The 115,343-nt window shown below is 42.5% G+C and carries 107 protein-coding genes and 1 tRNA gene (1 of these 108 running past the window's edge); 38 read left to right on the plus strand and 70 right to left on the minus strand.

All coding sequences use genetic code 11. The annotated features are described in order from the left end of the window. The 7 genes from G498_RS14785 to G498_RS0107065 form a co-directional block, all read right to left on the minus strand. The coding region (locus G498_RS14785) for a hypothetical protein (protein ID WP_035754157.1) at nt 1-221 on the minus strand (221 nt) is incomplete at its 3' end. 346 nt (nt 222-567) lie between these two features. Further along, on the minus strand, nt 568-1,809 hold the full coding sequence (locus G498_RS0107040) for a murein hydrolase activator EnvC family protein (RefSeq protein ID WP_026980531.1): 1,242 nt from the start codon (nt 1,807-1,809) through the stop codon (nt 568-570). A gap of 20 nt (nt 1,810-1,829) precedes the next feature. After that, nucleotides 1,830-2,597: a DUF4292 domain-containing protein gene (locus G498_RS0107045; RefSeq protein WP_026980532.1), complete on the minus strand. Its 768-nt coding sequence runs from the start codon at nt 2,595-2,597 to the stop codon at nt 1,830-1,832. After that, nucleotides 2,597-3,952 (minus strand): tetratricopeptide repeat protein, encoded by a 1,356-nt coding sequence (locus tag G498_RS0107050; protein WP_026980533.1) that lies wholly within the window; start codon nt 3,950-3,952, stop codon nt 2,597-2,599. The genes G498_RS0107045 and G498_RS0107050 overlap by 1 nt, the downstream gene beginning before the upstream one ends. A gap of 3 nt (nt 3,953-3,955) precedes the next feature. Next, nucleotides 3,956-4,966, minus strand: coding sequence for a sugar phosphate nucleotidyltransferase (locus G498_RS0107055; protein WP_026980534.1), 1,011 nt, complete (start codon nt 4,964-4,966; stop codon nt 3,956-3,958). A gap of 85 nt (nt 4,967-5,051) precedes the next feature. Next, nucleotides 5,052-5,486 (minus strand): dUTP diphosphatase, encoded by a 435-nt coding sequence (gene dut / locus G498_RS0107060; protein ID WP_026980535.1) that lies wholly within the window; start codon nt 5,484-5,486, stop codon nt 5,052-5,054. 34 nt (nt 5,487-5,520) lie between these two features. Further along, complete coding sequence (locus tag G498_RS0107065; protein WP_026980536.1) at nt 5,521-6,987, minus strand: lipopolysaccharide biosynthesis protein; 1,467 nt, start codon at nt 6,985-6,987, stop codon at nt 5,521-5,523. Between the two features lie 261 nt (nt 6,988-7,248). Here G498_RS0107065 and G498_RS0107075 point away from each other — a divergent pair, with 261 nt between their 5' ends. Beyond that, on the plus strand, nt 7,249-9,336 hold the full coding sequence (locus tag G498_RS0107075; RefSeq protein ID WP_026980538.1) for a prolyl oligopeptidase family serine peptidase: 2,088 nt from the start codon (nt 7,249-7,251) through the stop codon (nt 9,334-9,336). Between the two features lie 54 nt (nt 9,337-9,390). Here G498_RS0107075 and atpG read toward each other — a convergent pair whose 3' ends face one another. From atpG to G498_RS0107135, 11 genes are all read right to left on the minus strand, one after another. Next, a complete protein-coding gene (gene atpG / locus G498_RS0107080; protein ID WP_026980539.1) occupies nt 9,391-10,248 on the minus strand; it encodes an ATP synthase F1 subunit gamma in 858 nt (285 codons plus the stop codon). A gap of 73 nt (nt 10,249-10,321) precedes the next feature. Next, a complete protein-coding gene (atpA, locus tag G498_RS0107085; RefSeq protein ID WP_026980540.1) occupies nt 10,322-11,896 on the minus strand; it encodes a F0F1 ATP synthase subunit alpha in 1,575 nt (524 codons plus the stop codon). Nucleotides 11,897-11,935: 39 nt separating this feature from the next. After that, nucleotides 11,936-12,463: an ATP synthase F1 subunit delta gene (gene atpH / locus G498_RS0107090; RefSeq protein WP_035744618.1), complete on the minus strand. Its 528-nt coding sequence runs from the start codon at nt 12,461-12,463 to the stop codon at nt 11,936-11,938. A gap of 6 nt (nt 12,464-12,469) precedes the next feature. Further along, entirely contained in the window at nt 12,470-12,970 is a 501-nt protein-coding gene (locus G498_RS0107095) for a F0F1 ATP synthase subunit B (protein WP_026980542.1), read from the minus strand. 88 nt (nt 12,971-13,058) lie between these two features. Then, entirely contained in the window at nt 13,059-13,256 is a 198-nt protein-coding gene (atpE, locus tag G498_RS0107100; RefSeq protein ID WP_008465835.1) for an ATP synthase F0 subunit C, read from the minus strand. Nucleotides 13,257-13,286: 30 nt separating this feature from the next. Next, nucleotides 13,287-14,489 (minus strand): F0F1 ATP synthase subunit A, encoded by a 1,203-nt coding sequence (gene atpB / locus G498_RS0107105; RefSeq protein WP_026980543.1) that lies wholly within the window; start codon nt 14,487-14,489, stop codon nt 13,287-13,289. A 515-nt stretch (nt 14,490-15,004) separates the two neighbouring features. Next, a complete protein-coding gene (locus G498_RS0107115; RefSeq protein ID WP_026980545.1) occupies nt 15,005-15,232 on the minus strand; it encodes an AtpZ/AtpI family protein in 228 nt (75 codons plus the stop codon). After that, nucleotides 15,204-15,602, minus strand: coding sequence for a bactofilin family protein (locus G498_RS0107120; RefSeq protein ID WP_026980546.1), 399 nt, complete (start codon nt 15,600-15,602; stop codon nt 15,204-15,206). The genes G498_RS0107115 and G498_RS0107120 overlap by 29 nt, the downstream gene beginning before the upstream one ends. 7 nt (nt 15,603-15,609) lie before the next feature. Then, nucleotides 15,610-18,258 (minus strand): type IX secretion system periplasmic lipoprotein PorW/SprE, encoded by a 2,649-nt coding sequence (gene porW, locus G498_RS0107125; RefSeq protein ID WP_026980547.1) that lies wholly within the window; start codon nt 18,256-18,258, stop codon nt 15,610-15,612. A 163-nt stretch (nt 18,259-18,421) separates the two neighbouring features. Continuing rightward, a complete protein-coding gene (locus tag G498_RS0107130; protein WP_026980548.1) occupies nt 18,422-19,045 on the minus strand; it encodes a hypothetical protein in 624 nt (207 codons plus the stop codon). A 1-nt stretch (nt 19,046) separates the two neighbouring features. Then, the gene (locus tag G498_RS0107135; RefSeq protein WP_026980549.1) at nt 19,047-19,382 is read right to left on the minus strand and encodes a PadR family transcriptional regulator; all 336 of its coding nucleotides are present in this window, start codon (nt 19,380-19,382) and stop codon (nt 19,047-19,049) included. Between the two features lie 125 nt (nt 19,383-19,507). On the opposite strand from G498_RS0107135, the gene G498_RS0107140 reads away from it, so the two are divergent. Both G498_RS0107140 and G498_RS15395 read left to right on the plus strand, forming a co-directional pair. Further along, a complete protein-coding gene (locus G498_RS0107140) occupies nt 19,508-20,560 on the plus strand; it encodes a ferredoxin--NADP reductase (RefSeq protein WP_026980550.1) in 1,053 nt (350 codons plus the stop codon). A 183-nt stretch (nt 20,561-20,743) separates the two neighbouring features. After that, nucleotides 20,744-21,538 carry a hypothetical protein gene (locus tag G498_RS15395; RefSeq protein ID WP_026980551.1) on the plus strand — a complete coding sequence of 265 codons (795 nt, stop codon included), beginning with the start codon at nt 20,744-20,746 and terminating at the stop codon, nt 21,536-21,538. Nucleotides 21,539-21,553: 15 nt separating this feature from the next. Here G498_RS15395 and G498_RS0107150 read toward each other — a convergent pair whose 3' ends face one another. Further along, nucleotides 21,554-22,588: a glycosyltransferase family 9 protein gene (locus G498_RS0107150; protein ID WP_026980552.1), complete on the minus strand. Its 1,035-nt coding sequence runs from the start codon at nt 22,586-22,588 to the stop codon at nt 21,554-21,556. Between the two features lie 11 nt (nt 22,589-22,599). Beyond that, nucleotides 22,600-23,205, minus strand: a complete 606-nt coding sequence (locus tag G498_RS0107155) for a DUF4254 domain-containing protein (protein ID WP_026980553.1) — start codon at nt 23,203-23,205, stop codon at nt 22,600-22,602. A 166-nt stretch (nt 23,206-23,371) separates the two neighbouring features. On the opposite strand from G498_RS0107155, the gene upp reads away from it, so the two are divergent. Beyond that, a complete protein-coding gene (gene upp, locus G498_RS0107160) occupies nt 23,372-24,025 on the plus strand; it encodes a uracil phosphoribosyltransferase (RefSeq protein WP_026980554.1) in 654 nt (217 codons plus the stop codon). On the opposite strand, the gene G498_RS0107165 is transcribed toward upp, so the two are convergent. Beyond that, nucleotides 24,020-24,949, minus strand: coding sequence for a DUF6427 family protein (locus G498_RS0107165; RefSeq protein WP_026980555.1), 930 nt, complete (start codon nt 24,947-24,949; stop codon nt 24,020-24,022). The two genes, upp and G498_RS0107165, sit on opposite strands and share 6 nt — an antisense overlap. Before the next feature lie 113 nt (nt 24,950-25,062). Here G498_RS0107165 and G498_RS0107175 point away from each other — a divergent pair, with 113 nt between their 5' ends. Then, nucleotides 25,063-25,293 carry a DUF6341 family protein gene (locus G498_RS0107175; RefSeq protein WP_026980556.1) on the plus strand — a complete coding sequence of 77 codons (231 nt, stop codon included), beginning with the start codon at nt 25,063-25,065 and terminating at the stop codon, nt 25,291-25,293. Nucleotides 25,294-25,337: 44 nt separating this feature from the next. Here the strand turns inward: G498_RS0107175 and purD are convergent, their stop codons facing one another. Then, a complete protein-coding gene (gene purD, locus G498_RS0107180; protein ID WP_026980557.1) occupies nt 25,338-26,609 on the minus strand; it encodes a phosphoribosylamine--glycine ligase in 1,272 nt (423 codons plus the stop codon). A gap of 113 nt (nt 26,610-26,722) precedes the next feature. On the opposite strand from purD, the gene G498_RS0107185 reads away from it, so the two are divergent. Next, entirely contained in the window at nt 26,723-28,033 is a 1,311-nt protein-coding gene (locus G498_RS0107185) for a phenylacetate--CoA ligase family protein (RefSeq protein ID WP_026980558.1), read from the plus strand. On the opposite strand, the gene G498_RS0107190 is transcribed toward G498_RS0107185, so the two are convergent. The 18 genes from G498_RS0107190 to G498_RS0107280 form a co-directional block, all read right to left on the minus strand. After that, complete coding sequence (locus tag G498_RS0107190) at nt 28,030-28,785, minus strand: glycosyltransferase family 2 protein (RefSeq protein WP_026980559.1); 756 nt, start codon at nt 28,783-28,785, stop codon at nt 28,030-28,032. The genes G498_RS0107185 and G498_RS0107190 overlap by 4 nt on opposite strands. Further along, entirely contained in the window at nt 28,785-30,152 is a 1,368-nt protein-coding gene (locus tag G498_RS0107195; protein WP_026980560.1) for an undecaprenyl-phosphate glucose phosphotransferase, read from the minus strand. The genes G498_RS0107190 and G498_RS0107195 overlap by 1 nt, the downstream gene beginning before the upstream one ends. After that, nucleotides 30,152-31,135: a UDP-glucuronic acid decarboxylase family protein gene (locus G498_RS0107200; RefSeq protein WP_026980561.1), complete on the minus strand. Its 984-nt coding sequence runs from the start codon at nt 31,133-31,135 to the stop codon at nt 30,152-30,154. Before G498_RS0107200 ends, G498_RS0107195 begins: the two co-directional genes overlap by 1 nt. Beyond that, the gene (locus G498_RS0107205) at nt 31,132-32,448 is read right to left on the minus strand and encodes an O-antigen ligase family protein (RefSeq protein ID WP_026980562.1); all 1,317 of its coding nucleotides are present in this window, start codon (nt 32,446-32,448) and stop codon (nt 31,132-31,134) included. Before G498_RS0107205 ends, G498_RS0107200 begins: the two co-directional genes overlap by 4 nt. Then, nucleotides 32,384-33,496, minus strand: coding sequence for a DUF1972 domain-containing protein (locus G498_RS0107210; protein WP_026980563.1), 1,113 nt, complete (start codon nt 33,494-33,496; stop codon nt 32,384-32,386). Before G498_RS0107210 ends, G498_RS0107205 begins: the two co-directional genes overlap by 65 nt. An 82-nt stretch (nt 33,497-33,578) precedes the next feature. Beyond that, nucleotides 33,579-34,724 carry a glycosyltransferase family 4 protein gene (locus tag G498_RS0107215; protein WP_081694216.1) on the minus strand — a complete coding sequence of 382 codons (1,146 nt, stop codon included), beginning with the start codon at nt 34,722-34,724 and terminating at the stop codon, nt 33,579-33,581. Further along, entirely contained in the window at nt 34,721-35,956 is a 1,236-nt protein-coding gene (locus tag G498_RS0107220; RefSeq protein WP_026980565.1) for an O-antigen ligase family protein, read from the minus strand. Before G498_RS0107220 ends, G498_RS0107215 begins: the two co-directional genes overlap by 4 nt. Beyond that, complete coding sequence (locus G498_RS0107225) at nt 35,953-36,630, minus strand: acyltransferase (protein ID WP_026980566.1); 678 nt, start codon at nt 36,628-36,630, stop codon at nt 35,953-35,955. Before G498_RS0107225 ends, G498_RS0107220 begins: the two co-directional genes overlap by 4 nt. After that, nucleotides 36,623-37,900 carry an oligosaccharide flippase family protein gene (locus G498_RS0107230; protein ID WP_026980567.1) on the minus strand — a complete coding sequence of 426 codons (1,278 nt, stop codon included), beginning with the start codon at nt 37,898-37,900 and terminating at the stop codon, nt 36,623-36,625. Before G498_RS0107230 ends, G498_RS0107225 begins: the two co-directional genes overlap by 8 nt. A 12-nt stretch (nt 37,901-37,912) precedes the next feature. Further along, complete coding sequence (locus G498_RS0107235) at nt 37,913-38,416, minus strand: hypothetical protein (RefSeq protein ID WP_026980568.1); 504 nt, start codon at nt 38,414-38,416, stop codon at nt 37,913-37,915. Nucleotides 38,417-38,523: 107 nt separating this feature from the next. After that, nucleotides 38,524-39,072, minus strand: a complete 549-nt coding sequence (locus G498_RS0107245) for a hypothetical protein (protein WP_026980569.1) — start codon at nt 39,070-39,072, stop codon at nt 38,524-38,526. A gap of 41 nt (nt 39,073-39,113) precedes the next feature. After that, nucleotides 39,114-40,976: a glycosyltransferase family 39 protein gene (locus G498_RS0107250; RefSeq protein ID WP_026980570.1), complete on the minus strand. Its 1,863-nt coding sequence runs from the start codon at nt 40,974-40,976 to the stop codon at nt 39,114-39,116. Next, a complete protein-coding gene (locus G498_RS0107255) occupies nt 40,977-41,807 on the minus strand; it encodes a class I SAM-dependent methyltransferase (RefSeq protein ID WP_026980571.1) in 831 nt (276 codons plus the stop codon). Continuing rightward, a complete protein-coding gene (rffA, locus tag G498_RS0107260; RefSeq protein WP_026980572.1) occupies nt 41,807-42,928 on the minus strand; it encodes a dTDP-4-amino-4,6-dideoxygalactose transaminase in 1,122 nt (373 codons plus the stop codon). Before rffA ends, G498_RS0107255 begins: the two co-directional genes overlap by 1 nt. Nucleotides 42,929-42,935: 7 nt before the next feature. After that, entirely contained in the window at nt 42,936-43,601 is a 666-nt protein-coding gene (locus tag G498_RS14795) for a formyltransferase family protein (protein WP_131387692.1), read from the minus strand. Beyond that, nucleotides 43,594-44,520 carry a glycosyltransferase family 2 protein gene (locus G498_RS0107270; RefSeq protein ID WP_026980573.1) on the minus strand — a complete coding sequence of 309 codons (927 nt, stop codon included), beginning with the start codon at nt 44,518-44,520 and terminating at the stop codon, nt 43,594-43,596. The genes G498_RS14795 and G498_RS0107270 overlap by 8 nt, the downstream gene beginning before the upstream one ends. Next, a complete protein-coding gene (locus G498_RS0107275) occupies nt 44,517-45,626 on the minus strand; it encodes an ATP-grasp domain-containing protein (RefSeq protein WP_026980574.1) in 1,110 nt (369 codons plus the stop codon). The genes G498_RS0107270 and G498_RS0107275 overlap by 4 nt, the downstream gene beginning before the upstream one ends. Nucleotides 45,627-45,629: 3 nt before the next feature. After that, a complete protein-coding gene (locus G498_RS0107280) occupies nt 45,630-45,998 on the minus strand; it encodes an EamA family transporter (RefSeq protein WP_026980575.1) in 369 nt (122 codons plus the stop codon). A 229-nt stretch (nt 45,999-46,227) separates the two neighbouring features. Between G498_RS0107280 and G498_RS15400 the strand changes: the two genes are divergently transcribed. Then, on the plus strand, nt 46,228-49,584 hold the full coding sequence (locus tag G498_RS15400) for a CotH kinase family protein (RefSeq protein ID WP_051269787.1): 3,357 nt from the start codon (nt 46,228-46,230) through the stop codon (nt 49,582-49,584). A gap of 159 nt (nt 49,585-49,743) precedes the next feature. Next, the gene (locus tag G498_RS15405) at nt 49,744-53,070 is read left to right on the plus strand and encodes a CotH kinase family protein (RefSeq protein WP_051269788.1); all 3,327 of its coding nucleotides are present in this window, start codon (nt 49,744-49,746) and stop codon (nt 53,068-53,070) included. A gap of 14 nt (nt 53,071-53,084) precedes the next feature. On the opposite strand, the gene rfbD is transcribed toward G498_RS15405, so the two are convergent. Genes rfbD through G498_RS0107340 form a run of 10 tightly spaced genes read right to left on the minus strand, consistent with a single transcriptional unit; the run spans nt 53,085 to nt 62,257 of the window. After that, on the minus strand, nt 53,085-53,927 hold the full coding sequence (gene rfbD / locus G498_RS0107295) for a dTDP-4-dehydrorhamnose reductase (RefSeq protein WP_026980576.1): 843 nt from the start codon (nt 53,925-53,927) through the stop codon (nt 53,085-53,087). Further along, nucleotides 53,921-54,472, minus strand: coding sequence for a dTDP-4-dehydrorhamnose 3,5-epimerase (gene rfbC / locus G498_RS0107300; RefSeq protein ID WP_026980577.1), 552 nt, complete (start codon nt 54,470-54,472; stop codon nt 53,921-53,923). Before rfbC ends, rfbD begins: the two co-directional genes overlap by 7 nt. Before the next feature lie 6 nt (nt 54,473-54,478). Beyond that, nucleotides 54,479-55,336 (minus strand): glucose-1-phosphate thymidylyltransferase RfbA, encoded by an 858-nt coding sequence (rfbA, locus tag G498_RS0107305; protein WP_026980578.1) that lies wholly within the window; start codon nt 55,334-55,336, stop codon nt 54,479-54,481. 23 nt (nt 55,337-55,359) lie between these two features. Then, nucleotides 55,360-56,370, minus strand: coding sequence for a dTDP-glucose 4,6-dehydratase (gene rfbB / locus G498_RS0107310; protein ID WP_026980579.1), 1,011 nt, complete (start codon nt 56,368-56,370; stop codon nt 55,360-55,362). Further along, nucleotides 56,370-57,353, minus strand: a complete 984-nt coding sequence (locus tag G498_RS0107315) for a hypothetical protein (protein WP_026980580.1) — start codon at nt 57,351-57,353, stop codon at nt 56,370-56,372. The genes rfbB and G498_RS0107315 overlap by 1 nt, the downstream gene beginning before the upstream one ends. Nucleotides 57,354-57,365: 12 nt before the next feature. Beyond that, nucleotides 57,366-59,054, minus strand: coding sequence for a DUF6909 family protein (locus G498_RS0107320; RefSeq protein WP_026980581.1), 1,689 nt, complete (start codon nt 59,052-59,054; stop codon nt 57,366-57,368). Between the two features lie 43 nt (nt 59,055-59,097). Beyond that, on the minus strand, nt 59,098-59,934 hold the full coding sequence (locus tag G498_RS0107325; protein ID WP_035744613.1) for a carboxypeptidase-like regulatory domain-containing protein: 837 nt from the start codon (nt 59,932-59,934) through the stop codon (nt 59,098-59,100). Between the two features lie 6 nt (nt 59,935-59,940). Beyond that, nucleotides 59,941-61,428: a GH3 auxin-responsive promoter family protein gene (locus G498_RS0107330; protein WP_026980583.1), complete on the minus strand. Its 1,488-nt coding sequence runs from the start codon at nt 61,426-61,428 to the stop codon at nt 59,941-59,943. Nucleotides 61,429-61,430: 2 nt separating this feature from the next. Continuing rightward, complete coding sequence (locus G498_RS0107335) at nt 61,431-61,778, minus strand: SdpI family protein (protein ID WP_035744610.1); 348 nt, start codon at nt 61,776-61,778, stop codon at nt 61,431-61,433. 2 nt (nt 61,779-61,780) lie between these two features. Beyond that, on the minus strand, nt 61,781-62,257 hold the full coding sequence (locus G498_RS0107340) for a hypothetical protein (RefSeq protein ID WP_026980585.1): 477 nt from the start codon (nt 62,255-62,257) through the stop codon (nt 61,781-61,783). Between the two features lie 201 nt (nt 62,258-62,458). Here G498_RS0107340 and G498_RS0107345 point away from each other — a divergent pair, with 201 nt between their 5' ends. Beyond that, entirely contained in the window at nt 62,459-62,641 is a 183-nt protein-coding gene (locus G498_RS0107345; protein ID WP_026980586.1) for a Sec-independent protein translocase subunit TatA/TatB, read from the plus strand. A gap of 58 nt (nt 62,642-62,699) precedes the next feature. On the opposite strand, the gene G498_RS0107350 is transcribed toward G498_RS0107345, so the two are convergent. Next, on the minus strand, nt 62,700-64,823 hold the full coding sequence (locus G498_RS0107350) for a Tex family protein (protein WP_026980587.1): 2,124 nt from the start codon (nt 64,821-64,823) through the stop codon (nt 62,700-62,702). Between the two features lie 211 nt (nt 64,824-65,034). Here G498_RS0107350 and G498_RS14810 point away from each other — a divergent pair, with 211 nt between their 5' ends. Further along, nucleotides 65,035-65,616, plus strand: coding sequence for a hypothetical protein (locus tag G498_RS14810; RefSeq protein ID WP_051269791.1), 582 nt, complete (start codon nt 65,035-65,037; stop codon nt 65,614-65,616). 8 nt (nt 65,617-65,624) lie between these two features. Here G498_RS14810 and G498_RS0107360 read toward each other — a convergent pair whose 3' ends face one another. The 3 genes from G498_RS0107360 to G498_RS0107370 are packed head-to-tail and all read right to left on the minus strand — an operon-like array spanning nt 65,625 to nt 66,608. After that, complete coding sequence (locus G498_RS0107360) at nt 65,625-65,834, minus strand: hypothetical protein (protein WP_026980588.1); 210 nt, start codon at nt 65,832-65,834, stop codon at nt 65,625-65,627. 25 nt (nt 65,835-65,859) lie between these two features. Next, nucleotides 65,860-66,291: a ribose 5-phosphate isomerase B gene (gene rpiB, locus G498_RS0107365; protein WP_026980589.1), complete on the minus strand. Its 432-nt coding sequence runs from the start codon at nt 66,289-66,291 to the stop codon at nt 65,860-65,862. A 35-nt stretch (nt 66,292-66,326) separates the two neighbouring features. After that, nucleotides 66,327-66,608 (minus strand): putative signal transducing protein, encoded by a 282-nt coding sequence (locus tag G498_RS0107370; protein WP_394330617.1) that lies wholly within the window; start codon nt 66,606-66,608, stop codon nt 66,327-66,329. A 68-nt stretch (nt 66,609-66,676) separates the two neighbouring features. On the opposite strand from G498_RS0107370, the gene rnr reads away from it, so the two are divergent. Genes rnr through G498_RS0107385 form a run of 3 tightly spaced genes read left to right on the plus strand, consistent with a single transcriptional unit; the run spans nt 66,677 to nt 70,286 of the window. Continuing rightward, a complete protein-coding gene (gene rnr / locus G498_RS0107375) occupies nt 66,677-68,857 on the plus strand; it encodes a ribonuclease R (RefSeq protein ID WP_026980591.1) in 2,181 nt (726 codons plus the stop codon). An 11-nt stretch (nt 68,858-68,868) separates the two neighbouring features. Continuing rightward, the gene (locus G498_RS0107380; RefSeq protein WP_026980592.1) at nt 68,869-69,558 is read left to right on the plus strand and encodes a head GIN domain-containing protein; all 690 of its coding nucleotides are present in this window, start codon (nt 68,869-68,871) and stop codon (nt 69,556-69,558) included. A 38-nt stretch (nt 69,559-69,596) separates the two neighbouring features. After that, the gene (locus tag G498_RS0107385) at nt 69,597-70,286 is read left to right on the plus strand and encodes a LysE family translocator (protein ID WP_026980593.1); all 690 of its coding nucleotides are present in this window, start codon (nt 69,597-69,599) and stop codon (nt 70,284-70,286) included. Between the two features lie 103 nt (nt 70,287-70,389). Here the strand turns inward: G498_RS0107385 and G498_RS0107390 are convergent. Next, nucleotides 70,390-70,460, minus strand: a tRNA-Cys gene (locus G498_RS0107390). A gap of 58 nt (nt 70,461-70,518) precedes the next feature. Further along, complete coding sequence (folB, locus tag G498_RS0107395; protein WP_026980594.1) at nt 70,519-70,878, minus strand: dihydroneopterin aldolase; 360 nt, start codon at nt 70,876-70,878, stop codon at nt 70,519-70,521. Nucleotides 70,879-70,997: 119 nt separating this feature from the next. Between folB and G498_RS0107400 the strand changes: the two genes are divergently transcribed. The 4 genes from G498_RS0107400 (at nt 70,998) to G498_RS0107415 (ending at nt 74,310) form a co-directional block, all read left to right on the plus strand. Continuing rightward, nucleotides 70,998-73,097 carry a glutamine--tRNA ligase/YqeY domain fusion protein gene (locus tag G498_RS0107400; RefSeq protein WP_026980595.1) on the plus strand — a complete coding sequence of 700 codons (2,100 nt, stop codon included), beginning with the start codon at nt 70,998-71,000 and terminating at the stop codon, nt 73,095-73,097. 301 nt (nt 73,098-73,398) lie between these two features. Then, nucleotides 73,399-73,716: a YtxH domain-containing protein gene (locus G498_RS0107405; RefSeq protein WP_026980596.1), complete on the plus strand. Its 318-nt coding sequence runs from the start codon at nt 73,399-73,401 to the stop codon at nt 73,714-73,716. Between the two features lie 2 nt (nt 73,717-73,718). Beyond that, nucleotides 73,719-74,072, plus strand: a complete 354-nt coding sequence (locus tag G498_RS0107410; protein WP_026980597.1) for a competence protein — start codon at nt 73,719-73,721, stop codon at nt 74,070-74,072. A 1-nt stretch (nt 74,073) separates the two neighbouring features. Then, on the plus strand, nt 74,074-74,310 hold the full coding sequence (locus G498_RS0107415; protein WP_026980598.1) for a DUF6327 family protein: 237 nt from the start codon (nt 74,074-74,076) through the stop codon (nt 74,308-74,310). A gap of 31 nt (nt 74,311-74,341) precedes the next feature. Here G498_RS0107415 and G498_RS0107420 read toward each other — a convergent pair whose 3' ends face one another. Further along, nucleotides 74,342-75,316 carry an SPFH domain-containing protein gene (locus G498_RS0107420; protein WP_026980599.1) on the minus strand — a complete coding sequence of 325 codons (975 nt, stop codon included), beginning with the start codon at nt 75,314-75,316 and terminating at the stop codon, nt 74,342-74,344. Nucleotides 75,317-75,418: 102 nt separating this feature from the next. On the opposite strand from G498_RS0107420, the gene G498_RS0107425 reads away from it, so the two are divergent. The 4 genes from G498_RS0107425 (at nt 75,419) to G498_RS0107440 (ending at nt 78,153) form a co-directional block, all read left to right on the plus strand. After that, nucleotides 75,419-76,072 (plus strand): porin family protein, encoded by a 654-nt coding sequence (locus tag G498_RS0107425; RefSeq protein ID WP_026980600.1) that lies wholly within the window; start codon nt 75,419-75,421, stop codon nt 76,070-76,072. 85 nt (nt 76,073-76,157) lie between these two features. Further along, a complete protein-coding gene (locus G498_RS0107430) occupies nt 76,158-77,069 on the plus strand; it encodes a hypothetical protein (RefSeq protein WP_026980601.1) in 912 nt (303 codons plus the stop codon). A gap of 61 nt (nt 77,070-77,130) precedes the next feature. Then, nucleotides 77,131-77,781, plus strand: coding sequence for a hypothetical protein (locus G498_RS0107435; RefSeq protein WP_026980602.1), 651 nt, complete (start codon nt 77,131-77,133; stop codon nt 77,779-77,781). 6 nt (nt 77,782-77,787) lie between these two features. Next, nucleotides 77,788-78,153 (plus strand): hypothetical protein, encoded by a 366-nt coding sequence (locus G498_RS0107440; RefSeq protein ID WP_026980603.1) that lies wholly within the window; start codon nt 77,788-77,790, stop codon nt 78,151-78,153. Between the two features lie 36 nt (nt 78,154-78,189). Here G498_RS0107440 and gltX read toward each other — a convergent pair whose 3' ends face one another. Next, the gene (gene gltX, locus G498_RS0107445; RefSeq protein WP_026980604.1) at nt 78,190-79,701 is read right to left on the minus strand and encodes a glutamate--tRNA ligase; all 1,512 of its coding nucleotides are present in this window, start codon (nt 79,699-79,701) and stop codon (nt 78,190-78,192) included. A gap of 819 nt (nt 79,702-80,520) precedes the next feature. On the opposite strand from gltX, the gene G498_RS0107460 reads away from it, so the two are divergent. The 6 genes from G498_RS0107460 (at nt 80,521) to G498_RS0107485 (ending at nt 90,332) form a co-directional block, all read left to right on the plus strand. Then, the gene (locus tag G498_RS0107460) at nt 80,521-83,838 is read left to right on the plus strand and encodes a DUF4175 family protein (RefSeq protein ID WP_026980605.1); all 3,318 of its coding nucleotides are present in this window, start codon (nt 80,521-80,523) and stop codon (nt 83,836-83,838) included. Further along, complete coding sequence (ybeY, locus tag G498_RS0107465) at nt 83,831-84,250, plus strand: rRNA maturation RNase YbeY (protein ID WP_026980606.1); 420 nt, start codon at nt 83,831-83,833, stop codon at nt 84,248-84,250. The genes G498_RS0107460 and ybeY overlap by 8 nt, the downstream gene beginning before the upstream one ends. A 51-nt stretch (nt 84,251-84,301) precedes the next feature. After that, entirely contained in the window at nt 84,302-86,179 is a 1,878-nt protein-coding gene (mnmG, locus tag G498_RS0107470; protein WP_026980607.1) for a tRNA uridine-5-carboxymethylaminomethyl(34) synthesis enzyme MnmG, read from the plus strand. 152 nt (nt 86,180-86,331) lie between these two features. Then, nucleotides 86,332-87,186 carry a class I SAM-dependent methyltransferase gene (locus G498_RS0107475; protein ID WP_026980608.1) on the plus strand — a complete coding sequence of 285 codons (855 nt, stop codon included), beginning with the start codon at nt 86,332-86,334 and terminating at the stop codon, nt 87,184-87,186. A 245-nt stretch (nt 87,187-87,431) separates the two neighbouring features. Continuing rightward, entirely contained in the window at nt 87,432-88,001 is a 570-nt protein-coding gene (locus G498_RS0107480) for an OmpH family outer membrane protein (RefSeq protein WP_026980609.1), read from the plus strand. Nucleotides 88,002-88,064: 63 nt separating this feature from the next. After that, a complete protein-coding gene (locus G498_RS0107485; protein ID WP_026980610.1) occupies nt 88,065-90,332 on the plus strand; it encodes a helix-turn-helix domain-containing protein in 2,268 nt (755 codons plus the stop codon). A gap of 49 nt (nt 90,333-90,381) precedes the next feature. On the opposite strand, the gene G498_RS0107490 is transcribed toward G498_RS0107485, so the two are convergent. Beyond that, complete coding sequence (locus tag G498_RS0107490) at nt 90,382-90,777, minus strand: hypothetical protein (protein WP_026980611.1); 396 nt, start codon at nt 90,775-90,777, stop codon at nt 90,382-90,384. A gap of 5 nt (nt 90,778-90,782) precedes the next feature. Continuing rightward, nucleotides 90,783-91,931, minus strand: coding sequence for a DNA polymerase III subunit (locus tag G498_RS0107495; protein ID WP_026980612.1), 1,149 nt, complete (start codon nt 91,929-91,931; stop codon nt 90,783-90,785). A gap of 144 nt (nt 91,932-92,075) precedes the next feature. Between G498_RS0107495 and G498_RS0107500 the strand changes: the two genes are divergently transcribed. The 4 genes from G498_RS0107500 (at nt 92,076) to G498_RS0107515 (ending at nt 96,718) form a co-directional block, all read left to right on the plus strand. Next, on the plus strand, nt 92,076-93,263 hold the full coding sequence (locus G498_RS0107500) for a phosphoglycerate kinase (protein ID WP_026980613.1): 1,188 nt from the start codon (nt 92,076-92,078) through the stop codon (nt 93,261-93,263). A gap of 101 nt (nt 93,264-93,364) precedes the next feature. After that, complete coding sequence (locus G498_RS0107505; RefSeq protein WP_026980614.1) at nt 93,365-95,248, plus strand: LysM peptidoglycan-binding domain-containing protein; 1,884 nt, start codon at nt 93,365-93,367, stop codon at nt 95,246-95,248. A 27-nt stretch (nt 95,249-95,275) separates the two neighbouring features. Next, the gene (locus G498_RS0107510) at nt 95,276-96,268 is read left to right on the plus strand and encodes a DUF4837 family protein (RefSeq protein WP_240470467.1); all 993 of its coding nucleotides are present in this window, start codon (nt 95,276-95,278) and stop codon (nt 96,266-96,268) included. Between the two features lie 3 nt (nt 96,269-96,271). Beyond that, nucleotides 96,272-96,718, plus strand: coding sequence for a GNAT family N-acetyltransferase (locus tag G498_RS0107515; RefSeq protein ID WP_026980616.1), 447 nt, complete (start codon nt 96,272-96,274; stop codon nt 96,716-96,718). Here G498_RS0107515 and G498_RS0107520 read toward each other — a convergent pair whose 3' ends face one another. From G498_RS0107520 to G498_RS0107565, 10 genes are all read right to left on the minus strand, one after another. Next, complete coding sequence (locus G498_RS0107520) at nt 96,719-97,606, minus strand: OmpA family protein (protein WP_026980617.1); 888 nt, start codon at nt 97,604-97,606, stop codon at nt 96,719-96,721. A gap of 8 nt (nt 97,607-97,614) precedes the next feature. Next, nucleotides 97,615-98,427, minus strand: a complete 813-nt coding sequence (locus G498_RS0107525) for an OmpA family protein (RefSeq protein ID WP_026980618.1) — start codon at nt 98,425-98,427, stop codon at nt 97,615-97,617. Nucleotide 98,428: 1 nt separating this feature from the next. Beyond that, entirely contained in the window at nt 98,429-100,417 is a 1,989-nt protein-coding gene (locus tag G498_RS0107530; RefSeq protein WP_026980619.1) for a KUP/HAK/KT family potassium transporter, read from the minus strand. A gap of 65 nt (nt 100,418-100,482) precedes the next feature. Then, entirely contained in the window at nt 100,483-102,123 is a 1,641-nt protein-coding gene (locus G498_RS0107535) for a S41 family peptidase (protein ID WP_026980620.1), read from the minus strand. A gap of 2 nt (nt 102,124-102,125) precedes the next feature. Continuing rightward, nucleotides 102,126-102,965, minus strand: coding sequence for a DUF4349 domain-containing protein (locus tag G498_RS14815; RefSeq protein WP_035744594.1), 840 nt, complete (start codon nt 102,963-102,965; stop codon nt 102,126-102,128). Nucleotides 102,966-103,028: 63 nt separating this feature from the next. After that, nucleotides 103,029-103,409 (minus strand): ribonuclease P protein component, encoded by a 381-nt coding sequence (rnpA, locus tag G498_RS0107545; RefSeq protein ID WP_026980621.1) that lies wholly within the window; start codon nt 103,407-103,409, stop codon nt 103,029-103,031. Nucleotides 103,410-103,504: 95 nt separating this feature from the next. Next, nucleotides 103,505-105,379, minus strand: coding sequence for a M1 family metallopeptidase (locus tag G498_RS0107550; protein ID WP_026980622.1), 1,875 nt, complete (start codon nt 105,377-105,379; stop codon nt 103,505-103,507). 64 nt (nt 105,380-105,443) lie between these two features. After that, nucleotides 105,444-107,042 (minus strand): S8 family peptidase, encoded by a 1,599-nt coding sequence (locus tag G498_RS0107555; RefSeq protein WP_026980623.1) that lies wholly within the window; start codon nt 107,040-107,042, stop codon nt 105,444-105,446. A 246-nt stretch (nt 107,043-107,288) separates the two neighbouring features. Next, on the minus strand, nt 107,289-107,717 hold the full coding sequence (locus G498_RS0107560) for a MarR family winged helix-turn-helix transcriptional regulator (protein WP_026980624.1): 429 nt from the start codon (nt 107,715-107,717) through the stop codon (nt 107,289-107,291). 114 nt (nt 107,718-107,831) lie between these two features. Then, nucleotides 107,832-108,689 carry an MBL fold metallo-hydrolase gene (locus G498_RS0107565; protein ID WP_026980625.1) on the minus strand — a complete coding sequence of 286 codons (858 nt, stop codon included), beginning with the start codon at nt 108,687-108,689 and terminating at the stop codon, nt 107,832-107,834. A gap of 176 nt (nt 108,690-108,865) precedes the next feature. On the opposite strand from G498_RS0107565, the gene G498_RS0107570 reads away from it, so the two are divergent. The 7 genes from G498_RS0107570 to G498_RS0107600 form a co-directional block, all read left to right on the plus strand. After that, the gene (locus G498_RS0107570) at nt 108,866-109,195 is read left to right on the plus strand and encodes a HesB/IscA family protein (RefSeq protein WP_026980626.1); all 330 of its coding nucleotides are present in this window, start codon (nt 108,866-108,868) and stop codon (nt 109,193-109,195) included. Between the two features lie 38 nt (nt 109,196-109,233). Continuing rightward, nucleotides 109,234-109,626: a four helix bundle protein gene (locus G498_RS14820; protein ID WP_035744588.1), complete on the plus strand. Its 393-nt coding sequence runs from the start codon at nt 109,234-109,236 to the stop codon at nt 109,624-109,626. A 52-nt stretch (nt 109,627-109,678) separates the two neighbouring features. After that, the gene (gene sufB / locus G498_RS0107580) at nt 109,679-111,127 is read left to right on the plus strand and encodes a Fe-S cluster assembly protein SufB (RefSeq protein WP_026980627.1); all 1,449 of its coding nucleotides are present in this window, start codon (nt 109,679-109,681) and stop codon (nt 111,125-111,127) included. A gap of 33 nt (nt 111,128-111,160) precedes the next feature. Next, complete coding sequence (gene sufC, locus G498_RS0107585; RefSeq protein WP_026980628.1) at nt 111,161-111,901, plus strand: Fe-S cluster assembly ATPase SufC; 741 nt, start codon at nt 111,161-111,163, stop codon at nt 111,899-111,901. A gap of 3 nt (nt 111,902-111,904) precedes the next feature. After that, on the plus strand, nt 111,905-113,221 hold the full coding sequence (sufD, locus tag G498_RS0107590; RefSeq protein ID WP_026980629.1) for a Fe-S cluster assembly protein SufD: 1,317 nt from the start codon (nt 111,905-111,907) through the stop codon (nt 113,219-113,221). Nucleotides 113,222-113,332: 111 nt separating this feature from the next. Beyond that, nucleotides 113,333-114,328 (plus strand): DUF2157 domain-containing protein, encoded by a 996-nt coding sequence (locus G498_RS0107595; RefSeq protein ID WP_026980630.1) that lies wholly within the window; start codon nt 113,333-113,335, stop codon nt 114,326-114,328. Next, nucleotides 114,312-115,343 carry the 5' portion of a hypothetical protein gene (locus G498_RS0107600; protein ID WP_026980631.1) on the plus strand. Its footprint extends 129 nt past the window's final position, so 1,032 of the gene's 1,161 nt are visible here — the first part of the coding sequence; it begins with the start codon at nt 114,312-114,314; its stop codon lies off the right edge, out of view. The genes G498_RS0107595 and G498_RS0107600 overlap by 17 nt, the downstream gene beginning before the upstream one ends.

The raw sequence follows: 115,343 nt of genomic DNA on the forward strand, positions 1-115,343 counted from the left end.
CCTCCGGTATTCTGTGCCAAAACCCTCATCGCACCGGGCGCTGAGTTTACCTGAGTGGCAACACCAGTGTAGGTCCACTGTTGTCCTGTTCCAAGCCCATTGTTTGTCACGGTCCAGCCGGCCGGAATGGCAGCTGTCGCATCAAAATTTTCCGAAAACACCTGAGAATACCCAAGCATGGAAAATAACGACATTGCAATTAACAATGTAATTTTTTTCATAATTATTGGTTTAGTTGTAGTTTAGTTCTCAAATTTAAACCAAATGCCCTAAAAAAATTGTCAAAAATTCAAATATCACAAAAACAACAAAAAACAAACATTTAACAAAGAATTATTATTTATTTCACAGATATTGAACAATTGACAGGGGCTATCACTGCTTTTTTAAAAGAATTTTCGTCTGTTTTGTGAAACTAAGGAATGACCCTGAAAAATAATTAGTAAGAAAAAATTCTACACAATACAGAGAAACCATCTTACCAAATGGCTCCGCTGTAAAACTTTACAAATTTTTACAATCCGGTGTAACAAAAAAGCCGCTTCTGATTTAGAAACGGCTTTTTTGTTACATATTATTAATCCAGCTTTGCGGGTTGAGGGTCGTGGTATTCTGGAAGACCATAAACTTCATGACCGCTTTCCCGGAAGAACTGGTGTGAATTCGGCCAATACTCTGCTTGGCATTTACTTTATCCCCTTTCGAAACGGAAACGCTGCTTAAATTCTGATACACCGTAATAAATTCGCCATGTTGGATGTAAACGGCTTTATTGTTGGCATTTATTACCTGAACCTGCAACACTTCCCCGCCAAAAACAGCTCGTGCATTGGAACCCGGCTCGGTTGCAATCTCTACTCCGGAATTCGTAATCGTTAAATCGGGATAGGCCGGGTGCGGATGGGTTCCGAAAGCCGAATACACATAGCCTTTTTCCACCGGCCACGGCAGTCTTCCGCGATTGGCTTTAAAATTATCCGACAACAATTGTCCTTCGGTGGTCAGGACAAACTTGGCTGAGGAGCCTGTATCCGGTTTGGCAATGGTTTTTCCGGATTCTTTGGCTTTCTTGTTGGCGGCGGCAATCGCTTCGCGCACCATTTTCTGAATCTGCGCATCGATTTTTCGCGTTTCAGCCTGCATCTTTTTGATTTCCGCCGTGTATTTTTTCTTGTCTTTTTGTACTGCTTTGGCTAATTTCTCCTGCTCTGCACGGTCTTTTTCGTACTCTTGCTTCTCTTTTTCGCTTTCTATCAGAACTTTTTCTTTTTCCTTCTTCTTTACTTCCAGTTTGTTGGTCGCGGCTTCCAGTTGCCCGGTCTTGATTTTGATCTCATCGCCCTGCATTTTCCGGAAACTGGCATATTGCTTCATGTACTGCATGCGCTTGTAAGCCTGTAAAAAATTCTGGGAAGACAGGACAAACATAATGCGGCTTTGTTCCGAACGGCTTTTATAGGATTTGACAATCATTTTAGAATAATCGTCTTTCAGTTCTTTCAGTTCACGGTTCAGCTTGTTAATTTCCAACTGTTTTAAATAGATATCGTCGGAAAGCAATCGCTTTTGTTTTGCCGTAGTATTGATTAATTTTTCACTCAGACGGATCTTGGCGTTTTGCTGTGCGATTTGCCCCAGAATATCTTTTTCTTTCTTCTTTTCCATTTGTAACAAACGCTGCATTTCCTGCATTTCTTTTTGCAATTGGGCTTTTCGTTCCTCCAGTTGGCGTTGTTTGTCATCACTGGGCTGCGCAAACAAAGAAGCGGAAAGACAAAAGAAAAATAAAGTGAAAAGTAGTTTCTGCATGGTTTGAAATTTTGGCAAATTTAATCAATAAATATTTGTTCGTAACCTTCCGGAACATCATACGAAAACGACAGATTCTCATCAAATGTTACATTGTTGTAATCAATTTTAATGGTTACTTTTTCTTTTTGCATCGCCTCGATAAAAATCTGAGACGGGTAAATTCCTTTTGGCGATTCTTTGTGTGCCGGATAATCTACTGCCACCGATCGCTCTTCATCTTTCTGGGTAATGATTTCCTTTTTCAGCAGAAAATTGGCGCCTTCAAAAAAGAAAATTTTTTCGGTATTCTTATTGGCCGTATTCTTCAGGACGTGCAGCCCGCTCTCCACGCTCTCTGTGTATTTCCCTTTGGTCAAATCGTCGAGGGCCTGTCCCAGCAAAAGGTTTTGCACCTTCTGGAAATCAAGGTCGGTTCCCAACCAATTGCTCAGCAACGCATAATTGCCCTGAAAATATTTTCCGTTAATTTTCTCGTAATAGCTCACATTATCGGGCGTGATTAAAGCTTTCGCCATGGTGATGCCAAAGAAACGCACGATGATTAATATTTTTTCGTCTTTTTGGATACGCACTTCGGCCGTGACGTTTTGAGACTGCTTGCTGTCTTCGTAACGCGCACTGGCTCTGAAATTAGCCGTTTTAAAATCTTTTTTATTGGCATAATGGCCATTAATTACAGCCGACAACGTCGTATTGGCATTCGCAGACTGTTCCGATACGACGCTTTGTTTGGATTTACAGGAGATAATAAGTAAAAGTCCGAAGACTGCTATGATTTTCCGCATTATTTTTTCTTTTGTTTAAGTAACTGTTCGGCTTTGGTAAAATGCATTTCCTTGTTCTTGATATCTCCCAAACCGTGGTAGGATTCCCCAAGTTGTATGTGGAAATTGATTTCCAGATCCGGGTCATTCACTACAAAATCCATTCCTGAATGTAAATATTCGATAGCATCACTGAAATTTTTCAGCTGATTGAGCGCCAAACCGGCAAAATAATACAAACGCGCGTGGGTTGGAAATATCTCAATATAATCTGTTGCCCTTTTTCGGACTTCTTCATAATTCCCGCTGTCCACATTCGCCTGAAGCAAAATTTCAATCGTGGCAATGTCGTCTTTGTAACTTTTCAGGGCTTTTTCCAGATAAAAAATAGCGCGGTCCGTTTTCTTTTTGTTCAGGAAGAAGATGCCGATTTCTTTATTGACATTCACATCGCCACTGTCTGTAAAATAGTCGGTGGCCATATTGAGTTCGTTGAAAAAGGTATTGGAATTGTTGACGAAAATCAAAAATTCATTCAGCACACGATGCTTGATTTTCGAATCGATTTTCCGGCTTTTAAGCACCTTGAACATGGCTTGTGAGGCTTTCTCGCCGTTGTTATTGTTCAGTTGAAACTTAAATAGGCTCACCTGGGCCCAATCGGAATCCGGAATAGCTTCTTCCAGTTTTTTGGCCACTTCCAGTGCTTTTTCCTCCTGATTGCCTTCGGAATACAGAAAAATCAGTTCGATGTAATTCTGTTCGTCCTTCGGGTTTTTACGGATGGCTTCTTCCAGATATTCTTTCTGTGGTTTCTTCTGTTTCGAATTTCCGATGATCTGCATCTTATACAATTCCAGTGTCGAACTGATGCCCACCGTTCTTTCCATTTCTTCAATCAGGAACAAGGCTTTGTCGAACTGCTGGGTGTACATGTACAGGGAAACCAGATCGTCCTGAAATTTTTTGTCGAACTCAATCAGTTTCTGCACTACGCGGATTGAACTGTTGTAGTCGCGCGTTTCGTAAAACACGTCATACAGGCCGTTCCAATACCAGCGTTCTTTGGGATTTAACTCGATGGCTTTGTCGAAGGCGCGTTGGGCTTCCGGATAATTTTTCAGGGAAAGGAAATTTTTCCCCAATTCGTTATACAGCGCTGCATTCCTAGGTTGCATCGCGATGCATTGCTGTATTTCCGCTATGGCCTTGTCGTAGTTCTCAATCGCTTTTTGCTTGAGCGACTCGTAGAAATGGTTTTCGAATTCGTCGTTTTTCAAAGCAATATCCTCAGGGTTTATCTGAGCACCGACAAGCATCGGACACCCCAGCAATCCTAAAAACAACAACCCGATTATTTGCTTTTTCAACATCATATCTTATTCCAAAACTGAGTAATCTCCTATACTGATGCTGGTAAATTCCCCGTTAAACACCGCATGATTTCCAATCATGGCATTGTCCAGATTGGCGTTTTTGATATGCGCATGGCTTTGTACCAAACTGTTTTTAATTTTAGTGTTCGTCAAATGGGTGGCTTTTCCTAAAGATACATTAGGACCAACCGTTGAATTAATCAAAATTACGTCTTCCCCTATAAAACAAGGTGGAATGATGGTGGAATTTTCAATGCGAACCGTGTCTGAAATCAGGTTTTCTCCGTCATGGTGCAGGAAGTTCAGCATTCGTGTATTGGTTTCCACGGTAACGTCTTTGTTGCCGCAGTCCATCCATTCGTCTACCTTTCCGGGCACAAATTTCAGTCCTTTCTGTTTCATGTTTTCCAAGCCGTCCGTTAATTGGTATTCGCCGCCTTTTACCACATTGTTATCCAACAGGTATTGCAATTCCGAACGCAGGGTTTCGCCGCTTTTGAAATAATAGATCCCAATGATGGCCAAATCGGAGACAAACGCCTTCGGTTTTTCCACGAAATCCACAATCTGTTTGTTTTCATTCAGTTGCACCACGCCAAAAGCGCTTGGATCGTCCACCTGTTTTACCCAAATTACACTGTCGGCTGTAGTATCTAACGTAAAATCGGCACGAAATAGTGTATCAGCATAGGCTACCACGATTGGCCCGGTCATGCTTTCTTTGGCACACAAAATGGCATGCGCCGTTCCCAAAGCTTCGTTCTGATAATAAATCTTGCCTTTTGACCCTAATTTTTCGGCAATCGCAATTAAATCGTTTTCCACCGCTTTGCCGAAACTTTCGTGGATGATGAACGCAATTTCCTCAATTTCCTGATTGATTACCCCGGCGATGTCTTCCACCAAACGGTGTACAATCGGTTTTCCGGCAATCGGAATTAACGGTTTTGGTACGGTTAACGTATGCGGACGAAGGCGTGAACCGCGTCCGGCCATAGGTACTATGATTTTCATATAATGTATTAAAAGATTGAAAAATTAAAAAATTGAAAAATTCAGGTGAATCTTTAATCGTTTAATCTTTAAATTATAAATCTGTTTATTTCACTCCGGTACTGCCAAATCCTCCTGCTCCTCTTGAGGTTTCGGACAGTTCAACGGTTTCCTGCCATTCGGTGCGTTCGTGCTTGGCAATCACCAACTGGGCAATGCGTTCGCCGTTTTCCACCACAAAAGGTTCGCTGGACAGATTGACCAGAATCACGCCGATTTCCCCTCGGTAATCCGCATCCACGGTTCCCGGTGAATTTAAGACGGTGATACCTTTTTTGAAGGCCAGTCCGCTTCTTGGGCGTACCTGGGCTTCATAACCAATCGGCAATTCGATGAAAAGTCCGGTTTTTACTAAGGCTCTTTCCAGCGGTTTTAACGTAATGGGTTCGGCAAGGTTGGCGCGTAAATCCATTCCCGCCGAAGCATGGGTTTCATAGCTGGGCAAGGGATGTTCTGACGTATTGATGATTTTAATGGTCATGGTACTGTTGTAATAAAGTCTAAAAATAAAAAAATTAAGCGGTTTTTCGTTTAAGAATGCGCAGTAATGTTGCTTTTTCGTTGTAATAGATAAAATAACCGAAAACCAGCATGGCGGCCAATCCGAAAATATAACTTTCACGGAAACACTCCACGTAAAAAGAAAGTGCAGCCAAAACGGTGGAAACGCCCAAATACCCAAAAATTCTTTTCTTGTCGTACGGAATCGGATAGTGTTTATTGCCCAGATAATAGGAAATCCCCATCATGGAACCGTACGCGGCCAAGGTAGCTATGGCAGATCCGACATAACTGAATTTCGGAATCAGCAAAAAGTTGAGCGCCAAGGTCACAACCGCTCCGAAAGCCGAAATGTAGGCACCCACTTTGGTTTTGTCGATCAGCTTGTACCATACGGATAAATTGGTGTAAATTCCCAGGAAGAAATTCGCCAGGATAATCAGCGGCACTACTTTCATAGCGTCCCAGTATTCCGGATTCGGCACTAAAACCTGTTTGATGATGTCGGAGAAAACCACCACACCCAAAAAGATCAGCGACCCGAAAATCACGAAGTATTTGGTTACGGTCGCGTAGGTTTGCGGGGCGTTTTCGTTTCCGGCGTGACTGAAAAAAAACGGTTCGATTCCAAGTGTATAAGCCGTCCGGTACAACACCATGAACAGCCCGATTTTATAACAGGCGGCATAAGCTCCAATGTCGGATAAGCTGACGTGCATCCGTTCGAGCAGGATTTTATCGAAATGTTCGTTCACCCCAAAGGCCAATCCGGCAAACAGCACGGGAAGCCCGTAGGCAACCATCTGCTTCCAGAGCGGCAGGTTAAACTTCCATTTCAGGGTGAAATAATCCGGAACAAACACCAGTACCGTTGCCAAACTCGCCAGCAGATTCGCTACAAACACATAGCCTACCTGAAAATCCGGAATGTAGAGGCTCTGAAAAAAAGTGTCCGGATGCGATTGTGCCAGCTTCGGAAGGAAAATCAGAAAGAAAATATTAAGCCCCAGATTAATCAGGACGTTCCCGATTTTGATGACCGCATACCGCATAGGACGCTGGAAGGCGCGAAGCTTGCAAAAAGGCACTACCACCAGGGCATCTAACGCTAAAATCCAAATCGTGTAGGTGATGTATTGCGAATCGATGTTTAGAAAAGCCGCCAGACTGTTTTTGAACAAAAGCGACAACCCCAGAAAGGCTACTGAAGTCCAAAAAATCGAAAGGGTAGTCGTTTCCACCACTTCCTGCTTGTCGTCTCTTTTGTTGTAAAAACGGAAAAAAGCGGTTTCCATCCCATAGGATAGCAACACATTGAAAAATACCATGTAAGCAAAGACCACCGTTACCTCACCAAACTCGCTCTTGTTGGGCAGGTATTTTACGTACAGCGGATTCAGCAAAAAACTAATCATGCGCGGAAGTACCGTGGCGATTCCGTAGATGAAGGTTTGCTTGAAAAGGTTTTTGTATAAACTCAAAGTGTTTTGTTTTGACAACTCTCAGCAAAAATAAGTAATCTGATGGTTTTTAACGTAAAGAATTTCGGGTTTAAACTATTTTCGGAGATTTGCCGCTGCTACGGGAAGTCGAAATAACTTTTTACGGCTTTCTGCTTTCCAGGAGCATTCCAAAAGGCAGTCTTTTTCCGGGAATCTTATACTTAAAAGCCACCCGAAAAGCCATCCGAAACTGCGCTTTCGTACAATACATTGTTTATATTTGTTCTTATTTTACTGAGTATGACTAAATCTGCCCTTGCCTTGCTTTTTCTGTTTTTTGCGTTTTTTTCCTTTTCACAAAATACAGTTCCCACAAAAAAAATACCGGAAACCTACAAAAAACATAATACCAATATCACAGATGACTATGCCTGGCTTGAAAAATCGGAAACCGCAGAAGTCAAAGCCTGGGTAACGGCCCAAAACGAGCTGGTGGAAAAACACTATGTCGATGTAAAGAAAAAACATTCCAGTGCCTACAAAATAAAAGAATACGACTTTTATTCCTCCAACCCAATGCCGTCCCAAATAGGACGTTACTTTTATTCGCTGTACCGGAAAGACAAAGCAACACCGGCCTCACTTTTCTACAGAAAAACCCTAAACGACAGTCCGGTTGAATTGTTCAATCCTTCCAGAATCTATAACAATTCCAATGTTTTTATTACGGATTTTTTTCCTTCCCGACATTCTAAATATGTTGCCTGCGAAGTAAACACAAACGGCAGCGACAAACATGAGGTAAAATTTGTTAACATTACCAATAATGTTGCCTTACAGGAAACCCTGACAGATGTTAAATATTCCGACATGAACTGGAACGAGGACAAAGGTGTTTTTTACACCAAAAACAGCAATACCCGGGTTTTTGAAATCGATTCCACTTTTCAGCTGTTTTATCATGAAATGGGTACTTCCCAGATAAAAGACAAACTTATTTTTGACGCTACGGTTTCCGGAAACACCTTTTCGTATTTTACTGCTGAAAACAAATTGTTCATCGTGGAAAACTCGAAGAGCGAGGGGAAAAAGATCTATCACTATGCTTCACTGACCGAACCGGAGCTGAAACTGCAACGTTTTTTGGAACAGGAATCATCTGCTTTTCATTTGCTGAAAATCCGAAAAGGGAAAGTGTACTTTTCATCCGGAGCGTATGATTGGGGAGAGATCCGGGCTTTTGATTTTAACGACCGTTCTTCCGAAACCAGCGTCATTCCCCAAATTTACACCCACTTGCTGGTGAACTCCTATTTCCTAGATGAATACATTGTCTGCAAATACAAAACCATTGGTAAAAATTACATGATTGTATACGATTATTCCGGGAAATTTATCCGAAAGTTCGACATTCCTTATGGCATGGATTTTACAATGCGTTTTTACGACAGCACTGCCAAAGAGTTGTTTGTCTCGTTCTTTTCGCATACCATTCCGTATCAGAATTACCGCCTGAATCTGGAAAACGGGGAGGCTAATCATTATTTCAACGATTATATCAAACCCAAACCCACCATTTTCCCGCTTAATTATTTTGAAACCAAAAGTATTACCTACAAAAATCGCGACAATATCGACATTCCTGTTACCATCATTCATAAGAAAGGAATCGCATTAGACGGCAATAATCCGACACTGTTGGAAGCATACGGTGGTTTTGGAATGGTCAGCGGTCCGCATTACGATACTGGACTGCTTCATTTTCTGAACAAAGGAGGCGTGTATGCTTTCGCTGAAATCCGTGGTGGCGGAGAACGCGGAAAAAAATGGCATACCGAAGGCAAAGGACTAAAAAAAATAAACGCTTTTAATGATTTTATTGATGCCGCCGAATTTCTAATCCGTGAAAAATACACCTCTCCAAACCGATTGGGTATCTCGGGCGGCTCACACGGAGGATTGGTGGTGGGGGTAGCAATAACCCAACGTCCGGAGCTTTTTAAAGTAGCCATTCCGATTGCAGGAAAATACGACATGATTAAAGCCGATCTTTTCACCAACGGAAAAATAAATACCGCGGAATACGGTTCTCCGGATACACCGGAAGGTTTTGAGGCGTTGTTGGCCTATTCGCCTTTCCACAACATCAAAGAAACTGTCAATTATCCGACAACCCTGATTATTGCCGGGGATAACGACGACCGGGTAACGCCTTTCCAGTCCTATAAATTTGCTGCAAAACTGCAAAACCGGGAGGCACAAAAAAATCCGGTCTTCCTGAAAACAAATCAAGACGCCGGACATTCCGGTAAAGTTGCCACCTATAAAGACCGCATCGCGGAAAAGGCTTTCTTCTATGATTTTCTAATGTATCATTTAAACCAATAAAAAAGCCGAACATCAGTCCGGCTTTTTCTATTCTCTTTATAAGAGTGAAATCTTTTAGTTGTTCAACGCTTCCGCACCACCCACAATTTCCAGGATTTCTCCGGTAATTGCCGCCTGTCGCGCTTTGTTGTACGTAAGTTTCAACTGGTTTCGCAATTCGGTGGCGTTGTCGGTTGCTTTGTGCATGGCCGTCATACGCGCGCCGTGTTCGGACGCAAAAGAATCGCGAATCGCTTTGTACAATTGCGTTTTCAGTGATTTCGGAATCAGTGTTAACACAATTTCCTCCTTGGAAGGTTCAAAGATGTAATCCGAGGTTACCACGCCCTTCGTAGCTAACGGCGCCAATGGTAAAAACTGCTCGGTAACCACAACCTGTGTAGCGGCATTTTTAAACTGGTTGTACACCAATTCGATTTTATCGTATTCGCCGTCTACAAACAAATGCGTTAACGACTCGGCAATGTGTGCTACATTGTCGAAGGTCAGATCGTCGAAGATATCGCTGCGGTTGGCAATCACATAATTGGTTTTGTGCAACGCATCATTCGCTTTCTTTCCGATGGCAAATACTCCAACATTATCGTGGCCGTAAAGCTCGGTTAAAGCCTTCACCTGTTTCAGTACATTCGTATTGAAAGCCCCGCAAAGCCCTCTATTGGATGTAATGGCTACCACCAAAACTTTTTTAACTTCTCGTTGGTTGGTATATTGTCCCGCAAAATCCCCTTCTAAAGAAGCGCTCAGGTTTTGAATTAACTCCGTTAATTTTTCGGCATAAGGGCGCATCGCTGTAATCGCATCCTGTGCTTTTTTCAGCTTTGCGGCAGATACCATCTTCATCGCGGAAGTAATCTGCATCGTAGATTGTACCGAAGTAATCCTGTTACGTATTTCCTTTAAATTTGCCATTGTATATCTAGTAATTAGCAACTAGTAATTAGTAATCAGCGGTTCACTAACTACTAATTACTCTTCACTCATATTAATATTTTGCCGAAACTTCTTTTGCCGCTTTTTCTAAAACATCGGTGATGTTGTCGTCAAATTTACCGGCTTTCAAAGCTTCTAAAGTATCGCGGTGTTTCGCGTTCAAATAATCCAGATAGTCTTTTTCGAACTCTTTTACTTTGTTCACCGGAACGTTACGCAATAAGTTTTTAGTACCGGCATAGATAATTGCTACCTGATCTTCCACAGTATACGGTGTATTTACCGACTGTTTTAAGATTTCCACGTTGCGTTTTCCTTTCTCGATTACGTTCATCGTAGCCGCGTCCAAATCCGAACCGAATTTCGCGAAGGCTTCCAACTCACGGAATTGCGCCTGGTCTAATTTCAACGTACCCGATACTTTTTTCATCGATTTGATCTGCGCGTTACCTCCTACACGGGATACCGAAATACCTACGTTGATCGCCGGACGCACCCCAGAGTTGAACAAGTCAGACTCTAAGAAAATCTGTCCGTCCGTAATCGAAATTACGTTGGTTGGGATGTACGCCGAAACGTCACCCGCTTGTGTTTCGATGATTGGCAACGCGGTTAACGAACCACCACCTTTAACGATTGGTTTTAACGATTCTGGTAAATCGTTCATATTTTTAGCGATGTTATCATCTGCGATTACTTTACAGGCACGCTCTAATAAACGGGAGTGTAAGTAGAATACGTCTCCAGGATACGCCTCACGACCCGGTGGTCTTCTTAACAACAAAGACACCTCACGGTATGCTACCGCCTGTTTTGACAAATCATCGTAGATGATCAAAGCCGGACGACCTGAATCACGGAAATACTCTCCGATTGCTGCACCAGCCATTGGAGCATATACCTGCATTGGAGCAGGGTCAGAAGCATTAGCCGCAACAATAACGGTATAAGCCATTGCGCCTTTTTCTTCTAAGGTTTTTGCGATACCAGCAACCGTAGATGCTTTTTGACCTACTGCAACGTAGATACAAAATACCGGTTTTCCAGCATCGTAGAATTCTTTCTGATTTAAGATGGTGTCGATACAAACAGTTGTTTTTCCTGTCTGACGGTCACCAATTACAAGCTCACGCTGGCCACGACCTACAGGAATCATCGCATCGATGGATTTGATACCTGTTTGTAACGGTTCGTTTACCGGCTGACGGAAGATAACTCCCGGCGCTTTTCTTTCTAACGGCATTTCGTAAAGATCACCTCCGATTGGGCCTTTACCGTCGATAGGGTTCCCTAAGGTGTCCACCACACGACCTACCATTTGTTCACCAACTTTTAAAGAAGCGATACGCTGCGTTCTTTTTACAGTTGAACCCTCTTTGATTCCTGTAGAAGGCCCTAAAAGTACCACCCCTACATTGTCTTCCTCAAGGTTCAATACAATAGCTTCCAACCCGTTTTCGAATTGTACTAACTCCCCGTACTGAGCATTAGACAAACCGTAAACACGAGCGATACCGTCACCTACCTGAAGAACTGTTCCCACTTCCTCTAACGTAGCACCTGATTCAAAACCAGATAATTGTTTCTTTAATATTGCTGAAATTTCAGCAGCTTTAATCTCTGCCATTCTGTTTTATAATTTAAACACTTTTCAGTGTGGTAAATACTAGTTTAAAAGTTCTCTTCTTAATGTTTGTAATCGGCTTGCCACCGAAGCATTGTATTGTTTGTCCCCGATTCTCAGAATAAATCCTCCGATAATGGATTCATCCACGATGTTTTGAATGGTAACATTTTTAGCTGAAAATTCTTTGATTTTCGCCAATACTTTTGCTTCCAGTTCCGGAGTGATCGGGAACGCTGTCGTTACTTTTGCCACCTGAACACCGCTTAACTCGTCGAACAACAAATTGTACTGAGACGCTACCGCCGGTAAAATCTCAAATCGTTTGTTTTCCAACAACAATTGGAACAACCCTTTTGTTTCGTTTTGCACCGAAGCAAAGATTTCGGTCAAGGCCGAAATTTTAGTTTCCGCTTTTACAACCGGGCTCGCCAGGAAGTTTTTCAACTCTCCGCTTTCTGCAACCGATGCCACGATAGCTTTCATGTCTTCGTTTACATTTGCCGCTCTGCCGTTAGCATTGGCCATCTCCAAAATAGCTTTGGCGTATCTAATCGCTGCTCTTGACATATACGATTAATTTAATTTTACTTCGTCTAACATTTTCTCCACCAATACGGTTTGAGAGGCTTTGTTAGAAAGTTCACCTTTTAATAATTTCTCAGCGATTTCCAAAGAAAGACCAGACACCTGCGTTTTCAATTCTGCCAACGCTGCATTTTTCTCGCCCTCGATAGTTGCTTTCGCCTGCTCAATCATTTTAGCACCTTGAATTTGGGCTTCCGATTTCGCATCCGCAATCATTTTTTCTTTGATTTCACGCGCTTCTTTCAACATCGTATCTCTTTCCGCACGAGCCTCGTCCAACAATCGCTGATTGTCTGCTTTAAGGTTCAGCATTTCTTTTCTGGCGGTTTCAGCCGATGCAATAGCATCTCTGATTCCTTCTTCTCTTGCTGTGATTGACTCCATAATTGGTTTCCATGCGAATTTCACCAATAATAAAATCAACACCAATAAGATGATTGCCTGCCAAAAGAACAATCCGAATGAAAAATCGTTAATTAACTTCTCCATTATAATGACTATAAAATGATTTAATTTTTTTTTTTAATAAAACAACACCTGCAACCAACCGTTACAGGCATTGTTCTGTTTCTCTTTATTATTTTCCTAAGATTAAAGCAGCGAATGCTAAACCTTCTAATAAAGCCGCGATGATGATCATCGCAGTTTGGATTTTTCCAGCAGCTTCTGGCTGACGAGCGATAGCGTCCATAGCCGAACCACCGATTTTACCTAAACCTAATCCGGCACCGATTACTACTAAACCTGCACCTACTAACGTTGGAATAGTTCCCATAAGTATATATATAAAAATTAAACTTCTAAATTAAACAATCGAATTATCCACGAAATCATGACCGTCATAGTGTTCGTGATCATCGTGATGATGATCCTGTACCGCCATTCCGATAAACAACGACGACAACATCGTAAAGATAAACGCCTGCAAAAATGCCACCAACAATTCAATTATCGAGATAAACAAGGTTAACCCTAATGAAATTGGTAAATCGGCTGCCAAATTTTTTCCAACGAAAATCATGGCAATCAAACTCATGATTACTACGTGACCCGCAGTAATGTTCGCAAATAAACGAATTAATAACGCAAATGGCTTAGTCAGTGTACCTAAAACTTCAATCGGCGCCAAAATGATTTTCATCGGAACCGGTACGCCCGGCATCCAGAAGATGTGTCCCCAATAATCTTTGTTTGCACTGAATTGTGTAATAATATAGGTAAAAATCGCCAAACAAACCGTTACAGCAATGTTCCCTGTTACGTTGATACCCAGTGGCGTCATCCCTAAAAGGTTCAATAACCAGATTAAGAAGAACACAGTTAAAAGGTATCCCATAAATTTTCTGTATTTTTTCTCTCCGATGTTCGGAATGGCCACCTCATCGCGGATAAAAAGAATCAGTGGTTCTAAAACTCTTCCGAAACCTGTCGGAACCGGACCTTTTTTGTATGATTTTGCCAAACTGGTAAACATGAACAACAATATGGCCGAAACAATCAACAAGGAAAATACGTTTTTCGTAATGGAAAAATCTAATGGTTTTGCATTGGTTGGGTGGTGGTGTTCGTCGTACGTGATAGTACCCGTCGCATCGGTTTTGTAAATTTTACCGTGGTATAACTTATAGTAGTTTCCGTCCACCTCCGCAACTTCCTCCCCGTGGTGGAATTTGGAAGAAGAGAAAATTTTTAAACCGTTGTCCAATAAAATAACCGGTAACGAAAAACCGTAATGTTTCCCTTCTTTCTCATCGGAGAAAAAAGTAAAATCGTGCGAATCCTGAAGGTGATGCTCGATAAAGGCAGTAACTTTCTCTTTCTTTTCCTCTTCCGGAGTTAATGCTTTAACTTCATGTTCTGCTGCTGTATGTGTCGCTTCTGCAGCCACGTGAGCAGTATCCACTTTTACTTGTGCAGAATCTGTTACAGGATTAGCCATTGCTACCACAGAAAGCAATCCTACAAAAGCAGTTAGCAGTAATCTTACAGGTTGTTTCGTAATCACCATACCTTATTAAATATCTTAATTTTTTACGGTCTAAAATTTGGTGCAAAGGTACATTTTAAATTAATATTTCAAGAGGGTAATTTGCTTTTTTTGTTTCATTTATGAATTTCAGTTCTTTTTACCAACATTTTTTAATAATCTCGAGGTTAAAACAACATCTATTGATAAAAAAACAACAAAGACGCTGAAAAAATTAATTTTTTCCAACTTTGCAACCGAATTTGTATCCTGAAGTACCGGATGTACCAGAACATAAGCCACTACCGTCTTAAGGGATGACAACAACAAAAACACATAGCCAATCTGCTCCGGGTTCTTTTTATACACCTTGTTTTGGACGAACAAAACCAGAAGTGAACTTAATCCGAAAAATGCAAAAAGCGTTGGTATGGAGTGGTACAGGGTGTTCGTGTTAAAATTCGGCAGTAAACGTTTCAACAGAAGAAAATCAATTCCGGCTAAAATCACAGTAATGAGAAGCACGAGACAATAAGACTTAAAATCTTTCAAAATGATTATCTGTTTTTATTTAAATCGTTAACCTGACGGATTACATTATAGAGCGCCACAAAAACGCCTGCTAACGTCAGTATCTTAACATACAACTCATCCTTATTGAGATATTTTTCATCCAGCCATGTTCCCAACCAGGCAAAGGCAAAGATGATTAACCCCATCTGAAACGGAATATTAATAAGCGCCATCCACTTATTGTTAGGCTGTTTTTTCTCCGGATTGTCCATCGCTAAGGTTTTTTATGCCGCTTCGCATGACACAGGAGGCACTGAAATCGGCTCCCGGTTCTACGGACAGCTTTCCGACAACGGTTTCTCCTGTAATAGAAGCTTTGCTGCGGATACTCAGTAAATCAGTGACTTCGATCTTTCCGTTGAATCTTCCTTCGATGTCGGCGGTTTTGCAGTGTACATCGCCGGTGATGCTTCCGGCCGGACCGATAACCAAACGCCCTTTCGAGGTAAAATTCCCAATCAGATGACCGTCCAGACGAAAATCGGCCTGGGATATTATGTTGCCTTCCAGGGTGGTGCCTTCCACAATGCGGTTGGTTTTGCCTAGTATGTCGGTATAGGATTTTTGGGGTTTGTCGAACATCGGTTTTTTATTTTACGGTCGTTAAATACTCTTCCAGGTTTTTCTTAATCTGCACCACTTTATAATCTTCGTTGGAAATTACATACGCAGCATCTTTAATCTTGTATTCCTTAAATTCCTGAAGTACCGAAATGGTAGACTGCGCGCCTTCTTTACTACCCAGCCCGTGAATAACCAGGAAGCTTTTGTCCATCGTGTAAACATCGTTCGACAAGGTTACAAGACTGCTGTTGCGCTCTTTGAGGTATTTCTGAAGTTTGTCGTAAAGCGCTTTTACCTTCGGATCTTTATCATTCGGATACGGAATCGGGAAGATAATTTTCCAGCTCATCGGCGGAACAACTCCAAAAGCAGCCTGCTCTAATTTCGGAATGTCGTTTTTAACAATTTCATCGGCTTTTTTTCCCTCCTCTATATTCGGATAGTTATACGCGATGGCTTCCAGTTCTTTTTTATAAGCGGCTACTCCTTTTAAACGCGCCGTGATTTTCGCGTGCAGCATTTCGAATTTTGGTGCAGTTTCATCGCCGGCGAATGTTTGCAGCAGGGTTTCGGCTTGCTGCAGGGTTTCGTGACAGTTTCCTTTTTCGTAGTCTTTATACAGTTTACTGAAAACCATTTCCGGGCTGTCCTGCAATTTCGCAATTTCCGAATTCGGATCGCTTAAAATCTGTGCATAATGACTGTCCGGATAGTCGGCAATAATTGCTTGTTTCATCGCTGTCGCTTTCGCCGGATTGATGATTTCGTAAATTTTGTACAAATTGTATTTTGCCGGCAACACCAGGCGTTCTTCCGGCTGGCTTACCAAAAGTTTTTCCAGTTTAGACGCTGCCAGTTCGTATTCTTTGAATTTTTCTTTGTAAATGGTTCCCAACTGGAAATAGGCAAAATTGCGCTCGCGTGCTAGGCTGTCCAGCACTTTCACATCGGTAGGCAACTGGTCTAAATAGAACGCGGCGGTATATTCCGGTTTTTCCGGTTTTACATCCGGATTTTCATCCGCTTTTACCACATCGGTTTCCGGATTTTCATCGGTAGCTTCCTTAATTTCCCCTTTGGTCTGACTGGAAGCCCAACGCCAGTTATCTTTCAGGGTACGATTGCCCCATTTTTTTTTGAATTCCGTTTTTCCAAAAGCTACTGTTGATGCATTGTAGAAGTAAAAATTACTCTGATTTCCTGCCAAGCTTTTCGGCTTAACCGGATTCGGATCCATAGAAGGCGGCATCATCACGGAAGGCTCCATTCTTACGCCTTTAACACCACCTGTATCTTTCAGATTAACGCCGTTGTCCGTTTGCTGTTGCTGTGCTTCCTGACGTTTGGCTTCTTCCAGGGCCCTTTTTTCATCGGCAATTTTCAGTTTGGCGATATGGGCTTCGTAGAAATTTTTTCTCTCATTGTCACTCATCGCCACCACTTTCAGAATACTGTCGTTTACCTGAATGATGTTTTCATACTTAATGACATCGACCAGATTCTCTCTTTTTTTCTTAATCGTGAAAAACTCCCGCGATTTGTTGTCAAGGCGCAACATGGTGCTGTCGTAGTACTTTCCGGCCGCTGCATATTTGGCTTCGTCGAAATGAATCGTGGCCAGATTCCGGTAATTGGACGCCATCAGGTAACTGTCCTGAGACGGGGAACGCAGCGATTTGTTGAAGTATTTCTTGGCCTTTTGCGGCAGTTTCATTTTATCGTAAAACAACGCCACCTGGTGGTTGATGACATCCAGATACGGTCGGTTTTCACGGTCTTCCAACAGCTTGTTGTATTTCTCCATGAACGCCAGCGTATCGCCGTTTTTAAAATCGAACTGTTGCGCCTGTTTGGCATGTGCCCAAATGACGTAACGTCTCGGCGATTTCCGCTTCATATCGATTACTTGCTGAAAAGCGGCAAAAGCACTGTCCTGGTATCCCATGCTTTCATAAAGCTGTCCTAAAATAAAATGGTATCGGGCTTTTTCTTCGTTGTGCTCGGTAAGTTCCCGGGCTATTTTCAGTTTCTGAATGGCAGTATCTTTTACGTGGGTATTCAGATAGGCCTGTGCTAAAATAGCATTGGCATCGGCCTGTACCTGACCTTTTAATTTTCTATCCGCAATAAGGCGTTTTAAGTTTTTAATGGCCTGCTCGTTGTTTTCCAAGCGGATGTTGGTTTTTTCGCGCCATACTTTGGCTTCAAAAATTTTATCGCTGGTGGGATATTTATACAGTATATAGTTAAAGGCCTCCAAAGCCGGAAGAAAACGGTTGTCGTGGTAACGGGCTTTTCCCAACAGAAGGTGCGCTTCGTCCATCTGCGGATTTTTTTCACCGCCGTCGATATTCATGGAATGCTTCTGGATTGCTTTTACAGCCTTGGTTTCAGCACGCTCGAAATTGGCATTTTTGGTTTGACCCGGCAGTACGCCCTGCTCTTTGTCCTGCATGCGTTCAACCGGCAGGATATCCCAGAAATTGTCTTTATAAGTGGTTTTTAAATCTTCCACGCCTTTATCGAAAGCGATCTGACCGTTGTATAAGACGTTGTATTCCGTAGTCACTGCATGGTAATTGCGGTTGATGAACGAGTTCTTTTTAGTGGAACACGCCATCAGCACCCCAAACAAAACCGCTGCCGTTGCATATTTTATAGTGCTGTTTTTCAAAGTAAAACGTTTTAGCTCTTTAACTTCCAATCGGTACTCTTTAGTATACCAACTGGTAAAAATACGTTTCTTTTTGATATGTTGAAAAAAATGGGGCCGAAATTGGACGAAAACACGGTATGCAAAGCTTAGTGCACACTGCTTTCAACTATACGAGAGCATTTTATTTTGGAAAATACTTTTTATACTCCTGAAATTTATACATCTCCCTGGCAAAATACAGTAAATAAACTATTAAAATATAAAAGAAAAAAGTAAGAGCATACACTCCCGGCTCTTTATCGCTGTGATTGTTCATGAAAAACATTTGCAAATAGTACAGCAATCCCAACAAACTTCCCAACCGTTCCAACACAAAGAAGCGTTGTTTCACTATCAAACAGATATAAATCATTTGTCCGATTGCTGTTACCAGAAGTATTACAAAAAACAGATTTTGGATGGTAAAATCTTCAGAGAAATACGCATTAACATCCACAAAAGTAAAGAAGGCGAAAAGCAATGCCGCAAGAACAAGGCGAAGAGGATGCACTATAAATTTCAAAAAGGAAAGGAGAAGCCCTTTAGAGAAAATGGACAAATCGCCTTTGTTCTTCATAAGTGCTTTCTTGTTTGCTGCCATGTACTGTTTGAAGGCTTCGTAAAAACTGAGGCTTTCCTTTTCCATTTTCGTTTCCACGGCCGATGCGATGTGATCGACCATTTCGCTCCGAATGTCGACAAACACCACATCTGATTTTTTCAGATAATTGTCTATGAACTGAATTTCTTCCGGCGATAATTTCATCTTAATAACTCCATTTAGGATGCACTAAGGTTTGCATGTTGCGGATAAATTCCTCCAGTTCCGATAAGCGGTTGGCGGTTTCCAGCTGACCGTTTTCGGTAAGTTTGTAATATTTGCGCAGGCGGTTGTCTACTTTTTCAACTTCCGCTTCCAGAAAACCTTCCGCTTCGAGTTTGTGCAGCGCGGGATACAAAGCACCCTCGGTAATGGCGAGTTCCCCGTTGGTAATTTCCTTTACTTTCTGGGTAATCTCATAGCCGTACATGCGCCCTTTTTCCTCCAGCAGCTTCAAGATAATCGTATTGAGACTTCCCTTGTATAATTGTGAGTTTTTCATCCTGTCCGTTTGCCACAAATATACCTAAGATTCTTATACATAAAAATCTTAGGTATCTTTTTTATGATTTTTATCAGGCTTGGGAAATACAGATTGTCTATTTTTGTACAAACAAAATAAAAACTATGTCAGCGTTTCACAGTTTAACGATAAAAGAAATCAATCGCGAAACGCCTCATGCCATTTCCGTGGTTTTTGAGGTTCCGGAACAGTTAAAACCGGATTATCATTTTATCGCAGGACAATACCTGAATTTAAAATTTATCATCGACGGAAAAGAAATCCGTCGGGCCTATTCCATCAGTTCTTCCCCGAACAATCACGAGTTGCGCGTTGCCATCAAGGCTGTGCAAAACGGCGTGGTTTCCACCTATGCCAACGAGAAAATGAAAGTGGGCGACAAAATGGAAGTAGGCACTCCGGAAGGACGCTTCACCTTCGAACCCAAACCGGACAACCAGAAAAACTACGCGGCATTTGCGGCCGGCAGCGGAATCACGCCGGTAATGTCGATTCTGCACAGCGTTTTGGAAAACGAACCGAAAAGTACGTTTGTACTGGTCTACGGAAACAAATCGCCGGAAGAAACCATTTTCCACAGCCATTTACACGACTTACAGCTCAAATACGTAGGCCGTCTGTTTGTACACTATGTGTTTTCCCAAACCAACACGATTGACGCGCATTTCGGAAGAATTGACAAATCCATCGTAAATTACGTTTTAAACAACAAACACGCCGAAAAGGAGTTCGACAAATTTTACCTGTGCGGTCCGGAGGAAATGATTTCCGCGGTTAGCAATGTGCTGAAGGAACACAACATTCCGGAAAAAGACATCAAATTCGAATTGTTCTCCACCACGCCGAACGAAACCAAAGCTGAAAACACTTTGGGCGGCCATACTAAAATTTCAATCGTGGTCGATGACGAAGAGTTTGACTTCGAAATGGCGCAAAAGCAAACCATTCTGGAAGCGGCTTTAAAACAGGGCATTGACGCGCCGTATTCTTGTCAGGGCGGCATTTGCAGCAGCTGTATCGCCCGCGTTACCAAGGGTTCTGCTGAAATGAAGAAGAATTCCATTTTAACCGATAAGGAAATTGCAGAAGGGCTAATTTTAACCTGTCAGGCACATCCGACTTCTGTAGAAATTGCCGTAGATTTTGACGACGTATAGCGTATTGCGTCCCTAAGAAATAACCCTTTATCCCACAAAAAAACCGACAAGAGATGTATTTTGTCGGTTTTTTTATTGTTTTTATCGATTATTAACTCTCTAGTAATTAAATAGTTAGCAATTTAATTAGTTTCGTACTGCGTTTGCAAAATACCAGAACCAAAAACTAATTTATATTCGAAAATGAAAACAACCTGTACGTTCTTCATCAGTTTTGTATTGCTTTTTTTTAACGGAATTCTTACAGCTCAAGTAGGGATTGGCACAGCTTCACCAAGAGGAGCACTTGAAATTAATTCTTCCACTACCGGTTTCTTACTGCCTCGTGTGGCTTTAACGGCTACCAATGTCGCGGCGCCAGTTGTAAATCCGCAGGGAGGGGCTTTAGTGGCCGGAACTTCCGTTTGGAATACCGCTACTACGGGCGGAACGTATTCGGTAGTGCCCGGTGTGTATTTTTGGGACGGGACTTCCTGGATTTCCCAGTTTCAGCGAAAATACAATCTTTCATTTGTTCAAAATGCGAATTTAACCTGTGCTACGACTGCTTCATCCTATACCAACATCCCAAACCTTACTGCTAAAAGTTTTGTCGCACCGTATAACGGCACGTACCAAATTATACTCCACGGTTATTTAGGCGGCACAACAGTAGACGATACCGATGCGAAATTAGGTTTCGTGGAAGGGAATTTCAGATTAAACGTTAACGGCACCAACACCGACTCGTACACTTACGCGACCAGTTTTTTCAAAGACGGTGGCTTCTGGGGCAGCAATACCGATATTTACGAACTGTTCAATCAAACCACGATCATTTATAACGTCCAGCTTACGGTAGGACAAACCTGTACCCTTAATGCCTCCTATTGGGGAATAGCGGATGACAATTTAACCACAGCCGCACCTCACGTAATAGGAAAAACCACAGCTATGGGAAATCTTTGCCGCATAGAAGTTACCTACTTAGGACAATAAACAAAAAAGAGCTTTTTAAAGCTCTTTTTTTATGGCAGTTATAATCGTTTCAGGTACGATGGTGCGCATGGCGTTTTCATAACCCGGCACTTTTTTATTTCCGTAAACTGAAGTCGGTAAAAGCGGATATTGTGTTCGGTCTGCGGTGATGCAATATTCCATTGGCTGATGGAACGGTTTAAACCCGGCGTAAGGATGCGTGGCACCCCAGAGCGTAATCACTTTTACGCCCAGCATGGCTGCAATATGGGCATTTCCGGAATCCATGCTCAGCATGAGATCGAGATGGGAAATTAAAGCTAATTCCTGTTGCAGTTTTAATTTTCCGGCAACTACCGTTACATTCTGATGATCTTGCTTCAGGCTATTCAATTTGTCAATTTCCCGTTGTCCGCCGCCAAACAGAAACAGCGTTATTGTCTTATCCATAGCCAGTTCGTCAATAACCTTTTGCAACAAATCCAACGGATACACTTTACTGTCGTATTGGGCAAAAGGCGCAATGCCAATCCAGTTGCCTTTTTTTTCTCCGGTTACGTTCAGGATGGCATCCGATAAAACCGCTTGTCCCGGAAAAACAGGTTGTGACAAATCAATCGCAAACCCTAATGCGGCAAAGGTATCGCAGTGCCGTTCCACCATCGGTTTGACCGGTTGGAAAATTTTATTATCGGCACGGGTTAACGCTTTTTTGGCGGCGCGACCCTTGTCGGTGGCGGCTACTTTTTTTCCGCTCAAGGCGAATAGCGTGCGCACGACTTTCGAACGCAAAACGTTGTGCAGATCGGCTACGGCTTCCACCCCTAATTTTCGCAAATCGGAATACAACCGAAGCAATCCCACAAACCCTTTATGCCGACCTTTTACATCGACGGCAAAAAAATTCACATTGGGAATCGTGTCAAAAAAAGGCTGGAAAAACGGTCGGGAAACTACGGTAAGTTTCACATCAGGATGCTGCAAAACTAAGGCTCTCAGCACGGGAACGGTCATCGCGACATCCCCCATGGCTGAGAGCCTTATTACTGCAATATGCATTGGTTTAGCCATCTAAAAGAAGACTATTTTTTATTCTGGTACAACACCGGATTTAACTCCTCGTCGTTGTACATTTTCATCTGCTTGTATACTTTCATGTATTTGTCACCGTTGGCAATATCCGTCAGCAATTCGCTGATAGACGTAAACATATCGCTTTTCTGATCCAGCAATACGTTCAGCTTCTCCTGGCATTTCGCGCGGTGTTCCGGCGTGGCTTCGGCACGGTTGGCTTCTTCGTTCATGTGGTAAATTTTCAGCGCTAAAATCGACAGACGATCGATCGCCCAAGCCGGACTTTCGGTGTTGATTTTCGCATTCGGTTTTACCTGAACATCTTTATATTTCTCTAAAAAATAACTGTCGATATATTCCACCATATCCGTACGCACCTGATTGGACGCGTCGATTTTGCGTTTCAGATCCAACGCGGCTACCGGATCGATGTTCGGATCGCGCACGATGTCTTCGTAATGCCACTGTACGGTATCCACCCAGTTTTTGGCATACAATAAATATTCGATGGTGCCTTTTTCATACGGGTTTTTCACCGGTTGGTACACGTCATCGATTACATGATAATCCTTGATACTTTGCTCAAAAATTGGAAAGGCGAATTCAGCAAACATAGTTCTTAATTTTATTTACAAACCTACATATTTTTTTCCACCTGAAAAGACCCCTTTTCAATTTTGTGCCGTTAAATGACAAAACGGTTCGCATCAATTTTTAAAGAATTGTAGTTTTTTACCTCCGGAACTTTTAACTTTGAACTTTAAACTTTACACCAATCGTATGCACATCCATTATATCTCCGAGCAAAACAGCATTCTGAACCATTTTTTAACCCAGCTGCGCGATGTCACCATTCAGAAAGACAGCATGCGTTTCCGCAAAAACATCGAACGCATCGGAGAAATCATGGCGTACGAATTGAGTAAAACGCTTGATTATAAAGCCATTTCCGTACAAACCCCTTTAGGTGTAAAACACACGACCACCGTAGCGGAACCTGTGGTTTTGTGTTCCATTTTACGCGCCGGTTTGGCCTTACATCAGGGTTTTATGAACTTTTTTGACGATGCGGAAAACGGTTTCGTATCGGCTTACCGTCACCACTATAACAACGACGACGCTTTTGAAATTCTGGTGGAATATCAGGCCGCGCCATCCTTTGAAGGCAAAAACCTGATTTTAATCGACCCCATGCTGGCTACCGGACAGTCCTTAGTGGCGGTACTTCACAAACTGCATTTAGAACAAAAACCAAAAGAAATCCACATTGCGGTAGTCATAGCCGCGCCGGAAGGAATTGCCTTTTTGGAGAAAAATCTACCGGAAAACTGTCATTTGTGGGTGGCTGCGTTAGACGAAAAACTCAACGAGAAAAACTACATTGTTCCCGGTTTGGGCGATGCCGGTGATTTGGCCTACGGCAGCAAATTATAACTGCCCAAAGAAAATAATTAAGGCAACCACTACAATGGTACCCAAAACGCCTTCTTTTACCCACTTGTTCTCCTGACTTTCCAGAAAATTGGTGCCAAATACCGCCAAAGGAAAAAAGGTAAACATCAGGAAACTGTTGTTCTTATCTGCCGACAAAACGTAGATGCCAACCCCCAGAAGGAAGGTGAAAATGATCTTTTTATACGACGACTGCATGTTTAACGGCCGGTTGGAAAGCGACAACAGCTGCGTGGCAAAAAACAAAACCGCCACCGAAGAAAAGAACGCCAAAGCGACATTCTGAAACGTATTTTCAAAGTAGGTAAAATCGAAACTTACCCGTATCTGGTGCTGTACAAAATCCATCAGGCTGTGGTCGATTAATAAAACCGTCATCAGAAATAAGGTTCCCACGGCAAACAGGGCGATAAAGGGAATAATCCAGTTCCGGTAATCGCCGGACACGTGAAAAATAACGGAAATAAAAACCAGCACCAGAAAGAGAATCGCCCAAAAATGAAACACAGTCGCCACAAAAATCCAGAGCGACGCATCAAAAATTTTCTCTTTCGGGGTTATCATCGACTGCATGGAAACCAAACGGCGTAAGGCCAAAAGCAGGAAGAAGTTGGATAAAATCACATTGGTATTGACCAAAACCGTCGGGAAAAGAATCAGAAAAACGGCGAAAAAAAAGGCAGCATAACTGTTGTCTTTACTCAACCCGTTTCGTTTCGTGATAAAGCGGACCAAAAAAACCGAAGCCGTCAATACCCCCAGAAAAACTATTTTCTCTGCGATTTGATGATACTGTCCTGTCCAGCTTAAATCCTTGGTGAGGTACAAAAAATAGAACACCACCAGCATCAAACCGATTAAAACATAATTAATTGGACGAGATTTATTAAAAAGACTTGCTATCATGCAGATATTTTATATTTTTGTGACTGTAAAGATAACATTTGTACAAAAGAGACCAACACGTGGTACGAAGTTTTCCATGATTTGGTTCCCTATAAAATTTAAAAACGAAACCTATGAAAGCTTTTTTTGAAGGAATTCAGTATTTATTCGAAGAAATTCTTTTCGCACCCATGAACTGGATGAGAGAAATGGAATTGTCGAACTGGTGGACTGCCAACCTTGTTAACTGGATTTTCATTGTAGTATGCTGCTACTGGACTTGGTATTGGACCAAAGAATTGAAAATTTTCAAAGACAAAGGAGACGACGAGCAGGATACTACGGCTCACTCTTTCTTAAAATAAAACATAAAAAATCCCGATTTCATCGGGATTTTTTATTTCATTTATTACAAATCGAAACCAATATCTTTTCGGTAATACATCTTTTCGAAATGCAGTTTTTCGATATTCGCATACGATTGGGCAATCGCTTCTTTAAAGTTGTCGCCATACGAAGTCACGGCAAGCACACGACCGCCGTTGGTAACTACCCGACCGTCTTTTAAAGCGGTTCCGGCATGAAACACAATCGAACCTTCCACGTTTTCCAAGCCTGAAATCACTTTCCCTTTTTCATAATCTTCCGGATAGCCGCCGGATACGACCATGATCGTCGTGGCGCTTCGCGAATCGATTTCAAACTCTACTTGGTCTAAGGTTTGGTTTGCCATCGCTTTAAAAATCTCCACCAAATCGGATTGCAGACGCGGCATCACCACTTCCGTTTCCGGATCGCCCATGCGCACGTTGTATTCGATTACAAACGGATCGTTGCCTACTTTAATCAAACCGATAAACACAAATCCTTTGTAATCAATATTGTCCTGCTGAAAACCGTTGATGGTCGGTTTTACAATGCGGTCTTCTATCTTCTGCAGGAATTCGGCATCGGCAAACGGTACGGGAGACACGGCACCCATTCCTCCGGTGTTCAGCCCGGTATCGCCTTCGCCTATTCGTTTATAATCTTTAGCGGTTGGTAAAATTTTATAGGATTTACCGTCGGTTAAGACAAAACAGCTCAATTCAATGCCGTCCAGAAACTCTTCAATTACTACTTTGGAAGAAGCCTCTCCGAATTTCGCATCCACCAACATGTTTTTCAGTTCCTGTTGCGCCTCGGCCAAATCGTTCAAAATCAAAACCCCTTTTCCGGCGGCTAATCCGTCTGCTTTTAAAACATAAGGAGCCTTCAAAGTGGTTAGGAATTCACAACCGGCTTCCACAGTATCTTTGGTAAAACTCTGGTAGCGTGCCGTTGGGATGTTGTGTTTTACTAAAAATTCTTTGGCAAACTCTTTGCTGCCTTCCAGTTGGGCTCCGTGTTTCGACGGACCAATTACCGGAATGTGTTTTAACTCGGTATCGTTTTTAAAGAAATCGTAAACGCCGTTAACCAGCGGATCTTCCGGGCCTACCACCACCATTTCGATGTTTTCGGTTACCACCAGATTTTTTACCGCGGCAAAATCATTGGGATTGATATTGACGTTGGTCGCTATCGAAGCCGTTCCCGCATTGCCCGGCGCCACAAAAAGTTTGGAACACTGAGAACTCTGAAGCATTTTCCAGGCCAGCGCGTGTTCTCTTCCGCCCGAGCCTAACAATAAAATAGTCATGGTGTTGTGTTGTTGATTCGGGTGCAAAAATAGTCGGTTTTCCACGGAAAAAAAAGTTTCAAGGCTTAGTTTATAGTTTCGGTTTTACTATTTTTGGAAAAAATCCCCGAGACGTGTTCCGATTGTTCGATTTATCGCTGCAACTAAACGGTTTTCGCATGAAGGAAGCCCAGACGCTTTTCAACTCGATTCTGGCTGTACCGGAAGCGGAATACCCGCAGTATGTTGAAAATCAGCGCCGAAAAATTGCGGAATACCATTTACAGCACAATCTTTTTTATCAGAAACTTGCCGGAACTACCGAATTCATGTCCTGGAACGATTTGCCGGTGCTCACCAAAAAAGACCTTCAAAAACCCTTGGACGAACGGCTTTCGAAAGGGTACCGAAAACAATCGGTTTTCGTAAACAAGACTTCAGGCTCCAGCGGCGATCCGTTTGTTTTTGCCAAAGACAAAGAAGCGCATGCCTTAACCTGGGCCTCGATTATTTACCGGTTTGGCTGGTACGGCATTGATTTCAACAAATCGTATCAGGCACGGTTTTACGGGATTCCGTTGGATTTTATCGGCTACCGGAAAGAACGCCTGAAAGATTTTTTAGGACGGCGCTACCGTTTCCCGATTTTCGATTTGTCAGATCGGTTTCTGGAAAAAGTACTGCAACATTTCCGGACGAAAAAGTTCGACTACATCAACGGGTATACGAGTTCCATTGTCCTGTTTGCCAAATTTTTACAGGCAAAAAATATCATACTGAAAGATCTCTGCCCAACGCTGAAAGTGTGCATGGTCACTTCCGAAATGCTTTTTGATGCCGATAAAAAACTGCTCGAAGCCCAATTCGGCATCCCGGTGGTGAACGAATACGGCGCTTCCGAGCTGGATTTGATTGCCTTTCAGAATCCTCAGGACGAATGGCAGGTGAATTCCGAAACGCTTTTTGTGGAAATTTTAGACGAAAACAACCAACCCGTACCGCACGGAACCGAAGGCCGCATCGTAATTACGGCGCTGTACAACAAAGCGCATCCGTTCATCCGCTACGACATTGGCGATGTGGGCATTTTAGACGAAAAAAGCACCTTCAAAAAACCGTTGCTCAAAAAACTGATTGGCCGCACCAACGATGTCGCCGTTTTACCCAGCGGAAAAAAATCACCGGGACTGACGTTTTATTACGTGACCAAATCGATTATTGAAGACGACGGGAATGTGAAGGAATTCATCATCCGTCAGACGAAAATGGATGCGTTTGAAATTGATTATGTCTCTTCAGAAGCATTAACACCAGAGCAAATTAAAGGGATCCAGCAGGCCATCGACACGTATTTAGAACCCGGTCTGCATTTTACATACAACCGAAAAGAAACACTCGAGCGGACTTTGCGCGGAAAACTGAAACAGTTTCAGTCGGAGCTTTAGTTGCGGTACTTCATAAAACCGCGGTACATCCAGTGCAGCATGTAATAGACGGACTGGAAAACATTGAGTTTTTCCACTTCGCGGTAAAACTGCCATTGGTATTTAATCAGGTTCTTTTTGTTTCGGGAAAGCGAATTTTCACGCATCCTGTAAACGGCTTTGGGTTCTTTGATACCGTAAGCGAAAGGTATTTCTTTTAGGTATCGCAGCCACAAGCCCATGTCCTGACGTTTGCGGATTTCGGGCATGAACTTTTTCCCAAGTGCTTCAATGTTGACAAAAGCTGTTAGACAACTTATCGAATTGGTTTTAAGGATATCGGTATAAGTTACTTTTTCCGGCACAATAAAGTCGGAATACACAAATTCCAGATTTTCGTTCGATCGCTTGTACGAGGAAAAAACAAAACCAATCCCGGTTTCTTTAATCGTGCGGATACTGTTTTCAATGAAATCCGGAAACCAGAGATCATCGGCATCCAGAAAAGTCATGTACGCTCCGGTGGCGTTTTCAATGCCCACGTTTCGGGCTTTGGCCGGTCCGACATTCTCCGGCAACGGAAAAAACTTAATCCGCGGCTCGTTTTGACAAAGCGTTTTTACCACGGCAACGGTTTCATCGGAAGAACCATCATCCACAATAAGCAGTTCCCAATTGTTATGGGTTTGCTGCTGAACCGACACAACCGTCGCTTCAATGTACTTCGCCGAATTGAACGTTGGGGTGATTATGGAAACTAAAGGGTTGGCCATTAATACGCTTTTTCTTCGCCCTTAAAAATATTGATCACCGTCTGAACGATAATCTTAAAATCTAACAGTAACGACCAGTTTTCGATGTAAAACACGTCGTACTTGATGCGGTTGATCATATCTTCATCGGTTTCGATTTCGCCTCTGAAACCGCGAACCTGCGCCAGACCTGTAATTCCGGGTTTTACATGGTGGCGTACCATATATTTTTTGATGCGGTTCCCGTAGGTTTTGTTCTGGGACCACAAATGCGGTCGTGGCCCTACGACAGACATTTCACCCAGCAGTACATTGAAAAACTGCGGCATTTCATCCAGACTGGTTTTCCGGATAAAACGTCCGATCCGGGTTACCCTTGGGTCGTTTCGGGAGGCTTCTTTTTCGGTCATGGAATTAATCTGCATCGAACGGAATTTGTAACAGAAAAACTCCTGTTCGTTCAATCCGGGACGACTCTGTTTAAAGAACACGGGGCCTTTAGACTCCAGTTTAATCAGAATGGCCAGAATTGGCGTTAACCAGGAAAGGAAAAATACCACGACCAGCAAAGAAAAAAAGATGTCAAAAACCCGCTTTACAAACATCACCACCGGCTCATCCAAGGGTGATTTCTGAAGGGATAACACCGGGAAAAACTCATAGTAGTCAATCTTCAGGTTCTTGGAGAAAATTTCTTTAGAATCGGGAATGAATTTTATCCCGATGTTATGCTCATCGGCAAATTCCACTAAATTTTTTATCTTCTCGTTGGAAAGCTCCCCAAGCGAACAATAAATTTCATCCACTTTGTTTTCAATAAGAAAGGTGTAAATCGAGCTTAAATCGCCTTTTACCTCTTTGTTCTGAACCTTGTCTGAAAAAAAGCCCAAAAAACGATAGCCGAAATCTATCCGGGTTGTAAAAAGATCTTTCAGCCGGATGGCTTCTTTGCTGTACCCGATAATAATGGCGTTTCTGTAGTTGCTTCCCGTTGCAATACGGTATTTTTTAAGATAATAAAACGTGAGACTCTTAAAAATGATAATCCAGGAAAACGTCAGGGAAAGCGACAAAGCAATAGCCCTGCCACTGAAGATGGTTTCTTTGGAGAACGGAAAAAAGGCAATGACAACCAGAAGAAAAATTACCGCCTGCTTGGCTATTTTGGAAAAAATCTGAACCGGTGTGGTATAGCGGTAAATCTCATAAAACCCTGAAAAATATGCAATTATAAACCAGCAACTGATCTGATACAGGTTAAAATACCAGAAATTCAGTTTCAGCTCTCTGAAGAAAAAAAAGGGCAGCCCGATCAGTGCGATCAAATCGATGATGATACTGATGGGTTTTAAATATTTCGAATATCTTCCTCTTTGTGCTGCCGTCATTATTTGATGTACTCCGAGAAATCTTTGTGCTCTTCTTTGGCCAATTCTTCCGGGGATAGCGATTTAAAATACTCATACGTAAGCTTCATGCCTTCGGCGCGGCTTACTTTGGCCTCCCAGCCTAAAATCTCTTTCGCTTTGGTCGTGTCCGGCTGACGCTGCATCGGATCGTTAACCGGTAAAGGATGGTAGACCACTTTTTGCTGTGTTCCGGTTAATTTGATGATTTCTTCGGCAAAATCCTTAATCGTAATTTCGTCCGGATTCCCGATGTTTACCGGCAGATGATAATCGGAATGCAACAAACGGTAAATGCCTTCTACCTGATCGTCTACGTAACAGAACGAACGGGTTTGGGAACCGTCACCGAAAATCGTTAAATCTTCTCCGCGCAAAGCCTGACCGATAAAAGCGGGAATCACACGGCCGTCATTCAGGCGCATTCTCGGACCGTAGGTGTTGAAGATCCTGACAATTCTTGTTTCCACACCGTGAAACGTATGATACGCCATGGTAATGGATTCCTGAAAACGTTTGGCCTCGTCATAAACCCCTCGTGGGCCGATGGTATTCACATTTCCGTAGTATTCTTCGGTTTGCGGATGTACCAACGGGTCGCCGTACACTTCGGAAGTAGAAGCAATTAAGATTCTGGCTTTCTTCACACGGGCTAAGCCCAATAAATTATGGGTGCCCAACGAGCCCACTTTCAGCGTCTGAATCGGAATTTTTAAATAATCGATCGGACTGGCCGGGGACGCAAAATGGAGTATATAATCTAATTTTCCGGGTACGTGTACAAACTTGGTGACATCGTGGTGGTAAAATTCGAAATGCTCTAATTTAAAAAGGTGCGCGATGTTTTTCAAATCGCCGGTAATCAAGTTGTCCATTCCGATGACGTGATACCCTTCTTTTATAAAACGGTCACACAAATGGGAGCCCAAAAAACCCGCGGCTCCGGTTATCAATATTCTTTTCATTGTATCAGTCTTTTATCAAATCGCTGTTTTGAAATCGCAAACAAACCGTAAAACACTATGAAAAAAATAATGCCACGCTGTCTGCTCAAAAAGGATTCTGTCAAAAATAAGCTTATCATTAAAACTGAAAAAGAAATATACACAAAATCTTTACTTTGGAATGCATTTTTTAAACAAATTCCCAACATTAACAGCAAGAGTACAAATCCGGGCAGCCCGATTTCGGCAAAAAACTGCACGTATTGGTTGTGAAAGTTAAATTCGTCGTACCCGGCATACAGATTGTGCTCGATTCTTTTTTCCTGAATTTTGGGTTTCGTGGCATTCAGCCCGTATCCCAGCATCCAATTCGGGTTTTCACGGAGCATTTCGAGAAAAATCCTGAACTGATACACGCGCAAAGCCGCTCCCGGAAAAAAATCGTTCTGGTTAAAGGTTTCGTTGTTCCAGGCTTCGTAAACCGACACGTTATAAACCGTTCCTTTATCACTGCTGATTTCCCGGTTTATGGTGTTTTGTGTGAGGTTAGACGACACTTCAATTTCGAAACGCTGTCGTATTTTCTGAAAAAAAACCGCGGCAAACACCAAACCCAACCCTGCGACTGCCAACGCCACCCGCTTTCTGTTTTTAAAATCCAGAAAAAAGAAAAGATAAAGCGCGTTAAGGAATAAAAAAACCAACAGCACGTTTTTTGACGAAAGCAGTACAATCAGAACGGCCAAAACGGCTAACGAAAATTTATCCCAAAAGGTCTTGTTCTTTTTAATGAGGAATGCCGTAAACGCCAATGTCATGTAAACCGAAACGTGAATCGCATTTACATCCTGAGTAACCAGTTCGTGATAGAAAAAAACCGAGGAATCTTTTTCCGTTAAAAACCGCACAACGGCCTTAAGCAGATAAAAAACCGCATAAACTACATACACAACCCCAAAATAGTGAATGATCTTTTGGTATTGAATTACCGTAAAGGGCTTATTAATCATAAAACAGACCGGAATCAGCAGAAACGGAAATACTTTGAAAAGTGTTGCAACGGTTTCGGCAAAATCAATGGTCCAAAGCAAGGAGGCGGCCATTACAATATAAATGAGAACCGGGTAAATCAAATCCCGGCAGAACACTACGTTCTTTTTCCGAAACAAAAGCAGCGATAATCCGATAAAAACACCCACACTGATACTGTTGTAGGCATACCGCAACGGAATGGTGGTTAATACCAGCAGTAACGGCAAAAACAGATAATTAGCCTTGGTTTCCTGCCAGATGTCTTGCGTAGCATTCTTCAAAGAGTTGTAAATAATCGCCATTAATTTTTTCCCAGTTAAAATCTTTTTCAATTGCTTCGTAGTTGTTTTTAATCTTCTGCAGGTTATCGCTTTTAACCGCCGTATGCAGCAGTTCTTTCACGTCATTGGGTGAGGAAAAATAGAATGCGTTGTCCTTTAAAACCCCTTTGTTGAAATCGTTGTGATGCGCCGCGATCAGGGCTTGTGAGGCCATAGCTTCCAACAGCGACGGATTGGTTCCTCCCACGGAATGCCCGTGAAAATAAATATTGGAATAATACCGGAGACTGTTTAAGTGCTCCAGGTTGTAAATTCCACCCATAAAACGGATGTGCGGAAAATAGCGGAACTTGTTCTTAAGGTATTCCCCGTATTTGGTTTCATGCTTGCCAACCACCAAGACAGGTGTTTTTTTCTCACAAAGCGAAACGCCTTCCAAAACCATATCGAGGTTGTTTTCGGGTTCAAAACGCGCCATAATCATGTTGTACCCGCCTTTCTCGACTTTGTATTCCTGAAGGATGCTTTCATCGGGACTGTTGAACGGATAAGCGCCGTAGGCAATATAAGTGGACTCTTTTTTGTAGGTTTTCTTCAAGAAGGACTGAATCCCCAACGAATCGGCCACCAGATAATCGCTCGATACTGCCGCCAGCCATTCGGCCACTTTTAAAAATTGCTGCACCGGCCAGGAATACTTGGAACGCTTCCATTCCAAACCGTCCATATTGGTAATGATGATCGGTTTTTTAGGCAACAGGAAAAACCAAATGGAATTGCTGGTATAGCCCAATTGCAGAATGATGTCGAAATTCCTTTTCCGGGAATCCATGATACAGTTGTAATCGTAGATAAATTGCCCGAAAGTGCCGTATTTGTACTCGGGATCGTGCTGGTGGATGATGTGCACCCCGTGAAACATTTTTTCCTGATACGGATGGTTGTGGGAATTATAACAATAGACTTCGTGGCCTTTCTCGGCCAGATAAACCGAGAAAAACTCGGCAAATTGTTCGAAGCCTCCGTAATAATTGGGAACTCCTCTTGTTCCTATAATGGCAATTTTCATGAAAAACAGATTACATTTCAAAAGTAACTATTTTAACATGATCTTTGCAAGAAATGTTACAGATTGCTTGTTTTGACTCGGATTAAATTTGTTGAAACAATTTTTCAAAATCCGTGATGTATTTTGTAACCGAAAAGTTTTGACGGGCACGTTCATAGCCTTTTTGCCCCATTTGTATCCTTAATTCAGGGTATGCAATCAATTTATGAAGCGCGGCTGATAATTCCGAAACATCGTTGGGAGCAATCAGATAACCGGTTCCTTTATTTTCGATGATTTCTCTTAAGCCGCCATGGTCAGAACCTATTACTGGTTTTTGGGCCAACATCGCTTCCAACGCAACCATTCCGAAAGACTCCGGTTCCGTAGACGGCATTAAAGCAATGTCGGTTATCGACCAGATCGGGGTGAGATCTAAAGTAAAAGGCAATATTTTTACCATATCATTTAACTGATTGTCTGCAATGATTTGCTCAACTTCCTCTAAATAATATTCCTGATTCAAAACCGGCGAACCAACAAATAAAAATTTCAGATTCTTATGCTTAGAAAAATGTTCTGTTATTGTTTTTAACACCCATTTATGTCCTTTCAGACGGCTTATTCTCCCCACCAATGTCACTACAACATCCTCATTTTCGAATCCGTAATCTTCCTTGCCGATAAAAGAGCTGTCTTTGTTGTCAGGCTCCAATCCATTATGAATGACCATTGCCTTTTTCGAAAGCTTTGGGTTTCGTTTGGTTAGATTTTCTTTTGTCGCATGTGAATTGCAAATGATTACATCCGAAAAACGATTCAGTAAAATTGGAAAAGCAGCGGCAAATATTTTCGGGTGTTCAATTATTTCATGGACATGCCATAAATGTCTTTTCTTTACTTTCATGGCAGACAGCATTCCTAACAAAACCGCTAACGTATTCGAATAGATAAAATCAAATTGATGTTTGCGGTGTAACGCGGAAACCGTTTTTAGTCCTTTACGGATGTCCCTGACAAACCGCACCAGATTTTTAGGTGTGAACATATCCCGGTACAGCTTTAAAACAGGAGCAATTACAACCTCAATGTTTACAAGCTCCAATTCCCTTTTTAAAGGCCCGTCAAAAGGCAAAATCACTACTGGATGAAACCTGCTTCTGTCCAGCTTTTGCAAAAGCAGTAACAGCGTTTTATCAGACCCGTAAAGTTCCGCTGATTGGTGTATGAATAAAATTTTTCTCATCATACATTATTCTTTAGGAGCCGGTTTTTATACGCAAAGAGAAAGCCTATGAAAAGGGATTTGGTATCTACCAAATTATAAAATCCCATAAACACCCAATTGGAAAAAATCAGGAAAACCCCGGTTCCTACAAAAAGATAATTAATATTTGTAAGCATTAGATTTGACGGAATTTTTTTTTCATCCCTTTTAAAAAAGAAAAATATGGTATACAAATAAATGATCACCCCAACAATGCCTGTTTTCAGGAAAACAGTCATATATCCGTTGTGCAAAATGGATATTTTCCGCAACAACATATCCCCCAGATAAATCTCCTTTTTCAAATCGACCTGAGCTCCAACTCCTTCCCCAAATATGTAGGTTTTGTTAAGGGTTAACTGTTCTACTGTTCTTATATTTTCGTAAGAGCGGTAGTTGTCATTAAACTCTTTCCAGTTATCTTTATTTACCCTTGTGCTAAATGCCTCAATGGGTGCCACTTTGATTTTGTACAGAAATTCATCAATACCTTTTCCGTTTCGTTTCGGATTGTAAGAATAAATCAAAGCATAACTGATTCCTATAAACACAAGGGACGACACTATCACAATCAAAGATCTTTTAGTCAGAATCAAAAGACCCTTTACTGCCATTACAAGAATAACAAACTGTATGAAGTTGGTCCTGGCCAAATAGAAAAAACTTGACAAACCCAATATGGTCAGAAAGATAATTCTCTGTTTATGCGTAAATCCTAAGTCAAACTGTTTCCAGAAGAGAAGTATGACAAAAATGTATACTTCAAAATCATTGAAATACCCGGCATGAAACCTGATGTCTCTTACATTTCTCGCACCTTCGATTACAATGCCGTAACCAACAAGCAACAAATGATAACTGGCTATTGCCACACCGGCATACACTAAAAACCGAAACGGTTTTTCAATTTTATCGCTGAACAACTGGTAGCCGATAATCAGTCCCAGTATCGGTTTGAGCATGTAAGTAATGTCCCGTATAACAAAATAAACTTCATGTTCGTAAAAGAAACCGACGATAATTGAAAGCATGAAAATTAACAGAAATCCTGCAAGATACTTAACAAACGGCTTATAGTAGTTTTTTCTGAGTGTCACAAAAGTTGCCAAACTCCAGACAACAAAGGACAATTCATAGTTGTTAAAAAACGGGATCACTACACAAATTATGAAAAGGACTTGGTTGTAGAATTCTTTATTCAGTGTAATTTTCATCCTATTGTTTTTAAAATTTTTGCAGGAACACCGCCAATCACAACATTGTCCGGAAAAGTACCGTTAACAACTGCTCCTGCCGCAACTACGGTATTATTACCTATAGTGCTGCCGTCTAAAAAAGTAACTTTTGCTCCTACCCAAACGTTGTTTCCTATTTTAATCCCTTTCGAAGTAACACCCTGTTCCCTAATCAGTTTATCCGGATTGCCGAATACATGATTCTCCGAATGAAAGCTAATGTAAGAACCCATGATTACATCATTTCCGATTTCAATGCCTCCGGATGCCCCAAAATGAGTGTAATCCCCAATGGCTGAATTATCACCCATCGTCAGTCCTTTTCCGTATTTTGAAAAATGACTCGTACAGGTTAAATGCGAATAGGCTCCAATTTTACAATTATGCCCTAGCGAAATTTTCTGAGAAGCATAGCCGTCTAACCGCACTTGTCTTTCAATCGTTACATTTCGCCCGAAACTGAAATTGCTTTTGTTCCAGATTACTGTTCCGGAACCCAGGAATACTTTTCTTCTCAACTTGAACAACCCTCTGGAAAGCATGACAAAGCGGATCCATAACGACCTCAGGATTAGGCTGTCCGGAATACGCGGGTCGAGCTCATAGCTTTTTCCCGTTTTTTGTAATAACGACTTAAAAAGGGCTTTAACCATTCTGTTTTCTGAGTCTTATTTCTGAAAATTTTCCTCTGATGCAAAGTAAGTAAAATAAAATGACTATTGCTTCAGTTCCTATCAAACTGTAAAAAACGCCATAAACCTTATAATAGGGTAACACCAAAACAATAACCAGTAAATTGAGAACGACAACGACAGAAGTCAGCCGAACATAAAACCTGTTGAAATTCCAGCCCAATACTAATTGTTTCAACGGAATGGTGATGGCCAGAACTATTGGTATAAAAACGGCTACCCGTAAAAGGTTGCTCAGAAAATATCGGTTCGTCGGGTTGAAGTACGATACCACATCGTAAGAGAAAAAATAAAGAAAAACCATTCCGAAGAGTACAAAAACGAAGTTAAACCCGTTGTAAATTTTCCAGTTCCGGATTCCTTTTTCCGGATTGGTTTCCAGCAGGTAACAGACTTTCGGGAATACATAATTGAAAAACAAAAAGATATACGTCTTGAAAATCACAATGATTTGTTCTATGATTTTATACTGCCCCGCCATCAGGTTGTTGCCAAAAAAACTGATCAGCATCACTGGGGTATTCAGCTGCAGAGCCACAAAAATCTGCGAGGAAAACATAGAGAAATCCTTTTTAAGGAAATGCACAACGTCTTTAAAAGCAACGGTCCGGAATGAAAAACGATACACTTTAAAAATCAGAAACAGAAAAAAACCGTTGGCCAGTATCATCCCCAGCCCCCATAAAAAATTAACATACACATAATCGGAGGCCGATTTGACCATCACAAAAACCCCCAACAGGTATATAAGTTTTGAAATGATGTTCGAAACCGTAATCCATTTTACGTTTTCCAGACCTTGCAGAAACCAGGTGGGATTTAAAAACTGCCCCGCCAGAACCATCATACTCATCAGAAACAAGGTCCGCTCGGCTTTAAAGTACGGAATTGTAAAGAACATCGTTATCGCCAGCAAGAGTACAACCAACAAAATAAGAAAACGTGACGTATAACTGACAAGCAGGATATTTTGCAGTGCCTCTTTATCATGCCGGTTAACAGATACTTCTCTTACTCCCACCAGGTCTGAACCATAATCGACAAAAACAATCAGGAAAAAAGAAAGTGCCATTCCCACGGCTATTTTTCCGAAGTTTTCTTCACCGCAAATGCCTACGATATACGGCACAACCAAAAGTGGTGTGACCAGATTGAATAGTTGCCCAAAGCCATAAACAATAAGTTTTTGGAATTGGGTGTTGGTTAGTATTTCTCTTAATTTCTTTAACATTCTAAAGCAGTACTACTTTTTAAATTTTAATTCTTCCAGTTTTACTGCTAAATAGTATCCGTTCGGATATAAGGAAGGACCGTTAGGCTGTTGCGCTTTTCGGGTTAAGGCTCCCGATTTTTCATCCAGAACTGTATTGGATTGATCGATACGAAAATATTTGTAAATGTCTTTGCCTTTGGCTTCGAATTTGTGGTTCTTGTATACAAATTCAAATTTATTGAAAATGATTTCGCCTTGTTTCGGATTGCGACCTAAATCCAATCGAACCTGAGTGGGAAGGGCATTCTTGGGAAACCGAATGTCAATTTTCTGGTTTTTGTCTTTGCCTTTCACCTTTACCCAGAACGAAGCCCCTTCATTAAAGTTAATCGTTCCGTCATTAGTGTAAAAAACCTGGATGGAATCGTTTTGCTTCATCACAACATCAATATTCATTCTATACAACTGACTGTCGTTATCCCGCATACACGACGCAAAAAAGCACAAGCTGAATACTAAAATTGCTTTATACATGAACCTTTCTTTTATTCTAAATGCAAACATGTCAAAAGTAACCAATTTAAACAAAAAACCACAAAAAGCGAATGCTTTTTGTGGTTTTTACAGCCTTTTATGGTTTATTATTTTTTAGTCGATGTAATCTTTATGATACCGTCTATAGATCCCTGAGCTGGATAATAGTATGGCGTTTTATAAACACCATCTTTTTTCAAGATTGTCACCGTTCCTTTGGCAGCATCAATTTTAGTATTGAACTGTTTGTCTTCGATAAAATATTTGAAAAATTCAGATCCTTTGAATTGGAAATCCTTACCAAAGTAATCCACTTTTACATTTTTAATTACCACGGAATCCTGATCGTTGTTTAAACCGAAATCCAATCGGATATGCGTTGGCATTTTTTCTTCCGATAAATTAAACGTCACTTTCTGAAATTCAGGACCTCCTTTGATACCAGCCCAAACGGCATTTATGTCTTTAAAATTTGTAGTTCCGTCTTCCGAGAAATACATGGCGAAATTGTCAGACTTCGCTGCTGAAGCTTCAATTTCTACATTAAAATATTTTTTAACATCTTTGTTTTCTTCTTTGCTTACTTCTTTTTCATTTTTACAAGAAGTCAAAGTCGCAACTGCTGCGAATAAAACTATTAAAAACTTATTTTTCATTTTACTGGTTTTTTTGCAAATGTAATAGGTTTTTTGAAATGTCACTCTTTCTTTAGTTGAATATTTGAGATTTGCGCGTTTCTATCCAAACCACTCCCGGCGAAATCGTTTACAAACTCAATCGAAATGGTTACCGTTTCGTCTTTTTCCTGAACAAAATCAAGGGTATATTCCTTATTGGCTTTTTCATCCAGTTCAATGCTTTTGTACATTTTTTGATTCAGATAGATGTTAATTTTGGCATTTTCGTTGTTTATTTTCTGCTCCGGCATGCTCTTCCCTGAAATCACTAATTTGTATTTGCCTTTAGAAACAAACGTTGGTACAGATGACGATTTAGAATTTTCAAAAAACATCAGGTTGCCGCTTCCGTCAAATTGGGCATTTTGAAATTGTGCTAATTTGATGGGTTTTACTTGCTGATCGGCTGCTTTTTTCGAAACAAAATGTTTCGCCCAGGCATCGTGCAATTCAATGGTCTGATCGATCGTGTAATTCTCCTGAATAAATTGTTCGGTTTCCGGAGTGACTGCATAAGGCCTGGAATTCCCGTCGATATACCAGAACGATTCCTGAACCACCGTTTTGGTTTTGACATCGTTAATATACCAGTCTAAATTTTTCTCATACACATTCTTAATGGTAAAATCTTTGTCCAAATAAAAGGACAACAACCAACCCCAACTGGAAATAACGGTTTCGTTTTCTTTGTTTTGATCCTTAATTTGAAGGCAAATATCGTTGAACTGTGACTTTACCCGTGTTGTATAATATTGTTTTTCAACGGTTAAACTGTATAAAAACAAACCGGAAAGTAACAGTGTCACCAGTATTTTCAGTTTGTTGTTTTTTAAAAGCGAAATAGCCAAAGCTATCGTAAGCACCAACCCCGGAACGATCGGAGTCAGGTATCGGCTTAACATAACAGATGTCTCACCCATGGATTTTATCAACACAAACAGAAAGTAAAAAAGTACCCAAACAAAAACCGCAATTGGTCCAAACCATACAGATTTATCCACTTTACCGATTTTATAACTTTTAATCAGTGCGGCGGCGATAACCACAACGATTGCCAAAACCGACAAATACAGCAATAGAGCATTCCCGCCTGATATCTGTTGCAGAACTAGCATCACATAATCATACGTTGGCTTTTGCACCCAAAAACTAGTGATTTTGGAAGCATTGACCACTTTCGGATACACCGGTGCAAACACCAGTAAGGTAACAATACCGGCAAGGAAAGAATACCCGATGTAAGACATGCGTTCTTTCTTCGACTTTAAAAAGAAGAAAAAAATACCAATCACGATAAAGATACTGATAACACTGATAATCCCTATGGGTTGTGCGTTGGTGATTAAGCCGATGAAAAGTCCGAGATAAAGGGCATTTTTCAGGTTTACCGCTTTCAAAAAGAGAATCAGTCTGTAAAAGGCGAGAATCACAAAAAGCATTAAAAGCGCATACGACCTTCCTTCCTGTGAATGTTCAATATGAAAAGGATGCACGGCCAATAAGAATGCCGCGATGTAGCCTGTATTTTTAGTAGCAACTTCTTTACCCAACAAATACATACTAAAAACACCCAGTACCCCAAAAATCAAGGATACAAAACGAATGGTGTACAACGTATGTCCAAAAATCAAACTGAAAAACCGGACAATCAGAAAATAAAGATGCGGAATCCCTTCCCGGAACATGTTTACTTCGTGAAATTCCTTTAAGGAAACATCCGGATCGGCTTCTTTCAAAGTGTGTAACTCATCAATCCAGGCGCCCTGAAAACCCAGATGGTAAAGCCGTAGGATAATACTCAAGCCAAGAATGGTTAAAAGAATGTAATTAAACTTTATAACCTTCTCGGAATGATTGACATTGATATTTATTGATATGTTCATCTAAATTTTCTTTTTTGCAACAATAAAACAACTGCTTCCAAAGGCAGTTTTCTTACCCAATTTAATATTTTGAATTTCTTTATCCCAAATCTTGTTCAATACCTTATCCATGAAACCGCTTTTAACGGTATGCTCGTTCTTGTACTTGTCCAGATCATTTGAATTTTTGTGCATGCCTAATCGGCTTGGCAAAGAGCGCGACAAGAAGATTGGTAAAGGTAGTAAGGAAAACAGGTAACTGCTATAAGTAATTTCAAAACCAGCCTTCTTTAAGACTTCCTGCATGGATTTTAGGGTGTAGCGTCTGTAATGTCCTGCATCTTCATCTTCGTTTGACCATAACGCCTGATACGCCGGAACCGTAACATAAAGTAATCCGCCCGGTTGTAAATAACCGTGAATCATTTGTAAAAATTCCATATCGTTTTCAATATGTTCCACGACATCAAAAACGCCGGCATTGGGTAACGATTCGGGCTTAAAATTGGCCTCCTGTAAGGTCGCACAAACGATGTTTTTCAGACCTCTTTTTGCGGCATTCAGACAACCGTTTACTCCAGGTTCCACCAAAACAGTATCTACCCCGGCTTTTTCCATGTGTTGGGAAACATATCCGTTTCCGCCGCCAATATCAAAAAAGAGATTTTGTTTCGAATACTTTTGAAAGGCTTCCAAAATACAACGGTTCCGATGATTGAACCAAAAACTTTTGTCTTCCAGTACAAAACAATCATCGTTTCCTTTTTCCGGATACGAAATGTTATTTTTATGTTTGGAAAAGTGTATCCCGTCCTGTAAGATTAAATCTGAAGTAAACGTGTTGATATCCATTACGAAATAATTTGTTTGGTAACTGTTTCCGGATTTAATTCATAAAATAGGGGTAATCGAACCAATGTGTCGGTAAAACGATCCGTTTCCGTCAAATCCCTGCCGTCATGTTTTTCAGCATAAAAAGGACTGCTGTGCAGACTGATATAATGAAAAACAGGATGAATGTCTTGTTTTCGAAGCTTATCAATTAAAGCGGTGCGTTGCTCAATATTTTTACAGATTAGGTAAAACATGTGCCCGTTGTTCGTGGCATACTCCGGAACTTGCGGCAATCCAATCTGTTGCTCTTCGGCCCAACTTCTTAACTGCTTGAAATAATTGTCCCAATGCTGGGTTCTGACTTTCTGAATCTCTTCCAGATTCTCTAACTGTGCCCACAAAAAAGCTGCGATTACTTCCGAAGGCAAAAAGGAACTTCCGATGTCCACCCAACCGTATTTGTCTACTTCTCCTCTGAAAAACGCTGAACGGTTCGTGCCTTTTTCCCAGATAATTTCCGCACGCTGGATAAACTGCTCATCGTTGATGGCCAACATACCCCCTTCTCCGGAAATAATATTTTTGGTTTCATGAAACGAAAAAGCTGCCAAATGACCGATGGAACCCAGCGCTCTTTTAACTCCATCTTTTCCAGTGTAATAACTGTCAATGGCTTGCGCGGCATCTTCCACCACATATAAATTATGCTTTTGCGCCAAATCCATAATGGTGTCCATTTCACAAGCTACACCGGCATAATGAACGGGAACAATGGCTTTGGTTTTTGGTGTAATTAAAGACTCCAGTTTTGAGGTATCCATGTTAGGATGGTTTTGCATGCTGTCGGCAAACACAATCTTCGCCCCGCGCAACACAAAAGCATTCGCAGTGGACACGAAAGTATACGACGGCATGATGACCTCATCACCTTCTTTGATGTCGATTAAAATGGCCGCCATTTCCAATGCATCAGTACACGATGTGGTCAGCAGGCATTTTATAAACCCAAACTTTTCTTCAAAGAATTTTTGACATTTTTGGGTATACTTCCCATTACCGGAAATTTTACCTGAAGCTACTGCATCGGTAATATACTCCGTTTCTTTTCCTGTTAGATAAGGCTTGTTAAATGGTATCATTTGTAGATTATTCTGCTACTTTTTTCCAAAACACCTCCGAAAGAAAACCAACGGTATACGGAAGTGCTGGTGAAAATGTTATATGCTTGTTATTAATTATAGCCTGTTTTGTACTGCCGGAATCAATCTTTAAAATCGTAAAAATCCCTCCCAACAAAAGCAGGGATGACGACTTAAAAACCGTATCAATTACCTGTTCATCTTTATCCCAGTCTACCGGGAAAGACGATTGGTGTAAAATTTTACCGGCATCCACTTCTTCATTAACCATATGGCAGCTGCCTCCCACAAAGCCCACATTCTGAATCTTGGCCTGCGCAACGGTTTCCATGCCTATCACACCGCCAAAAGCCGGTAATAAAGAATAATGCAAATTAACGAATCGTTCCGGATACAGGGAAAGGGTTTCGGTATCGATGATTTTATGAATGTTGGTAACGATGACGTCCGGAGCCAGATGGCGCAATTCCTGCTGGAGTTCTTCGGTATGGGTTCGGTTGTACTTGATTTTTCTGGCGTAAATGTTTTTATCCGCAGCAAAGTCAAGAGCCGTACAGTCCCGGTCTGCAATGACCCCGACCACTTCAACATTCATCTTCAGCGCTTCCAAAGCGTAAAAAATGAATTTTAAAGAACCGCCACCACCGGAAACAAGAAAAACAATCCTATTCATAAATTTTTTTAACAATGCTGTTGGGTCTTCCCTGCACCTGACGGAAAATCTTATAAATGTAAATACCGATAATCCCCAGAAAAGTTGAAATTACTCCTAATATTAAAACGTTAATGGCTACAATCGAGGTCCAGCCTAATTGTACTTCGTCCTGATAAATTAATTTCTCGATACCAAGGTAAAGAATAAACAGAAAACTGAAAAAGGAAATTGTAATTCCAAAATAAAACAACCATTCCAGCGGTTTACCGGTGAACGACGTAATCGCCTGTAGCATCAGTTCAGCCCTTCGTTTTATGGAATAGGTACTGGCGCCTTCCCTAACGCCTTTTTTAACCGGCAGTCCTTTTTGGTTGAAGCCTATCCAATGCCACATTCCGCCCATGAACAAATTGGCATCCTGAAGTTGTAACAACGCGTCGACATACTGTCGGGTCATCAAACGTTCGGTAAGCAGGTTGTGGGGGATTTTGGTGTCGGAAAGTTTATTTATGGCATGCCAAAACAGGCTGCCGGCATTTTTCTCAATAAAATTGCCTTTTCTGGTTTCCTGATAGCCATACACTACATCGAGCGTACTGTCTTTGCCCATTTCTTTATAGTAATCCACGATTACATATGGAGACGTTTCCAAGTCATTGTCGATTAAAAAAACATACTCGCCTTTGGAATGCGCCAAACCGGCCTGTATGGCATAATGATGCCCGAAATTTCGGGACAGATCAATCAGTTTCAGCTGCGGATACTGCTCTTTCTGCGCTAAAAGATAGGCAAGAGAATCATCCGGGGAACCGTCGTTCACAAAAATCAACTCGTACGCTTCAATTTTAAGAACTTTTATGGCCGCTGTCATTTCTTTGAGAAACACCTCCAGAAACGGTTTGGAACGATATAATGTGGTAACTACGGATAATTTCATAATAGCTCGACTTTTTTATTCGATTGGTATATTAAATAACCTGAACGATCGTTGCTGTTGGTAACTTCCTTGAGCGTTTCACTCAAAATTTGCTTTTCCACATCGAAAGCATTCACGCCGGAAAAATACGGATTTATTGCTTCTGTTTCCTTACAAAGAAAATAGACGCCTGAAAATTGATGATTGTTTAAAACCGGTGACTCAAAAGAATTCAACGCAATATCGATTACGCCTTTAACAAAATCGTAACCTGTAGACAATGCCACCAAATGTGAACCGATGAAATCACCGCCCATTCTAGCGCCCACTTCGATAACAAAAACTTCACCGTCCGGAGTAATTTTAAATTCGGAATGTCCTGCGCCGTTTTTAATATCCAAAGCGTCTAAACATTTTAATGTTTCTATTTTGATTTTCTCCTGAATGTCAGAAGGCAACTGCGAAGGTTGATGATGTGCTAATTCCACAAAGTGAGGCGCTCTTGTTGTGACTTTGTCAGTAATGGCCAAAATATAATGGCTGCCGTTCCAGGAAATAGTTTCTACACTCACTTCTGCTCCTTCGATATAGTGTTCCACTAAGGCTTGTCCGGAAAAAGATTCCTGAATGGCATAAGTAATGGCTGATTCCAAAGCATCTGCTGAAAGTACTTTGGTCACACCCCGGCTGCCGGAACGGTCTGCTGGTTTTACGATTACCGGAAAATGCAGGGACGGAACCTCCCTTTCCCATTCTGTAACTACCGCGAATTTTGGTATCGCGCAACACTGGGCGGCAAATGCTTTTCGCATCTCCCCTTTATTGGTGGAAGCCAAAGCGGAAGCATACGAATTGGAGATTAAGTTTAGTTTTTCGGCTACATAGCAAATCGTCGGAACGGCCATGTCTGTGGCAATCGTGGTTATACCATCAATCCCTATTTCAGTACATTTCTCAAGGATTGCTTCCTTCTCCAAAATCGAAATCGGATAGAAATACGCTGCAACCTCTTTGCACACAGCTCCTTCCGGCCAGGCAAAACAGTGGGTCTCTATCCCCATCGCATTGGCTTTTTCCACTAACGGCAACTGCAGGTAACTTGCTCCGATTATGGCTAATTTTTTCATATCCTAATACTTCACCGTAACCATAGTTCCAACAATAATCAACACCAAACCAACTGCTTTCCCCACGGTAAAGGTTTCACCCAAAAATAAAACCCCAATCATAAAAACCAGAGCCGGCGCCAGACTCATAAAAGGATATGCTGTGGTAATTTCTAATTTAGTCATGGCGGCCATCCAGAAAAGCGAGGCTATAAAAGCCGAAACAAATCCGGAAAACACAAAAGGATCAAGAATCAGTTTGGTTAAATAAATTCCTTTATCTATCACCCTTTCTGGTAAAATCACTTTTAAAAGAGACAACCTCCATTTGAGAACAATCTGACCGTAAACCGTAAAAAACAGGGTACCCGCAATATATAGGTATGGATTCATATACCGGAAAAAATTTAATAATGACGAATTCATACAGCAAATTCCTCTGTAACACAACGCCAATACAAAACTAAAAAAAAAGCGCAGAACACCTACTTTTATTATTTATTTCATCGTCTGAATCGTTAAATGACACTTTCATCGTCAATTTCCCCCCTTAACCGAAAAAAAGAACACTTCCAACCGATATTAAATAACTTTATGTGTTTAATTTTCAATGTGTTGAATTATGAAATCGACAGCTACGTTATTCTACTTGTTTGTTCTGTTCTTGTTAAATCCTGCTTGGTCGCAGAGCCTTGCCATCAATGAAGTGCTTTCGTCCAATACGTCGGTCAATGCCGATGAAGACGGGAATTACGAAGACTGGGTGGAAATCTACAATTACGGCGGAATTCCCGTCAACATGAACGGTTACGGTCTTTCGGATGAAGCTGCATTGCCTTTTAAATGGGCCTTTCCCAATATCACCCTGAATCCCGGACAATACCTTTTGGTCTGGTGTTCCGATAAAAACCGCATTACGGTGGGTAATCCGCTGCATACCAATTTCAAAATCAGTTCGGCAGGAGAAACAATCCGGCTGACCAGTCCTTCTTCGGTAACCGTAAGCACTATGCCGGCAGTGGCTTTACAACCCAATGTTTCCTACGGAAAATCCCCGAACGGAACCGGCAGTTATTTTTATTTTGCAACCCCCACACCCGGACAGCCCAATTCCACAACAGCGTATGCGGAAGCGCTGAATCCACCTTCCTTTTCCCAATTGGGCGGTTTTTACACCACCGGATTTAACCTGAGTCTTTCTTCGGCTACACCCGGAACCACCATCATTTACACGCTGGACGGCTCCGATCCCGACGAAAACAACCTGGCCGGCACCACCTATTCCTATAAAAACAGCTATGCCGAACTGGCCGGACAATCCGGAGGGCCGATGCTGCAAAACAGTTTCCGCTCGTTTACCTACAGCTCGCCCATCACCATTGTAAACCGATCGGCACAAGCCAACAAACTCGCGGCCATCTCTTCCACCCAGCACCATACTCCCGCTTATCTCCCGTCAAGCCCCATCTTTAAAGGAACAGTCGTACGGGCAAAAGTCATAAAACCGGGTGCCTTGCCCAGTAAGACAACTTCTCATACTTATTTTATAACGCCTGCCGGCAGCAGTGAATTTTCGCTTCCGGTAGCCTCTATCAGCCTTTCTGAAAACAAATTGTTCAGCTATACCAATGGCATTTTCGTGGCCGGTTTGTTGTTCGATAACTGGAGAACAGCTAATCCTACGGTAGATTCTGATATTTACGAAAACAATTTTGACGCCAACTTCCATGTGTCGGGTGATGCTTCCGAACGCTCCGGCAACATTACCTATCTGGTAAACGGCACCGAAGTCGTCAATCAGGATATCGGTCTGCGGATTAACGGAGATTCCTCTCGAGGCTGGCAAAGCAAATCCTTCCGGTTGGTGGCCAGGGGCGAATACGGCAATGAAACGATAAACTATGCCTTTTTTAACGATACGCCGTTGTCGGTGTTTAACCGTCTGATTTTGCGCAACTCCGGTGGCGATTTTTTCGACACCATGTACCGCGATGCCTTTGCCCAGGAACTGGTAAAAGGAACCGGATTGGAAACCCAGGCTTATCAGCCCACCATCACTTTTGTAAACGGGGAATACTGGGGCATTTTAAATTTACGGGAACGCTATGATAAATATTATTTTAAAAACCTGTACGACATCGGGGAAAACCAACTCGATTTGCTGGAAGACGATTTAAGGGCCACCGAAGGTGATGATGTGCACTACAATGCCATGGCCTCTTATTTAACCAACAACAGCTTGGCAATTCAGGCGAATTTCGACTATATCAAAACCCAGATGGATGTAGACAACCTTCGGGATTATTACATTGCCAACATTTATTTCGACAATGTAGACTGGCCGGGCTGGAATACCGTTTTCTGGAGAAAAAAAACCGCTGCCTACCAACCGAATGCCCTTTACGGACAAGACGGAAGATGGCGGGCGGCCATGAAAGACAACGACGACTGTTTCGGAATGACCACCGGTATGATGAATCACAACAATTTAGCCGTGGCGACCGATCCTAATGGCCCCGAATATCCGAATCCGCCTTCGTCTACCCTGATTTTACGAAGTCTTTTGGCCAATAACACCTTTAAAAACAATTTCATCAACCGGTTTGCCGATCTGATGAACACCTATTTTCTGCCCAGCCGTTTTACCGCCGTGTCCAATGCCATGAAAGCCCGCATTCAGCCCGAAATGCAGGAACATCTCAACCGCTGGAACGCTTCGGATTACGGATGGTGGGAAGAAGCCATCAGCAACATGAACAACTTCGGAAATGTAAGGCCTGCCTTTCAGCGCCAGCACATCCGGGCTAAATTCGGCATCAGTTCCAACATTACGGCAACTCTGGATGTTTCCGAAATGGCACACGGGTATATCAAAATGAATACCGTTGATATTACAGAAAATACGCCCGGGGTTTCCGCAAATCCTTATCCGTGGACGGGGATTTATTTCCACAACATTCCGGTAACCCTGAAAGCCATTCCGTTAAACGGCTACCAGTTCAGTCATTGGAGCGGGGCTTCCACCAGTACAGACCCTGAGATTACGATTACCCCTACAGCTAATTTTTCGGTTACGGCCCATTTCATTCCGACGGGAAATACCAATACGCCGCAGATTATTTATTATTGGATGATGGACACGGCACTTGCCAACGATACGCCTTTAACCGCTGTCAATTCGACTTATGAACTTAATCCGGAAGGCGTTTTGCAATACCAATCCTGTCTGGTGGGTTATCCTTTTACCAGCACCCATCCAAACTGGCGGAAAGCATCTATGGAGCGCCGCAACAGTCCGACTCCGTTAAATTATATTCCGCAGGTGAATGGCGGAAAAGAATATGCGTTTTCGGATATGCGGGGTTTACAAATAAAACAACCGTTCCAGAGTGGCGGTTTGCAAAACACCATGATTTTCAATTTCTCTACAGCCGGATACCAAAACATTAAATTTGCTTTTGCTGCCTTAGACGAAGGGGCCGCCACCGGTATTACTATTGATTATGCCACCAATGCCGGAGCTCCGGTATGGACGACTGCCGGAATGAGCGCTTCTTCCTACCCGATTACCAATGCCTACCAGCGCATCGAAACGGATTTTACGCCAATTGCGGCTGCCAACAACAATCCGAATTTTAAAGTACGCCTCCGTTTCACCGGACCTAACATGACCGCCGACACCGGAGCGCGGGTAACCTTTAACAATGTTAGTGTGGAAGGGGTTGCCACCACTTTAAGTGTTCCCGAAAATCCGCTTCCTGAATTCTTAGTTTATCCTAATCCGGTACAGGATGTTTTACACTTAATGCATGATTACGCTTTCGTAGAGTATACGCTCTTCACCATCGACGGCAGAATCATCAGAAAGGGAACTCTGGACAACCGGGAGCTTAATGTTTCATCGCTTCCTTCCGGGGTGTATCTGTTGCGCTTACAGGCCGATGATAAAACCGCTGTTAGAAAATTCATCAAACAATAGTTGTTTCACGATATAAGAAAAAGGGATGCTTTTCGGAGTATCCCTTTTGTTTTTTACACAATCCCTACTCGTTTTTTGACGATTATATCTGCTTTGTAACGACAATAAAATATTGACCTTTAGAGGGTTAAGTATATTTGTTATACTAATATATGGGTTATGAATAAAATTACTTTTTTTACCATCTGCCTGCTGTTTCTTATTCCTTTTGACACTTGTAAGGCTCAAGCCATTGTCATCAACGAAATTCTGTCTTCCAACGCCAATTCCGTAACCGATGAAGACGGTTCACACCAAGACTGGATCGAACTCTACAATCCCGGACCTGCTTCGGTAAGCCTTCTGGGGTATGGTCTTACGGATGATGCTGCATTGCCGTATAAATGGGTGTTTCCTGCAGTCAGCCTGAATTCGGGAGCGTATCTGATTGTTTGGGCTTCGGATAAAAACAGAGCCGTTGCCGGAAATCCGCTGCATACCAATTTTAAAATCGGCACCGCGGGTGAAACCCTAACGCTTACCAATGCTTCCGGCACAACGGTCGATACCTTTCCTCCTGCGAATTTACCCTCGGATGTCTCCTACGGACGTTCGCCAAACGGCAGCGCAACGTTCGCCTTTTTCGGAACCCCGACTCCCAATGCCGCCAATACAACCACGGCCTATTCCGAAGTTTTGAATCCTCCCGCTTTTTCCCATAACTCCGGGTTTCGCACTACAGGATTTTCGCTTACCTTATCTTCTTTGGATCCCGGCACCACCATTTATTACACGCTGGACGGTTCCGAACCGGACGAAAACAACCTTTCCGGCACCACCTATTCCTATAAAAAAAGTTATCCGGAACTGCCGGGACAGCCTTTTGGTCCTTTTTTCCAGAACAGTTTCCAGACCTTACAATACAGCGGCCCGATTGCCATTACAGACCGTTCCCCGCTGCCCAACAAACTGGCCAACATATCCACGACTTTTGATTTCGCGCCCGATTATTTTCCCGACGGCCCTGTTTTTAAAGGAACCGTTGTGCGGGCCAAAGCCGTAAAAGCCGGTGCCCTTTCCAGTAAAACGGTTACCAAAAATTATTTTATTACTCCATTAGGGGCCAACCGTTTCACCATTCCGGTCATATCGCTGAGTTTTGACGAAAATGATTTTTACGATTATACCGACGGGATTTCCGTTGCCGGAGTGGATTTCGACAACTGGCGAATGGCCCACCCAACCGAAGAAGTAAACGAAAATTTAGGTAATTTTAACCGCTCGGGTGAGGCTTATGAACGGGAGGCCAATCTGAACTATTTTGTAAACGGCAATGAGGTGGTGAATCAGAAAGTCGGATTGCGCATTCACGGCGATTATTCCAGACTCTATCCCAGCAAATCGATGCGGGTGTATGCCCGGTCTTCCTATGGGGCAGACAAACTGGAATTTCCTTTTTTCGCTGACGAACCTTATACTTCCTACGAGCGTTTTGTGATTAAAAATTCCGGCAGCGATTTTGCCAATACGATGTTCCGGGACGCACTCTGTAACGAGCTGGTGAAAGATTTACGCATGGAAACAGAAGCCAGTCAACAGGTGATTACCTTCATCAACGGGGAATATTGGGGGATTTTAGCCTTGCGGGAACGCTATGACAACAATTACTTTAAACAGGTCTACAACATCGATGCGGTAGATTTACTCGAAAACGAAGGAGAAGTAAAAGAAGGTGATGCTGCCGATTACCTCAACTTCTTCAGCTATTTTGAAAACAACGATTTATCCGATCCGGCCAATTATGCCTACATACAAACCCGTATGGATGTGGATAATTTTATGGATTACTTCATAAGCAACATCTATCTTCAGAATGACGACTGGCTGGATAACAATGTGGTCTATTGGCGAAAAAAAACTTCCGGTTACCAGCCCAATGCAGCGACAGGACACGACGGCCGATGGCGTTGGGCGTATCACGATGTAACCAGTACTTTCGGGGAAGCGGATTACAACACTCTTTCAGATGCCACTACCACAGACGAAAACATCAAACCGCTCTGGTCGACCTTGCTGCTTCGGAAATTATTGACCAACGATACCTTCCGGGTGAATTTTATCAACCGGTTTGCCGATCTGATGAACACCAATTTTCTTCCCGCCCGCATCATTTCACAAATCGATCAGATGGCTGCGGTGATTGCGCCGGAAATGAACGATCAGTATTTCCGGTGGAAAGCGCCGGAAGACAATGGTGACTGGCAATACCATCTCAATGAAGAGAAGGATTTTGCCAACCAGCGTCCGGCTTTTCAACAGTTGCATATTCGTAACCAATTCGGCATTCCCGGCAACATCAATGTTACTTTAGATGTCTCGGATGCGGCTCACGGTTATATCAAAATGAATACCATTAACATTCTGGACGGAACGCCCGGTATTACCGGAAATCCTTATCCGTGGACGGGAGTTTATTTTCACAACATTCCGGTAACGGTAAAAGCCATCCCGATCAGCGGATATCAATTCAGTCACTGGAGCGGCGCCTCCAACAGTACCGATGCAGAAATCACCCTGACTCCAACAACTGATTTCTCACTTACGGCACATTTTACCCCATTAGGCAGCGGGGAGACGCCGGAAGTTGTCTATTTCTGGATGATGGATACCAATATTGCCAACGATACCCCGCTTACGTCGATTAATTCCACTTTTGAAGCCTCCCAAAACGGTGTTTTGGAATACCAGTCGTGCCTTCCGGGCTATCCTTTTACCAGCACAGATCCCAACTGGCGCAAAGCGTCTATGGAGCGCCGCAACAGTCCGACAGTCCTGAATTACATTCCGCAGGCCAATGGTGGTCTTGATTTCGCCAGTTCCAACATGAGAGGGTTACAAATCAAACAACCGTTCCAGAACGGAAGCAATGAAAACGCCCTGATTTTTAATTTCTCAACCGCCGGGTTTCAGGATTTGAAATTTGCTTTTGCCGTGAAAGACGAAGGAGCCGCAACCGGAATCACAATAGAATACGCCACCAACCAAGGGTCTCCGGCCTGGACCACTACCGGTTTGCCGGCAGCTGCTTTTCCGATAACGGGAAATTATCAGCGTCTGGAAGTCGATTTTTCGGGCATCCCCGCGGTGAATAACAATCCCGACTTTAAAGTTCGCCTTCGCTTTACGGGGCCCAACATGACCGCAGACAACGGCGACCGCGTTACCTTTAATAATTTTAGTGTGGAAGGCAAAGTCGTTACTTTAAGTACTCCGGAAAATGCGACGCAAAACTTTTTGGTGTATCCGAATCCGGCGACTACGCTCCTGAACATCGTCCATTCGTTTGATGTTTTGGAATATCAGTTGTATTCTGTGGAGGGAAAAAAAGTGGAAAAAGGTCAGATTAAAGACAAACAAATCGACGTAAGTCACCTGCCTTCCGGGATTTACCTGCTTCATTTAGCGGCTGAAGGAAAAAAAGAAGTGAAAAAGTTTATCAAATTCTAAACAACCACCCTTTTTTAAGATGGGAACGGCTGCAAAGCTTCTTCCCATTTTTTTATGACCAACCCAAACGTGTTTTTGATTTTGCTTTTGTCCAATACACTGTAAGCCGGACGCTTAGCCGGTGTGGGATAGGCCGCAGTAGGAATCGGATGTACCGGAAAGGCGACGTTGTTTATTCTAAAGATTTCTTGGGCAAAATCGTACCAGCTGCACTGTCCTTCGTTGCTGAAGTTGTAAATTCCAAAAGCGTCTTTTTTACTGGAAATAATCGTTAGCAATGCTGCCGCCAAATCGACCGCATGGGTAGGTGTCCCGATCTGATCGTTCACCACGGAAAGGGAATCCCGCTCCGAAGCCAGACGCAGCATCGTTTTCATAAAATTGTGTCCGAATTGGGAATACACCCAGGAAGTCCGGATGATAAAATGCTTCTCCCAAATCGACTGAAGTGCTTTTTCGCCGTCCAGTTTTGTCTGTCCGTACACGCCGGATGGATGGGGAACATCGGTTTCGGTATATGGTGCGGTTTTGCTTCCGTCAAAAATAAAATCGGTGGAAAGATGCAGTAAAACAGTGTGGTGTCTTTGGCAAACCTCAGCCAAATTTTGGGCACCTGTAACATTAATCGCCTTTGCTTTTTCCGGTTCGATTTCGGCTTTATCCACAGCGGTGTAAGCAGCGGTATTGATGCAATATTCCGGTTGATAGCGGTCGAAAACGCGTTCACACTGGGTCTTGTCGGTAATGTCTAATTCCGAACTGGTGCAAAAGACAAATGAAAATTCCGGATGTTGGGGTGCGAGGTAACGCAGTGCCTGCCCCAGTTGTCCTCCGGCTCCGGTCACTAAAACTACCATACTTTTTTGGCGTTGGCTAAGGTTGGTAAAACGGCGTCTTTTTCAGACACCAGCAATTCCTGATCGTTCAGTTGCCAGTCGATGTGTAAGGCTGCATCGTTATAGATGATGCCGCCTTCGGATGCCTTGTTGTAGAAATTGTCGCACTTGTAGAAGAACGTAGCGGTCTCGCTCAGCACGACAAATCCGTGTGCAAAACCCCTCGGGATAAACAATTGTTTTTGGTTTTCTCCGGACAAAATCTCTGCCACGTACTGCCCATAGGTTTCCGACTCCGGACGAATGTCCACAGCTACATCCAGCACTTCTCCGTTTAACACGCGAACCAGCTTGGCCTGTGCGTGTTCCCCGCATTGGTAATGCAACCCGCGCAACACCCCTTTGGTGGAATACGACTGGTTGTCCTGCACAAAATGTACGGCCTGCCCGGTTCCCTGCTGAAAAGTCTGTTCGTTAAAACTCTCCATAAAATAGCCTCGTGCATCCCCAAAAACCGTTGGTTCCAGCAGCCAGCAGCCTTTTATTTTTGTTTCCGTAAATTTCATATCCCGTTACAGTAGGCTTAGTAAATGTTTGCCATAACCGCTTTTCAGCAAAGGTTCGGCTAAAGCTCTTAACTGGTTGGCATCGATAAAGCCCATTTTATAGGCCGCTTCTTCAATGGCGCCAATTTTCAGCCCCTGACGTTCTTCGATAACCTCCACAAACTGTCCGGCCTGCATTAACGACTGGAAGGTTCCGGTGTCTAACCAGGCAGTTCCTCTATCTAAAATACTCACCTGCAATTTACCGCGTTGTAAGTATTCTTTATTCACGTCGGTAATTTCCAGTTCCCCGCGAGGACTGGGTTGTATGTTGGCGGCAATCTCCAGCACGTCGTTGTCGTAAAAATAGATCCCGGGAACGGCATAATTCGATTTCGGCTGCACCGGTTTTTCTTCAATGGAAAGCACTTTGCCGTCTTTGTCGAAATCTACCACGCCGTAACGTTCCGGATCGTGTACGTGGTAGGCATAAATGATACCACCGTCCGGGTTGTTGTTGGCCTGCAGCAATTCGGCAAGACCGGTTCCGTAGAAAATATTATCACCTAAAATCAAGGCGACTTTATCATTTCCTACGAATTCTTTTCCGATAATGAAGGCTTCGGCTAACCCGTTCGGATGCTCCTGCACGGCATATTCGAAACGACAGCCTAACTTACTGCCGTCGCCCAGCAACTGCCGGAACAAAGGCAAATCGTGCGGGGTCGAGATAATCAAAATTTCACGGATTCCGGCCCACATCAATGTCGACAATGGGTAGTAAATCATGGGTTTGTCGTAAATCGGCATTAACTGTTTGCTCACGGCTAAGGTAAGTGGGTGCAAACGGGTTCCCGATCCTCCGGCTAATATTATTCCTTTCATTCTATTGACAGTAAAATGATGCTTTAATTAAATTTTGTTAAATACCAATCGATGGTTTTCTCAATTCCGGTTTCGAAATTTTCATCGGCTTTCCAACCCAATTCGGTTTCGATTTTTGTGGCATCAATAGCATAACGCAAATCGTGTCCCGGACGGTCTTTTACAAAAGTAATCTGTTCTTTGTAACTTCCGGAAGCTTTTGGTTTTTTGGCATCGAGCAGGGCACACACCTTATCGACGATATACAGGTTGTTGCGCTCGTTTCGGCCACCGATGTTGTAGGTTTCTCCGGCCTTTCCTTTTTTGAAGGCCAGTTCAATGCCTTTGCAATGATCCAACACATACAACCAGTCGCGTACGTTTTTCCCGTCGCCGTAAATCGGAATGTTTTCTCCCGATAAGGCTTTGCGGATGATGGTCGGAATCAGTTTTTCGTTATGCTGTTTCGGCCCGTAATTGTTGGAACAATTCGTGGTCACCACATTCATTCCATAGGTATGGAAATAACTGCGCACAATCATATCGGAACCTGCTTTTGAGGCGGAATACGGACTGTTCGGCGCATACGGCGTGGTTTCTTCAAACAGACCGGTTTCACCCAAAGTACCGTACACCTCATCGGTGGAAACATGATGAAAACGGGACGTTTTAAAAGCTTCTTTATAGTCGTTCGGACCGTTCATCCAGCGTTTTCTGGCAGTGTCTAATAAGTTAAAAGTTCCTAACACATTGGTTCTGATAAACGCTTCCGGCCCTGAAATAGAGTTGTCGACATGGCTTTCTGCTGCAAAATGGAGAACGTCGTGAAACTGGTATTGCGCAAACAATTGTTCAATAAAAGCTCTGTCGCAAATATCTCCCTGCACAAACGTATATCTCGGATGTTCTGCTACTTCTTTAACATTGTCAAGGTTTCCGGCATAGGTTAACAAATCCAGATTAACCAGATGATAATCCGGATTGTTTTCGATAAAATACGGCACAAAGTTGGCTCCGATAAAACCGGCACCACCGGTAACTAATATATTTTTCATTAAGCTAAATTTCTTTTGGCTAGCTGGTTTCTGTAAAATCTTCTGAACATACCGAATAAAACGAACAACCCGACAAGTACTAACGGTAAAATTAATTTCATTTTGCCGTTGGTCAGGCTTTTGCTTTCCAGATTCAACGTAAAACTGCTGTCTTTAACGATACGGTCGGAGTTAACCAAATCCACACGGTGTTGTCCTTGCTCTTTGATCAATTCATCCTTGGTCTTGATTACGTCGTTGAGTTGGGTGTTTTCATTGTAATACACCAGTTTATCGCTTCTTTGGCTGTTGCTTAAAGTGTTGGAAAACTGATTCATTAAATCATTTATCTGACTTATGGTAAGTTCATTGGCCTGAATTTTTGTTTTAATATTACTGATATATTCCTTCTGTATTTTGGAAAAATAATCGCTCTGGTTCAAAAAATGCAAGATAGGATTCAGGGTTTTGTCCTTAGTGGTCTTTCCTTTTGTTCTATAGGTAATCAAATGATACATATAATTCTTACTGGTAAGATTGTCCTCCACAATTTTCTTCACGTCCCCATCTTCGGCCATCAGTTTCAGTAATTCGAAATTTTGCTGGCTGTTGTTTACAAAACGATATACATCCAATATAGGCTCGATTTCAATTTCTGAGATTTCCTTAGGTTCTTGAATTCCCAATTGCTTTAAAAAAACAGTATCCGCTTCTTTAATTTTAGCATTGATAAGATCAACTTTGGAATACAGGTAATCGGTACTTCCAAAATTAGGCGTTACAATAACCTGATTGTCATATTGTTTTCTTCTCGAATCCAAATAAAACCCTAAAGCAAAGCCCACCACAAGAAGCAGACCAATACTGTATTTATGGCGAATCAGAAACAGGATTCCGTCAAAAAATTTGTCAATTAAGGACTGGAAAAAATCTCCGATGCGTTTCGATAATTGACTTAAATCAATTTCCTGATCGTTTGGGTTGGTTTGAGGACTTGTGCTCATAAAGTTGTGTGCTTATTTTACGTTAAAGATTTGTTCTAAGATCTTAATGGTAATCAGGTACGTTGGTTTCACCCCGGTAGTTCCCAGACCTCCCGAAGCCAACGTACTTCCGGTTTCCAGCGGGTTGTCCGAAGCATAATACGCATAACGCACCTTCACATTCGGATTGATGCTCTTGCGGATTTTGGACGCCGACTGTATCGCCTTCTGATAATATGCTCCTTCCATTTCCAGACCAATGGCACCCCATGTCGATTCATGGAAAAACTTCAGTAAATCTTTATTCTGAAGCGAGGTTCCCAATACGGTTACCATCGGTCCGGCAAATACCGGAATATCGTTTCCGTCAAAGAGTTCCTTAGTTAGTTCGTTATCAAACGGATAGTTGTCTGCGGTTCCTTCGTTGATGTGGGCATTCGGAATCATGATGTCGCCTTTGCCGCCTTCCAGAATTCCGGCTTTCCCCATGATGGAAACGGATTCCACATTCAGGAAAATTTTACCCTTTCCGGATTTGTACGGTTTCAGCAATTCGTCGATGGTTTCGAAAGCCTGTTCCCCGAAGGCATAATCCATCACAATTAATACCGATTTGTCTTTACCTAAATTCGCTTTAGGGAACGCCGATTTTTTAAGATCGATTTTGGCGGTGTCAAAAATTTGCACATCGATATTGGTTCCTGACGTATCCGGCAGTGAAATCATCCCGTGTACTAACGCGAAATCTTCTACTTTCTTGCGTAAAACATCGTTTCCGGATTTGCTCAAATCTTCAAAAATCTGAAACTCGTCGCTGCCTTTGTATTTGCTGCCTAAAACCGGTTCCGCAAAAATCGAGTTCATCACACTGTGCATGTTCGCACTGATGATGTGAATCGGACGCGCCAGCAAATCGTTTTTCTCCAAAACTTCCTTGATGTTGTTCGCCCAAATCTCACCGTAAATGTGATGGCCCAAACGCTCTCTCAGAATCGGGCTGAAGGTAATGGTGCGCTTGTTGTTGTCGACTACTTCTTCAATAGCCAGTTTTCCCAGCCAGTAAATAACATGTAAGAAACGGTCCGGTTTTTCTTTGGTGCCGAAACCGTCATAAATCTCCAGTACTTCCGCAAAAGTTCGTCCCAAAATATTGGAAACGTGAGAGATAGCCTGCTCTCTGTCGACTAACGTAAGTTTTTTGTTCTGCAGCACCACCTGCTCCAGTTTTTCCCAGTCGCGGGTCAAACGGCCGTCTTCATCAATCAAAACGCGGTCTTTAATTTTGTGCGATTCAATGAAGATAAAGGTCAAGTGGGTTAAGATATCGTAAATGTCCGAGCGGCCTCTGGTGATTTCCACATTCATCTGCTCGTCGTCGATGCGGTAACAGTTTCTTCTTCGTTTTGGCGGCACAATCGGTTTGAAATGCGATTTGGAATAGCCTTCATCGGAGGTTAAATTGATGTAACGGCATTCTTCAATCCCAACCGGTAAACGCTCAATAACATACAACAAGCCGTTCAGTTCCACCTTTTCTTCGGCTATGGAACCGTAAATTTCAGGGCGAAGCGACAATAACGCCTCGCGTAAGGTTTCCCCTGAAACACCCATCGGTTTGTAGAAACCTCTGTTAAACAAATGTCGCATGGTAATGTACAGTCGCTCGATAGCTGCCGAGGACTCTTGCGCTCTGGAGCGCGAAATGTTCTTTAATTCTTTCATTAAATTTCTATTTACTAACCCGCAAATATAGTCTTTTTATTTTTTAGTTGCTTAATATAAGATTTATAGCGGGTTCGTAGCTTTTTTTTGGTAAAGACGCATCGCGTGACATCACCTCTTTCTTAACCCATTTCCCTCCGGCATATTCCAACGTAAACTCTTTGGGAACGCGGTTGTACAGCACCAAGGGGTAAAACCGGCCGCCAACACTGTGGTTCTCTTCAATCATGAGTTTTTCGAAACCAACGTAAATCCCGTTTTTAGGCATGGTTAACCCCAGACTCGAAATGTTGAAACTGCTTTTGCCGACACCTTTTTTCACCATTACCCGATATTCGTCCTTCAGGAGTTCTTCTCCCGGATTTCCATCGGCATCCACCGCGTAAAAATGCAGTTTTAAAATGGCCTTAGGAAGGCGGCAATCGGTATAAATAACCACTTTTTTAATGAATTTCGTCTTCTTATAACTCTCCTGATACGGGAAATATTTCAAATCAAAACTGGGCGCGCTGTCGAAAGCCTCGCTGAAGCTGTTCCCCGTATCTCCGATTTCCCGGAACTTGGTTTCTTTCTTCGGCACTACAACCAGCTCCTCCAGATCTGTGCTTTTGGGTGTCATAAAAAACACTTTGCTTTGGGAAGCCGAAATCCGTTTCTTCTCATACCCTAAAGCGGTAAAAATGAGCATTTTGCTTTTATCGGTTGGCAGATGAAAAGTACCGTTTTCCTCCGAAGTGGTTCCAACAGTTTCATTTTCCACCCATATACTGACATAAGGAATCGGATTTCCGGTAAGGCTGTCTTTTACAACGCCATTAATTTGTCCCCAAACCGCGGTCTGAAGAAACATAAGGAGGATACATCCTTTTTTGTGAAACATTTGCAATTATTTTAGAGGTAACGCGTCAGCTATTTTTCGGTCGTTGGACAAACGGGGCAGTTTGTTCTGTCCGCCCAGTTTACCGATGCTTTTCATGTACTCCTGAAAACCGTTTTGCGACACTCTGGTAACCACAAGGGTTCGCAATACGTGTCCGGTGATTAAATCGTCGTAATAGACATTTTGCTTGCGCATCGCGCGGTCAATTTTCAGGGCGAATTCCTCCAGATTATCGGGTTCGTTTTCAAATTCGATATACCACTGATGATATGGCAAGCCTTCATCCGGATTGATTTGCGGGGCTACGGTAAATTCGTTTACGCGGATGTCGGTTCCTTCCATCGCTTCCTGTAAAGCGGCTTCCACTTCTTTGCCAATAACGTGTTCACCAAAGGCCGAAATGTAATGTTTGATTCTTCCCGATACAATCACGCGATACGGTTTCATACTGGTAAATTGTACGGTGTCACCAATATTGTACGCCCAAAGCCCCGCGTTAGTAGAGATGATTAAAACGTAATTGATGCCCAATTCGACCTCACCGATGGTATAGCGTTTCGGGTTTTCGGTGAAAAATTCTTCCGCTTTGACAAATTCGTAGAAGATGCCGGAATTCAGCAACAACAGCATCCCTTTTTCCTGCTGCGAGTCCTGATAGGCAAAAAAACCTTCCGAAGCAGGGAACAACTCAATCGAATCGACTTTTCGTCCGATAAGGTTTTCAAACTTGGCGCGGTACGGTTCGTAATTCACACCACCATAAATAAACAGGTTGAAGTTTTTAAAAAGTTCTCCAACGGGCTTGTTGGCTTTTTCTTTAAGTTTCTCGAAATACATCTGCACCCAACTCGGAATGCCGGAGATCACCGCCATGTTTTCGTTAAAGGTTTCTTCCACAATGGCATCCACTTTGGTTTCCCAATCGTCAATGCAATTGGTTTCCCAGGACGGCATGCGGTTTTGCTGTAAATATTTCGGTACATAATGCGCCACAATGCCCGAGAGTCGTCCCAGTTTGATACCGTTTTTCTCTTCTAAAATCGGGCTTCCCTGTAAAAAGATCATCTTTCCGTTTACAAAATCGGCCTTTCCGGTTTCGTGGATGTAACTTAAAATTGCGTTTCGGGCTGCTTCAATGTGATACGGCATCGATTCTTTGGTAAGCGGAATGTATTTGGCGCCAGAAGTGGTTCCGGAAGTTTTGGCGAAATAAATCGGTTTGCCTTTCCAAAGGATGTTCTCCTCGCCTTTGACCACGCGGTCTACATACGGGCGCAACGCCTCATAATCGCGGATCGGCACATTCCGGACGAAATCATCATGGTTGTTAATCTGATTAAAATGATGATCTTTCCCAAATTGTGTCGTTTCCGCCTGACGAATCAGGTACTGAAACACTTTTTGCTGGGTAGCCACAGGGTTTTGCGCCCATTTTTGGGTTTTCGCATGAATGATGGCGGCAAATTGCCTGGCAAAAAAAGATTTTAGAGACATTTTTAAGACTTCTTTTTATTCTTAAGGGCATTTTCGGTGGTCACCAGCACAAAAAAGACCGCGCCCAATACCAACCCTAATTCAACCAATCGTTTAGCGACATCCTGTAAGGCAGACAAGTCTAGAAAGCCTCCAATCAGGAGTAGAATTATTCCGGCTGTCAGCAACTTACGGCCCGAATACTTTTGGGCGAAATCCCAGTTTTCCTGTGACTGCATCGATGCCGATGTGCGATAACCGTATACAGCATTACTGTTTTTAGGCGGAAAAACCATTTGAACGATTCCCAAAAGGGCAAAAACAATGCCGCCCAGAAAAGGTACTTCAAAAAATGGGGTAAATCCTTCCATCCTTATTTTTGGTCTTTATTTCGAGATTCAACTTCTTTCCGCAGTTCCACTTCCCTTTCGGAAGGTTCCAGTTCGATGGTTTCCGGATCGATTTTTTCGGCGGCTACGATGGAATCAATGTTTAACTTCGCGTATTCCAGATCGCCGTTCAGTACTTTTTTGATGGATTCCACGTAGAGGTTGTTGCGCTTCATTGCCTGTTCCAGCGAATCGGATTTGATTGCAAGTTCCACGGCTTTGCGTTTCAGATCCGTGGAAGCATAACCCGGAATGTATTCCCGCAACGGCGTAAAGGCAATGATATAAGTGGTCACGAAAATAATCAGAACGGCACCCAAAGTGGCCACGACAAAAACGTTCATCAGCGTTAAGCGAAGGGAAAAAACTTCGGCAAACGTGTCTTCGTTCAATACCACCAAACGGTTTTTACTGAAGAGTTTTTTCTTAATTTTCTGGCGTTTCAGTCGTTTTTCGGACATTGTTCGGGTTTGATTCACAAATATAAAAAATATCGCTTTGGAACACCGCAACTTTCGGCAAAGCTTTTGGGTTTTTGGTTAAAGAAAAGCTAAATTTGAGCTACTTTCTTTAAAAACAAAGCAATAGTTGTTTGCAAAATGGATTTTATGGCTACCTTTGTCACATCACAATTGAATCAGAAAACATAATTATAAAATATCATGGGAAAATTAGGGGCAACCGAAATAATCTTAATTGTAGTGGTAATCGTTTTACTTTTCGGCGGTAAAAAAATTCCGGAACTGATGAAAGGTTTAGGAACCGGTATCAAGGAATTTAAAGACGCGGCGAAAGGTGAAGATCAGGCTGCTGCCACCAAAAAAGACGAGGAAGAGAAAAAATAAACTTGTTTTTACAAATGAAAAATCCCAAACGCCTTTCCGGTATTTGGGATTTTTGTTTTTACAGCACCATCGTCAGCTGAATGCGTTTGCGGGCTTCGTCCACTTCCACCACTTTTACCTGAACGTGCTGATGGAGTTTCACCACTTCGTTCACATCGCTCACAAAACCGGCTTTGAGTTGCGAAATGTGTACCAAACCGCTTTCCTTGATGCCGACATCCACAAAACAACCGAAAGCCGTAATGTTATTCACAATGCCCGGCAAGACCATACCGGCTCTCAAATCGCTGATGGTTTTTACATTCGGGTCGAATTCAAACACTTTCGCGGCTTTGCGCGGATCGAGTCCTGGTTTTTCCAACTCTTTCAGAATGTCTTTTAAGGTTAGGATTCCGATGTCGTTGGTAATGTATTTTTCGGGTTGGATAGCTGCAATTTTTTCCTTGTTGGCGATTAACTCGTGGGTTTTGATACCCAAATCTTTCGCCATTTTTTCCACGATGCCGTACGCTTCCGGATGCACCGCCGAATTGTCCAACGGGTTTTTTCCGTCTTTGATGCGGATGAACGCCGCCGCCTGTTGGAACGCTTTTTCGCCCAGACGCGGTACTTTTTTCAGTTGCTTGCGGTCTTCAAACGGCCCGTTTTCGGAGCGGTAGGTCACAATGTTTTCCGCCATCTTCTCCCCGATTCCGGACACGTAACTCAACAAGGCTTTACTCGCCGTATTGATGTTAATCCCCACCGAGTTCACACAACGGATTACGGTGGTATCCAGTTCTTCTTTTAATTTCGTCTGATCCACATCGTGTTGGTACTGGCCTACGCCGATGGATTTCGGATCGATTTTCACCAGTTCCGCCAACGGATCGGACAAACGTCTTCCGATAGACACCGCACCACGTACCGTTACGTCGTAATTCGGAAATTCTTCTCTTGCTATTTTCGAAGCGGAATACACCGAGGCACCGGCTTCCGACACCACAAACACCTGTACCGGTTTGTCAAAGGCAATTTTCTTGATGAAGAATTCGGTTTCGCGACTCGCCGTTCCGTTCCCGATGGAAATCGCTTCGATGTTGTAGGCGTTGACCATCGACTTAATTTTCTTCATCGCCATGGTCGTTTCGTTTTGCGGCGCATGCGGAAAAATCGTTTCGTTGTATAATAAATCGCCTTTTTCGTCCAGACACACGACTTTACAACCGGTTCTAAATCCCGGATCGATTGCTAAAATGCGCTTTTCCCCTAACGGAGAGGCCAATAGCAGCTGGCTCAGGTTCGCCGCAAAAACCTGAATGGAATTCACATCGGCTTTGGCTTTGGCTTCCTGCAGCGTTTCGTTGGATATCGCAGGTTCCAACAAACGCTTGTAGCTGTCTTTGATGGCCAATCGCAGATGATCGGCTGTTTCCTTATTGTTTTTGATGAGGTTGTCTTCGATAAAACGGAGCGCTTCTTCTTTTTCCACTTCCACGGAAAGCTTCACGAAACCTTCGTTTTCCGCACGGAGCATGGCCAGTAATCGGTGTGCTGGAGCTTTTGTGATGGGTTCGCTCCAGTCGAAATACTGTTCGAATTTTTGGGCAGCTTCGTCGTCTTTTTTCGCTTTCACCACTTTGGTCGCAATGACCGCCTGACGCTGAAACATTCGGCGCAGGTTTTTACGGATGAAAAGGTTTTCGTTAATCCACTCAGCGATGATGTCGCGCGCGCCCTGCAAAGCCTCGTCTTCATTGGCTACTCTGTCGTTCAGGTATTTTGAGGCGTGGTAGTCCACCTCATCCGAATTTTGCGCCATGATAATTTTGGCCAACGGTTCCAAACCATTTTCGCGGGCGGTATCAGCTTTGGTTTTCTTTTTCTTTTTGTACGGCAAATACAAATCTTCCAGTTCCTGCAAGTCAAAACTGCTTTGTAATTTTTGTTTTAACTCCGGAGAAAGGGCGTTTTGTTCTTCAACCGATTTCAAAATACTTTCTTTTCGCTTGACGATTTCTTCAAACTGCTTGTGGTATTTGGCGATGTTTTCAATCTGTACCTCATCCAGGTTGCCGGTTTTGTCTTTCCGGTAACGGGCAATAAAAGGAATGGTGCAGTCTTCGGCCAGTAATTCTAACGTCGCCTCTATGTTTTTGGAAGCCGTCGGAACATACTTCAGGATGTATTCGGTAGTTGTCATTTTAAAAAAATAAGGATGCTAAAATACGGTTTTGCGATTAATATTCCGTTAGTTTCACTACTACTTTTCATCTGAATTATTGTACCAATAAAAGAAAAACTGCTTTGAGAAAAGGTTGCTCTGCCGCTTTTTTAGTAAATTTATAACTGCTTCATTACAAACGTGTTAACCTGCTTTCGTGGTTTCTTAGTATTCACCAATTCGTTAACGCATGAAAACAACTACCTTTAAAATTATTGTACTGCTTGCCCTTGCCGTTTTTCTGATTTCTTTTGAAATGCCGGCCGGTTGGTTTAAGGCCGGAAGCAAAGCGGACAGTTACGAAATGGGCATCGACAAAGGCTCCGGGTTGGATGGTAAAAATGCCGCCAGTATCAGATCGGTCGACAAAGTAATCGACGGTTACGGTACCTTAATGCAAAGCGCCAACGCGGAAAAATTTATCGGAAAAAGAATCCGGTTAAGCGGCTACATCAAAAGTCAGAATGTAACGGAAAAAGCCGGCTTTTGGCTGCGGGTCGGTCAGGCCAATTCGCAGAGTTTTTTAGCCTTCGACAACATGATGGACCGCGCAGTGACAGGCTCTACCGACTGGAAAAAATACGATATCGTGCTCGATGTTCCGGAAGGTGCTTCGCAAATTTCCTATGGGGCTTTGCTTCGCGGCACCGGACAGATCTGGTTTGATAAGCTTGCCTTTGAGGTTGTAGACGCCAATACACCAACCACCGGCAAAAAAGCCGACCGCGTAAAAGTAAAAGACGAACCAATGAATCTGGATTTTGAAGAATAATCCTGTACTTACGGTTCGACGTCCAGCGTCTGCAGCAAATCGTTGCATTCATGCATCCGGATGGCCTTCCAAACACAATTCTGTCCTATTCCGATACTGAACACGGTTAGGGTCAGTTTATAAAGATTGGATGGTGGTGTGTTATGTTCCAGATTTCTTAGCAAGTTCAGACCGTCCGAAAAATTGAAGTTTGCAAACAATCGGTAGCCGGAATCCAAAAAACCAGGAAATCTGAACCGCTAGTTACTGACAGGCAATTTTAGATACACGGTTGGCGTGTCTGCCGCCCTCAAAATCGGTAGTTAAAAACGTTTCCACCATTTCGACCGCTTGCTTGATGTTGGTATAACGCGCCGGTATGCTGATGACGTTCGCATCGTTGTGCTGACGCGCTAAAGCCGCAATTTCATTGATCCAGCAAAGCGCGGCACGCACGCCCTGATGTTTGTTGGCGGTGATGGCAATTCCGTTTCCGCTGCCGCAGATGATGATGCCGAAGTTCGCTTTCCCGCTTTCCACATCATTGGCTACCGCGTGTCCGAAATCCGGGTAATCCACGCTGTCGAACGTGTCGGTTCCGTGGTTGATTACGGTGTGCCCTTTTTCCTCTAAGTGTTTAACAATGGCGTTTTTGTAGTCGGGACCGGCGTGGTCGTTTCCTATGGAGATAATCATGGTGTTGTGTTTGTTTAGTTTGCTGCAAAGGTAATTCAAACGATTTTTAAATTCGATTCATCATTCAATTTTTTTAGAATTTCCCGAACCGTTTCCGCATCTTCCGGATGCACTTTCAATCTGATTCCGCCTAAGGCCTGCGAATACATGGGCGCTATGTTCATCATCGTTTCATTTTCAAAGAAATAATCGATTTCCGCCTGATCCAAAAGATGCTTCAGCACGGTAATTTCATGCGGATAATCAAAAACGGCCACGGTTACAAAATCGTTCATCTGAAAAGCTTTCGTTAAAGATACGAAAGTTATTTTTTCCATAAATCTAATGCGTAAATTCTGATTTCTGATTTGTTATTCGTAATTTTCAGCAATAATAGAATGAACAAATGAGCAAGAAGTTTCACAAAGCCGGAAAAAAACAAAAAGATTTTTCCGCAAAGATTTTTAAGATTTTATCCCAAGACCCTAATAAAACCTTCAATTACAAACAAATAGCCGCCGCTTTAGAAGTAACCGATACCAAAAGCCGCAATGAAATCATCAAAGAGCTGGGCCATCTGGCGTCCAAAGAAAAAATTCAGGAAGTGGAGCGCGGCAAGTACAAAATCATTTCCAAAACCGAATATTACGAAGGTATTGTCGACATGACCAGCCGCAAAACCGGTTATCTGGTGTGTCCGGATCTGGAACACGATGTTTTCATTCCGTTCCACAACCTCAACCATGCTTTGGACGGCGATAAGGTAAAAGCCTATGTTTACAACCGGAGAACCTCGCGCAGGCCGGAAGCCGAAGTCGTGGAAATCCTCGAGCGTGCCAAAACGGAATTCGTAGGGGTCATCGACATCCAGAAAAACTTTGCGTTTGTAACCACGGCCAACGCCAAAATGTATACCGATATCTTCATTCCGAAAGACAAAATCGGCGAAGCACAAAACGGCGATGTGGTGTTGGTGAAGATGCAGGACTGGCCGAAAAAAGCCGACAGTCCGTTTGGAGAAGTCATCAAAGTATTGGGTAAACCAGGCGAACACGATACCGAAATGCATGCGATTTTAGCCGAATACGGTTTGCCGTACGATTTCCCGATTGAAGTGGAAACTTATGCTAAAAAATTAGACACCTCGATTACCGAAGAAGAAATTGCCAAACGCCGCGACATGCGCGATACGCTAACCTTCACCATCGACCCGAAAGATGCCAAAGATTTTGACGACGCACTTTCCTTCAAAGTATTGGAAAACGGCAACTACGAAATCGGAATCCACATTGCCGACGTATCGCATTATGTACAGGAAGGCACCATTTTAGAAGAAGAAGCATACAAACGCGCGACTTCGGTATATTTAGTAGACAGGGTGGTGCCGATGTTACCGGAAGTACTGAGTAATTTCGCCTGTTCCCTACGTCCGCATGAAGAAAAATATACATTTTCCGCGGTTTTTGAGCTGAACGACAAAGCGGAATTGCTGAACCAGTGGTTTGGACGAACCGTAATCTATTCCGACCAGCGTTTTGCGTACGAAGAAGCGCAGCACATCATCGAAACCAAAGAAGATAAAATCCCTGCCGAAATTTCCTTAACCGGAGCAGAATATCAGGTGCCTGCCCCTATTGTAGAAGCCACCCTGAAACTGGACGAACTCGCCAAAATCATGCGAAGAAAACGTATGGCCAACGGTGCAATTTCCTTCGACAAAGTGGAAGTGAAATTTAAGTTGGACGAAAATGACGAACCGGTTGGTGTGTACTTCAAAGTAGCGAAAGACGCGAATCACCTTATCGAAGAATTCATGCTCTTGGCCAATAGAAAAGTGGCGGAATTCGTCGGAAAACAGAAAAAAACCTTTGTCTACCGCATTCACGACGAACCAAACGAAGACAAATTAATCAACCTGCAAACCGTTATTTCGAAATTCGGCTACAGCCTGAACTTTAAATCGCGTGACAGCATTTCCAAATCGTTAAACACCTTATTGGAAGACGTTAACGGGAAAAAAGAACAGAATTTAGTAGATACACTGGCTATCCGAAGCATGAGCAAAGCGGTTTATTCAACCGAAAATATCGGCCATTACGGACTGGCTTTTGATTACTATTCGCATTTTACTTCCCCAATCCGTCGTTATCCCGATGTCATGGCACACCGTTTGCTGCAGCATTATTTAGACGGCGGCAAAAGCGTAAGCGAAGAAGAATACGAAGAAAAATGCGTGCATTCTTCCCAAATGGAAAACATGGCAGCCAATGCCGAACGCGATTCTGTGAAATACATGCAGGTGAAATACATGCAGGATCATAAAGACCAGGAGTTTTTGGGCGTGATTTCCGGGGTGACCGAATGGGGGATTTATGTGGAAATCATCGAAAACAAATGCGAAGGCATGGTGCGCATCCGTGAAATAAAAGACGACTATTACACGTTTGATGAAAAACAATACGCGTTGGTAGGCGAGATGGCCCACAACATTTTACAGCTGGGCGACGAAGTGTATGTGAAAGTAAAAAACGCCGATTTGGTTAAAAAACAACTGGATTTTCATTTTATCCGAAGAAACGAACAATAAATTAATACCGTATGAAACAAATAGTGATTGCTTTGCTTTTAGTAGCACAATTAGGTTTTTCACAAAAGAAAAGTACCCGAAACGTGGGCGATTTTACCGTGGTAAAAGCCTTTGATAAGATTTCCGTCCAACTCATCCAGAGCACCGAAACCAAAGTGGAATTGTCGGGCGACCGCAGCGATGAAGTGGAACTGGTCAATAAAAACGGGGAATTAAAAATCCGCATGCCGTTAAAAGGATTGCTGAAAGGCGAAGAAGTAACCGCCATCGTTTACTTTAAAAGACTGGAAGGCGTGGAAGCCAGCGAAGGCGCTTATGTTTCCAGCCCGGCGGTTTTCAATGCCGTGGATTTCAACGTCAACGCCAAAGAAGGGGCCGAAATCCGTCTGACTTTGGATGCCAAAAGAGTTACCGTGAAAGCGTCTTCCGGAGCGATGGTGCGTTTAAACGGTAAGGCCCAGAATCAGGATATTGTGGTGTCCGGCGGCGGAACGGTTAAAGCGAGCAGTCTGGAAGGAGAACAAACCGTTGTAGTTATAAACGCCGGTGGAGAAGCCGATGTAACCGCGTCCGAATTGGTCGATGCCAAAACAAGAGCCGGCGGAACCATTACGATTTACGGCAATCCGCGTCAGATCAATCAGAAAACGGTGGCCGGCGGAAACATCCGTCAGCACAACCTGCCTAAAAACGACAATTAAATTTAAAATTCTATATTTGTAAGCATAACTTCTGCTGCATGATTGAAGACATCCTCACCGGAATTCCGCTCGGGTTTTTCCTGAGTTTTATGATAGGCCCCGTTTTTTTCGTACTCATTGAAACCAGTATCACCAAAGGTTTCCGTGCGGCCATGTCGTTTGATTTCGGAGTGGTTCTGGCTGATATTTTCTTTATTGCGGTGGCCTATTTCAGTAGTTACCGGCTGATTCAGAGCATTAAGGATGATCCGGCCCTGTTCATTTTCGGCGGGATTATTATGTTTACCTACGGGCTGATTACCTTTCTGAAACTACGAAAAGCCCACAGAAACATAGACACGGACGAAGAAGTGGCCGAGTTGATTAAAAAAGATTATCTGAGCCTCTTCATCAAAGGTTTTTTACTGAATTTCATCAACATCGGGGTATTGGGTTTCTGGCTGGCGATTATCATTGCCTTCGGACCGAAACTCGACATGGAAACCTCCCGTATGGCGGTTTTCTTTTCGGCAGTTTTGGGAGCCTATCTGTTTACGGACATCGGAAAAGTACTGTTAGCCAAGCAATTGCGACGTAAACTTACGCCCACCAACATCCTCAAAGTCAAAAAAGTAAGCAGTATTTTGTTGGTTATTTTCGGGCTGGTGCTGATGTTACAGGGCTGGTTTCCGAAAGAGAAAGAGTTTGTAAAAGAAACCCTGGAAAAAATAGAAGAAAAAGCACAATAACAGAAGCAGCCTTTACGGTTGCTTTTTTTATGGAGAACCGGAAGGCCTGAAACCCAGACTGCTTAAAAACAAAAAAACCTCCAGGTTTCCCTGAAGGTTTCTGAGGCATCGAGCGGATTCGAACCGCTGTAGACGGTTTTGCAGACCGCTTCCTAGCCACTCGGACACGATGCCGTTGTTATGGACGGCAAATATAACAATAAATTTCAAATTCCAAATCGGAAATGCCAAATTAACTGCGGTATTCTTCGATTTGCACGGTAACTGCTTCAACATCACCACCTATAGGCGGATTCAGTTTGGAAACCCCAACAACAATTCGCGAAACCGCCGGAATCTCTTTAAAAATACGGGCAACAATGCGCTGTGCCACGTGCTCGAGTAATTTGGAACGGATGGCCATTTCTTCCACCACGATTTTGTTGAGATGGACGTAATCTACCGTGTCTGCCAATTTATCGGAAAAGGAAGATTTGCGCAAATCGGCTTTGATTTCCAGATCTACGGAATAATCGGAACCGATTTTGCTTTCCTCCACCAGACAACCGTGAAAGGAAAAGGTCCGGATGTTTTTTAATTTAATAACTCCCATGCTGTATGGATTCGTTTACATTTTACCCGATAAATGTACAAAAATTGCGCAGAACCCCATCGGCAATAACCGAAATAATCAACAAATTTGATACCTTTGCTTTCTCAATTTTTAGCAGCATGTCTACGAAAGAAAGATCCTTGAATTTTATAGAACAAATCATTGAAGAAGATTTAAAAAATGGTTTGTCCAACGATAAATTGCGTTTTCGTTTTCCGCCGGAACCAAACGGCTATCTGCACATCGGTCACGCCAGTGCAATCTGTCTGAATTTCGGTTTGGGCATCGATTACAACGCTCCCGTTAACCTGCGTTTTGACGACACTAATCCTGCCAAAGAAGAGCAGGAATACGTAGATGCCATCAAACGCGATGTGGAATGGCTGGGCTTCAAGTGGGCTAACGAATGTTACGCCTCCGATTATTTCCAGCAGTTGTACGACTGGGCCGTAGAACTCATCAAAAAAGGAAAAGCGTATGTAGACAGCCAGACTTCGGAAGAAATGGCCCAACAAAAAGGAACGCCAACCCAGGCCGGAACCGAAAGTCCGTACCGCAACAGATCCGTAGCAGAAAACTTAGACCTGTTCGAACGCATGAAAAACGGCGAATTCGAAGAAGGTACCCATATTTTGCGCGCTAAAATCGACATGGCTTCCCCAAATATGATCATGCGGGATCCGATCATGTACCGTATTTTACACAAACACCATCACAGAACCGGCGACAAATGGTGCGTCTATCCGATGTACGACTGGGCGCACGGGGAAAGTGATTATTTAGAGCAGGTTTCCCACTCGTTCTGTACGCTGGAGTTTTTACCGCACCGCGAACTGTACGACTGGTTTTTGGATAACATTTACGACGATAAAAAAGTGCGTCCGAAACAGCGCGAGTTTGCCCGTAGAAATTTATCGCATACGGTAGTTTCCAAACGCAAATTGCTGCAACTGGTTCAGGAAGGGCACGTTAACGGTTGGGACGATCCGAGAATGAGTACGATTTCCGGAATGCGTCGTCGCGGGTATACGCCGATGGCCATCCGAAATTTTGCCGAAACCATCGGGATTGCGAAACGCGACAACCTGATTGATGTTTCCCTGCTGGAATTCTGCGTGCGCGAAGATCTTAATAAAATTACACCGCGCGTGATGGCGGTAATCGATCCGGTGAAACTGGTGATTACCAATTATCCGGAAAGCAAAACCGAATGGCTCGAAGCGGAAAACAATCCGGAAGAAGAAGTGATGACCTACCGTCAGGTGCCGTTTTCCAAAGAATTGTACATCGAAAGAGAAGACTTTCTGGAAGAGGCGAGCAGCAAGTTTTTCCGTTTGACCTTAGGGAAAGAAGTGCGTTTGAAAAATGCGTACATCATCAAAGGGGAAAGCGTGATTAAAGACGCGGAAGGAAAAATTACCGAAATCCACGCGACCTACGACGAAGACAGCCGAAGTGGAAGCGGAAGTGAAGCCAGCAACCGCAAAGTGTCCGGAACCATTCACTGGGTATCGGCCGCACATGCGGTAAAAGCGGAAATCCGTCTGTACGACCGTTTGTTCCTGGACGAATCGCCGGATACGCACAAGGATAAAAACTTCCTGGATTTCGTGAATCCAAATTCCTTAAAAGTGGTTACCGGATTTGTGGAACCCAGCCTGACAACGGCTAAAGAAGGCGATAAATTCCAGTTTCAGCGCGTGGGCTATTTCTGTGTGGACCGCGACAGTACGCCGGAACATCTGGTCTTCAACAAAACCGTGGATCTGAAAGATTCCTGGGAAGAAAAAGGAAAAAAAGAGGAAAATACCATCAACAATTCGTTGAAGGAAATCAATAAATATTTCAAAGTTACCACAGACGAAGAAAGAGCCGCTATTGAAAAAACGATCGGAGAGAACCTTAAAACCGTTTCGAATTACAGCTTGCTGCAAAATTCGCTGAAGAAAAACATCAACAACAACAAGGCGTCGTTGCTGTTTTCCAATTGGGTGCTGAAATATTCGGACACTCTTAAAGCGTCGGATGTGGAAACGGAACTGTTGCACAAATTGTACAACATGTCGCTGAAAAGTGAATCGCCGTTTGTGCGTTTGGAAGTGCTTCAGAATCTGAAAAAGGACAACGTTAATTCTGAACTGTTCAAAACCCAGTTTTCCGAAATGAAAACAACCGAAAAAAACGAAGCGGTTTTAAAAACACTTTCCGAATTGGCGTAAAGAATACGTATAGTTTTTAGTAATACAAAATCCGCTTCACCGCGGATTTTTTTATTATTTATATTTCTTATTTTGTTTGTAATTACAATAATTTATATCTATTAAGATTGGCTTTTATATTTTACTTTATTTTTGTTTACTTTTTTAAACAACCTAATCGTGTGGTACTATAAAAAATCTTGCTTTAAATCGCTTTAAAATCAATTTTAAGATTTTTAAGCGTTTTATTAACTAGAAATTAACGGGAAGACGTTTTTGGAATTCGTAAGTTTATAATTATGAATCCCAAAAAACTAAAATCATGGCAAGCAACGCAGAAAAAACACTGTTGACACTTTTAGCCGGTGCAGCAGTAGGAGCAGGCTTAGGAATTTTGTTTGCTCCGGATAAAGGATCGGTAACCCGAAAAAGAATCAAAGACGGTTTCGAACACGAAAAAGAACGCTTAGGCGAAATCGCCGATAATATCAAAAATAAATTTTCACGACACAAACACGATATCGAATCGGAGTTTGAAGACATGTTGTCGCACACCCATTCCAAAAGAGAAGAAGTCATCGCCACCTTAGAGAAAAAACTGGCCGAATTAAAACGTCAGGCCACCACCGCTAAAAATTAAGTATGCCTTTGGAAAAGCTAAAAGAAAACGCGGCAGCAATCCAGGAAAACGTAAAAGCAGCCGCAGAAAGCACCATTGCGTATTACAAACTCTGGGGCTTCAAAATAGCCACAAAAGCAACCTTTATGCTCTTTAAAATGCTTTTGTTGGCCGTTTTCTTTATGATGGCCGTCTTGTTCTTTTCCCTTGCTTTAGCACTGTATTTAGGGGAACAGTATCAGAATACGGCGCTGGGTTTTTTGATCGTGGGAGGAATTTACTTTGTCTTCGGAATCCTTGTCTGGCTGCTGAAAGACAAAATTGGAGAGCGCACTGTTTTAAAGAAATTTTCGGAGGTATTTTTTAATGACGACTGATATGGGTGCAAAAGTGTATTCCTCGTACAAGGAAATAGACCGGGATCTGGAAATTCTGAAACTCCAGAAAGAACTTGATTATGAAAAATTATCACTATCGGTAGAAAAAACCGTAGACGATGTAACGCCGGGAAGCATGCTGCAGCACGTTTTAGGGAATGTGGGTACCCTTGCGAACAAATACGATTTGCTTCAGAAGATTATCATTCCCTTCCTGATACGACGGTTTATGAAATAAAAAAGAGGTCTTTAAGACCTCTTTTGCTGTATTATGCATTAGTGCTGTCGTCAATTCCAAAATCCTCATTAGCCTGTTGGGATTTATTCGATTTTTTGGACGCTCCCGCTTTTTTCATGGCTTCGCCCACCTGATTGCTCGCGGCAAACGAAACTACCATATTGTTTAACATATCGCTGGCCGCCTGGGGCGAGTTCGGCAATAAAATCAAGTTCGAATTCGCATCGGCACCTACGGCCTGTAAGGTATCATAATGTTGGGTTACCACAATTAAAGCCGAAGCTTCCTGAGAGTTGATCCCCACCTCGTTCAACTGATTTACGGATTCTACCAAACCGCGTGCAATTTCGCGACGCTGATCGGCTATACCTTGTCCTTGTAAACGTTTGCTTTCCGCTTCGGCTTTCGCTTTGGCTACAATTCGGATGCGTTGGGCTTCCGCTTCATATTCGGCAGCCGTTTTTTCACGGTCGGCGGCATTAATTCGGTTCATGGCGTGTTTTACCTGCGTGTCCGGATCGATGTCGGTTACCAGGGTATTGATAATGTCGTAGCCGTAGGTCATCATCGCTTCATTTAATTCGCGTTTTACGGCGATGGCGATATCGTCTTTACGAACGAAAACGTCGTCCAGAATCAATTTCGGCACTTCGGCACGCACCACGTCAAAGACATAGGAAGTAATCTGGTCGTGCGGGTATTCCAGTTTGTAAAAAGCATCGTACACTTTTTCCTGAATCACTTTAAACTGTACGGAAACTTTCATCTTTACGAAAACGTTGTCTTTGGTTTTGGTTTCAATCACCACATCCAACTGTTGAATGCGCAAATTTACCCGGCCGGCAATACGATCAAACACCGGAATTTTTAACTGAAGGCCCGATTGACGAATGCTGTTAAATTTCCCGAAACGCTCTACTACCACAGCCGTTTGCTGTTTCACGGTAAAAAAAGAGGCGAACAAAAGAAAAAGTCCTAAGACAATAAAAATTGGAAAAGTGATCATAGAAAATAGTTTAATGATTTTATAAGATTATACGGAAGTTGTTACAAATTGTTACATTTTTTTTGAAATTAAGTTTACATTTGCGCAAATTTTACAGCACTCATGAAAAAATTAACACTGGTAATCGTTAGCTTATGGTCGTTACTTTCCTCAGCACAACACGGTTACAGAGACGGCAACCGCATCGGAATATACGCCGGCGTCAACCAAACTTCATTGTTCACCTCCGATTTTAATACCAAACCGGAATTAGGGTGGTCTGCCGGGATGCAGGTACGCGGGAATTACTACAATAACTTCAGCATGATTTTCGGGATGCAGTTTTCGGAAAACAATTTTTCAGTGGAAACTACATCTCCGCTTTTACAAAAACAAGAAGTAAAACACAAAATCATGGGGGCACAAATTCGTTTGTTGCTCAGTTATAATGTGGTGAAAGACCATGTTTCCATCGATTTCGGACCCGTGCTTCAGGTAAACGACAAACTGAAAACCGACAGCAAATACAAAGACAATCTGGTTACCGGAACCCTTTTAACGGTGGATCAAATCAAAGATGTGACCAAACTGAACGGTAATCTTTATTTTGGCATTTCTGCCGGAAGCAAAAGAGTACGCGCACTGCTTAATTACCAATACGGTGTGAACAACTTCTTAAACAACTTGAATAAAAAAGACGAATTGAAAACCTTAAACGGAGGCGAATTCAAAGGCAATCTAGGGATTCTGACCGGTCAGGTTTTATTTAATTTGTAAAAATAATTTTATAAAAAAATATAAAAAGCCAAAATAATAAAATTATTTTGGCTTTTTAATTTATAACCTATTTATTAGTCTGTTTATGAAAAAACTTACTACTTTTTTACTACTGTTTATGACAATTTCGGCATTGGCACAAATTAAACTGCCTAAGAAAAAAGATTGGGAAATTGCCAATACCAAACCAATTATTGTATTGCAGTTACCTGATACTGATCCAAATGCTTCAGTATTTAACCCAAGTGTGAAAAAATATGTGGAACAGTATTTTGGAGCCTCCCGAATATCCCAATACTTACAACCTAAAGAATTTGACAAGGCCACCAAGAAAAATAAAGAAGATTTTATCTTTATTGGTTATAAATACAATAAAGCTGGATCTAATTGGTTCACACAAATTTTTTTAGGAATAACAGATGTCGCTTTTATGGTAAATGGAGGTTATTTAGCAACTGTAAATTATAGTGATAAGTCAAAATTTTTGAATTCTGAAGTTAAACAATTTACCGAAGCCGATGTGAAATTTGCCATTGCTTCCTTTAAAAACCAAATTGACTATGGCGTTTCTCAAGAAGATTTATCCTTTAAAGAAATGAGAGAAAATGCCGGTAAAACTCCTGTTGAATTGAATCCTAAAGTAAAAGAACTGAAAGATTTAACGTTACTAATTGATAAAAATCTTGTAAAAGAAAAATTTATCAACGCTTTTTCAGCTTCTTACAAATACAAATTTGAATTTGTGGAAAGCAGCCGAATTGAACAAGCAATTTTAAACCATGAAAAAAATATAGCTTTTGTTTATGAGTATTCTCAACCTACAGCCAGAGGAGGTTATGTAACCTCACTTTATATTTACAAAGGGGATGATTTATCAAACCTGTTTACCTATCTGCCTGATAAATCTACGGGAATTGGTTTTATAGACTTAGTAAAAGGTTTAAGTTCCAATGAAGGTAAAGAATATGCTACCACTTTAAATGAATCCATAAAATAACAAAAAAACGTCTCAAATTAGTTTTTGATACGACTTCTTTTAAAATTTGACTATTTTTTCTATGAAAAAACTACTGTATTCATTTTTTTTTATGTTTATGGGGATAAACTCATATTCTCAAAACGAATATATTATTGACAAAAAAGGAGAAAAAATCATTATTGACAATGGATCTACACAAATGAGTTCAATTGGAAGTGATAAAACTAATAGTTTATTTACTCTCATTTATTATGAACAAAATGGTAAGAAAAAAAATATTAATTTTTTAGATGTAAAGGAAGCTAGGTATGGAGATTATAAGATTGATACTTATAAATTAGCCTTTGATAAAGAATTTCCATACTTTACTCTTATGGAACTTAATGGTCTAAAATTAGTTCATTTTTCGAAATCAAAGTTAAATAATTTTGTATACATCATTGACAATAATAATAATGTTATTGAAGATTTAAGTTTCAACAAAAGAAAACATAAAGGTGAAGCGCTTGATAATAAAAAAAGAGTTGATACTATCTTAAGAAAATATTTTGGACAATGTGATGAATTCATAAGAAGATTAGATCGTTACAAATACAACAATGCTGTTGCAGAATATAAATCAAAATTTCTTCAAAAAATTTATAAACCAAATGAAACTGACACCAATGAAGAATATAACAATTTAGATAATTTTTTCGATAATCCTCTTTTACAAGAATGCATAAATTAATTTACTATGAAAAATAAAATTTTACTATTTATTCTTCCATTTTTATTTAGTGTTAGCTCTTTTTCACAAGAATATAAAATTGAAAGTGCATTCTATAAAGGTGAAGGCAGAGAATTAATTTTTCCATATGAAGGAACTATTAAAATAACTGAAAATAAATTCATTATGGATACCAATGTTCTATTTTTAGACGCTGTTATTTTTAAAGATGTTAAAGGAAATTCAAAAATTCAATATCAAAATTTAGAATATACAATAGAGGTCATTGAAGAGTCTGGCGTTTTTGATAAAAAAAAATATGATGTGAAAATTATCACAAAAACAAAAGATATAATTGGAGGTACTAAATGTGAATACTATTGTACTAGATAAAAAGAAAAACGCTCCTGTTACGGAGCGTTTTTCTTTTTATAAACTGCTGATCGCCTGCTGCAATCGCTTAATTGTTTCCTCTTTTCCAAGCATTTCCACGATATCAAAAAGGTGTGGACCTTTCAAAGCACCCACCAGACTCAAACGGAACGGCTGCATCACTTTGCCCATGCCTATTTCGTTTTTCGTCATCCAGTCTTTTACAACCGTTTCGATGTTTAAAGACGTGAAATCGCCTATGTTTTCCAAGACGGAAATCAGTTCCTGCATTAAGTGCGGTGTTTCTTCTTTCCAGTTTTTAGCTGCTTTTTCATCGTAAGCCGTTGGTGCTGTGAAGAAGAAATCGGATAACTCGTAAAAATCGGTTACGAAAGTGGCGCGTTCTTTGACCAAACTTACTACTTTGGTAACATAGGTTTTATCGGCTGTAATCCCTTTTTCCGCTAATATCGGAAGGAATTTCTCCGCTAACGATGCATTAGATTGCAATTTAAGATAATGCTGGTTGAACCATTTGTTTTTCTCCGGGTCAAATTTCGCTCCGGCTTTGTGCACGCGGTTCAAATCGAATTTCTGTACCAATTCATCCAACGAAAACAATTCCTGATCGGTGCCATCGTTCCAGCCCAATAAAGCTAAAAAGTTAACAACCGCTTCCGGAAAGAACCCTTTTTCGCGGTAGCCGGAAGATTTTTCACCCGAAACCGGATCCGTCCAATCTAGCGGAAACACCGGGAATCCTAATTTATCGCCGTCGCGTTTGGAGAGTTTTCCGTTGCCCACCGGTTTTAAAATTAACGGCAAATGCGCAAATTCCGGTGCTTCCCAACCGAAAGCTTTGTACAGCAATTCGTGAAGCGGAAGCGAAGGCAACCATTCTTCCCCGCGGATAACATGAGACGTTTCCATTAAATGGTCGTCTACGATATTCGCCAGGTGATAGGTGGGCATGCCGTCACTTTTGAACAATACTTTATCATCTAATAAATTAGTGTCGAATTTGATCTCGCCGCGGATGATGTCTTTCAGATGCAGGGTTTCGTTCACCGGCGTTTTGAAACGAATTACGTATTCTTCGCCGTTGGCAATGCGTTCGGCTACTTTTTCCGCGGATACTGTTAGCGAATTGTCCAACTGTTCGCGAACGCTGTGGTTGTAAATAAAGGTTTTTCCGGTTTCTTCCGCATTTTTGCGCAACTGATCCAAATCTTCTGCCGTATCAAACGCATAGTACGCCCAACCGGACCGAAGCAACTGATCGGCGTACTGTTTGTACAACGCTTTGCGCTCACTCTGACGGTACGGTCCGAATTTTTCGTTTTTTCCTACGGTTTCATCGGGTGCAATTCCCAGCCATTCCAGAGCTTCCATGATATACGCTTCGGCACCGGGCACAAAGCGGTTTTGGTCGGTATCTTCGATGCGTACATAAAAAACACCGTTATTTTTTTTGGCAAACAGATAATTAAACAAAGCGGTACGGACACCGCCTATATGTAAAGGTCCTGTCGGACTGGGTGCAAAACGCACGCGAACCGGTTTTGACATAGTGCTAAAATTTTTTGCAAAGATACTTTTAAGTTTACAGATTTCCGGTTTGCCGGGTTCAGTTTTTTACGTTTCTTTTTACACTATTGACAATTGTTGATAACGTTAAGCTTTCTGTAAACACTTTAATTTAAGAACATTACAGGAACTTTAGCCCTGTCATCATTTTTAATTTGTTAATAAAAAACCACTCACTAATAGGAACTTTTTAAAGATTTAACAGTAAAATTTTAGGTTGTTGATGAAATTTTAATTATCGTTGAAAAACAGGCTTTTACCGATTAACAACTTCTGTTGATAACTTTGAATAGAATGTGATAACTGTTTTGAGGTTCTTTCTAAAAAAAGTATAATCCAAAACCGGGATGAAAAATGCAAGCAAAGTTTTTAGTTTTTCTTTAAAAATTATCAAAAGCAAAACCGTACTTATTAACAGCACTCTTACTGGTGAATTATTAAAAGTTTTTAGTAAAAAATAGCTATCCACAATTGTTGATAACCTTAAACTATCCTTTGATTTCTAAATTTTTAGCCTTTAAAAAGCCTGTTGATAACTCAGGATAAAAAAAGATAACTCCAAATCAAAAGCCTCTTTCAAAAACTTATACCTACAATTAACACCCTATAATAACCATCAAAAAATTAAATTTTTTAAAAATCTTTTTTTTCTTTTTATAACAATTGTTGAAAACCCTTTTTCATCGAATTGAATTTTTAAAGGATTCTTCCGGTACAATGAAAATTCTTTTTAACGAATTTTAAAGTTTTTAGTCTTGTTTAAAATTGTAATTTTATCGGTTATAAGTAAAATTGCAGATTTTGGATACCAAAAATGTCATCTTTCAGAAGCTGGAAGCCTTTATCAAAAAGTACTATACCAATGAACTGCTCAAAGGTACGATACTTTTTATCGGGTTGGGCTTGCTGTATTTTATAGGCACGTTGCTCGTGGAACATTTCCTGTGGCTGCCACCCCAAGGAAGAACCGTGCTTTTTTGGTTGTTTGTAACCGTAGAAGTTTTTCTGCTGCTGCGGTTCATTTTGTTTCCGGTTTTCAGACTTTTTAAATTACAGAAAGGTATCGATTATACCGAAGCCTCCCAAATCATCGGGAACCATTTTTCGGAAGTAAGCGACAAACTGACCAATTTTCTGCAGTTGAACAATCAGGTCAATCCTTCGGAACTGTTACTGGCTTCGATTGAACAAAAAGCGAAAAACTTACAGCCGATTCCTTTCAGCAAGGCCGTCAATTTTAAAAAGAACGTAAAATATTTGCCGTATGCCGCAGTGCCTTTATTGCTGCTTTTGGTGTTTATGATCAGCGGAAATTCCGCTATCATTACCCAGAGTTTCAGTAGGGTAGTGCATTATCAGACCCGGTACACGCCACCAGCACCTTTTAGTTTTCAGCTCCTAAATCCAAAGTTAGTTTCGGAACAAGGCCAGGATTTCGTGTTGCAGTTAAAAACAGTCGGAAATGTCATTCCGGAAAACGCCGTGATTAGGATTGGTGAGGAAAGCTATTTTCTTGAAACCCTTAAACCCGGTGAATTCCTGTACCGTTTTGAGAAACCCATGAAGACTGTGGTGTTTCATTTTGAGGCCAACAACGTGGTTTCCCAAGAGTATGAATTGGAAATTGTGGCTGTTCCGACCCTGTTGAATTTTTCTATGATGCTGCAGTTTCCATCGTACTTAGGAAAAAAAGCAGAAGTGATTCAAGGTACCGGAAATGCCGTGGTACCCGAAGGCACGAAAGTGATTTGGAATGTTCATGCACTAGCCACAACTTCAGTTGATTTTGAAGCAGTTGGTACCCGACAAGCTTTTCAGCGAGCTGCAACCACTTTTACTTTTGCTAAAACCATTTCAAATAATACAGAGTATCAGATAGTTACTTCCAATCAGAAGGTAAAGGATTACGAAAAACTGAGCTATCAGATCACTACGGTGAAAGATCAGTACCCTTCGATTTCCGTACAAACCGCACCCGACAGTTTAAAACTGAAGAAAAATGTCATTTTAGGTCAGGTTTCAGACGATTACGGCTTAACCAAACTGCAGGTAGTTTTCTATCCGAATGACCAACCGAATCTGGCGCGTAAAGCTGTGCTCCCGGTTAAAAAAGCTGCTTTTGATCAGTTCGTGTATTCCTTTCCGGACGGTTTAGTCATTGAACCGGGCATTTCCTACGACTATTATTTTGAAGTGTTTGACAACGATGCGGTGCATCATTTTAAAAGTTCTAAATCTGCTGTGTTTTCGCACCGTGAATTGACTTCAGAAGAAAAAGAAGAACAGGTTTTACAGGAACAGTATTCCAACATCAACAGTCTGGAAAAGTCGATTAAGAATCAGGACAAGCAATTGTCGGAACTTGATAAGCTGCAAAAGTTAGGCAAAGAGAAGAACAATCTCGATTTTAAAGATCAGAAGAAGGTGGAGGATTTTATCAAACGTCAGCAACAACAGGACGAAATGATGAAAGAATTCTCTAAAAAACTGGAAGAAAATCTGGAACAGTTTCAGCCGGAGAAGAAAGACGAATTCAAGGAAGAACTGTTAAAACGTCTTGACAAAAACGAAAAGGAAATTGAGAAAAACGAAAAGCTTTTAAAAGAACTTGAAGAATTAACCAAGAAGTTAAAAGATGAAGAGTTGTTTGAAAAAGTGGATAAACTCAAGCAAAACACTAAAGACCAAACCAAAAGCTTAGAACAACTGGTAGAACTGACCAAGCGTTTTTACGTGGAAAAAAAAGCCGAACAAATAGCTTCGAAATTGGAAGAACTTTCTAAAAAAGAAGAAAAACTATCCGAAAGCAAAGACAATAATGCCAAGCAACAAGACAACATCACTAAAGAATTTGATAAAATCCAGGAGGAACTGAAGGAACTCGAAAAGCAAAACGAGGAACTGAAAGCACCGATGGACATACCAAACGATACAAACGAGCAGAAAAGCATAGACGAAGATTTACAAAAAGCTACTGAGGAACTGCAAAAACAGAACCAATCCAAAGCCAAACCTAAACAAAAATCTGCCGCTCAAAAAATGCAGCAGATGAGTCAGAAAATGAAACAAGCGATGGACATGGGCGGTATGGAACAACTCGAAGAAGATGCTAAAATGCTTCGCCAAATTTTAGACAATTTGTTAGCCTTTTCTTTTTCGCAGGAGGACCTGATGAAGCATTTTAAATCGAGTTCCACGCGAACTTTAGGTTTTAACAAGTTACTGAAAAAGCAGCAGGACCTTAAAAACCAGTTCAAACATATAGATGACAGTCTTTTTGCGATGTCCCTGCGCAACCCAAGAATTTCTGAAATGATTACCAAAGAAGTGGGTAATGTGCAGTATAACGTTGATAAATCGCTCGATAATTTAGCCGATAACAACATTGGAAAAGGAGTTTCGCACCAGCAATACACGGTTACTTCTGCCAATAAATTAGCGGATTTTCTCAGTGATGTAATGAATCAGATGCAGTCTGAAATGATGATGCAGATGCAAGGTGAAGGAACCGGAAAAGGCAAGCCAAAACCAGGTCAGGGACAAGGTATGCAGTTGCCGGACATCATAAAAAAGCAAGAAGGATTAGCCCAAAAGATGAAAGAAGGGATGAAACCCGGAGAACAGCAGGGACAAAAAGCCGGAGAGGGCAAACATGATAAAAACGGACAGCAAAACGGGCAGCAAGGAGGAAACGGTGAAGATGGTGAAGGAGATGCCGGGCGCTTATTGGAAATACTGAAAGAACAGCAGCAGTTGCGCGATGCCTTGCAAAAAGCAATGGAAAAAAACGGTATGGGTGGTAATAGCCAAAACGCGTTACAACAGATGAAGGATATTGAAAAACAATTGCTGAACAAAGGTTTCAAAAACGAAACCCTGCAAAAGATGCTGAATCTGAAACACGAACTTTTAAAACTGGAAAAAGCGATGCAGCAGCAAGGAGAGGATAACAAGCGTCAGTCGCAAAGCAATAAGAAAGAGTTTAGCGGACAGGGCAACCCGATTTCACCGGCTTTAAAAGAATATTTGAACAGTGTTGAAATATTAAACCGACAAAGCTTACCTTTGCGCCCGAATTTCAACCAAAAGGTACAAACCTATTTTAAATCAAATGATTAGTTTTAATTACGAAACCGATTTTATACTGGAAGACGAAGCCGCGTTCGAAAATTGGATTTCGCGCGTAATTGCTTCTGAAAGCAAAGAGTTGGGCGAGATAAGTTATATCTTTTGCGACGATGAATATTTGCACAAAATCAACGTAGAGTACCTTAATCACGACACTTTGACCGATATCATTAGTTTCGATTATTCTGAGGGAAAAATATTACAGGGAGATATTTTTATTTCGATTGAACGGGTGCGTGACAATGCGAAGGATTTCAGTGTTTCTTTTGAAGAGGAACTGAAAAGAGTAATGATTCACGGCGTATTACACTACTGTGGTTACAAGGATAAATCCGAAGCAGACGAAAAAAGAATGCGCGCTAAAGAAGATGAAAAAGTATTAATGTTCCACGTGGAACATTAATTAATTAATATTAAATTAATTTTGAAACAGTAAAATGTTTCACGTGGAACAATGAGTTTATTTCAAGAGGTATATGATGTAATTGTGGTGGGTGCAGGACATGCCGGTTCAGAAGCTGCGGCTGCGGCTGCTAACATAGGTTCAAAAACGCTGTTGGTTACCATGAGTCTGCAGAACATTGCACAGATGTCGTGCAATCCTGCGATGGGAGGAATAGCCAAAGGACAAATTGTACGCGAAATTGATGCGTTGGGTGGGTACTCCGGAATTGTGTCCGACAGAACCGCCATCCAATTCAAGATGCTGAATAAATCTAAAGGGCCTGCCATGTGGTCGCCGCGGGTACAATCCGACCGGATGCGTTTCGCGGAAGAATGGCGCAACATGTTGGAGCAAACTCCAAATCTCGATTTCTATCAGGAAATGGTTTCCGGGATTTTAACCGAGAACGGCAGAGTAACCGGAATCCGTACCGCTTTAGGAATTGAAATTAAAGCGAAATCGGTGGTATTAACCAACGGAACGTTCCTGAACGGTTTGATTCATATCGGGGAAAAACAATTCGGTGGAGGAAGAGCTGGTGAAAGTGCTGCCCACGGCATAACCGAAGATTTGGTAAAATTAGGATTTGAAGCCGGACGGATGAAAACCGGAACACCGCCTAGAGTAGACGGCCGTTCGTTGGATTATTCTAAAATGGAACCGCAACCCGGAGATGCGAAGCCTAATAAATTCTCGTATTTGGGAATTACCAAACCGCTTTCGGTACAGCGTGATTGCCACATGACCTATACGTCGGAACTGGTACACGATTTATTGCGCGAAGGTTTTGACCGATCGCCGATGTTCAACGGACGTATTAAAAGTTTAGGACCACGTTATTGTCCGTCCATCGAAGATAAAATTAACCGTTTTGCAGATAAAGACCGTCACCAATTGTTTGTAGAACCGGAAGGCTGGAATACGGTGGAAGTGTATGTAAACGGATTTTCCACTTCCTTACCGGAAGAGGTACAGTTCAAAGCGCTGCGTTCGGTAGCCGGATTTGAAAAGGTAAAATTCTTCCGTCCCGGTTATGCCATTGAATACGATTATTTTCCGCCGACCCAATTGCAACACACTTTGGAAACCAAATTAGTGGAAGGTTTGTATTTCGCCGGACAGATTAACGGAACCACCGGTTATGAAGAAGCGGCTTCGCAAGGTTTAATGGCCGGCATCAACGCTTCACTAAAAGTACAAGGTCGCGATCCATTTATCTTAAAACGAAACGAAGCCTACATTGGCGTATTGATCGACGACCTAATTACCAAAGGAACCGAAGAGCCGTACCGCATGTTTACCTCACGTGCGGAATATAGAACCTTGCTTCGTCAGGACAATGCGGATTTCCGTCTTACACCTAAATCGTATGAAATCGGTTTGGCAAAAGAAGATCGTCTGCGTACGATGGAGAAAAAAAGAGACGCTTCGGAAGCTTTCGTATCGTTCTTTAAAGAAACCAGTGTGAACCCGAAAGAAGCCAATCCTATTCTGGAAGCCAAAGGTTCCTCGCCGATGGTGCAGCCCGATAAAATGTTTAAAGTATTTTCCCGACCGCAATTAGAACTGGAAGATATTTTGCGTTTCGAAGACGTTCAAAAATACATCGAGGAAAACCAGCTGGATGAAGAAGTGATTGAACAGGCCGAAATTCAGGTAAAGTATTCCGGGTATATCGAAAAAGAAAAAAACAATGCCGACAAATTAAACCGTCTGGAAGATTTAAAAATCCGACCGGACTTCGATTATGATTTGGTAAAATCTATTTCGCACGAAGCCCGCGAGAAACTAAAAAAAATCCGACCGGTTACGATTTCCCAGGCGTCCCGTATTTCCGGAGTGTCGCCGGCTGATATTTCGATATTATTAATTCACATGGGAAGATAAATCACTCAACGGTTTCAGTTCCGGTTTTTAGTTACATCTGCATCAAGTAAGTCGTTAACTGCCACTGTTAACTGCGACCTCGAAAAATGTTCCACGTGAAACTACGGCGCGAAGCCTTATAAACAAAGCGATTAGTAAAAAAAAAAATATAAATGCAGTTTTCAACCGACAACGTTTTTATCCGCGTTCAGGATTATTCCGTATCCGGAGAAAGTTTTGATTTGCTTTTGGATGAAGAATTACAACTTCTGAAAACCCATCCGCAGCCTTCTTTGGAAAAGTTACCGCGCTACTACGAAAGTGAGGATTACATTTCCCATACCGATGGCCAACGGTCGCTGTTTGAAAAACTGTACCAGCTTATCAAACGAAAAGCCATTCGCGATAAAGTAAAACTGATTACAAAGTTGCAACCTCAAAAGGGAGCCCTTTTAGATATCGGAACCGGAACCGGCGATTTTCTTTCTGAAGCTACAAACCAAAACTGGAACTGCATCGGAATTGAACCGAGTAAAAAAGCCAAAACCATTGCAATTTCAAAAAGAGTTCGTTTTGCAGAAAGTTTAGAAGTTTTAGAAAATCACAGTTTTGATGTGATTACGATGTGGCACGTTTTGGAACACGTTCCGGATCTGGAACAACAAATCCAGGAATTAAAACGGTTACTGAAACCAACCGGAACCATTATTATTGCCGTTCCGAATTACAAATCGTTCGACGCGCAGCATTACGGAAAATTTTGGGCTGCTTATGATGTACCGCGCCATTTATGGCATTTTTCAAAAACGTCTGTTGAAAAACTTTTTGCGAGAGAAAACATCAAATTAGTAAAAGTACTTCCAATGGTTTTTGACAGTTTTTACGTGTCGCTCTTATCGGAAAAATACAAAACCGGAAAAATGAATTTTATAAAAGGATTTTTTACCGGATTGCGTTCCAATTGGAAAGCGCAGCAAAATTTGGAGTTTTCGTCGCATATTTACGTACTTGAAAACGCCAAAAACTAAAATAAAGCGTTTTTTTAAACGAATTCCCGTAAAAACAGGCTTTACCCTGTCAGATCTCTGAAGCACGCTTAAATCGTTTTATATGAATTCAGTTTTAATAACTGATTTTTATACTTAAATAAATAAGAATAGGTATTATTGATACTTTAAAATAAAGGAAAAAATTGTGATTTTCTGCTGAAAATTACCATCTTTGAAACCTTATCCGAAATTGAACCTTACACAATAAATTTAGAACAGAAAAAATGAAAAAATTGATTTTACTTTCGGTTGCGGCCTTAGCAATCATCTCCTGTAATAAAGAAACGCCAACGGCGGAAAAAATTAAAACCGCTTATATAGATACGTCCAAATTGTTGGAAGAAAACAATGAGGCCAAAGACATCGAGGAAAAATATAAAGTAAAATCCGAAGAAATGGGCCGCGAATTGCGTGCTGAAGCCAGCAAATTTCAAAGTGAAGCCGCTTCGTTTCAGCAAAATGCCATGGCAAAAGGTCAGGCGTGGGCACAGGCTAAAGGAGCCGAATTGCAAAAACGCGAACAGGAATTAGGCATAAAACAACAGGCAATGATGCAGACGTTGCAGCAGGAAAGCGGTAAAGAAATGGACAGCCTTGTAAAACGCATCAAAGATTATATCAAAGACTACGGCAAGAAAAACGGGTACGATTACATATACGGTACCGGAGACGCGGCTACTGTTTTGTATGCCAAAGATGCTTACGATATCACGGCAGCCATCAGTAAAGAGCTGAACGACAAGTACAAAGGTTCTGAAAAGAAAGAAGAGCCTAAAGCTGAAGAAAAAAAATAAGTCAAGAGCCTTCCCAACCGGAGGGCTTTTTTTATACTTTTACTTTTCAAATTTATACGCCACGTGGAACACCTTTCAAAAGCCGCCGAATACACGCTTCGGTTCATTAACCAAACCAACAGATCCGTTTTTCTGACCGGAAAAGCAGGGACCGGTAAGACCACTCTGCTTCGGGAAATTATTACAACTACACATAAAAATACGGTTGTTGTGGCGCCAACAGGAATTGCCGCCCTGAATGCCGGCGGGGTTACGATTCATTCGATGTTTCAGTTGCCCTTTGCTGCTTTTATTCCGGATACTAAGGAACTTCCGTATTTTTCGGAGACCGTGAAATTCGAGAATCAGGTTTCGCTGACACGACATTTCCATATGAATGCCACCAAAAAAGCGGTCATTCACAACATGGAACTTCTGGTGATTGATGAAGTCAGTATGCTGCGCGCCGATATTCTGGATGCCATGGATTTTATGATGCGGAAAGTACGCCGTAACGAATTGCCCTTTGGTGGCGTGCAGGTTTTATATATAGGAGATTTATTACAATTACCGCCAGTTGTCAAAAATGAAGAATGGCAACTGCTCAGGAAATACTACCGCGGTATGTTTTTCTTCCATTCGCATGTGGTACAGCAATTTCCGCCTTTGTACATCGAATTGGAAAAAATTTACCGTCAGACGGACGACAGCTTTATCACCGTTTTAAACAACCTGAGAAACAATACGATAACGGAAAACGATATCCGGCTTTTAAACCGTTTCGTACAACCGGATTTCGATTTCAAAGCGAATGGAGGCTATATTACCCTTACTACGCACAATGCCAAAGCGGATGCACTCAACACCGATGCTTTAGCAGAATTAAAAGGCAAATCCTTCACGTTTCTGCCCGAAGTGGTGGACGATTTTCCAGAAAAAATTTATCCGGTAGAAGAAAAACTAGTGTTGAAAGTTGGTGCACAGGTCATGTTCGTTAAAAATGACCTGTCGTTTGAAAAACGGTTTTTCAACGGAAAAATGGGCATCGTGAAATCACTGTCCGAAAACGAAATCATCGTTCATTTTCCCGAGGAAAACAAATCCATCGAAGTGGAACGGTATGAATGGCAGAACATCCGGTACAAAGTCAATGAAAACACCAAGGAAATAGAGGAAGAACTGCTGGGTAAGTTTGCCCATTATCCCATCAAATTAGCGTGGGCGATTACCGTGCATAAAAGTCAGGGCTTGACCTTTGACAAAGCTGTGCTCGATGTATCGAACGTTTTTGCTCCCGGACAGGCCTATGTAACTCTTTCGCGTTTGCGTTCCTTAAACGGGCTTATTTTGCTGTCTCCGTTTAAAATGAACGGCATTGCGTCGGACGAAGAGGTGCTGGAATATGCCACCAACAAAGCGTCGAGTGAAATTTTACAGCAGTCCTTGTCGCAGGAAACCCAAAATTACCTGTGTAAATCCCTGATAACCAGTTTCGATTTCCGCAATCTGATTCAGGAATGGCGCAACCATTATTTCAGTTACCATCAGGAAGCGCCAAAATCCCCGAAACGTAGCCATCTGGCCTGGGCGAAACAGCAGGCCGATAAGATAGCCGAATTGGCCGAAGCTTCCGTAAAATTTCAGACGCAGCTTTTGAAACTGTTTGCGGTGGAACCGGTTGATTTTGAGTTTATCCGGCAACGGGTCGAGGCGGCCTATGCTTATTTTTTCAAACCTTTGGACGTCATCGAAGAGGAGCTGTTGCTGAAAATAGAAGAAATAAAGCGCACCAAAAAAGTCAAAACGCTTTATGACGAATTGCTGGAACTGGAAGAACTTCAGACGAAAACGGTGCTGCAACTGAAGAAAATCCGCCAGCTGTTGCAAGTGGCTTCGGAAGGCAGGGAACTTTCCAAAGCAACGCTGCGTTCGGAAGAAGCGGAGCACTACAAAATTAACAAACTAGTGGCCGTTGCGGAACGGTTCCGAGCCGAACACGCTGTCCTGGCAGAAGACGAAGAAAACGTTTCATACTATGAAACACCTAAGAAAAAAACGAAAGAACCCAAAAAATCCACCATCGAGGAAACCCTGGAACTCTGGAGACAAAACCTGACGATTCACGAAATTGCCAAACAGCGCAAACTCACCCCGGGCACGATTTTCAGCCATTTTACCAAACTGATTCAGCTGGAAGCGCTGCAGCTTTCCGATATTTTACCGGACGACAAAATCGAGGAATTGCGCTTGGTTTTTAAAGAATACAAAGGGGAAAGCTTAGGGGAACTCAAAGAAATTCACGGGGATAAATTCACTTGGGACGAGTTGCGGTTGTATAAGGCAACCTTATAAAAAAAACGCATACAAACTGCATGCGTTTTCTGTATCGCAAAGCCGTATTTTACAGCCAGTATACCGCCAAAATGGCCGGGATAAAATAAATCACAATCGTTCGGGCGCCGTCGTAATCTTTGGCAATCCGCTGACCGAACAACAAAAACAAAAGCGTAATGCACGACAGGATAGCTCCATACAAACCAAAATCACTGCGATGACCGTCAGTAATTAAAATCTGCAGGGCACCTACCACACAAAACACGCCTGAAAGTACTTCCGTAACTAAAATCAGCGCCAAAGAAGCCGGTACCTGATTGCGGATAAAAGTTTGCGAAAAATGCCCTTTTAACCATTCCACATTGCCTTTCCAGTCGGCAATTTTATCGTAACCGGATTGTAAAAAGGTGATGGCTAAAAAGATCAGAATAATGGACACGGCATAAATTTGATTGGGTAGCATAGTATTTATTTTTTATGAATTAATCGGGTTAGTTTTATGGATAAATCGGTTAAAATAATTTTCGCATTGCCGTTGCGTTCGATATGGTAAATGGCATCGGACAATTCCTGAAAAATTTCATTGATGTTGTTGCCGTTCACAAAAGGCGCAAAGTTTTCCAGTTTGAATTTATCCACAGTCGGTTCGATGTACACCAACGAAGGCGACTGATAATTCAGCAGCAAGGCCTGTCGGAACATTTCCACGCAAAAATGCAGAAACTGTTTTTGGGCTTCCCGGCCAATTCCGGCAATTTCTTCGCTCCAGGAAGTCAGATCCAAAATGGCAGCGGCATTTCCTTTGGCCCGGAACGCGGCGCGCACCCATTGTACAAACCACTCTTCAAACGGAAATTCGGTTTCGTCTTTGTGCAGCAGCTGTAACGCCCGGTTGTAATTGCCCTGTGCCTGATGTGCCAGCTTCATCGCCAGTTTTTCATCAAGGTTTTCACGGGAAACCAAGGCTTCGGCAATCACACTTTCCGGCAAACCTTTGAAATCCAGTACCTGACAACGCGATAAAATGGTCTGCATGATGTCGTCCTGGTTTTCGGTAATCAGCAGGAAAACGGTTTTATGCGGCGGTTCTTCCAAAAGTTTCAGCAGTTTGTTGGAAGTGGCGAGGTTCATTTTGTCGGCCATCCAGATAATCATCACTTTGTAGCCGCCTTCGTAGGCTTTCAGCGAAAGTTTTTTGACGATTTCCTGCGCTTCGTCCACTCCAATCTGGCCCTGTTTGTTTTCAATGCCGATGTGTTTCAGCCATTCAAAAAGACTGCCGTACACATTCTTCGCGATAAATTCCCGCCATTGCGGCAAAAAATTGTCACTCACCGGATGCGATTTTACTTCGCTGTTCGTGGCCACCGGATACACGAAATGCAGATCCGGATGGGAAAAATGCTCGAATTTCAGGTTGCAGGCTTCGTTCCCGCCGGTATTTTCTCCTGAAAAGTTGGAACACAGCAGATAGCGCGCATAAGCAATCGCCATAGCCAATGTTCCCGAACCTTCCGGCCCCACAAACAGCTGTGCATGCGGAATACGGCCCGAATCGGCACTCTTGGTTAAATGGCTCTTGAGGTGGTGTTGTCCTAAAATTTCCTGAAATAGCATGCAACAAAGATAACAGAAAGTTCCAAAGATTAAAACCGCCTTCCATTGACTGCCTTGCCAAAAAAAGGAAGAAAAAATCCCAAAAAAAGAAAAATGTTATATTTGCGGATTACAACCATAAACAAACAACAAAATAATACACACATGAAAACCCTGAACGACTTTAATTTTTCCGGTAAAAAAGCCATCATTCGCGTAGACTTTAACGTTCCTTTGGATGAAAATTTCAAGGTAACCGATGCCACCCGAATCGAAGCGGCCCAACCTACTATCGACAAAATTTTAAAAGACGGCGGGAGTGTAATTTTAATGTCCCACTTGGGGCGACCGAAAGGGGTGGAGGAAAAATATTCCTTACAACACATTGTATCTAAAACTTCTGAAATACTGGGTGTTCCCGTGAAATTCGCTGCAGATTGTATCGGTGCAATCGCCGAAGAAGCTGCGGCAGCTTTACAACCGGGAGAAGTGTTACTTTTGGAAAACCTGCGTTTTTACGCCGAAGAAGAAAAAGGCGATGTGGCCTTTGCGGAAAAATTAGCCAAATTAGGCGATATTTATGTGAACGACGCTTTCGGAACCGCACACCGCGCCCATGCTTCGACTACAATTATTGCACAGTTTTTCCCGAGCGCTAAGTGTTTTGGAGCGCTTTTGGCCAAAGAAATCGAAAGCTTAAATAAAGTGCTGAATCATTCCGAAAAACCGGTGTTAGCCGTGTTGGGCGGATCGAAAGTTTCGTCGAAAATCACGGTGATTGAGAACGTTTTGGATAAAATCGATCATATGATTATTGGCGGCGGGATGACTTTTACGTTCATCAAAGCCTTGGGCGGGAAAATCGGAAATTCCATCTGCGAAGACGATAAAATGGAACTGGCCCTGGAAATTTTAGCCAAAGCCAAAGCCAAAAACGTGCAGATTCATTTGCCGGTGGATGTAGTGGCAGCCGATGCTTTTTCCAACGAAGCCAACACGCAAATCGTGGAGGTGAACAACATTCCGGACGGTTGGCAGGGCTTGGATGTAGGACCGAAAACGCTGGAAGCCTTAAAATCCGTCGTGAAAGATTCCAAAACGATTTTGTGGAACGGACCGCTGGGCGTATTCGAACTGGAAAAATTTGCTGAAGGCACCATCACGTTAGGGAATTTTATAGCCGAAGCGACTAAAAACGGCGCATTTTCCTTAGTGGGAGGTGGCGACTCTGTGGCGGCCGTAAAACAGTTCGGGCTGGAGCCAAGAATGAGCTACGTTTCGACCGGAGGTGGCGCCATGCTGGAAATGTTGGAAGGGAAAACCTTACCGGGCATTGCGGCTATTTTAAGTTAAAATTTTACTTTTTAACAATATTTTTAGAAATTATCAGTTATTAGCTATTATGTTTGTGGCCAACGTAAGCGATTGAATGATAACGGATTAAACAACAAAGCATGAACAAAAACAAAGTATTTACCTTCCTTTTCGGCGTTTTTTCGCTCCTGAGCCAGGCACAGGACTCGGCCGAAAATCAAGTGCAAATCAAAGAGCTCCCAAAGCTATCGTATCTGGATTCTATTAAAGCGACTTTCGTACATCACGAAACGAGTAACTGCATCGATGAACGCTGGATGAAAGAACTCAGCAATCAGGAACTTTTTGATGACATGCAGGCGGACATCGCCAAAGTTGATCAAGGCGAAACCGTGGCTTACGATTTAAGCACCGAACTTTTAAAGGAACGTCTGGAAAAATTAAACCAGAAATCGCCGTTCAACGTAGAGTACAATCCTACAGTGGAAAGCGTGATCAAATCGTTTCTGAAAAACAGGCCGCGTGCTTTCGAGCGCCTGATGGCTTTGTCGGAATATTACTTCCCGATGTTCGAAGCCAAGCTTTCCAAATATGATCTTCCGTTAGAAATCAAATATTTAGCCATCGTGGAATCGGCTTTGAATCCGTTGGCAAAATCCCGTGTGGGAGCAAGCGGGTTATGGCAGTTCATGTACGAAACCGGGAAACAGTACAATCTGGAGGTGAATTCCTATGTAGACGAGCGTTACGATCCGTTAAAAGCTACGGAAGCGGCCTGTCAGTATTTTACCAATATGTATAAAATTTTCGGAGACTGGGATTTGGTGCTGGCATCTTACAACACCGGACCGGGTAATATTTCCAAAGCAATCCGCCGTTCCGGAGGACACACGAATTACTGGAACATCCGCAAGTACATGCATCCGGAAACCCAAGGGTATTTACCGGCATTTTATGCGACAATGTACATCTACGAATACAAAAAAGAACACGGCATCATTCCGAAACGCGCTTCATTGACTTATTTTGAAACCGATACGGTAATGGTGAAAAGACAGTTGTCTTTCAAACAAATCTCCGATTTGCTGAACATACCGGAAGAACAATTGCGTTTCCTGAACCCGATTTACAAACGCAGTGTGGTGCCCTATGTTTCGGACAAACCGCATTACCTTCGTCTGCCGAAAGATAAACTGGCCATTTTCGCCTCCAACGAAGATAAAGTGTATGCTTATATCGCTTATGAAGACAGCAAGCGCGAAAAACAATTCTTCAGAGAGCCCAAACCAAAAACAGCTTTAGATTCTGCACAGACCGCAATTGCTTCCAATGAGGCGGAAACAGCTTTTGATGAAGGTACCGTGACCCGTTCGGTAAAAAAACTGAAAACGAAATTTTATACCGTTAAACGCGGCGACAACCTTTCTGAAATTGCGGAAAAAAACAAGGTTTCCATGGCCGAGCTGAAAAAATGGAACAAAATCAAAGGTTCGGCAATCAACGCGGGGCAGAAACTGAAAATTCAGTACGAAACCACGGTAACCATAGCCGATCGCGTGGTGAAGAAAAAGAAATCCGATACGCTGAAAGTAGCACAGCCAGTCGTTAAACTGGATGAAATCAAAGAAAAACAGGAGGCCAAAGAAGCGGTTGTGGAAGCGACCTATATCGTGGCAAAAGGCGATAACCTTACCCAAATCGCCCTAAAACACAACCTGACAGTGGCCCAACTGAAAGAACTGAACAAACTGGAGAGCGAAAACTTGCAGTTAGGACAGAAGCTAATCGTTAAAGAAAGTGACCATCAGGCTGTAGCAGAAGCGGAAACCGTTCAGGAATCGGCCAAAAAAGAACAGCGCCAGAAAGAATACGCCAAAATCAAAGAGTATGTGGTACAGAAAGGCGATTCGCTGCTGAGCATCTCTAAAAAGCATCCGGGCAGTTCGGTAGCCGAGATTAAAAGACTCAACAACATTAAGAGCGATAACATCCAACCGGGAATGAAGCTCAAAATTCAAGGATAAATTAGTAAATTCGCTTTTCAAACGGTTATGGTGAGAAAAGCGAATTTTTTTTTCGGCCTGTTGGCACTACTGTTCCTGATTTCCTGTAACAAGGAGAAACAGCAGCACGACGCGGTCCTGCCTGCCGCGACCGGTAAAATCAATACCATTTCCGTTATTATCGACGATGTCTTGTGGAACGGGGAAATCGGGGATACGCTTCGCAAAAAACTCGCCGCTCCCGTAGACGGACTTCAGGAAGAAGAACCGTTGTTTACCATCAACCAGTTTTCGCCTAAAATTTTCGATCAGACCGTAAAACTCAGCCGGAACATCATTGTAATATCAAAGGGTCACGAGAATGAATTCAAACACGTGGAAAACCAGTATGCTTCACCACAGAATGTTTTTTATTTCAAAGGACCGACGCTTTCCGAAATCATTGCCACCATCGAACTCCACGCCAATACATTGGTGAGCAGCCTTAAGTTTTATGAATTAATCGAACAGCAACGACGGGCTGCTTCCGGGGCTTTTTTTGATGACAAACGCCTTAAGGAGAAATTCGGCATCACACTCCAGATCCCTGCTGCGTTTTCGTATGCAGTAGTCAAAAAGCAGTTTGTATGGCTCAAGAAAGACATTCCTTCCGGGAATTCAAGTCTTTTGATTTACAGGGTTCCGTTTTCCCGTATCGACCCCAAAAAGGAGTTGGTGAGCAGCATTGTAAGTCTTCGCGATTCGATTGGGCGTTTGTACATCAAAGGGTTAGCAGACCAGGCGAGTATGATTACGGAAGAGAGTTATGCACCGTATTTTAACGTAACAAAAATCGATCAGCGAAAAGCATTAGAAACGCGCGGTACCTGGGAACTGGAAAACAGTTTTATGAACGGTCCGTTTATCAATTATATTATTCAGGACGACAAGACCCAAAGTTATATAGTAATCGAAGGATTTGTGTACAATCCGTCTACCGCCAAGCGGGATATGATGTTTGAACTGGAGGCGATTATCAAATCCGTACAATTTTTAAAATAAACGATGCAGCCGGAATTTAAAATAAAGCCGTTTAAGGCACTTTCTCTGTCTGAACTATACCAAGTACTACAATTGCGCTCCGAAGTGTTTGTGGTGGAACAAAATTGCGTGTATCAGGACATTGACGGGAAAGATGAGAAAGCTTTACACGTTTTAGGGATGTCGGGCGGTGTTCTGGTGGCTTATGCACGTCTGTTTAAACCGGGAGATTACTTCCGGCAGGCTTCCATTGGCAGAGTGATTGTGCATCCGGCCTACCGCGATAAAAAATGGGGTCACACCCTGATGATAACAGCCATCAAAGCCATAGCGGAACATTTTGGCGAAACCCACATCACCATATCGGCACAGTTATACCTGAAGCGTTTTTACGAAAGCCACGGGTTTGTACAAACCAGCGACACCTATCTGGAAGACGATATTCCGCACATCGAAATGCAACGGAACTGATTAATAGATTTCCTTAATGCAGATTTCCACGCGTTTGTTGTTGCGCTCTTTTTCCCCTTGCAGCGGGAAATCACGACCGTAGCCTTTGTAGCTCATGCGCTCTTCCGGGATGCCGTTTGCTTTTAAATAGGCAAAAATTGCCTTGGCCCGTGCTTCGGAAAGGTTGCTGATACCGGTATCTTCGTCTACCGCATCACGGAAATAATCCGTATCGATGCAACACACATGGCCCTGAATTTCAAATTTAAAGTTTGGATTACTGCGCAATTCGTTCAGCAGTTTCTCCAACTGTTTTTCGGATTTGCGCAATAAAACGGCACGACCGCCTTCAAAATACAAATCTTTCAGTTTGATGATGTCGCCTACTTTCAGAGGCTTGTCTTCAAAGGTTTTTAAGCGTAAACTGCGGTTGGCCAATTCGAGTTTGGTAGGCAGCGAATCTTTCGGTTTGCTTAAATCGATATAATCGTTGTGAAAGTATTCCAGATAGATGTCCACACGGCGGTTTAAGGTTCTGGTGGCATCCAGTTCGTCGGCACTTAATTCGGTGATGCGCAGGTCTATTTTACCTTTACCTTCAACGTTTTTTTGCTTGGAAGCGATTTCCTGCAGAATGTCTTCCACGGTTTTGGCACGGCGTTGGGACAGGGCACGGTTGTATTCCACAGAACCGCGGTCGTCACAAAAGCCTTCCAGGCCTATGGAAAGTATCACAATGTTTCCGAGGCTTTTTACATAATCTTTCAGTTTCTGATCTTCCACATCGGTCAGTTTGTGTTTATCGAAGTCGAAGTATACCGAATATTTATCGGTTTTCACCTGGGTCAGTTCCTGCGAATAACCGGTGCTCACCAAGAAAAGCAGCAAAAAAGTAAAGAGTTGCTTCATACGTTTTTTTAAATCTTTGTAATCAGAAATTCCACGCGTCTGTCCTGTTCCGAACCATTGCCTAAAGGTTGGGTGTTGCCGTAACCCTTAAATGTCATACGCTTTTTTTCAATTCTTTTCGCCACAAGATATTTGTATACCGCCTGGGCACGGTTGTGTGATAAGGCACGTTTTTTAGTGTCTTTATCAATAGCTTCTCTCTGAAAGGTGGGCGTACAGCAGATATGTCCCTGAATTTCAAAATGAATGTTTTTGTGTTTGTGCAGAAAACGGGCGATACGGTCTAATTCCAGCCGCGCTTTATTGGTCAGAACACTGCGTCCCCGATCAAATAAAATTTTATCAAAACAAATGCGGTCGCCCACCACCATATCCTGTTTTAAATCGGTATAAACGCCCGGAATTGGTTTCATTGGCACCGGTTTGAAGTTCATCACCACGTCTACGCGGCGGTTTTTCTGACGCACTTCGGGCAGGTTTTCGATGATGTCATCTTCAATCAGCACACGGCCTTTGCCCTCGATGGTAACGATAATTTTATTTTTAATGCCTTTCTCAATCAGCTTGTTTTTGATGGTGTTGGCGCGGTTGTTTGACAGTTTGTAGTTGTAGGCGTCTTTTCCGCGGTCGTCGCAGTAGCCGTAAATCTGGATGCTTTCAATACGCGTGGTGTCGATGGCTTTCACGAAAGCAACTACGTCATTTGCCTGTTTTTCATCGAGCGTAAACTTGTCGAATTCAAAATACACGGAATGTACCACCTCTTCTTGTGCGGCAGCCAAGTTGAAAATAAACAACAGCAGTAAGCCTATTTTTTTCATGTTATTGATGTGATTTGCGTTCGTTGATACGGTGCAGGTTGATTTCGTCCGGCGGATGGATCACAATCGGATATTGTTCCACCTTTACCGAACTGCTGTCCAAACCAAAAGCCGCTTCTTCCGACAAACTGATTTTTTTCAGCAGGTAGTAAAGATCTAAAATAATTCTTTCGTACCAAGGAAAATCATTGTCGTAAGATAAGAATTTTTCAATCAAAACAAATTTGAAATCGCCAATTACGTTGTTTCGGTTTAACGATTCGTAGCGGCTGGTAATATCCACTTCGCCGTTTTTCACCATATCCTGAACCACTTTTTTAAACAACAGGTTGATGCGCGGCGCCACGCGGAAGCCCAGATAAAAATCCACACGGATGATGTCGTCTTTAACCACTTCCCGCACGCGGTATTCCATTTCATACGGTTCGTCGGTTACATTTACGTGTACGAACCAGTAAATATCGGCTCTTTTCGGACGTTTCTGAAGGATGGAATACACGATTTTCGATTCGATTTCGTCCCCGTGGCTGGCATTGGTCATGTACACCAGGTGCGTGGCGTATTTGGGAATCGACAGGTCGTTGCTCAATTCGGAAATAACGGTTTTGAAAGCGTCCAGTTTGACGAATTCGGTGTAATCTTTCCGGATTTTTTTGGCGGTAAACCAAATGACCATCACAAAAGCCAGAAAGCCCGCAATGAAAACGGAAACGTATCCACCATGGGAGAATTTCTCAATATTCGCCAGAAAGAACGATATTTCGATAGAGAGGTACAGCAAGAGTACAAAAACAATCAAAACCGGATTGTAACGCTTTAAAACCATAAAAAAGCCCAACAGGATGGTGGTCATAATCATACACAAAACGATAGCCAAACCATAGGCCGCTTCCATGTTTCCGGATTCTTCAAAATGCAGGACAATAAACACACAGCCGATGAACAGCAACCAGTTAATCGACGGGATGTACAATTGTCCTTTGAGCTCGGTCGGGTATTTGACGCGTACTTTCGGCCAGAAATTCAGACGCATCGCCTCGGAAATCAGGGTAAACGAACCGCTGATTAACGCCTGGGAAGCAATAACGGCTGAGGCCGTTGCAATGGCAATTCCGAAGGGTAAAAACCATTCCGGCATGACCAGATAGAAAGGGTTTCCGGGATTTCCCGGGTTTCCGCTCAAATCGGTTAGGGTACTGCCCTGATGCGAAATTAAATAGGCGCCCTGTCCGAAGTAATTAAGCACCAGCATCGCCTTTACAAAAATCCAGCTGATGCGGATGTTCTTGATCCCGCAGTGTCCTAAATCACTGTACAAAGCTTCTGCCCCGGTGGTACACAGGAACACGTAACCCAACACGTAAAATCCTTCGTGATGCACCTGCAGCAAATGAAAGGCATAGTAAGGGTTGAAGGCTTTTAAAATCTCAAGATTGCCAATCAGATGCGCTCCTCCGAGTATCCCGAGCATCCCAAACCATAACAGCATCATCGGACCGAAAAACTTTCCGATAAACTTGGTGCCAAAGCGCTGGATGAAAAACAACAAGAATAAAATCCCAATCACAATCGGGATGGTGTTCAGTTCCGGGTTGTAGGTTTTTAACCCCTCGACCGCAGAGGAAACGGAAATCGGAGGGGTGATAATGCCGTCGGCTAAAAGGGCACTCCCCCCAATAATCGCAGGGACAATGAGCCACTTTTTCTTCAGTTTTTTGACTAAGGTGTACAGCGAAAAAATACCACCTTCCCCTTTGTTGTCTGCCCGAAGCGTTAAAATCACATATTTGAAAGTGGTCTGTAAGGTAAGGGTCCAGAAAATACAGGAAATAGCGCCGAGAACAACATCATGATCAATAGCCTGTTTGCCGACGATCGCTTTCATTACGTAAAGCGGAGAAGTACCGATATCTCCGTAAATAATTCCTAGGGTAACAATTAAACCGCCTAACGTAACTTTGTTGAGGTGGCTGTGATGTGTTGAACTCACTTCTGAAAGATTTTAAATCACAAAATTATCATAAAATCATATCCCGACGGAAAAAACGGAACAAATTATTTTTTTAATATCTTATTGTACTCCAAAGCATTGCCTAAGATACTGACAGCTTTTGTGATTTCGGGATTGTTTTTCGAGTAATGCAGGTACAAACCTTCGCGATATTGATAACGTTTGATGATTTCGTCTAACAGCAGTGTTTTGATTTCCGCTTTATTTTTTTCCAGTTCTTTTTCCTCGCTTCGCTGCAGTGCGGCTAAAAGCTGCTGGTATTCTGCAGTAATACTTTCGTCGATTCGCTCTTTTTTGGCAGCTTCCAGTGTTTTCTTCAGGGCGATTTCGGTTTCGGTATCGAGCTGAAAATTTTCTTTTTTCAGAAATGCCTTGAAGTTGGCAAACTCGGCATCCGTGAGGGTTGGAATCGTCGTACCCAGATTCGGATTTTTATAATAGTAATCGGTAACAAAGTTAAAAATGCCGTCGCTTTTCTGTAAAGCAGCCGCAATGGTGCTCTGCTTGGATTCCGGCAATTCCAGATCGGGCTGGATACCGCCGCCGTCGTAAACGGTTCGGCCATGACGGGTTTTAAACGCGTTGTAATTTTTTGAATCCGTACGGATGGCTTTCCCGTCTTTGTCTTTATGCGCGTAATCAAGCGCCTGAATGCAGCGTCCGGATGGCGTGTAATATCTCGAAATGGTTACCTTTACCTGTGTTCCGTAGGACAAATCCAAAGGGCGTTGTACCAGTCCTTTTCCGAAACTGCGCGTTCCGATTACCACGGCCCGGTCCAAATCCTGTAACGCACCCGCCACAATTTCGGAGGCCGAAGCACTTTTCCCGTCCACCAAAACGGCCAGCGGAATGTCTAAATCGACCGGTTGTTTCAGGGTTTTGTAGGTGTTGTTGTGTTTTTCGTTTTTCGATTTTGTCGTTACGATAATTTCGTCCTGCGGCACAAAAAGATTGCAGATGTTTACCGCTTCGTGCAGCAAACCGCCGGGATTGCCGCGTAAATCCAGAATGATTTTGGTAGCGCCTTCGGCTTTCAGTTTCAGCAATGCGTCTTTGGTTTCGGAAGAGGCTTTGCTGTTAAACTGCGACAGGACAATGTAGCCGGTGGTTTTATCCGCGAGTAAGGTATAAAACGGAACGGCTTTAACTTCTACCTCATCCAAAACGATTTGCGTGGACAGCATTTTGCCCTGGCGTTTGTACTTGATGTCGATTTTGGTGTTTTTGGCCCCGCGCAACAGTGTTCCGGCATCTTCTTTGAAATCGACCAGGTTGACGTCGCCTATTTGTACGATTTCGTCCCCGGCTTTTAATCCTGCCTTGTCGGCCGGGAAGTTTTTATACGGCTCCACGATAATCAGACGGCCTTCTTTTCGGTTGATCATCGCCCCGATTCCGGTATATTCGCCCGTGGAATTGATTTTGAAGCGCACCACATCCTGTTCGTTGAAATAATTCGTATACGGATCCAGATCGTTCAGCATGCTTTTGATGGCTTTGTCCATCATTTCGCCCGGGTTCACTTCGTCCACGTAATTTTGGTTAACGGTTTTGAACAAAGTGGTAAAAATTTCGAGCTGTTTGGCAATTTCAAAGAAATCCTGCTGAAAGCTCACGCCCACAAACAGAAATCCGCCCGCAAGTACCGGGACAATGTATCTTTTTTTGATTGATGACAACATTTTCAGGTCGTTTTTTTCTTAAATCTTCTTCGGATGAATCCAATCACCACTACGAAAATAAGAATAAAAGGCCAAACGTGGAGTAAACGGATAAAGAAAGTTGCAATGTTGTTGAAGCCTTCCTGCAGCGCATTCCACATTTTGCCGAAATAGGAAACCGTGGCGCCGCTTTCGGAAGCGTTGTTGGTGTACATTTCCAGTCTTACCGTGCTCATCGCCACCTGGCTTTGCAGGTATTTAAGGCGGCCTTCTTTGGCTTCGATTTCTTCCCGTATGTTGGACAGTTCGCGTTCAATTTCCAGCATTTCGGAAACCTTAGCGGCTTTGCTGAGCAGTTCGAGATAGCGTTGTTCCAAAAGGCGTTTCGCTTTGAGGCGGGCTTCCACATCTACATATTCTTCGGTAACATCTTCGGCCGAAATTTCCTTGCGGTCGAAATGTTTCACGCCTTTGCTGATATCGGCTATAAAGGCATCAAACGAAGTATTGGGCACCCGAACGGTGATGTTGCGGAAACTGTGGTTGTAATTTTTTCCCGATTCGTCGTTTTGTACGGTCGCTTTGTGCTTCATTACGGCCTGTTGTACGGCTGCAAAAGACTGATCGAGGTTGTCGCTTTCAAAACGCAGGGTTCCGGTTTTGATGATTTTGGGTTGCAGGGTCGTTTCAGTGGTTTCTGACACAACCGCTGCTGCGGAATCGTACACTTCCATAGCTACTTCTCTTGGTGGTGGAGGAAGCAGCGAGGTTTCGACTACGGCGTCGGTTTTTTCTTCTGTGGTTTCTTCTTTGCATCCCGCCGGTAAGGTCAGGAGAATGGCAGACAGGAATAAAAATCTCATAAGCTTTTGGTTTTTAAAGCTATAACGCAAAAGCGGTTTTAAAAAGTGTAGTTTATTCAGAATTTATGGGTTAACAACTTTCGTGGTTTCCGCAAACTTCTGAAAGAGCTGTACAGTTTTTTCCTGAATTTCCGGAAACGAAAGCCGTTCTTTGGTCTGGTAAAAAAACATCATCGCATAGGGCTGTGCCATGTTTTCCGTCAGGAGGTGTTTGTTCAGCCGGTAGCATTCCCGCAGCACGCGTTTGAAATAATTCCGGTCGACGGCTTTTTTGAAGTATTTTTTAGAGACGGAAACCCCAAACTTTAGTCCGGCATCTGAATTTTCAAGGGGAACATACACCAATCGCAACGGATATTTCGACACCGATTTTCCTTCCGAAAAAAGAAGGTCGATGGTCGTTTTGCTTTTCAGCTTTTCGTGTTTTGGGTAAGTGTTTTTCATCGTTGGCGCAAAGGTACGAAGTTTTGCGGGAATGCCGTCAGGGCAATTGCAAGGTGAGATTAAAAAGAAAGCTGCCTTTTCAGACAGCTTTTCCGTTATTTCTGGTACACGTTATTTGCTTTGTTGATGTCGGCCATGAGTTCCGACGGGTCAATCACAATCGCTTTGATGTCGGTTTTAGGTTTTCCGATGCTGATGTCAAACGTCGGATAGGCCCAATCCCAGCCTTCGGTTACTGTGCGTTTTACGTTCGGATACGGGTTGTCTTTGGTCCAGCGCATCAGGGTTTGCGGCACGTAAAACGTTTCAGCTGTATCGTCGTTGTAAACCACCAGGATTTCCAAAGGCATCGGCATTCTTCCGATGCGCTCTAAGGTTAGTTTGGTATTGGCGCCGTTTTCTTCCACGGTTTTGATGCCGTAGTCAATGGTGTTGGTGGTTTGGGTCCATTCGGTTAAATACCAGTCCAGATTAGCGCCCGTTACACGTTCTGCCGTTTTTTTGATATCGTTCGGTGTCGGATGGGTGAATTTGAAATCGCTGTAATAGCGTTTCAGTGTTTTTAAAAGATTTTCTTGGCCAATCAGGTATTCCAGTTGGGAAAGGAAAATATTCCCCTTGCTGTACGCCTGGATGCTGTACGGACGGTTTTCGTCGTAACGGTCGGCGTGAGTGGTTTGCGGTTGCTCTTTTCCGGATTTTACCAGGGAATAGTAACCCGCATAGGAATCCGCATGTGGATTCTCTACTTTTTTCTCGGCGATTTCATTCAAACCGTAGTTTTCCAGCCAAGTGGTGAAACCTTCGTCCATCCAGCTGTGTTTGGCTTCGTTGGTGGCCAGAACGTGCTGGAACCACGAGTGAGCCATTTCGTGCGCGGTTACGCCCAACAAACCGTCAAACGTACCTTCGCCTAAAATCAGCGTACACATCGCGTATTCCATACCGCCGTCGCCGCCCTGAATAACGGAGTATTGTTTGTACGGATACTGACCTACGGTTTTATTGTAAATCGCCATCAGCGCTGCGGTTTTCGGCTGTAATTTTTTCCAGTTGTCGATAATTTTCGGATTGTTTTTATACAGGAAATGCAGGGTTACGCCGTCTTCGGTCTGCCATTTGTCGTGGAGGTAATTTTTGTCGGCCGCCCAGGTAAAATCGTGTACGTTCGGCGCCACAAAATGCCAGGTTAAGGTTTTCTGTTTTTTGGGAATCGTCACGGTTACGCCGGCATCCTGATAGTTGTACCCGATTTGGTTGCCGTTCTGCAGGTAACCGGAACCACCTATAATATAGTTTTTGTCGATGGTGATTTTCACATCGAAATTACCCCAAACGCCGTGGAATTCTCTTCCGATGTACGGATCGGCCTGCCAGCCTTCGAAATCGTATTCTGCCAATTTCGGATACCATTGCGCCATCGACAGTTCCACGCCCTCTTTGTTGTTGCGTCCGGAACGGCGGATTTGTACCGGAACCTGTCCGTCGAAATCTAAAGTAAGGGTAGTGGAAGTCTTTGGTAATAAAGGTTTTGCCAAGGTTACTTCCAAAATCGTTCCCACGGTTTTATTGGTCGCGGGTACGCCGTCCTGTTTGAAATTGTTAATTTTCAGATACCCGATTTCGTTTGGTTTTAAGGCAGAAATACGACTTTCTTTCACTTCTTTATCGCCTATTTTTACTTTGGTAACCATGCGGCCGTCCGGATCTTTGATGGTCTTTAAACGGGCATCCATCGCACTGTTCGGCTGAAAAGCATTGTTGAACAAATGGTAGTACACACGGCGCAGGGTGTCCGGCGAATTGTTGGTGTACACCAGGGTTTGTTTTCCTTTGTATTGGTACGTTTTCACGTCCATGGTGACTTCCATTTTGTAATCGGCGTGCTGTTGCCAGTAACCGGGGTTTGGGTTGTTTTGGGCGAATAATCCGCAAGGGATAAAAAGTGCCAGTAAAAGCTGTTTTCTCATGCGTTGTCAAATAAAAAGGAAGGGAAAAATCCCTTCCGAATTATACAATATCTGTCAAAGATACTTATTTTTTTGCCATTTGCTCTGCCATTAACAAAGCGTTGTAAGCATTCACGATTTTTCCGGATTTAGACGTTTCGTTAAACGGTTTTACTTCTTTCGCTTCGCCTACCGTAACTTTTTGGGTTAAAGTAGTTCCGGAGTCCATGATGATTTTTTTCACCTGTGCCGCCGTTAAGCCAGGGTAGTACGAACGGATCAACGCGGCCACACCGGCTGCATTTGGAGAAGCCATTGACGTTCCCTGCAAGTATGCATACGTATTACTTGGCGTAGTTGCATAAATTTTCTCACCCGGCGCATAGATGTCTACATTCCTTTTTCCGTAGTTAGAAAAACCGGCCACCATTTCGGAACCGTAGTTCGGGGTAATTGCTCCAATGATTAGTACATTATCTGAAATTTCAGGTTGGTTGTTGTACGAATCGGTTGGGTATTTGTTGATGACATCCAAATCATACGAATCGTTCCCTGCGGCGAAAATTACCAAAACATCTTTGGAAGCCGCATATTTGATGGCATCGTGTACCCATTCCGGATGGGTGGAATAGTATTTTCCGAAACTTCCGTTGATGACTTTCGCACCATTGTCCGCAGCATAGCGAATCGCTAAAGCAATGTCTTTGTCGTATTCGTCTCCGTCCGGCACGGCACGTACCGCCATGATTTTCACGTTGTTGCTGGCCACCCCGTCGCCGCCTTTATTGTTGTTGCGGGTTTGTGCAATAATTCCGGCTACGTGGGTTCCGTGTTTGGCGCCTTTTTTCTCAGGGCCGATTACGTTGTTGTTGCCGTATTTTCTGTCGTTGAGGTCGTTCGGATTGTCGCCTACCGCTTTTCTTCCGTCAAACTCTAAATTCAAATGATAGTTTAACTGGCCGTAAATGTGATCTTTATACTCCTGGATTTCTTTGTCGAATTCTTCTTTTGATGTTTGCGATAAAATCTGCATCATCATCCCTTTGTACTGTACCAAAGTGGGATCGGTGGTTTCGATTTTTTTTACGTCGTCCAGGGTGTAGTTTTTCTTTTTCAGATAATCGGCTATGGCTTTGTCCCCGGCTAAAATAAAATCTACAGTCTGTTTGCCTTGGTTGGCTTCAGCCAAATCTTTTTCGTGCTCGGCTTTAGCGCGCTGATAGGTAGCGGAACCGTCGTTGCCTTTTTTCAGGATGCGCACGTATTCCATGTTTTCATGGTCGGAATCGCCTAAGAAATTCCACCCGTGAATATCGTCGATATAACCGTTGTTGTCGTCGTCTTTTCCGTTCCCCGCAATTTCTTTCGGATTGGTCCAGATGGCCGGTTTTAAGTCTTCGTGTTCGATATCGATACCTGAATCGATAACCCCGACAATCACCGTATTGCCTTTTTTGCCTTTCAACAGTTGGCTGTACGCTTTGTCTACGCTCATGCCCGGAATGGTGTCTTTGCCCAAATCCAGATGACTCCAGCGTTTCAGGTCGTTTTCAGCAATTTTACCAACCTTGATTGGCATTTTGTCGATGTTTTCAACGGGAGTGGTAACCATTTTCTGGGTACCGCAACTTGCTAAAGCCAAAGCTAAAGCCGCACATAAATAGTGAGTTTTTAAGATATTCATAATCCGCTACATTTTTAGAATAAATAGGTCTGACAATTGTTCAAAATGTTACAGTTGGGCAACTAATTAACAATTAGGCGATAAAACAGCAAGATACAATTTTTAACCGGAAGATTAAAAACAAAAGAAAAGCTATACTTTAAATAAAAATATAGCTGATGGCTGTGATTACCAGAGTAATTAAAAATAAAACAAGTTTAATCATAACCGTTCGTTTTTTGATTGATGATCTTTTGACTGATGATATTATTTGCAATTAGCAATTATTTTCTGCAAAACCGCATCGGCTGTTTCCAAATCTTTGGCTGCGATGCCTTTCAGCGCTTTGCTGCGGTTCTGTAACACAATTTCCTGAACGTTTTTTATAATGTCTTCTCCGGATTTTGTTACGTGAAGGATAAACTTCCGCCGGTCTTCCGGATTGATTTCTTTTTCCAGATATTTGGCTTTGATCAGCAAATCGACAATTCGGGTAACCGAGGCATTGTCTTTAAAAACCAATTCACTCAACTCGTGCTGGGTAATCGTCGGATTCTCCAGAATGCATTTAATAACCAACCACTGATCAATCGTTATCTTAAAACCGTGTTCCCGAAGTTGTTTTTGTGCGTACATACGGTACAGTCGGATGCTATGGTCGATGTTGTAAAAAATAATGTTATTGAGTTTCTCCACGAACAAATTCTTTAGTCAAATGTACAAAGGATTTTGAAATAATTGACATATCAATTAAAAATTAATAGAAAATTAACAGCTTTCGGGTCAAGACGTTAGAAAGCTGTTAAAAGGTTACAAAACGTCTTCGCAACGCAGCACGTCTTTTAAACGAACGCCTTTTTCGGTGTGTTCCACGGTGACAATCTGGTTGTGGGCATCGTGCTCCAGCCACAAATAGTAGTTGTTTTCCGCTGCTGCATTCAGGAATTTTGTTTTTTCCGGCATGGTTAGCAACGGTCGCGTATCGTAGCCCATCACATACGGAATCGGAACGTGTCCGGCTGTGGCTAACAAATCGGCACAGAAGACAATGGTCTTTCCGTTATAGTTGATGTGCGGAATCATTTGCTTTTCGGTATGGCCGTCCACATAAAAAATGTCAAAATTCAGTTCTTTGGAAAAGCCAAAATCCGCTTCCGGTCGGTCGATAAATTTGAGCTGCCCGCTTTCCTGCATCGGCAAAATATTTTCCGACAGAAAAGATGCTTTTTCTCTTGGATTGGGTTTTGTGGCCCATTCCCAGTGGTTGCCGTTGCTCCAGTACACAGCATTTTTAAACGCCACTTCGTAGCCGGTGCGGTCTTTGTTCCAGATTACGCTGCCGCCGCAATGGTCGAAATGCAGGTGTGTCATGAATACATCGGTTACATCATCGCGGTGAAAACCGTGTTTCGCCAACGATTTATCCAACGAATGATCGCCCCAAAGCGAATAATAGCCGAAAAACTTCTCGGACTGTTTGTCGCCCATGCCGGTATCGATTAAAATCAGGCGGTTGCCGTCTTCAATCAGCATGCAGCGTGCGGCGATATCGATTAAATTGTTGTTGTCGGCCGGATTCGTTTTGCTCCAGATGGTTTTCGGAACCACGCCAAACATGGCGCCACCGTCCAATTTGAAATTTCCGGCTTCTATCGGGTAAATTTTCATGAGTTTGCTGCTTAAAATTGTGTCTGCAAAGTAAGAAATCTTGCGGAAATCGGCAATTTAAATCGCCGGATAAAAAAAGACTATCCCAGAATAAGTTATAAAAATGTTAGCAGTTAGGTAATAATGGTTTTATGTAATATCTTTGCAGTAAATTAGAATTAATCTGTTTTAATATTATGATTAAAGTTTCAGAAAGCGCAAAAAAACGCATCGCACTTTTAATGGAGGATGACGGGTTTAGCACGACTACGGACTACGTTCGCGTGGGCGTAAAAAGTGGCGGTTGCTCCGGTCTGTCGTATGAATTAAAGTTTGACAAAACTTTAAGCGAAGACGATAAGGTGTTCGAAGACAACGATATAAAAATTGCCGTAGACAAAAAAAGTTTCCTGTACTTGGTAGGAACCACTTTGGAATATTCCGGAGGACTGAACGGAAAAGGATTCGTGTTCAACAACCCGAATGCGCAAAGAACCTGCGGATGCGGCGAGAGTTTTTCGCTGTAAATCATTAAAAGATTAAAAAATTTAATGATTTAAAGATTATGACAAAATCGTTTGAAGAATTTGAGGTTCATAAAAAAGGAGTTGTATTAACAAAACAGGTTTTTAGAATTTTGAACCAATCTTCAATCGAAAAGGAATTTGGTTTTAAAGACCAAATGAAAAGAGCGGTTATTTCAATAACAAATAATATTGCCGAAGGATCTGAATATAATAACAACAAGCAATTTGTCCGTTTTTTGAAAATTGCAAAAGGAAGTTGTGCTGAAGTCAGAAACATGTTGATTTTAGCAAGAGAATTAGAGTTTTGTACGCAGGCTGAAATTCAGGAAAGTTTGCAGTTAAGCGTTGAAATTTCTCAGAACATTTCCAATTTTATTAAGTATCTGGATTCGAAGACAGAAAATAAAAAATTAGAAGGTTTAAAGCGTTAAAAAATCTTTCAATCTTTCAATCTTTCAATTTTTCAATTTTTAAATTTTAAAAATGAGTAAATACACAGAAGACGACTTAAAAGTCGAACTCGAAAATAAAGAATACGAATACGGTTTTTATACCGACATCGAATCGGAAACGTTTCCTGCGGGACTGAACGAAGACATTGTTCGTGCCATTTCCAAAAAGAAAAACGAACCCGAATGGATGACCGAATGGCGTCTGGAAGCTTTCCGCGCCTGGACCGAAATGGAGGAACCTAACTGGGCGAACGTGCATTACGAAAAACCCGATTTCCAAGCCATTTCCTATTATTCGGCACCGAAGAAAAAAGACAAATACCAAAGTCTGGATGAGGTCGATCCGGAATTGCTGGAAACCTTCAAAAAACTGGGTATTTCGATAGACGAGCAAAAGAAACTGGCGGGCGTTGCGGTGGATATCGTAATGGACTCGGTTTCCGTAGCGACGACTTTCAAAAAAACCCTGGCGGAAAAAGGCATCATTTTCTGTTCGATTTCCGAGGCGATTCAGGAACATCCGGAATTGGTTCAGAAATACATCGGATCGGTGGTACCGCAACGCGATAATTTCTATGCCGCGTTGAACTCGGCGGTTTTCTCGGACGGATCATTTTGTTACATTCCGAAAGGCGTTCGTTGTCCGATGGAATTGTCTACCTATTTCCGTATCAATCAGGGCGGAACCGGACAGTTTGAAAGAACGCTGGTCATTGCCGATGAAGGCAGTTATGTGTCTTACCTTGAAGGCTGTACCGCGCCAAGCCGTGACGAAAACCAATTGCACGCAGCCGTTGTCGAGCTAATTGCTTTAGACGATGCCGAAATCAAATATTCGACTGTTCAGAACTGGTATCCGGGGAATAAAGAAGGAAAAGGCGGGGTGTTCAACTTTGTGACCAAGCGAGGTTTGTGCGAGAAAAATGCCAAAATCTCCTGGACACAGGTGGAAACCGGTTCTGCCGTAACCTGGAAATATCCGTCTTGTGTACTGAAAGGCGACAACTCCATCGGGGAATTCTACTCGATTGCGGTAACCAACAACTTTCAGCAGGCCGATACCGGAACCAAAATGGTACACTTGGGGAAAAACACCAAATCGACGATCATTTCCAAAGGAATTTCTGCCGGAAAATCGCAAAACAGTTACCGCGGTCTGGTTCAGATTTCCTCCAGAGCCGAAAACGCGCGGAACTTCTCGCAATGTGACTCGTTACTGATGGGGAACAATTGTGGGGCGCACACGTTTCCGTACATCGAATCCAAAAACACCACTGCAAGAATTGAGCATGAGGCAACCACTTCCAAAATCGGGGAAGATCAGGTGTTTTATTGCAACCAACGCGGTATTCCGACCGAAAAAGCCATTGCGCTGATCGTAAACGGATTCAGCAGAGATGTTTTGAACAAACTGCCGATGGAATTTGCTGTGGAAGCGCAGAAACTGTTGGAGATTTCGTTGGAAGGAAGTGTGGGATAATCAATTTTTAAAAATCAATAAGATAGCTATAGCATGTTAACTATAAAAAATTTGCATGCCTCAGTAGAGGACAAAGAAATATTAAGAGGAATTAATCTTGAAGTAAAAGCCGGAGAAGTACACGCGATTATGGGACCGAACGGTGCCGGAAAATCCACGTTGTCTTCCATCATTGCCGGAAACGAAACCTACGAAGTAACCGACGGGGAAATCATCTTAGACGGCGAAGACATCTCGGAACTGGCTCCGGAAGAACGCGCGCACAAAGGCGTATTTCTATCGTTCCAGTATCCGGTGGAAATACCAGGGGTTTCGGTAACGAACTTCATCAAAACCGCCATCAACGAAAGCCGTAAAGCCAACGGTCAGGAAGAAATGCCGGCCAACGAAATGCTGAAATTGATCCGCGAAAAATCGGAATTATTGGAAATGGACCGTAAATTCTTGTCGCGTTCGTTAAACGAAGGGTTTTCCGGAGGCGAGAAGAAACGGAACGAAATCTTCCAAATGGCGATGCTGAACCCGAAACTGGCCATTCTGGACGAAACCGATTCCGGACTGGACATCGACGCGCTTCGCATCGTGGCCAACGGGGTGAACAAACTGAAAAGCAAAGACAATGCCGTGGTGGTGATTACGCACTACCAACGTTTGTTAGACTATATCGTTCCGGATTTCGTACACGTGTTGATGGACGGAAAAATTATCAAATCGGGCGGTGCAGATTTGGCATTGGAGTTAGAAGAAAAAGGGTACGACTGGTTAAAAAGCTAAACAATGGAATTGAAAGAAAAACTAATTTCATCGTTCATGGCTTTTGAGGAGAAGGTGGATGTAGGTACCGAACTACACGATCTTCGCACATCAGCCTTAAAGAATTTTGAAACAAAAGGATTCCCGACCAAAAAAGAGGAAGCCTGGAAATATACCTCGCTGAATGCGGTCTTGAAAAACGATTTCAGCCTCTTCCCGAAAAAGGAAAACAACATCGAGGTGAGCGATGTAAAAAAATACTTCCTGAACGATTTGGATACCTACAAAGTGATCTTTATCGACGGGGTTTTCAGTACGTTTTTGTCGTCCACCACGCATGACGGCCTGGACGTTTGCTTAATGTCGTCGGCACTGACCAAACCGAAATACAAGATGATTATCGACACGTATTTCAATCAAGTAGCGAGTAAAGAAGAGAGCCTGACATCGTTGAATACCGCTTTCGCGTATGAAGGCGCATACATCAACATCCCGAAAAGCAAAGTGGTGGAAAAACCGATTGAAATCATCTATTTCTCTACCGGGAAAGAAGATGCGTTGATGGTACAGCCGCGAAATCTGGTAATTGTTGGTGAAAATGCTCATGTACAGATTGTGGAGCGTCACCAGAGTCTGAATGAAAATCCGGTACTGACCAATTCGGTAACGGAGATTTTCGCTCAAAAACGCGCGATCGTGGATTACTACAAAGTACAAAACGACGAGCAGACTGCGAATTTAATTGATAATACATACATCTCCCAGAAACAGGAAAGCCGCGTTTCGGTACACACGTTCTCTTTCGGAGGAAACCTGACTCGTAACAACCTGAATTTCTACCATCACGGGGAACGCATTGATTCTACGCTGAAAGGCATTACCATCATCGGCGACAAACAACACGTCGATCATTATACTTTGGTGAACCACGAACAGCCGAACTGCGAAAGCCACCAGAACTACAAAACGATACTGGATGGTCAATCTACCGGCGTGTTCAACGGTAAAATCTATGTGGAAAAAGAAGCGCAGAAAACCGACGCCTTCCAGCAGAACAACAACATTTTGTTAAGCGATAAAGCGACCATCAACGCGAAACCGCAATTGGAAATTTTCGCCGACGATGTGAAATGTTCCCACGGATGTACCATCGGTCAGCTGGATGAAAATGCCATGTTCTACATGCAACAACGCGGCATTCCGAAAAAAGAGGCTAAAGCGCTGCTGATGTACGCGTTTACCAGCGAAGTGACCTCGAGTATCAAAATACCGGAATTGAAGGCTAAAATCGCCAAAATCATCGCTACGAAGCTGAAGGTAAACATGGGCTTTGATTTGTAAGCACAAAACCAATTTAGAGATAAAGAAAACCGCTGTAACAGGCGGTTTTTATTTTAAGGATTTTCGCATCCGTTCAATTTCCCTATATTTGAGTAAATCAAAACTAATCCGATGGAACAATTTCCAGAACATCAACTCCAAAAACTTGTCGATAAAGGGTTCATTTCCGAAGCGCAACATCAGGAAGTACAACAATACAAAGCGCTCGGTCTTTTTTCCCTGAATACGGAACTTTTGTTTCTGTTGTATCTATCAGTGCTGCTCTTTACCGGCGGCGTGGGAACTTTGATCTACAAAAACATCGACAGTATCGGACATATTGCGATTTTGGCGGTGAATTTTGTGTTGATGCTGGTGTGCTTTTATTTCAGTTTCAAAAAAGCCAAAGGATTTTCCAGAACAGAAGTGCTTTTCGACAACCCGGTTTACGATTATGTAGTCCTGACCGGAAGTCTGCTGGCCACTATTTTCACCGGTTATCTTCAGTTTCAGTACGGCATTTTCGGGGAAGATTTTAGTCTGGTTTCGCTGTTTTCGGCTATCTTGTGTTTCGCGGTGGCGTATTATTTCGATAACCGAACCGTGCTGTCTATGGCGATAACGTCCCTGATTGCTTTTGCCGGCATCACCTTAACGCCGAAAACGGTTTTTGAAAACGAGATGTATTCCAATCCGAACTTGGTGTATTTCGGGATTCTTATCGGGATTCTACTGATTCTCTGGGTTATATACAGTCTGAAGGAAAATCTGAAAGCCCATTTTTACTTTGTGTATTACACGTTCGCGCAGCATTTGTTAGGCATTTGCACCATCGCCGGATTGATTGAAGACTATTGGTTTGGCTTTTTGCCGGTTTTAGCGGGAAGCACTTGGTTTTTTTACAGGGAAAGTCATAAACACAAGGCTACTTCGCTGTTTGTGTTTTCGTTGCTTTACGGATTTATAGGCGCCAATATTTTCTTTATCCGAACCTTGGATGCTATAGACATTACGGATTTTGTCGTACCGCTTATCTACATTTCCCCGGGTTATGTGATATTTTGTATTGTGATGTTTATCAGAGCAGTACGTAATTTTAACAAAGAGAAACATGCTGGCATATCATAAAGAAACTTTAGAAAATGAAGCTTTGGTCACTCAGGCTAAAGAACTGTATCGAATGAAATTCATTCCGAAAACCCAATTGCAGGACATTACTTCGCGCTTGACGTTGTTTCATTCGAGCAGCAATTTACTGATTCGGATTGGCTTTTTCCTTTTGGGCTGTTTGCTGTTATCGGCTGTGGCAGGTTTTCTGGCGTTGTTTTTCGGGATTTTGCTGAATAGTGATTTTGAAAATATCGTCTTTGTATACGCGATTATCGGCATTCTCGGTGCGGAATTTTTAGCGCGGCAGGGCTATTTCAATCACGGACTGGATGATGCTTTTGTACTGTCTATTCCATTCTTTTTCTGCATAGCCATCAGTATAACTACCGATTCCTCGACGTTAACTTTTGTGACCATGATGGTGTTGGGGTTTGTCTGTTGTATACGGTATGTTCATACGCTGTCCGTTTTGGTTGGTGTGATTGGTTTAGTTGGATTGGTGTTCGATTTGATTGTAAATCACGCGCTTCTTGATAAATTATTCCTGCCTTTCATTGGATTTCTTTTGGCTTGCGGTTTGTATTTCATCAGTAGAAAACTTGAAAAGAACGAGCGTTTCTATTTGTATTCCAACGTAATTTGGGTAGTGAAAGGTTTTGCTTTGCTTTTAGCTTATTTTTCCGTCAATTACATGGTGGTTCGGGAACTCTCCGAAGATTTGATGAACATTACAGTCACCCCGGAAAAGGATATTCCTCTGGCGTTCCTTTTTTACGGATTGACCTTTGTGATTCCGCTTTGCTACATCGGCTATGCGTTAAAAACCAAAGACCGGCTGATGTTGCTCCTCGGTTTGTTTGCATTGGGCTATTCGATTTTTACCATTCGCTACTACTATCAGGTAATACCTTTGGAAATTGCGTTGATTTTGGGCGGAATACTTCTTTTTGGCATCAGTTTTTGGGCTATCAGGAAATTGCAGGACAAAGCGACCGGCATCACCTTCCAACCCGACCGGAGTGCCGACAGCAGT

The organism is Flavobacterium suncheonense GH29-5 = DSM 17707 (genome assembly GCF_000430025.1).
GTDB lineage: Bacteria > Bacteroidota > Bacteroidia > Flavobacteriales > Flavobacteriaceae > Flavobacterium > Flavobacterium suncheonense.

Coding starts and splice junctions, on each gene's coding strand:
- G498_RS0107335 (WP_035744610.1), bottom strand. CDS start 61,778: ATGGAAGGATTTACCCCATTTTTTGAAGTACCTTTTCTGGGCGGCATT.
- G498_RS0107115 (WP_026980545.1), bottom strand. CDS start 15,232: ATGGACAATCCGGAGAAAAAACAGCCTAACAATAAGTGGATGGCGCTT.
- G498_RS14795 (WP_131387692.1), bottom strand. CDS start 43,601: ATGAATAGGATTGTTTTTCTTGTTTCCGGTGGTGGCGGTTCTTTAAAA.
- G498_RS14815 (WP_035744594.1), bottom strand. CDS start 102,965: ATGAGATTTTTATTCCTGTCTGCCATTCTCCTGACCTTACCGGCGGGA.
- G498_RS0107345 (WP_026980586.1), top strand. CDS start 62,459: ATGGGAAAATTAGGGGCAACCGAAATAATCTTAATTGTAGTGGTAATC.
- G498_RS0107490 (WP_026980611.1), bottom strand. CDS start 90,777: ATGCTACCCAATCAAATTTATGCCGTGTCCATTATTCTGATCTTTTTA.
- G498_RS0107275 (WP_026980574.1), bottom strand. CDS start 45,626: ATGAAAAAATTAGCCATAATCGGAGCAAGTTACCTGCAGTTGCCGTTA.
- gltX (WP_026980604.1), bottom strand. CDS start 79,701: ATGTCAAAACCGGTTCGCGTGCGTTTTGCACCCAGTCCGACAGGACCT.
- G498_RS0107230 (WP_026980567.1), bottom strand. CDS start 37,900: ATGTTAAAGAAATTAAGAGAAATACTAACCAACACCCAATTCCAAAAA.
- rfbC (WP_026980577.1), bottom strand. CDS start 54,472: ATGAAATTTACGGAAACAAAAATAAAAGGCTGCTGGCTGCTGGAACCA.
- G498_RS15400 (WP_051269787.1), top strand. CDS start 46,228: ATGAAATCGACAGCTACGTTATTCTACTTGTTTGTTCTGTTCTTGTTA.
- G498_RS15395 (WP_026980551.1), top strand. CDS start 20,744: ATGAAAACAACCTGTACGTTCTTCATCAGTTTTGTATTGCTTTTTTTT.
- G498_RS0107250 (WP_026980570.1), bottom strand. CDS start 40,976: ATGAACATATCAATAAATATCAATGTCAATCATTCCGAGAAGGTTATA.
- G498_RS0107255 (WP_026980571.1), bottom strand. CDS start 41,807: ATGGATATCAACACGTTTACTTCAGATTTAATCTTACAGGACGGGATA.
- G498_RS0107150 (WP_026980552.1), bottom strand. CDS start 22,588: ATGGCTAAACCAATGCATATTGCAGTAATAAGGCTCTCAGCCATGGGG.
- G498_RS0107045 (WP_026980532.1), bottom strand. CDS start 2,597: ATGCGGAAAATCATAGCAGTCTTCGGACTTTTACTTATTATCTCCTGT.
- G498_RS14820 (WP_035744588.1), top strand. CDS start 109,234: ATGACAAAATCGTTTGAAGAATTTGAGGTTCATAAAAAAGGAGTTGTA.
- dut (WP_026980535.1), bottom strand. CDS start 5,486: ATGACCATTAAAATCATCAATACGTCAGAACATCCCTTGCCCAGCTAT.
- atpB (WP_026980543.1), bottom strand. CDS start 14,489: ATGGTGATTACGAAACAACCTGTAAGATTACTGCTAACTGCTTTTGTA.
- G498_RS0107195 (WP_026980560.1), bottom strand. CDS start 30,152: ATGACGGCAGCACAAAGAGGAAGATATTCGAAATATTTAAAACCCATC.
- G498_RS0107425 (WP_026980600.1), top strand. CDS start 75,419: ATGAAAAAATTAACACTGGTAATCGTTAGCTTATGGTCGTTACTTTCC.
- G498_RS0107565 (WP_026980625.1), bottom strand. CDS start 108,689: ATGAAAATTTACCCGATAGAAGCCGGAAATTTCAAATTGGACGGTGGC.
- G498_RS0107320 (WP_026980581.1), bottom strand. CDS start 59,054: ATGAAAGAATTAAAGAACATTTCGCGCTCCAGAGCGCAAGAGTCCTCG.
- G498_RS0107155 (WP_026980553.1), bottom strand. CDS start 23,205: ATGTTTGCTGAATTCGCCTTTCCAATTTTTGAGCAAAGTATCAAGGAT.
- sufD (WP_026980629.1), top strand. CDS start 111,905: ATGGAATTGAAAGAAAAACTAATTTCATCGTTCATGGCTTTTGAGGAG.
- G498_RS0107200 (WP_026980561.1), bottom strand. CDS start 31,135: ATGAAAAGAATATTGATAACCGGAGCCGCGGGTTTTTTGGGCTCCCAT.
- G498_RS0107095 (WP_026980542.1), bottom strand. CDS start 12,970: ATGGAGAAGTTAATTAACGATTTTTCATTCGGATTGTTCTTTTGGCAG.
- G498_RS0107330 (WP_026980583.1), bottom strand. CDS start 61,428: ATGTCTCTAAAATCTTTTTTTGCCAGGCAATTTGCCGCCATCATTCAT.
- G498_RS0107495 (WP_026980612.1), bottom strand. CDS start 91,931: ATGCTATTTCAGGAAATTTTAGGACAACACCACCTCAAGAGCCATTTA.
- G498_RS0107570 (WP_026980626.1), top strand. CDS start 108,866: ATGATTAAAGTTTCAGAAAGCGCAAAAAAACGCATCGCACTTTTAATG.
- atpH (WP_035744618.1), bottom strand. CDS start 12,463: ATGTCAAGAGCAGCGATTAGATACGCCAAAGCTATTTTGGAGATGGCC.
- G498_RS0107550 (WP_026980622.1), bottom strand. CDS start 105,379: ATGAGAAAACAGCTTTTACTGGCACTTTTTATCCCTTGCGGATTATTC.
- G498_RS0107135 (WP_026980549.1), bottom strand. CDS start 19,382: ATGAAAAACTCACAATTATACAAGGGAAGTCTCAATACGATTATCTTG.
- G498_RS0107520 (WP_026980617.1), bottom strand. CDS start 97,606: ATGAAGCAACTCTTTACTTTTTTGCTGCTTTTCTTGGTGAGCACCGGT.
- atpA (WP_026980540.1), bottom strand. CDS start 11,896: ATGGCAGAGATTAAAGCTGCTGAAATTTCAGCAATATTAAAGAAACAA.
- G498_RS0107435 (WP_026980602.1), top strand. CDS start 77,131: ATGAAAAAACTACTGTATTCATTTTTTTTTATGTTTATGGGGATAAAC.
- G498_RS0107235 (WP_026980568.1), bottom strand. CDS start 38,416: ATGTATAAAGCAATTTTAGTATTCAGCTTGTGCTTTTTTGCGTCGTGT.
- G498_RS0107190 (WP_026980559.1), bottom strand. CDS start 28,785: ATGGCCAACCCTTTAGTTTCCATAATCACCCCAACGTTCAATTCGGCG.
- G498_RS0107040 (WP_026980531.1), bottom strand. CDS start 1,809: ATGCAGAAACTACTTTTCACTTTATTTTTCTTTTGTCTTTCCGCTTCT.
- mnmG (WP_026980607.1), top strand. CDS start 84,302: ATGAGTTTATTTCAAGAGGTATATGATGTAATTGTGGTGGGTGCAGGA.
- G498_RS0107420 (WP_026980599.1), bottom strand. CDS start 75,316: ATGATCACTTTTCCAATTTTTATTGTCTTAGGACTTTTTCTTTTGTTC.
- G498_RS0107525 (WP_026980618.1), bottom strand. CDS start 98,427: ATGAAAAAAATAGGCTTACTGCTGTTGTTTATTTTCAACTTGGCTGCC.
- G498_RS0107050 (WP_026980533.1), bottom strand. CDS start 3,952: ATGATGTTGAAAAAGCAAATAATCGGGTTGTTGTTTTTAGGATTGCTG.
- G498_RS0107350 (WP_026980587.1), bottom strand. CDS start 64,823: ATGACAACTACCGAATACATCCTGAAGTATGTTCCGACGGCTTCCAAA.
- G498_RS15405 (WP_051269788.1), top strand. CDS start 49,744: ATGAATAAAATTACTTTTTTTACCATCTGCCTGCTGTTTCTTATTCCT.
- G498_RS0107315 (WP_026980580.1), bottom strand. CDS start 57,353: ATGAGCACAAGTCCTCAAACCAACCCAAACGATCAGGAAATTGATTTA.
- G498_RS0107515 (WP_026980616.1), top strand. CDS start 96,272: ATGCAGCCGGAATTTAAAATAAAGCCGTTTAAGGCACTTTCTCTGTCT.
- G498_RS14810 (WP_051269791.1), top strand. CDS start 65,035: ATGAAAACAACTACCTTTAAAATTATTGTACTGCTTGCCCTTGCCGTT.
- G498_RS0107505 (WP_026980614.1), top strand. CDS start 93,365: ATGAACAAAAACAAAGTATTTACCTTCCTTTTCGGCGTTTTTTCGCTC.
- G498_RS0107385 (WP_026980593.1), top strand. CDS start 69,597: ATGATTGAAGACATCCTCACCGGAATTCCGCTCGGGTTTTTCCTGAGT.
- purD (WP_026980557.1), bottom strand. CDS start 26,609: ATGACTATTTTATTGTTAGGCTCGGGCGGAAGAGAACACGCGCTGGCC.
- G498_RS0107220 (WP_026980565.1), bottom strand. CDS start 35,956: ATGAAAATTACACTGAATAAAGAATTCTACAACCAAGTCCTTTTCATA.
- G498_RS0107410 (WP_026980597.1), top strand. CDS start 73,719: ATGCCTTTGGAAAAGCTAAAAGAAAACGCGGCAGCAATCCAGGAAAAC.
- G498_RS0107130 (WP_026980548.1), bottom strand. CDS start 19,045: ATGAAATTATCGCCGGAAGAAATTCAGTTCATAGACAATTATCTGAAA.
- G498_RS0107555 (WP_026980623.1), bottom strand. CDS start 107,042: ATGAATATCTTAAAAACTCACTATTTATGTGCGGCTTTAGCTTTGGCT.
- G498_RS0107510 (WP_240470467.1), top strand. CDS start 95,276: ATGGTGAGAAAAGCGAATTTTTTTTTCGGCCTGTTGGCACTACTGTTC.
- G498_RS0107400 (WP_026980595.1), top strand. CDS start 70,998: ATGTCTACGAAAGAAAGATCCTTGAATTTTATAGAACAAATCATTGAA.
- ybeY (WP_026980606.1), top strand. CDS start 83,831: ATGATTAGTTTTAATTACGAAACCGATTTTATACTGGAAGACGAAGCC.
- G498_RS0107075 (WP_026980538.1), top strand. CDS start 7,249: ATGACTAAATCTGCCCTTGCCTTGCTTTTTCTGTTTTTTGCGTTTTTT.
- folB (WP_026980594.1), bottom strand. CDS start 70,878: ATGGGAGTTATTAAATTAAAAAACATCCGGACCTTTTCCTTTCACGGT.
- G498_RS0107500 (WP_026980613.1), top strand. CDS start 92,076: ATGAAAACCCTGAACGACTTTAATTTTTCCGGTAAAAAAGCCATCATT.
- sufC (WP_026980628.1), top strand. CDS start 111,161: ATGTTAACTATAAAAAATTTGCATGCCTCAGTAGAGGACAAAGAAATA.
- G498_RS0107370 (WP_394330617.1), bottom strand. CDS start 66,608: ATGGAAAAAATAACTTTCGTATCTTTAACGAAAGCTTTTCAGATGAAC.
- G498_RS0107245 (WP_026980569.1), bottom strand. CDS start 39,072: ATGAAAAATAAGTTTTTAATAGTTTTATTCGCAGCAGTTGCGACTTTG.
- G498_RS0107270 (WP_026980573.1), bottom strand. CDS start 44,520: ATGAAATTATCCGTAGTTACCACATTATATCGTTCCAAACCGTTTCTG.
- G498_RS0107595 (WP_026980630.1), top strand. CDS start 113,333: ATGGAACAATTTCCAGAACATCAACTCCAAAAACTTGTCGATAAAGGG.
- rfbB (WP_026980579.1), bottom strand. CDS start 56,370: ATGAAAAATATATTAGTTACCGGTGGTGCCGGTTTTATCGGAGCCAAC.
- G498_RS0107055 (WP_026980534.1), bottom strand. CDS start 4,966: ATGAAAATCATAGTACCTATGGCCGGACGCGGTTCACGCCTTCGTCCG.
- atpE (WP_008465835.1), bottom strand. CDS start 13,256: ATGGGAACTATTCCAACGTTAGTAGGTGCAGGTTTAGTAGTAATCGGT.
- rfbA (WP_026980578.1), bottom strand. CDS start 55,336: ATGAAAGGAATAATATTAGCCGGAGGATCGGGAACCCGTTTGCACCCA.
- atpG (WP_026980539.1), bottom strand. CDS start 10,248: ATGGCAAATTTAAAGGAAATACGTAACAGGATTACTTCGGTACAATCT.
- sufB (WP_026980627.1), top strand. CDS start 109,679: ATGAGTAAATACACAGAAGACGACTTAAAAGTCGAACTCGAAAATAAA.
- G498_RS0107475 (WP_026980608.1), top strand. CDS start 86,332: ATGCAGTTTTCAACCGACAACGTTTTTATCCGCGTTCAGGATTATTCC.
- G498_RS0107440 (WP_026980603.1), top strand. CDS start 77,788: ATGAAAAATAAAATTTTACTATTTATTCTTCCATTTTTATTTAGTGTT.
- G498_RS0107405 (WP_026980596.1), top strand. CDS start 73,399: ATGGCAAGCAACGCAGAAAAAACACTGTTGACACTTTTAGCCGGTGCA.
- G498_RS0107210 (WP_026980563.1), bottom strand. CDS start 33,496: ATGAAAATTGCCATTATAGGAACAAGAGGAGTTCCCAATTATTACGGA.
- G498_RS0107120 (WP_026980546.1), bottom strand. CDS start 15,602: ATGTTCGACAAACCCCAAAAATCCTATACCGACATACTAGGCAAAACC.
- G498_RS0107535 (WP_026980620.1), bottom strand. CDS start 102,123: ATGTTGTCATCAATCAAAAAAAGATACATTGTCCCGGTACTTGCGGGC.
- G498_RS0107480 (WP_026980609.1), top strand. CDS start 87,432: ATGAAAAAATTGATTTTACTTTCGGTTGCGGCCTTAGCAATCATCTCC.
- G498_RS0107380 (WP_026980592.1), top strand. CDS start 68,869: ATGAAACAAATAGTGATTGCTTTGCTTTTAGTAGCACAATTAGGTTTT.
- G498_RS0107430 (WP_026980601.1), top strand. CDS start 76,158: ATGAAAAAACTTACTACTTTTTTACTACTGTTTATGACAATTTCGGCA.
- G498_RS0107165 (WP_026980555.1), bottom strand. CDS start 24,949: ATGATAGCAAGTCTTTTTAATAAATCTCGTCCAATTAATTATGTTTTA.
- G498_RS0107225 (WP_026980566.1), bottom strand. CDS start 36,630: ATGGTTAAAGCCCTTTTTAAGTCGTTATTACAAAAAACGGGAAAAAGC.
- rpiB (WP_026980589.1), bottom strand. CDS start 66,291: ATGATTATCTCCATAGGAAACGACCACGCCGGTCCCGACTACAAAAAC.
- G498_RS0107205 (WP_026980562.1), bottom strand. CDS start 32,448: ATGGCGATTATTTACAACTCTTTGAAGAATGCTACGCAAGACATCTGG.
- upp (WP_026980554.1), top strand. CDS start 23,372: ATGCACATCCATTATATCTCCGAGCAAAACAGCATTCTGAACCATTTT.
- G498_RS0107415 (WP_026980598.1), top strand. CDS start 74,074: ATGGGTGCAAAAGTGTATTCCTCGTACAAGGAAATAGACCGGGATCTG.
- G498_RS0107215 (WP_081694216.1), bottom strand. CDS start 34,724: ATGATGAGAAAAATTTTATTCATACACCAATCAGCGGAACTTTACGGG.
- rnr (WP_026980591.1), top strand. CDS start 66,677: ATGAGCAAGAAGTTTCACAAAGCCGGAAAAAAACAAAAAGATTTTTCC.
- G498_RS0107340 (WP_026980585.1), bottom strand. CDS start 62,257: ATGTCCGAAAAACGACTGAAACGCCAGAAAATTAAGAAAAAACTCTTC.
- rnpA (WP_026980621.1), bottom strand. CDS start 103,409: ATGAAAAACACTTACCCAAAACACGAAAAGCTGAAAAGCAAAACGACC.
- G498_RS0107280 (WP_026980575.1), bottom strand. CDS start 45,998: ATGAATCCATACCTATATATTGCGGGTACCCTGTTTTTTACGGTTTAC.
- rfbD (WP_026980576.1), bottom strand. CDS start 53,927: ATGGTAGTTTTAGTGACCGGAGCCGGAGGACAACTGGGGCAGGCACTG.
- G498_RS0107325 (WP_035744613.1), bottom strand. CDS start 59,934: ATGTTTCACAAAAAAGGATGTATCCTCCTTATGTTTCTTCAGACCGCG.
- G498_RS0107140 (WP_026980550.1), top strand. CDS start 19,508: ATGTCAGCGTTTCACAGTTTAACGATAAAAGAAATCAATCGCGAAACG.
- G498_RS0107175 (WP_026980556.1), top strand. CDS start 25,063: ATGAAAGCTTTTTTTGAAGGAATTCAGTATTTATTCGAAGAAATTCTT.
- rffA (WP_026980572.1), bottom strand. CDS start 42,928: ATGATACCATTTAACAAGCCTTATCTAACAGGAAAAGAAACGGAGTAT.